At 68.8% G+C, this 112,796-nt stretch carries 112 protein-coding genes and 2 pseudogenes (1 of these 114 only partly in view); 71 read left to right on the top strand and 43 right to left on the bottom strand.

Annotated elements, in window-relative coordinates:
• The 6 genes in view from ACNJ7E_RS41885 to pcaH are tightly spaced (at most 36 nt apart) and all read right to left on the bottom strand, a layout consistent with a single transcriptional unit that may run on beyond the window.
• Positions 1-92: the 5' portion of an acetyl-CoA C-acetyltransferase gene (locus tag ACNJ7E_RS41885; RefSeq protein WP_037226308.1), read on the bottom strand. The gene continues 1,120 nt to the left of window position 1, outside the view; only the first 92 of its 1,212 coding nucleotides appear in the window; the start codon lies at positions 90-92; the stop codon falls past the left edge of the window.
• 36 nt (positions 93-128) lie between these two features.
• Positions 129-926: an IclR family transcriptional regulator gene (locus tag ACNJ7E_RS41880; protein ID WP_280782372.1), complete on the bottom strand. Its 798-nt coding sequence runs from the start codon at positions 924-926 to the stop codon at positions 129-131.
• A complete protein-coding gene (pcaDC, locus tag ACNJ7E_RS41875; protein ID WP_418342552.1) occupies positions 923-2,125 on the bottom strand; it encodes a bifunctional 3-oxoadipate enol-lactonase/4-carboxymuconolactone decarboxylase PcaDC in 1,203 nt (400 codons plus the stop codon). Before pcaDC ends, ACNJ7E_RS41880 begins: the two co-directional genes overlap by 4 nt.
• The gene (gene pcaB / locus ACNJ7E_RS41870; protein ID WP_418342551.1) at positions 2,122-3,474 is read right to left on the bottom strand and encodes a 3-carboxy-cis,cis-muconate cycloisomerase; all 1,353 of its coding nucleotides are present in this window, start codon (positions 3,472-3,474) and stop codon (positions 2,122-2,124) included. Before pcaB ends, pcaDC begins: the two co-directional genes overlap by 4 nt.
• A gap of 28 nt (positions 3,475-3,502) precedes the next feature.
• On the bottom strand, positions 3,503-4,144 hold the full coding sequence (gene pcaG, locus ACNJ7E_RS41865) for a protocatechuate 3,4-dioxygenase subunit alpha (RefSeq protein WP_280782375.1): 642 nt from the start codon (positions 4,142-4,144) through the stop codon (positions 3,503-3,505).
• Positions 4,144-4,857 (bottom strand): protocatechuate 3,4-dioxygenase subunit beta, encoded by a 714-nt coding sequence (gene pcaH, locus ACNJ7E_RS41860; RefSeq protein ID WP_247250296.1) that lies wholly within the window; start codon positions 4,855-4,857, stop codon positions 4,144-4,146. The genes pcaG and pcaH overlap by 1 nt, the downstream gene beginning before the upstream one ends.
• 152 nt (positions 4,858-5,009) lie before the next feature.
• Between pcaH and ACNJ7E_RS41855 the strand changes: the two genes are divergently transcribed.
• Complete coding sequence (locus tag ACNJ7E_RS41855; RefSeq protein ID WP_005248111.1) at positions 5,010-5,759, top strand: CoA transferase subunit A; 750 nt, start codon at positions 5,010-5,012, stop codon at positions 5,757-5,759.
• Positions 5,756-6,397 carry a 3-oxoacid CoA-transferase subunit B gene (locus ACNJ7E_RS41850; RefSeq protein ID WP_009474040.1) on the top strand — a complete coding sequence of 214 codons (642 nt, stop codon included), beginning with the start codon at positions 5,756-5,758 and terminating at the stop codon, positions 6,395-6,397. The genes ACNJ7E_RS41855 and ACNJ7E_RS41850 overlap by 4 nt, the downstream gene beginning before the upstream one ends.
• Before the next feature lie 10 nt (positions 6,398-6,407).
• On the opposite strand, the gene fdhD is transcribed toward ACNJ7E_RS41850, so the two are convergent.
• The gene (gene fdhD / locus ACNJ7E_RS41845) at positions 6,408-7,235 is read right to left on the bottom strand and encodes a formate dehydrogenase accessory sulfurtransferase FdhD (protein WP_418342550.1); all 828 of its coding nucleotides are present in this window, start codon (positions 7,233-7,235) and stop codon (positions 6,408-6,410) included.
• A gap of 129 nt (positions 7,236-7,364) precedes the next feature.
• Between fdhD and ACNJ7E_RS41840 the strand changes: the two genes are divergently transcribed.
• The 3 genes from ACNJ7E_RS41840 to ACNJ7E_RS41830 all read left to right on the top strand — a co-directional run bounded on the left by ACNJ7E_RS41840 (position 7,365) and on the right by ACNJ7E_RS41830 (position 11,155).
• Positions 7,365-7,988, top strand: a complete 624-nt coding sequence (locus tag ACNJ7E_RS41840) for a GNAT family N-acetyltransferase (RefSeq protein ID WP_280782377.1) — start codon at positions 7,365-7,367, stop codon at positions 7,986-7,988.
• 62 nt (positions 7,989-8,050) lie between these two features.
• Positions 8,051-9,058 carry an iron-siderophore ABC transporter substrate-binding protein gene (locus tag ACNJ7E_RS41835; RefSeq protein WP_418342549.1) on the top strand — a complete coding sequence of 336 codons (1,008 nt, stop codon included), beginning with the start codon at positions 8,051-8,053 and terminating at the stop codon, positions 9,056-9,058.
• A 48-nt stretch (positions 9,059-9,106) separates the two neighbouring features.
• On the top strand, positions 9,107-11,155 hold the full coding sequence (locus ACNJ7E_RS41830; protein ID WP_418342548.1) for a S9 family peptidase: 2,049 nt from the start codon (positions 9,107-9,109) through the stop codon (positions 11,153-11,155).
• Between the two features lie 30 nt (positions 11,156-11,185).
• On the opposite strand, the gene ACNJ7E_RS41825 is transcribed toward ACNJ7E_RS41830, so the two are convergent.
• The 3 genes from ACNJ7E_RS41825 to ACNJ7E_RS41815 all read right to left on the bottom strand — a co-directional run bounded on the left by ACNJ7E_RS41825 (position 11,186) and on the right by ACNJ7E_RS41815 (position 12,262).
• Positions 11,186-11,446, bottom strand: coding sequence for a WhiB family transcriptional regulator (locus tag ACNJ7E_RS41825; protein WP_105414978.1), 261 nt, complete (start codon positions 11,444-11,446; stop codon positions 11,186-11,188).
• A gap of 63 nt (positions 11,447-11,509) precedes the next feature.
• Positions 11,510-12,061: an HNH endonuclease gene (locus ACNJ7E_RS41820; protein ID WP_418342547.1), complete on the bottom strand. Its 552-nt coding sequence runs from the start codon at positions 12,059-12,061 to the stop codon at positions 11,510-11,512.
• 60 nt (positions 12,062-12,121) lie between these two features.
• A complete protein-coding gene (locus tag ACNJ7E_RS41815; protein WP_280782382.1) occupies positions 12,122-12,262 on the bottom strand; it encodes a hypothetical protein in 141 nt (46 codons plus the stop codon).
• 218 nt (positions 12,263-12,480) lie between these two features.
• Between ACNJ7E_RS41815 and mihF the strand changes: the two genes are divergently transcribed.
• Both mihF and ACNJ7E_RS41805 read left to right on the top strand, forming a co-directional pair.
• Positions 12,481-12,792, top strand: a complete 312-nt coding sequence (mihF, locus tag ACNJ7E_RS41810; RefSeq protein WP_005248100.1) for an integration host factor, actinobacterial type — start codon at positions 12,481-12,483, stop codon at positions 12,790-12,792.
• A gap of 153 nt (positions 12,793-12,945) precedes the next feature.
• The gene (locus tag ACNJ7E_RS41805; protein ID WP_280782383.1) at positions 12,946-13,404 is read left to right on the top strand and encodes an SRPBCC family protein; all 459 of its coding nucleotides are present in this window, start codon (positions 12,946-12,948) and stop codon (positions 13,402-13,404) included.
• A 125-nt stretch (positions 13,405-13,529) separates the two neighbouring features.
• Here ACNJ7E_RS41805 and ACNJ7E_RS41800 read toward each other — a convergent pair whose 3' ends face one another.
• The 4 genes from ACNJ7E_RS41800 to ACNJ7E_RS41785 are packed head-to-tail and all read right to left on the bottom strand — an operon-like array spanning position 13,530 to position 16,777.
• Positions 13,530-14,807 (bottom strand): D-amino acid dehydrogenase, encoded by a 1,278-nt coding sequence (locus ACNJ7E_RS41800; RefSeq protein ID WP_283354212.1) that lies wholly within the window; start codon positions 14,805-14,807, stop codon positions 13,530-13,532.
• Positions 14,804-15,214 carry a RidA family protein gene (locus ACNJ7E_RS41795; RefSeq protein ID WP_418342546.1) on the bottom strand — a complete coding sequence of 137 codons (411 nt, stop codon included), beginning with the start codon at positions 15,212-15,214 and terminating at the stop codon, positions 14,804-14,806. The genes ACNJ7E_RS41800 and ACNJ7E_RS41795 overlap by 4 nt, the downstream gene beginning before the upstream one ends.
• Positions 15,207-15,356 (bottom strand): hypothetical protein, encoded by a 150-nt coding sequence (locus ACNJ7E_RS41790; RefSeq protein WP_280782386.1) that lies wholly within the window; start codon positions 15,354-15,356, stop codon positions 15,207-15,209. Before ACNJ7E_RS41790 ends, ACNJ7E_RS41795 begins: the two co-directional genes overlap by 8 nt.
• Positions 15,353-16,777 carry a sodium:solute symporter family protein gene (locus ACNJ7E_RS41785; protein ID WP_280782387.1) on the bottom strand — a complete coding sequence of 475 codons (1,425 nt, stop codon included), beginning with the start codon at positions 16,775-16,777 and terminating at the stop codon, positions 15,353-15,355. Before ACNJ7E_RS41785 ends, ACNJ7E_RS41790 begins: the two co-directional genes overlap by 4 nt.
• A 141-nt stretch (positions 16,778-16,918) precedes the next feature.
• Between ACNJ7E_RS41785 and ACNJ7E_RS41780 the strand changes: the two genes are divergently transcribed.
• The 11 genes and pseudogenes from ACNJ7E_RS41780 (at position 16,919) to proB (ending at position 30,798) form a co-directional block, all read left to right on the top strand.
• On the top strand, positions 16,919-18,079 hold the full coding sequence (locus ACNJ7E_RS41780) for a CdaR family transcriptional regulator (RefSeq protein ID WP_280782388.1): 1,161 nt from the start codon (positions 16,919-16,921) through the stop codon (positions 18,077-18,079).
• A gap of 138 nt (positions 18,080-18,217) precedes the next feature.
• Positions 18,218-18,370 carry a hypothetical protein gene (locus ACNJ7E_RS41775; RefSeq protein WP_009474026.1) on the top strand — a complete coding sequence of 51 codons (153 nt, stop codon included), beginning with the start codon at positions 18,218-18,220 and terminating at the stop codon, positions 18,368-18,370.
• Between the two features lie 55 nt (positions 18,371-18,425).
• Complete coding sequence (locus tag ACNJ7E_RS41770) at positions 18,426-21,134, top strand: valine--tRNA ligase (protein ID WP_280782389.1); 2,709 nt, start codon at positions 18,426-18,428, stop codon at positions 21,132-21,134.
• Positions 21,131-22,558: a bifunctional tetrahydrofolate synthase/dihydrofolate synthase gene (gene folC / locus ACNJ7E_RS41765; protein ID WP_005261300.1), complete on the top strand. Its 1,428-nt coding sequence runs from the start codon at positions 21,131-21,133 to the stop codon at positions 22,556-22,558. Before ACNJ7E_RS41770 ends, folC begins: the two co-directional genes overlap by 4 nt.
• On the top strand, positions 22,555-22,965 hold the full coding sequence (locus tag ACNJ7E_RS41760; RefSeq protein WP_009474023.1) for a DUF4233 domain-containing protein: 411 nt from the start codon (positions 22,555-22,557) through the stop codon (positions 22,963-22,965). Before folC ends, ACNJ7E_RS41760 begins: the two co-directional genes overlap by 4 nt.
• Positions 22,966-22,983: 18 nt before the next feature.
• On the top strand, positions 22,984-23,403 hold the full coding sequence (gene ndk / locus ACNJ7E_RS41755) for a nucleoside-diphosphate kinase (RefSeq protein ID WP_005248085.1): 420 nt from the start codon (positions 22,984-22,986) through the stop codon (positions 23,401-23,403).
• A 457-nt stretch (positions 23,404-23,860) separates the two neighbouring features.
• Positions 23,861-27,268: a translation initiation factor IF-2 N-terminal domain-containing protein gene (locus ACNJ7E_RS41750; protein WP_280782390.1), complete on the top strand. Its 3,408-nt coding sequence runs from the start codon at positions 23,861-23,863 to the stop codon at positions 27,266-27,268.
• A 206-nt stretch (positions 27,269-27,474) separates the two neighbouring features.
• Positions 27,475-27,786, top strand: coding sequence for a 50S ribosomal protein L21 (gene rplU, locus ACNJ7E_RS41745; protein ID WP_005248081.1), 312 nt, complete (start codon positions 27,475-27,477; stop codon positions 27,784-27,786).
• Positions 27,787-27,828: 42 nt separating this feature from the next.
• Positions 27,829-28,092, top strand: coding sequence for a 50S ribosomal protein L27 (gene rpmA, locus ACNJ7E_RS41740; RefSeq protein WP_005248077.1), 264 nt, complete (start codon positions 27,829-27,831; stop codon positions 28,090-28,092).
• A 143-nt stretch (positions 28,093-28,235) separates the two neighbouring features.
• Positions 28,236-29,696, top strand: coding sequence for a GTPase ObgE (gene obgE / locus ACNJ7E_RS41735; protein ID WP_280782391.1), 1,461 nt, complete (start codon positions 28,236-28,238; stop codon positions 29,694-29,696).
• Positions 29,693-30,798 (top strand): annotated as a pseudogene (gene proB / locus ACNJ7E_RS41730) (glutamate 5-kinase). The gene obgE and the pseudogene proB overlap by 4 nt, the downstream one beginning before the upstream one ends.
• Positions 30,799-30,801: 3 nt before the next feature.
• Here the strand turns inward: proB and ACNJ7E_RS41725 are convergent.
• The 9 genes from ACNJ7E_RS41725 to ACNJ7E_RS41685 all read right to left on the bottom strand — a co-directional run bounded on the left by ACNJ7E_RS41725 (position 30,802) and on the right by ACNJ7E_RS41685 (position 40,816).
• On the bottom strand, positions 30,802-31,629 hold the full coding sequence (locus ACNJ7E_RS41725; RefSeq protein ID WP_418342545.1) for an NAD-dependent protein deacetylase: 828 nt from the start codon (positions 31,627-31,629) through the stop codon (positions 30,802-30,804).
• A 21-nt stretch (positions 31,630-31,650) separates the two neighbouring features.
• A complete protein-coding gene (locus ACNJ7E_RS41720; protein WP_280782393.1) occupies positions 31,651-32,586 on the bottom strand; it encodes a D-isomer specific 2-hydroxyacid dehydrogenase family protein in 936 nt (311 codons plus the stop codon).
• A gap of 10 nt (positions 32,587-32,596) precedes the next feature.
• The gene (locus tag ACNJ7E_RS41715) at positions 32,597-32,995 is read right to left on the bottom strand and encodes an ectoine synthase (RefSeq protein WP_005248060.1); all 399 of its coding nucleotides are present in this window, start codon (positions 32,993-32,995) and stop codon (positions 32,597-32,599) included.
• Between the two features lie 19 nt (positions 32,996-33,014).
• A complete protein-coding gene (ectB, locus tag ACNJ7E_RS41710) occupies positions 33,015-34,277 on the bottom strand; it encodes a diaminobutyrate--2-oxoglutarate transaminase (RefSeq protein ID WP_280782394.1) in 1,263 nt (420 codons plus the stop codon).
• A 27-nt stretch (positions 34,278-34,304) separates the two neighbouring features.
• Positions 34,305-34,817: a diaminobutyrate acetyltransferase gene (gene ectA, locus ACNJ7E_RS41705; RefSeq protein ID WP_009474013.1), complete on the bottom strand. Its 513-nt coding sequence runs from the start codon at positions 34,815-34,817 to the stop codon at positions 34,305-34,307.
• 151 nt (positions 34,818-34,968) lie between these two features.
• On the bottom strand, positions 34,969-37,068 hold the full coding sequence (locus tag ACNJ7E_RS41700) for a RecQ family ATP-dependent DNA helicase (protein WP_418342544.1): 2,100 nt from the start codon (positions 37,066-37,068) through the stop codon (positions 34,969-34,971).
• Between the two features lie 58 nt (positions 37,069-37,126).
• Entirely contained in the window at positions 37,127-37,993 is an 867-nt protein-coding gene (locus ACNJ7E_RS41695; protein ID WP_280782396.1) for a ribokinase, read from the bottom strand.
• Positions 37,994-38,002: 9 nt separating this feature from the next.
• A complete protein-coding gene (locus ACNJ7E_RS41690; RefSeq protein ID WP_280782397.1) occupies positions 38,003-39,472 on the bottom strand; it encodes an MFS transporter in 1,470 nt (489 codons plus the stop codon).
• Between the two features lie 243 nt (positions 39,473-39,715).
• Positions 39,716-40,816, bottom strand: coding sequence for an NADH:flavin oxidoreductase/NADH oxidase (locus ACNJ7E_RS41685; RefSeq protein ID WP_418342543.1), 1,101 nt, complete (start codon positions 40,814-40,816; stop codon positions 39,716-39,718).
• Between the two features lie 114 nt (positions 40,817-40,930).
• Here ACNJ7E_RS41685 and ACNJ7E_RS41680 point away from each other — a divergent pair, with 114 nt between their 5' ends.
• From ACNJ7E_RS41680 to ACNJ7E_RS41625, 12 genes are all read left to right on the top strand, one after another.
• The gene (locus tag ACNJ7E_RS41680) at positions 40,931-42,211 is read left to right on the top strand and encodes a glutamate-5-semialdehyde dehydrogenase (RefSeq protein ID WP_280782399.1); all 1,281 of its coding nucleotides are present in this window, start codon (positions 40,931-40,933) and stop codon (positions 42,209-42,211) included.
• 63 nt (positions 42,212-42,274) lie between these two features.
• Positions 42,275-43,156 carry an AAA family ATPase gene (locus ACNJ7E_RS41675; RefSeq protein ID WP_005261286.1) on the top strand — a complete coding sequence of 294 codons (882 nt, stop codon included), beginning with the start codon at positions 42,275-42,277 and terminating at the stop codon, positions 43,154-43,156.
• A gap of 11 nt (positions 43,157-43,167) precedes the next feature.
• Entirely contained in the window at positions 43,168-44,628 is a 1,461-nt protein-coding gene (locus tag ACNJ7E_RS41670; protein WP_283333618.1) for a vWA domain-containing protein, read from the top strand.
• A 64-nt stretch (positions 44,629-44,692) separates the two neighbouring features.
• On the top strand, positions 44,693-45,343 hold the full coding sequence (gene nadD, locus ACNJ7E_RS41665) for a nicotinate-nucleotide adenylyltransferase (RefSeq protein ID WP_005261284.1): 651 nt from the start codon (positions 44,693-44,695) through the stop codon (positions 45,341-45,343).
• 35 nt (positions 45,344-45,378) lie between these two features.
• Positions 45,379-45,804, top strand: coding sequence for a ribosome silencing factor (gene rsfS / locus ACNJ7E_RS41660; protein WP_105415022.1), 426 nt, complete (start codon positions 45,379-45,381; stop codon positions 45,802-45,804).
• Positions 45,801-46,460, top strand: a complete 660-nt coding sequence (locus ACNJ7E_RS41655) for a histidine phosphatase family protein (RefSeq protein WP_280782402.1) — start codon at positions 45,801-45,803, stop codon at positions 46,458-46,460. The genes rsfS and ACNJ7E_RS41655 overlap by 4 nt, the downstream gene beginning before the upstream one ends.
• Positions 46,447-47,244, top strand: coding sequence for a diglucosylglycerate octanoyltransferase (octT, locus tag ACNJ7E_RS41650; RefSeq protein WP_418342542.1), 798 nt, complete (start codon positions 46,447-46,449; stop codon positions 47,242-47,244). The genes ACNJ7E_RS41655 and octT overlap by 14 nt, the downstream gene beginning before the upstream one ends.
• A 4-nt stretch (positions 47,245-47,248) precedes the next feature.
• Positions 47,249-48,115 (top strand): DegV family protein, encoded by an 867-nt coding sequence (locus ACNJ7E_RS41645; RefSeq protein WP_280782404.1) that lies wholly within the window; start codon positions 47,249-47,251, stop codon positions 48,113-48,115.
• Positions 48,116-48,185: 70 nt separating this feature from the next.
• A complete protein-coding gene (locus ACNJ7E_RS41640) occupies positions 48,186-49,046 on the top strand; it encodes a ComEA family DNA-binding protein (RefSeq protein ID WP_418342541.1) in 861 nt (286 codons plus the stop codon).
• Positions 49,046-50,605 carry a ComEC/Rec2 family competence protein gene (locus ACNJ7E_RS41635; RefSeq protein ID WP_418342540.1) on the top strand — a complete coding sequence of 520 codons (1,560 nt, stop codon included), beginning with the start codon at positions 49,046-49,048 and terminating at the stop codon, positions 50,603-50,605. The genes ACNJ7E_RS41640 and ACNJ7E_RS41635 overlap by 1 nt, the downstream gene beginning before the upstream one ends.
• Before the next feature lie 52 nt (positions 50,606-50,657).
• The gene (locus ACNJ7E_RS41630; protein ID WP_280782407.1) at positions 50,658-51,623 is read left to right on the top strand and encodes an LLM class F420-dependent oxidoreductase; all 966 of its coding nucleotides are present in this window, start codon (positions 50,658-50,660) and stop codon (positions 51,621-51,623) included.
• Between the two features lie 195 nt (positions 51,624-51,818).
• The gene (locus ACNJ7E_RS41625) at positions 51,819-51,989 is read left to right on the top strand and encodes a hypothetical protein (protein ID WP_198602055.1); all 171 of its coding nucleotides are present in this window, start codon (positions 51,819-51,821) and stop codon (positions 51,987-51,989) included.
• A 6-nt stretch (positions 51,990-51,995) separates the two neighbouring features.
• On the opposite strand, the gene ACNJ7E_RS41620 is transcribed toward ACNJ7E_RS41625, so the two are convergent.
• Complete coding sequence (locus ACNJ7E_RS41620) at positions 51,996-52,724, bottom strand: GAF and ANTAR domain-containing protein (protein WP_280782408.1); 729 nt, start codon at positions 52,722-52,724, stop codon at positions 51,996-51,998.
• Positions 52,725-52,857: 133 nt separating this feature from the next.
• Between ACNJ7E_RS41620 and ACNJ7E_RS41615 the strand changes: the two genes are divergently transcribed.
• Both ACNJ7E_RS41615 and ACNJ7E_RS41610 read left to right on the top strand, forming a co-directional pair.
• Positions 52,858-54,408, top strand: a complete 1,551-nt coding sequence (locus ACNJ7E_RS41615; RefSeq protein WP_280782409.1) for a carboxylesterase/lipase family protein — start codon at positions 52,858-52,860, stop codon at positions 54,406-54,408.
• Positions 54,409-54,457: 49 nt separating this feature from the next.
• Positions 54,458-55,567 carry a carboxylate-amine ligase gene (locus ACNJ7E_RS41610; protein WP_418342539.1) on the top strand — a complete coding sequence of 370 codons (1,110 nt, stop codon included), beginning with the start codon at positions 54,458-54,460 and terminating at the stop codon, positions 55,565-55,567.
• On the opposite strand, the gene ACNJ7E_RS41605 is transcribed toward ACNJ7E_RS41610, so the two are convergent.
• Positions 55,560-56,315 carry a hypothetical protein gene (locus ACNJ7E_RS41605; protein WP_280782411.1) on the bottom strand — a complete coding sequence of 252 codons (756 nt, stop codon included), beginning with the start codon at positions 56,313-56,315 and terminating at the stop codon, positions 55,560-55,562. The two genes, ACNJ7E_RS41610 and ACNJ7E_RS41605, sit on opposite strands and share 8 nt — an antisense overlap.
• A gap of 118 nt (positions 56,316-56,433) precedes the next feature.
• Here ACNJ7E_RS41605 and holA point away from each other — a divergent pair, with 118 nt between their 5' ends.
• Complete coding sequence (holA, locus tag ACNJ7E_RS41600) at positions 56,434-57,411, top strand: DNA polymerase III subunit delta (RefSeq protein WP_280782412.1); 978 nt, start codon at positions 56,434-56,436, stop codon at positions 57,409-57,411.
• Between the two features lie 72 nt (positions 57,412-57,483).
• On the opposite strand, the gene rpsT is transcribed toward holA, so the two are convergent.
• A complete protein-coding gene (gene rpsT / locus ACNJ7E_RS41595; RefSeq protein WP_005248015.1) occupies positions 57,484-57,744 on the bottom strand; it encodes a 30S ribosomal protein S20 in 261 nt (86 codons plus the stop codon).
• A gap of 305 nt (positions 57,745-58,049) precedes the next feature.
• On the opposite strand from rpsT, the gene ACNJ7E_RS41590 reads away from it, so the two are divergent.
• The 5 genes from ACNJ7E_RS41590 to ACNJ7E_RS41570 all read left to right on the top strand — a co-directional run bounded on the left by ACNJ7E_RS41590 (position 58,050) and on the right by ACNJ7E_RS41570 (position 63,213).
• Positions 58,050-59,672, top strand: coding sequence for a circularly permuted type 2 ATP-grasp protein (locus tag ACNJ7E_RS41590; protein ID WP_280782413.1), 1,623 nt, complete (start codon positions 58,050-58,052; stop codon positions 59,670-59,672).
• Positions 59,672-60,643 carry an alpha-E domain-containing protein gene (locus ACNJ7E_RS41585; RefSeq protein WP_280782414.1) on the top strand — a complete coding sequence of 324 codons (972 nt, stop codon included), beginning with the start codon at positions 59,672-59,674 and terminating at the stop codon, positions 60,641-60,643. Before ACNJ7E_RS41590 ends, ACNJ7E_RS41585 begins: the two co-directional genes overlap by 1 nt.
• Before the next feature lie 8 nt (positions 60,644-60,651).
• On the top strand, positions 60,652-61,482 hold the full coding sequence (locus tag ACNJ7E_RS41580; protein WP_280782415.1) for a transglutaminase family protein: 831 nt from the start codon (positions 60,652-60,654) through the stop codon (positions 61,480-61,482).
• Positions 61,483-61,546: 64 nt separating this feature from the next.
• A complete protein-coding gene (locus ACNJ7E_RS41575) occupies positions 61,547-62,320 on the top strand; it encodes an aquaporin (RefSeq protein ID WP_011594352.1) in 774 nt (257 codons plus the stop codon).
• A gap of 131 nt (positions 62,321-62,451) precedes the next feature.
• Positions 62,452-63,213, top strand: coding sequence for an SGNH/GDSL hydrolase family protein (locus ACNJ7E_RS41570; protein ID WP_418342538.1), 762 nt, complete (start codon positions 62,452-62,454; stop codon positions 63,211-63,213).
• 5 nt (positions 63,214-63,218) lie between these two features.
• Here ACNJ7E_RS41570 and ACNJ7E_RS41565 read toward each other — a convergent pair whose 3' ends face one another.
• On the bottom strand, positions 63,219-63,782 hold the full coding sequence (locus tag ACNJ7E_RS41565; protein ID WP_280782418.1) for a type II toxin-antitoxin system PemK/MazF family toxin: 564 nt from the start codon (positions 63,780-63,782) through the stop codon (positions 63,219-63,221).
• 65 nt (positions 63,783-63,847) lie between these two features.
• Between ACNJ7E_RS41565 and lepA the strand changes: the two genes are divergently transcribed.
• Both lepA and ACNJ7E_RS41555 read left to right on the top strand, forming a co-directional pair.
• Positions 63,848-65,740: a translation elongation factor 4 gene (gene lepA, locus ACNJ7E_RS41560; RefSeq protein WP_280782419.1), complete on the top strand. Its 1,893-nt coding sequence runs from the start codon at positions 63,848-63,850 to the stop codon at positions 65,738-65,740.
• 57 nt (positions 65,741-65,797) lie between these two features.
• A complete protein-coding gene (locus tag ACNJ7E_RS41555) occupies positions 65,798-66,736 on the top strand; it encodes an NAD(P)H-dependent flavin oxidoreductase (RefSeq protein WP_280782420.1) in 939 nt (312 codons plus the stop codon).
• A 25-nt stretch (positions 66,737-66,761) separates the two neighbouring features.
• Here ACNJ7E_RS41555 and ACNJ7E_RS41550 read toward each other — a convergent pair whose 3' ends face one another.
• Positions 66,762-68,717: a glycoside hydrolase family 15 protein gene (locus ACNJ7E_RS41550; protein ID WP_418342537.1), complete on the bottom strand. Its 1,956-nt coding sequence runs from the start codon at positions 68,715-68,717 to the stop codon at positions 66,762-66,764.
• A gap of 86 nt (positions 68,718-68,803) precedes the next feature.
• Between ACNJ7E_RS41550 and ACNJ7E_RS41545 the strand changes: the two genes are divergently transcribed.
• The 8 genes from ACNJ7E_RS41545 to ACNJ7E_RS41510 all read left to right on the top strand — a co-directional run bounded on the left by ACNJ7E_RS41545 (position 68,804) and on the right by ACNJ7E_RS41510 (position 76,074).
• On the top strand, positions 68,804-68,986 hold the full coding sequence (locus ACNJ7E_RS41545) for a hypothetical protein (protein WP_005247996.1): 183 nt from the start codon (positions 68,804-68,806) through the stop codon (positions 68,984-68,986).
• 126 nt (positions 68,987-69,112) lie between these two features.
• Positions 69,113-69,202, top strand: a complete 90-nt coding sequence (locus ACNJ7E_RS41540; RefSeq protein ID WP_317746273.1) for an Ms4533A family Cys-rich leader peptide — start codon at positions 69,113-69,115, stop codon at positions 69,200-69,202.
• Between the two features lie 180 nt (positions 69,203-69,382).
• The gene (locus tag ACNJ7E_RS41535; protein ID WP_418342536.1) at positions 69,383-70,414 is read left to right on the top strand and encodes a sulfate ABC transporter substrate-binding protein; all 1,032 of its coding nucleotides are present in this window, start codon (positions 69,383-69,385) and stop codon (positions 70,412-70,414) included.
• Positions 70,415-70,463: 49 nt separating this feature from the next.
• Entirely contained in the window at positions 70,464-71,303 is an 840-nt protein-coding gene (gene cysT, locus ACNJ7E_RS41530) for a sulfate ABC transporter permease subunit CysT (protein WP_280782465.1), read from the top strand.
• Complete coding sequence (cysW, locus tag ACNJ7E_RS41525; RefSeq protein WP_009473976.1) at positions 71,300-72,106, top strand: sulfate ABC transporter permease subunit CysW; 807 nt, start codon at positions 71,300-71,302, stop codon at positions 72,104-72,106. The genes cysT and cysW overlap by 4 nt, the downstream gene beginning before the upstream one ends.
• Complete coding sequence (locus ACNJ7E_RS41520) at positions 72,103-73,116, top strand: sulfate/molybdate ABC transporter ATP-binding protein (RefSeq protein ID WP_009473975.1); 1,014 nt, start codon at positions 72,103-72,105, stop codon at positions 73,114-73,116. The genes cysW and ACNJ7E_RS41520 overlap by 4 nt, the downstream gene beginning before the upstream one ends.
• Positions 73,117-73,141: 25 nt before the next feature.
• Positions 73,142-74,524 carry a sulfatase family protein gene (locus ACNJ7E_RS41515; protein ID WP_418342535.1) on the top strand — a complete coding sequence of 461 codons (1,383 nt, stop codon included), beginning with the start codon at positions 73,142-73,144 and terminating at the stop codon, positions 74,522-74,524.
• Positions 74,525-74,580: 56 nt separating this feature from the next.
• Positions 74,581-76,074, top strand: coding sequence for a UDP-N-acetylmuramoyl-L-alanyl-D-glutamate--2,6-diaminopimelate ligase (locus tag ACNJ7E_RS41510; RefSeq protein WP_418342534.1), 1,494 nt, complete (start codon positions 74,581-74,583; stop codon positions 76,072-76,074).
• Here the strand turns inward: ACNJ7E_RS41510 and cysC are convergent.
• The 4 genes from cysC to ACNJ7E_RS41490 form a co-directional block, all read right to left on the bottom strand.
• Positions 76,071-77,954 (bottom strand): adenylyl-sulfate kinase, encoded by a 1,884-nt coding sequence (gene cysC, locus ACNJ7E_RS41505; RefSeq protein WP_280782424.1) that lies wholly within the window; start codon positions 77,952-77,954, stop codon positions 76,071-76,073. The two genes, ACNJ7E_RS41510 and cysC, sit on opposite strands and share 4 nt — an antisense overlap.
• Positions 77,954-78,892: a sulfate adenylyltransferase subunit CysD gene (gene cysD, locus ACNJ7E_RS41500; RefSeq protein ID WP_418342533.1), complete on the bottom strand. Its 939-nt coding sequence runs from the start codon at positions 78,890-78,892 to the stop codon at positions 77,954-77,956. The genes cysC and cysD (ACNJ7E_RS41500) overlap by 1 nt, the downstream gene beginning before the upstream one ends.
• Positions 78,889-79,692 (bottom strand): trehalose 2-sulfotransferase, encoded by an 804-nt coding sequence (stf0, locus tag ACNJ7E_RS41495; protein WP_283333639.1) that lies wholly within the window; start codon positions 79,690-79,692, stop codon positions 78,889-78,891. Before stf0 ends, cysD (ACNJ7E_RS41500) begins: the two co-directional genes overlap by 4 nt.
• Positions 79,693-79,939: 247 nt before the next feature.
• The gene (locus tag ACNJ7E_RS41490) at positions 79,940-80,800 is read right to left on the bottom strand and encodes a universal stress protein (RefSeq protein WP_280782427.1); all 861 of its coding nucleotides are present in this window, start codon (positions 80,798-80,800) and stop codon (positions 79,940-79,942) included.
• A gap of 182 nt (positions 80,801-80,982) precedes the next feature.
• Here ACNJ7E_RS41490 and ACNJ7E_RS41485 point away from each other — a divergent pair, with 182 nt between their 5' ends.
• The 7 genes from ACNJ7E_RS41485 (at position 80,983) to ACNJ7E_RS41455 (ending at position 87,394) form a co-directional block, all read left to right on the top strand.
• Positions 80,983-81,384 carry a DUF1801 domain-containing protein gene (locus tag ACNJ7E_RS41485; protein WP_418342532.1) on the top strand — a complete coding sequence of 134 codons (402 nt, stop codon included), beginning with the start codon at positions 80,983-80,985 and terminating at the stop codon, positions 81,382-81,384.
• 121 nt (positions 81,385-81,505) lie between these two features.
• Positions 81,506-82,012, top strand: a complete 507-nt coding sequence (locus ACNJ7E_RS41480; RefSeq protein WP_280782429.1) for a sigma-70 family RNA polymerase sigma factor — start codon at positions 81,506-81,508, stop codon at positions 82,010-82,012.
• Positions 82,009-82,761, top strand: coding sequence for an anti-sigma factor family protein (locus ACNJ7E_RS41475; protein WP_280782430.1), 753 nt, complete (start codon positions 82,009-82,011; stop codon positions 82,759-82,761). The genes ACNJ7E_RS41480 and ACNJ7E_RS41475 overlap by 4 nt, the downstream gene beginning before the upstream one ends.
• A 187-nt stretch (positions 82,762-82,948) precedes the next feature.
• Positions 82,949-84,661, top strand: coding sequence for a thiamine pyrophosphate-binding protein (locus ACNJ7E_RS41470; RefSeq protein ID WP_280782431.1), 1,713 nt, complete (start codon positions 82,949-82,951; stop codon positions 84,659-84,661).
• Complete coding sequence (locus tag ACNJ7E_RS41465; RefSeq protein WP_280782432.1) at positions 84,658-85,317, top strand: SRPBCC family protein; 660 nt, start codon at positions 84,658-84,660, stop codon at positions 85,315-85,317. Before ACNJ7E_RS41470 ends, ACNJ7E_RS41465 begins: the two co-directional genes overlap by 4 nt.
• 3 nt (positions 85,318-85,320) lie before the next feature.
• Positions 85,321-86,343 (top strand): 3-oxoacyl-ACP synthase III family protein, encoded by a 1,023-nt coding sequence (locus tag ACNJ7E_RS41460; RefSeq protein WP_280782433.1) that lies wholly within the window; start codon positions 85,321-85,323, stop codon positions 86,341-86,343.
• A 1-nt stretch (position 86,344) separates the two neighbouring features.
• On the top strand, positions 86,345-87,394 hold the full coding sequence (locus tag ACNJ7E_RS41455; RefSeq protein WP_418342531.1) for an aminotransferase class I/II-fold pyridoxal phosphate-dependent enzyme: 1,050 nt from the start codon (positions 86,345-86,347) through the stop codon (positions 87,392-87,394).
• Here the strand turns inward: ACNJ7E_RS41455 and ACNJ7E_RS41450 are convergent.
• From ACNJ7E_RS41450 to ACNJ7E_RS41425, 6 genes are all read right to left on the bottom strand, one after another.
• A complete protein-coding gene (locus ACNJ7E_RS41450; RefSeq protein ID WP_418342530.1) occupies positions 87,330-88,085 on the bottom strand; it encodes a sirohydrochlorin chelatase in 756 nt (251 codons plus the stop codon). The two genes, ACNJ7E_RS41455 and ACNJ7E_RS41450, sit on opposite strands and share 65 nt — an antisense overlap.
• Before the next feature lie 4 nt (positions 88,086-88,089).
• A complete protein-coding gene (locus tag ACNJ7E_RS41445) occupies positions 88,090-89,376 on the bottom strand; it encodes a sulfate adenylyltransferase subunit 1 (RefSeq protein ID WP_280782436.1) in 1,287 nt (428 codons plus the stop codon).
• Between the two features lie 2 nt (positions 89,377-89,378).
• Positions 89,379-90,332: a sulfate adenylyltransferase subunit CysD gene (gene cysD, locus ACNJ7E_RS41440; protein WP_280782437.1), complete on the bottom strand. Its 954-nt coding sequence runs from the start codon at positions 90,330-90,332 to the stop codon at positions 89,379-89,381.
• A complete protein-coding gene (locus ACNJ7E_RS41435) occupies positions 90,329-91,069 on the bottom strand; it encodes a phosphoadenylyl-sulfate reductase (protein WP_283333647.1) in 741 nt (246 codons plus the stop codon). The genes cysD (ACNJ7E_RS41440) and ACNJ7E_RS41435 overlap by 4 nt, the downstream gene beginning before the upstream one ends.
• Positions 91,033-92,754: a nitrite/sulfite reductase gene (locus tag ACNJ7E_RS41430; RefSeq protein WP_418342529.1), complete on the bottom strand. Its 1,722-nt coding sequence runs from the start codon at positions 92,752-92,754 to the stop codon at positions 91,033-91,035. The genes ACNJ7E_RS41435 and ACNJ7E_RS41430 overlap by 37 nt, the downstream gene beginning before the upstream one ends.
• A 120-nt stretch (positions 92,755-92,874) precedes the next feature.
• Complete coding sequence (locus tag ACNJ7E_RS41425) at positions 92,875-92,967, bottom strand: Ms4527A family Cys-rich leader peptide (protein WP_368681498.1); 93 nt, start codon at positions 92,965-92,967, stop codon at positions 92,875-92,877.
• Between the two features lie 138 nt (positions 92,968-93,105).
• On the opposite strand from ACNJ7E_RS41425, the gene hemW reads away from it, so the two are divergent.
• Positions 93,106-94,329 carry a radical SAM family heme chaperone HemW gene (hemW, locus tag ACNJ7E_RS41420; protein WP_418342528.1) on the top strand — a complete coding sequence of 408 codons (1,224 nt, stop codon included), beginning with the start codon at positions 93,106-93,108 and terminating at the stop codon, positions 94,327-94,329.
• 93 nt (positions 94,330-94,422) lie between these two features.
• On the opposite strand, the gene ACNJ7E_RS41415 is transcribed toward hemW, so the two are convergent.
• On the bottom strand, positions 94,423-94,740 hold the full coding sequence (locus tag ACNJ7E_RS41415) for a type II toxin-antitoxin system VapB family antitoxin (protein WP_005261240.1): 318 nt from the start codon (positions 94,738-94,740) through the stop codon (positions 94,423-94,425).
• A 209-nt stretch (positions 94,741-94,949) separates the two neighbouring features.
• Between ACNJ7E_RS41415 and hrcA the strand changes: the two genes are divergently transcribed.
• The 4 genes from hrcA to ACNJ7E_RS41395 all read left to right on the top strand — a co-directional run bounded on the left by hrcA (position 94,950) and on the right by ACNJ7E_RS41395 (position 98,763).
• Positions 94,950-95,993 carry a heat-inducible transcriptional repressor HrcA gene (gene hrcA, locus ACNJ7E_RS41410; RefSeq protein ID WP_105415156.1) on the top strand — a complete coding sequence of 348 codons (1,044 nt, stop codon included), beginning with the start codon at positions 94,950-94,952 and terminating at the stop codon, positions 95,991-95,993.
• An 86-nt stretch (positions 95,994-96,079) separates the two neighbouring features.
• Complete coding sequence (gene dnaJ / locus ACNJ7E_RS41405) at positions 96,080-97,231, top strand: molecular chaperone DnaJ (protein WP_005247937.1); 1,152 nt, start codon at positions 96,080-96,082, stop codon at positions 97,229-97,231.
• A 2-nt stretch (positions 97,232-97,233) separates the two neighbouring features.
• On the top strand, positions 97,234-97,995 hold the full coding sequence (locus ACNJ7E_RS41400; protein WP_418342527.1) for a 16S rRNA (uracil(1498)-N(3))-methyltransferase: 762 nt from the start codon (positions 97,234-97,236) through the stop codon (positions 97,993-97,995).
• 6 nt (positions 97,996-98,001) lie between these two features.
• A complete protein-coding gene (locus tag ACNJ7E_RS41395; RefSeq protein WP_280782441.1) occupies positions 98,002-98,763 on the top strand; it encodes an alpha/beta hydrolase family protein in 762 nt (253 codons plus the stop codon).
• Here the strand turns inward: ACNJ7E_RS41395 and ACNJ7E_RS41390 are convergent.
• Positions 98,737-99,192, bottom strand: coding sequence for a hypothetical protein (locus tag ACNJ7E_RS41390; protein WP_280782442.1), 456 nt, complete (start codon positions 99,190-99,192; stop codon positions 98,737-98,739). The two genes, ACNJ7E_RS41395 and ACNJ7E_RS41390, sit on opposite strands and share 27 nt — an antisense overlap.
• A gap of 129 nt (positions 99,193-99,321) precedes the next feature.
• Here ACNJ7E_RS41390 and ACNJ7E_RS41385 point away from each other — a divergent pair, with 129 nt between their 5' ends.
• From ACNJ7E_RS41385 to era, 5 genes are read left to right on the top strand one after another with little or no spacing between them, the layout of a single operon-like run.
• Positions 99,322-100,395, top strand: a complete 1,074-nt coding sequence (locus tag ACNJ7E_RS41385; RefSeq protein WP_005247930.1) for a PhoH family protein — start codon at positions 99,322-99,324, stop codon at positions 100,393-100,395.
• Positions 100,396-100,431: 36 nt separating this feature from the next.
• Positions 100,432-100,974 carry an rRNA maturation RNase YbeY gene (gene ybeY, locus ACNJ7E_RS41380; protein WP_054248715.1) on the top strand — a complete coding sequence of 181 codons (543 nt, stop codon included), beginning with the start codon at positions 100,432-100,434 and terminating at the stop codon, positions 100,972-100,974.
• A 21-nt stretch (positions 100,975-100,995) separates the two neighbouring features.
• A complete protein-coding gene (locus ACNJ7E_RS41375; RefSeq protein WP_280782443.1) occupies positions 100,996-102,312 on the top strand; it encodes a hemolysin family protein in 1,317 nt (438 codons plus the stop codon).
• Positions 102,305-102,637, top strand: a complete 333-nt coding sequence (locus ACNJ7E_RS41370; RefSeq protein WP_105415158.1) for a cytidine deaminase — start codon at positions 102,305-102,307, stop codon at positions 102,635-102,637. The genes ACNJ7E_RS41375 and ACNJ7E_RS41370 overlap by 8 nt, the downstream gene beginning before the upstream one ends.
• A complete protein-coding gene (gene era, locus ACNJ7E_RS41365; RefSeq protein ID WP_005247923.1) occupies positions 102,630-103,547 on the top strand; it encodes a GTPase Era in 918 nt (305 codons plus the stop codon). The genes ACNJ7E_RS41370 and era overlap by 8 nt, the downstream gene beginning before the upstream one ends.
• Positions 103,548-103,598: 51 nt before the next feature.
• Here the strand turns inward: era and ACNJ7E_RS41360 are convergent, their stop codons facing one another.
• The 3 genes from ACNJ7E_RS41360 to pdxR are packed head-to-tail and all read right to left on the bottom strand — an operon-like array spanning position 103,599 to position 107,099.
• On the bottom strand, positions 103,599-104,162 hold the full coding sequence (locus ACNJ7E_RS41360) for a TetR/AcrR family transcriptional regulator (protein ID WP_105415104.1): 564 nt from the start codon (positions 104,160-104,162) through the stop codon (positions 103,599-103,601).
• A 3-nt stretch (positions 104,163-104,165) separates the two neighbouring features.
• Complete coding sequence (locus ACNJ7E_RS41355) at positions 104,166-105,611, bottom strand: amidase (RefSeq protein ID WP_280782444.1); 1,446 nt, start codon at positions 105,609-105,611, stop codon at positions 104,166-104,168.
• A gap of 39 nt (positions 105,612-105,650) precedes the next feature.
• Entirely contained in the window at positions 105,651-107,099 is a 1,449-nt protein-coding gene (gene pdxR / locus ACNJ7E_RS41350) for a MocR-like pyridoxine biosynthesis transcription factor PdxR (RefSeq protein ID WP_418342526.1), read from the bottom strand.
• 77 nt (positions 107,100-107,176) lie between these two features.
• On the opposite strand from pdxR, the gene ACNJ7E_RS41345 reads away from it, so the two are divergent.
• The 6 genes and pseudogenes from ACNJ7E_RS41345 to ACNJ7E_RS41320 all read left to right on the top strand — a co-directional run.
• Complete coding sequence (locus tag ACNJ7E_RS41345; protein WP_283333654.1) at positions 107,177-107,806, top strand: pyridoxamine 5'-phosphate oxidase family protein; 630 nt, start codon at positions 107,177-107,179, stop codon at positions 107,804-107,806.
• 241 nt (positions 107,807-108,047) lie between these two features.
• A complete protein-coding gene (gene kdpF / locus ACNJ7E_RS41340; protein WP_105415108.1) occupies positions 108,048-108,146 on the top strand; it encodes a K(+)-transporting ATPase subunit F in 99 nt (32 codons plus the stop codon).
• Entirely contained in the window at positions 108,146-109,861 is a 1,716-nt protein-coding gene (gene kdpA / locus ACNJ7E_RS41335) for a potassium-transporting ATPase subunit KdpA (RefSeq protein ID WP_280782448.1), read from the top strand. The genes kdpF and kdpA overlap by 1 nt, the downstream gene beginning before the upstream one ends.
• Positions 109,858-111,960 (top strand): potassium-transporting ATPase subunit KdpB, encoded by a 2,103-nt coding sequence (gene kdpB, locus ACNJ7E_RS41330; protein WP_418342525.1) that lies wholly within the window; start codon positions 109,858-109,860, stop codon positions 111,958-111,960. Before kdpA ends, kdpB begins: the two co-directional genes overlap by 4 nt.
• Positions 111,961-111,966: 6 nt before the next feature.
• On the top strand, positions 111,967-112,617 hold the full coding sequence (locus ACNJ7E_RS41325) for a potassium-transporting ATPase subunit C (RefSeq protein WP_009473937.1): 651 nt from the start codon (positions 111,967-111,969) through the stop codon (positions 112,615-112,617).
• Positions 112,618-112,624: 7 nt separating this feature from the next.
• A pseudogene (locus ACNJ7E_RS41320) lies at positions 112,625-112,796 on the top strand (sensor histidine kinase KdpD); the annotation flags it as partial.

Here is a 112,796-nt window from a genome sequence, read left to right as displayed (position 1 = left end):
GCCGCGAGGCTCTGCGGGGTGATGTCCTTGAACACTCCGCCGAAGCGCCCGACCGGCGTTCGCAGGGGCTCGCAGATGACGACGTCACGCATGGAAAGACCTTTCATGAAGATTCCTCGGGCACTGCGTCAGCGATTGACGGTGGCGAGGTCCTGTTCGATGTCGGTTGCGGTGACCCGCAGCGACGGGATGAGATCGGAATGCAGATCCTCGAGGCTGTATCGCGCGGCCGGAGTGGAGATGTTCACCGCGGCGACGGTCAGCCCGGAGGCACCCCGGATCGGGGCGGCCATCGACCGCAGGCCTGCCTCGAGTTCCTGGTCGAGAACGCAGATACCGTCCGCGCGAACGGCGAGAATCGCAGCTTTCAGCTCGTCACGGGCCGTGATCGTGCGTTCGGTGAGCCGCTGGATGTCGAGCTTCTCGAGGTACGCGTCGAGTTCGTCGTCGGGCAGTCCCGCCAGCAGGACCCGGCCCATCGAGGTGGCGTACGCGGGGAGCCGGGTGCCGATGGTGATGCCCACCGTCATGATCCGGCTGACGGGCACGCGGGCCACGTACACGATGTCGGCGCCGTCGAGGATCGACACCGACGACGACTCGTGCACCTTGTGGCTCAGCCTCTCGAGGTGCGGCTGCGCGACCTCCGGCAGCGACAGGCTCGACAGGTAGCTGTATCCGAGTTCGAGAACCCGCGGGGTGAGCCAGAACGCGGAACCGTCCGTGGCCACGTAGCCGAGCTCGACGAGGGTGAGCAGAAATCGGCGTGCGGTGGCGCGGGTCAGGTCGGTGGCGCGGGCGACGTCACTGAGCGTGCGCCGCTGATTCCGGTTGTCGAAGCAGCGGATCACGGCGAGGCCCCGGGCCAGCGACTGCACGTAGTCGGGGGACGGGAGGATCTTCTCCGTCGGTTCGGTAGCGGTCATGTCTGCGAATTCTCCTCCGTGGGCCCGGTGCCGGTGGAGGACAGGTCGGCGAGGGCCTGTTTGCCGAGTGCGAAACCGAGATTGCTGTTGGGCACACCGGCGTAGACGGCGGTGTGGAGGAGCACCTCACCGATGGTGTCGGCGTCGACACCCGCGCGGAGGGCGGCGCGGATGTGCATGTCGAGTTCGTGCTCGTTGCCCACCGCGGTGAGAACGGCGATCGTGAGCAGTCGCCGCAACTCGTGGTCCAGCCCGGGGCGCGACCAGATGTCGCCCCACGCGGTGCGGGTGATGAAGTCCTGGAACGGTGCCGTGAAGTCGGTGGTTCCCGCCACGGAGCGGTCCACGTGCGCGTCGCCGAGCACCGAGCGGCGCACCGTCATTCCCTGTGCGTGCGCGGCGCGACGTCCGCGCGCGTACCCGCCGCCGACGATGTGTTCGCGCAGCAGCGCCGTCACGGCACCTGCCTGCTCGAGGTTCGCGACGTGGGCGGCGGGGGAGAGCACCTCGAACTGGGCACCGGTGATGCCGTCCGCGAGGATCTGCATGACCGACGGCGGGGTGGACGGATCCTCCTCGCCCGCGATCACCAGTGTCGGTGCGCTGATGCGGGACAGGTCCGCAGTGAAATCCCAGTCCGCGAGGGCGTCGCAGCACGCGGCGTATCCCTCGGGGGACGTCGACGCGATCATTTCGCGGTAGTGCCGGACGAATTCCGGATCACGCTTGGCGAGCCCCTCGCTGAACCACCGTGCGACAACGGCATCCGCGAGCGACTCCGGACCGTCGGTGCGCGATGCCGCGGCCCGCTCGATCCATGCCTGCGGTTCACCGAATTTCGCGGCGGTGCACAGCAGCGACAGCGACAACACCCGGCGCGGAGTGTGCGCGCCGAGCCACTGGGCGATCGCCCCGCCCATGGACAGTCCGACGAAGTGGGCTGCGTCGACTCCGAGCGAGTCGAGCAGGGCGAGGACGTCCTCGGACAGGTCGCGGACGGAGTACGGACCGTCCGGTGCCGGCGATTCGCCGTGGCCGCGTTGATCGACGGCGACGACCCGGCATTCGTCGGACAGGGCCGCGATCTGCGGGTCCCACATGGACCGGTTGGAGCCGAGCGATCCGAGCAGGACGACGACGGGGGCGTCCGCCGCGCCGCTTCGGGGTCCGGAGATTTCGTGTGCGAGTGCGACTGTCATCGCGTTCCTTCCCGGCCGCGGGCCACTGTCTCCAGTGCGCGGTCGACGATGTCGTGGGCGTGGCCGAGGTATCCGGCGGGGTCGAGCAGGGCGCGGATCTCGTCCGCCTGCAGGTACTGGAGGAGCCCCGGATCCTCGTCGAGGGGGTGTCCGGTCTCGCACGCGGCGGTGACGAGGTCGCGCGCGTTGTCGGTGCGGGCGGACAGGGCGCCGGTGACGCGTTCCGCGAGGAGCAGGCCACCGGTGATGTCGAGGTTGCGGGCCATCGCGTCGGGGTGAACGTTCAGCCCACCGAGCGAGTCGGCGATGCGCGCGACGGCTCCGCCGGTGAGACGCAGCAGGTCCGTGAGCGTTTCCCACTCGGCGTGCCAGGCGCCCGCGGCGCGCTGCTGCTCGTGATCCATCGAGCCGAGGATCGTCGCGACGAGTCCCGGGGTGCGGCGGGACGCGGCGCGGGCCGCGATCGCGGCCACCGGATTGCGCTTGTGCGGCATGGCCGACGATCCGCCGGGTGACCCTTCGCTGACCTCGCCGACCTCGGTGGACGACAGGAACACGAGGTCGGTGGCGATCTTGGACACCGCGCCCGCGGCCGTTCCGAGCGCCGACGCGAGCAGTGCGATGCGGGTGCGATCGGTGTGCCAGGGCACGTCCTGCCGTGCCAGCCCGAGTTCGTCGGCGAGTACGTCGGCGACGTCGAGGCCGTGCGGGTAGAGCGCAGCGGACGTGCCGGCCGCGCCTCCCAGTTGCACGGGCAGGCCGTCCAGTGCGTCGAACAGTGCACGGGAAGCCCTGTGCAACGCCGTCATCCACCCCGCGGCGAGTACGCCGAACGTGGTGGGGAGGGCCTGCTGGCCGAGTGTGCGGCCGGCGATCGGGGTGTCGCGCTGGGCCCGTGCGAGCGCCTCGGCGCACAGCACCGCCTCGTCGAGGGACGCCAGGATGTGCGCACCCGACCGGCGGCACAGCAGCATCAGGGCGGTGTCGAGAATGTCCTGACTCGTGGCGCCCTTGTGCACGTGGCTTCCGGGCACCCCGAGATCGGCGGCCGTGACCTCGCCGCGGAGCAGTTTTACCAGCGGGATCACGGGATTGCCGCCCCCTGCGGCCGCCTCGCCGAGGGCACCGACATCCACGGAGCCCTCGGCGACGACGCGCGCGAACACCGACGAAATGGCGTCGGCGGACGCGGCGGGGATGACGTCGCATTTCGCTTCCGCCCGGGCCAGTGCGGCCTCGACCTCGACCATCGCGGTGACCCACGCCCGGTCCGAGAGCAGCGCCGACAAGTCGCCGGCACCGAACGTCGGATCGAACAGGGCACCCCGGGAAGGCTCCGGAGAGTTCACGCGCGACACCTTTCTGGGTTGTGACCGGTTACAGGGCGAAGAACGGGGTTTCCCGTCCTTCTGTGTTCTGCACGTGGATCGTCAGGTGGTATCCGCGATCCGTCTTCTCCGCGATCAGCTTGGGGCGGTCGGCTTCCGGAACGGCGGAGAGCACGGGGTCCGATGCGTGCGCGTCCGTGTCCTCGGGGAAGTAGAGCCGCGTGTACAGCCGCTCGAGCATGCCGCGGGCGAACAGTCCGACGTTGATGTGCGGGGCCTCGACGGCGCCGTCCTCGGCGGGAAGTGCGCCCGGCTTCACGGTGTGCACCACGATCGTGCCGCTCTCGTCGGCGAACACGCGGGCCAGGCTGCGGAAGCCGGCGGGGGTCGCCTCGGCGGCACCGCGGGGATCGGTGGGGCTGTTGAACCGTCCTGCGGCATCTGCCTGCCAGGTTTCGATCATCGCGTCGCCGATGGGCTGACCGGCGCCGTCGATGACGTTGAAGGACACGTCGATTCGTCCCGGCGCATCCTCGGGGACGGCGTCGCCGCTGTTCTCCCACGTCGGGAACAGGCCGATGTGGACGTACGGGCCGACGGTCTGGGACGGGGTGACACCGAACGGCACCTGGTCCTGGCTCTTGGCGAAGACCGGGTAGCGGGGGGCGTCGGGGTTCTGGGTGTCGATCATCAGTGGCCCTCCGGGTCCTCGAACGGGGTGGCGTCCTGACCGCGCAGGACGATGTCGAACTTGAATCCGACGGCCCAGTTGTCGCGGGTGTGGTCGTAGTCGAACGTGCTGATCATCCGCTCGCGTGCCGCTTCGGGCACCGCGTTGTAGATCGGGTCCTGGAAGAAGAACGGATCGTCCGGGAAGTACATCTGCGTGACCAGCCGCTGGGTGAACGCCTGACCGAACAGGGAGAAGTGGATGTGCGCGGGCCGCCACGCGTTGTGGTGGTTGCCCCAGGGGTAGGCGCCGGGCTTGATGGTCGTGAACTCGTAGTGGCCCTGCTTGTCGGTGAGGCAGCGGGCGACACCGTTGAAGTGGGGGTCGAGCGGGGCCGGCCAGGAGTCCATCTTGTGGCGGTAGCGGCCTCCGGCGTTGGCCTGCCACACCTCGATGAGGGTGTCGGGGATGGGTTTGCCCGCGCTGTCGAGGACGCGGCCGTGGACGATGATGCGCTGTCCCTGGGCCTCGCCGCCGTTGGCGTGGGTCATGTCGTTCTCACCCTTGGCGATGTCGGCGTCGCCGAAGACCGGACCGGTGATCTCGCCGAGTCGCTGCGGGACCAGGATCAGGTCGTTCTTGGGGCTGCGCAGCCGAGTTGTCTTGTACTCGGGGAACAGCAGCGGGGCATTCGCTTCGTGCCCGGCGTGGTGGTGGGCTGGCAGATGCAGCATGGAAAAAGATCCTCACGTTCTCGATGTGAACAGTTGGCCGCTATTCGCACATAGTAGTCGCGTTCTGTGATGGGGCCAACAGGCGGGGCGCAATTTGTTCGCAATGTGGATGGGTGTTCACTACTCGAACATTTTGCGGTAGCCTGGGTCACATGGTCAACAAAGTCTTCGCAACGGCGGCCGAGGCCGTTGCCGATGTCCCCGACGGAGCGTCCCTCGCGGTGGGCGGCTTCGGCCTCGTCGGTATCCCCTCGGTCCTCATCGACGCCCTCCTCGCACAAGGTGCCACCGACCTCGAGACGGTCAGCAACAACTGCGGCACCGACGGTTTCGGTCTGGGTCTGCTCCTCGAGCAGCACCGGATCCGGCGCACGATCAGCTCGTACGTCGGCGCCAACAAGGAATTCGCGCGGCAGTACCTCAGCGGAGAGCTCGAGGTCGAGCTCACTCCGCAGGGCACGCTGGCCGAGCGCATGCGCGCCGGGGGAGCGGGCATCCCCGCCTTCTACACCCCCGCCGGTGTCGGGACGCAGGTCGCCGACGGCGGTCTGCCGATCCGCTACGACGGCCAGGGCGGCATCGCGGTGGCGAGCAAGCCCAAGGAGACGCGCGAGTTCGACGGGGAGGCCTTCGTCCTCGAACGCGCCATCCGCACCGACTTCGCGCTGGTCCATGCATGGAAGGGGGACCGCCTCGGCAACCTCGTGTACCGGGAGACGGCCCGCAATTTCAACCCGGACGCCGCCGGCGCCGGTCGCATCACCATCGCGCAGGTCGAGTACCTCGTCGAGCCCGGCGAGATCGACCCCGCCGAGGTGCACACCCCCGGCATCTTCGTCCAGCGTGTGGTCGAGGTCGGCAAGCAGGAAACGGGAATCGAGAACAGGACGGTACGGGCATGAGCTGGACGCGTGACGAGATGGCGGCCCGGGTCGCGGCCGAACTCGAGGATGGGCAGTATGTGAACCTCGGCATCGGCATGCCCACGCTCATCCCCGGTCACATCCCGGCCGGCAAGGACGTCATCCTGCACTCGGAGAACGGCATCCTCGGCGTCGGGCCGTACCCGACGGACGACGAGGTCGACCCCGAACTGATCAACGCGGGCAAGGAGACCATCACGGTGGTCCCCGGCGGCGCGTTCTTCTCCTCCTCCGACTCCTTCTCGATGATCCGCGGCGGCAGCGTCGACGTGGCCGTTCTCGGCGCCATGCAGGTCAGCAGCCACGGAGACCTGTCCAACTGGATGGTCCCGGGCGCCATGGTCAAGGGCATGGGCGGCGCGATGGACCTCGTCCACGGCGCGGGCAAGGTCATCGTGATGATGGATCACGTCACCAAGAAGGGTGAGCACAAGATCCTCGAGGAGTGCACGCTGCCGTACACCGGCAAGCGCTGCGTGCAGAAGATCGTCACCGATCTCGCCGTCATCGACGTCACTCCCGACGGCCTGCGGCTCGTCGAGACCGCTCCCGGCCACAGCGTCGAGGACGTCCAGGCGGCCACCGGCGCGACGCTCCTGGTCGACGCCACCGTCTAGAAACGCCCGCTCAGGCCCCGGTCTTCACGCGCTGGGCTCCGGCATAGACGTTCATCGACTCCCCACGGAGGAAGCCGACGAGCGTCGTGCCGGATTCCAGTGCCAGGTCGACGGCCAGCGAGGACGGCGCCGACACCGCGCCGAGCATCGGTACCCCCGCCATCACGGACTTCTGCACCAGTTCGAAGGATGCGCGCCCGCTGACGAGGAGAACGCTGCCCGACAGCGGCACCCGATCCTGTGTCAGCGCCCACCCCAGCACCTTGTCGACGGCGTTGTGCCTGCCGACGTCCTCCCGCAGCGCGACGAGTGCGCCGTCGGGGGTGAACAGGCCCGCGGCATGCAGTCCGCCCGTCGAATCGAAGATGCGCTGACCCGACCGCAGGGTGGTCGGCATCGACGACAACGTGGCCGCCGTCACCGACAAGTCGTTGCCGGACAAGGGGAATCGTGACCGTGTCCGGACCTGGTCGAGCGACGCCTTGCCGCACACTCCGCAGGCCGACGAGGTCACGAACCGGCGTTCCGGTCCACCCGGCGCCGGGACGCCCTCGGCCAGAACCACGTCGAGCACGTTGTACGTGTTGGCTCCGCTCTCGTCGACGCCGTCGCAGTAGCGGGCGACGGACACGTCGTCGCGGCTCTCGACGATGCCCTCGGTCAGCAGGAACCCGTGCACCAGATCGATGTCGTCGCCCGGCGTGCGCATCGTCACCGACAGCGAACGGCCGCCGACCCGGATCTCGAGGGGTTCCTCGACGGCCAGCGAATCGGGTCTGCGTGTCGTTCCGTGCTCGGTGATGCGGACGACCGGGCGGCGCGCGGTGACGCGGCCCATCACCTGCCGCCGGATTCGAGCGGACTGCGTGCGGACGAGGGGCGGGTCATGGGTCCATAGTGGCCCCGAACCGGGCGCGACGGCCAGTCGTTCCGGCGCGCCCGCCTGGTGTGCCCGTACCCTCTGGACATGGGTGTGAGCGTGCGAGCGGCGACCGGATCCGACATCCCCGAACTGGCGCGCGTCCTGGCCGACGCGTTCTTCGACGACCCCGTGATGGTGTGGATGTGGCCGGATCCCGAGCGCAGGCGGCGCGGCCTGCCGCGACTGTTCGCGGTGGAGATCCGCCATCACCATCTGGCCGGGGGCGGAGCCGAACTGGCCGAGGACGGCGACGGCGTGGTCCGCGGGGCCGCGATGTGGGATCCGCCCGGCGGCTGGAAGCAGTCGACGTTGTCGTCGCTCCTCAGCCTGCCGGGGCTGGTCCGCGCGTTCGGCTCGCGGCTGGGCGTCGGGGCCGCGGTGAGCGGAACCGTCGAGGACGCACACCCGGTCGATCCCGTGCACTGGTATCTGGCGACGATCGGGACGTCGAACGCGGGACGGGGCGGCGGTTACGGGAAGGCGCTGTTGCGGTCGCGGCTGGACCGATGTGATGCCGAGGGGCTCCCGGCATATCTGGAGTCGAGCAAGGAAGACAACATTTCCTACTACCAGCGGTTCGGCTTCGACGTCACCGGCGAGATACGGATCCCGGACGGCGGGCCGACGCTGTGGGCGATGTGGCGCGAACCCGTCCGCGCGACCCCTTAGGCTAAGCTCGGCAAGCCTTACCTAAGTGGTTCGTAGTACCTGGTAGACGAGAGGGTCGCCGCATGAACGTGGGTCAACAGAGGATCGGCCTGAGCCGACGCGGATTCCTCGTGGGCACCGGGGGAGCGCTGCTCGCGTTCGCCGCGGCCTGCAGCAGCTCGGACGGCGACGGCTCCGGCAGTGAGCCGTCCGGCCCCGTCATCGCCCACAAGTACGGCGAGACCCAGGTGCCGACCGACCCGCAGCGCATCGTCAGCGTGGGCTACAACGACCAGGACACGATCCTCGCGCTCGGCGGCACGCTGGCAGGCACGTTCGACTGGTACGGCGACTACCCCTACGGCGTGTGGCCGTGGGCGCAGGACCTCCTCGGCGACGCGCAGCCCGAGATCGTGGGCACGGCGTCGACCAACATCGATTTCGAGAAGGTCGCGACGGTCGCCCCGGATCTGGTGGTCGGTACCTACTCCGGCCTCACCCAGGCCCAGTACGACAAGCTGAGCGCCATCGCGCCGACGGTCGCGCAGCCCAAGGAGTTCGCCGACTTCGGCGTCCCGTGGCAGGACCAGACGAGGATTCTCGGCGAGACGCTCGGCAAGAAGGACAAGGCTGCCGAGCTCGTGTCCTCCGTCGAGACGCAGTTCGACGACGTCCGGGCCGCCAACCCGGCGTTCGCGGGAAAGACCGTCCTCGTCGGCGCGCTCAAGGGTCCCGGGCAATTCGGTGTGTACGGTCCGGAGGACCCGAAGGTCCGCTTCTTCACCGAACTCGGCTTCGTCAATCCCGCTGTGACGGAGCAGATCACCGGCAACTTCGCCGAGATCAGCACGGAGCAGCTGTCGCTCGCGAACGTCGATCTCCTCGTCTGGTACGCAGGCGGCGGTTACGGCGACAAGCTGCGCGCGGAACTCGACAAGACACCGATCTATCAGGAACTCGACGTGGTGAAGGCCGGCCGCACGATCACGCTCGAGGACGCCGCTGCCGAGGCGATGGCGTGGAGCACCGTATTGAGCCTGCCGTACGCGTTGAACGAGATCCCGCCGCGGGTCGCGCCCCTGCTCGTCTGAGACGCGGATGTCCGACGGTGTGAGCCCGGTTCGTGATACCAACGACTCGTGACCGCGATTCCTGAACTCCACGCCGGAACTCCTTTCGACGACCTCGACGACTACCTCGCGCTCGGCCGCGTCGGCGGCCTCGCGCTGTCCGCGGACGGGCGAAGGCTGGTCGTCGCGCAGTCGACGCTCGACGAGAAGGCGACGAAGTACGTCACCGCGCTGTGGGAGATCGATCCCACCGGCGGGTTCGCGGCCCGCCGGCTCACCCGTGGCCGCAGCGGGGAGTCCAACCCGACGTTCACCAGCGACGGCGATCTCCTCTTCACGTCCTCCCGTCCGACGCAGGACGAGGACGACCTTCCCGACGACCTGTGGCGACTGCCCGCGCGGGGCGGCGAGGCGGTGGTCGTCGCGCGCCGCGGCGGCGGCATCACCGGGGTCCGCGCCGCACGGTGCGCGCCGCGGGTCGTCGTCACCACCGGGGTTCTCGGGAGATCCGGGGAGTCCGCCGACGACGAGCGGGTGCGCACCGAGCGCAAGGAGAAGAAGGTCTCGGCGATCCTGCACACGGGCTACCCGATCCGCTATTGGGACCACGATCTCGGTCCCGAGGTGCCCCACCTCCTGTCCGCCTCACTGGACGCGCTCGCGGAGAACGGGCAGGAGCCGGAGCTGACCGACCTCACCCCGATGCCGGGTCCGGCGCTGCGGGAGGCGAACTACGCGCTGAGCGACGACGGCGCCTTCGTCGTGACGTCGTGGACGGTTCCCGGTCCGCTGGCGTCGATCCGGAACATCCTCGTGCGCATCGACACCGAGACGGGGGCGCGCACGATCCTCGTCGACGACGCCGACGCCGATCTGTCGGACCCGGTGATCTCCCCGGACGGACGGCACGTCGTGTTCACGCGGGAATCGCATGCGACACCCGACTCCGCGCCGCGATTCACGCTGCACCGCTACAGCTTCGACAGTGGCACCGTCACCGAGGTGGCGCCGGGGTGGGACCGGTGGGCCACGTCCGTGGTCTGGCTGTCCGACGGGTCGGGGCTCCTCGTCACCGCCGACGACCGCGGGCGCGCGCCGATCTTCCTGCTCCGTGACGGCGCGGACCCCACTCGGGTGACGACCGACGACTGCGCGTACACCGACCTGCAGGTCGCCCCCGACGGGTCGACGGTGTTCGCGCTGCGGGCGTCGTACGCGGCGCCGCCGCACCCGGTGCGCATCGACATCACCTCCGGCGCCGTCTCACTGCTGAAGGCGCCCGCCGACCTCCCCGAGTTGCCGGGGACGCTGACGGAGGTCGAGACGGTCGCCGCCGACGGCGCCGCGGTGCGCGCGTGGCTCGCGGTGCCGACCGGCGCTTCTGCCCACGCGCCGGTTCCCCTCGCGCTGTGGGTGCACGGCGGCCCCTTGGGGTCGTGGAACACCTGGTCGTGGCGATGGAACCCGTGGCTGCTCGTGGCGCGGGGATACGCCGTGCTGCTGCCCGATCCGGCGTTGTCCACCGGCTACGGGCAGGAGTTCGTCGAGCGGGGCTGGGGTAAGTGGGGCAAGACCCCGTTCACCGATCTCATGGCGATCACCGACGCCGCGGTGGCACTGCCGGAGATCGACGAGAAGCGCACCGCGGCGATGGGCGGATCGTTCGGCGGTTACATGGCCAACTGGATCGCCGGACACACCGAACGGTTCAAGGCAATCGTCACCCACGCCAGCCTGTGGGCGCTGGACCAGTTCGGCCCCACCACCGATGCCGCCTGGTACTGGCAGCGGGAGATGACGCCCGAGATGGCGGTGGAGAACTCGCCGCACCTGTACGTCGCGGACATCGTGACCCCCATGCTGGTCATCCACGGCGACAAGGACTTTCGCGTTCCGATCGGTGACGGGCTGCGGCTGTGGTTCGAGCTGCTGTCCGAGTCGGGGTTGCCCGCGGACGACGAGGGTCGCACCGAACACCGCTTCCTCTACTTCCCGGACGAGAACCACTGGATCCTCACCCCGCAGAACGCGAAGGTCTGGTACCAGGTCGTGCTCTCGTTCCTCTCCGAGCACGTGCGGGGCGAGGACGTCGCGCTGCCCGAGATCCTGGGCCGGTAGCCGGCGGACCGGGGCCGCGCCGAGGCGAAGTCACGCCCGCTTCTCGCGACCCCGATCGAATTCCTTGCCACCCCACACGCCGGACTGACCGGTGGCCCTGGCGAACAGCTCGCAGCGCGTCCGCAGTGCGCAGTGATGGCACACGTCGCGCGCGTACGCGAAATCCTCGGTCGGGAACGGAAACCACCGGTCCGGCTCGGGGTCGGCGCGACACGCGGCGTCGACCCAGCCCGCGGGGTCGTCGGAGGCAGGCAGCAGGGTGGACAGGGTCGTGTCCAGGACGTCGGTCATCGGGAAATCTCCCCTTCCCGGGAGAAGGTCGGTCGGGTGAAGGCGGGTGTGGGGGTCTCGCGGTCAGACCGCCGCGAGATCCCTCCAGATCTGCCGCTGCGCCTTTTCGATGTGCCGGGGCGCCTTCGGCTCCCAGAGGAGCGGCATTCCTGCCTCCTCCGGTGTGCGGTTGGCCTTCCTCTGGTTGCAGGGGACGCAGCAGGCCACGAGGTTGGCCCAGGTGTTCGGGCCACCGCGGCTCCTCGGCAGCACGTGATCGATGGTCGTCGCGACCGGCTCGGCGCAGTAGCCGCAACGATTGCGGTCGCGGCGGAACACGCCCGCGAACGTCGCGCGGCTGCTGTCGGTCACCAGCACGGAGCGCGCGACGTAGACGTAACGCAGCAGGCGGATGGTCTGCGGCAGGCTGATCTCGACGTGCTGCGAGCGGATCGGGAACGGCGGCTCCCGATCCGCGACCGTCTCGGCCGCACCGACACTGATCAGCACGACGGCGCGCTCGGCGGGAATCTCGCAGAGGGCCTCGTACGTCACATTGAGGACCAGCACATCCGCACGCGACCAGTTGCGGGCGTCGAGGGTGCTGCCGGGTGGGTTGCGGGAGAAGTGCCTCACGGGAGATCTCGGTTCTGTCGGTTCGCGGCGGTGGGGGCACGCCGGCCGACGGAAGTCGAGTCAGGCGTGGCTGGCGGTGCGGTGGGTCTTCGGGGCGGGCATGATCCCGCGTTCGCCTTGCCTGCCGACGGGGAAGGAGGAGGCGATGCCCGTGCGTGACGGCTGCAACCGGGCTGCGTGGGCTGTGGGCAGTGCGCGCATCGCTACGTCCTTCCTGAACTCGACGTGTGAACTGAACCGATCGGAACACGTCGAGCATGACACAGCGCACGGCCCGCGTCCTGGTATTTTCCGCGCCGTCGGACCCGTGAGCGGGGCGTGTCGAATCGGACAGGATCCGCGACACGTCCGATGGATGCGGTGAAGTAGCGGTTCTCTCGCTACGGTGTTCGATACGTACCCCGAATGAAGGAGACATCGTGGCACTTCCCCAGCTCACTGACGAACAGCGGGCAGCAGCTCTCGAGAAGGCCGCCGCCGCTCGTAAGGCACGCGCAGAGCTCAAGGACAAGCTCAAGTCCGGTGACATCACCCTCAAGCAGGTCCTTTCCAAGGCCGATGTCGACGACATCATCGGAAAGACCAAGGTCAGCGCCATTCTGGAAGCCCTGCCGAAGATCGGCAAGGTGAAGGCCCAGGAGATCATGGCCAACCTGGAGATCGCTCCGACGCGCCGCCTCCGTGGCCTCGGCGACCGTCAGCGCGACGCCCTGCTGGCGCACTTCAGCTGACACGTTCCCCGGGTGCCCGCCCCATCGCCTTCCGGCGACCGGCGGGCGCCCGGACGCGTCTTTCCTGCCCCCACCCCCGCTAGTGCAACCTGACGGTTGCGCAAATGTCCGCCGATGTGCAACCGTGAGGTAGCACATTGTCGAGAGGTGAGGATGATCATGAGCGTTCCGGACGCATCCCAGGACAGGATCGAGCGCGAGATTCAGATCGACGCCCCCATCGAGCGGGTGTTCCGGCTGGTGAGTGAACCCGGCTGGTTCATCGGCGACGGCGAACCCGGCAAGACGACCACCACACGTGAAGGCGACGTCTTCGTCGTGGACTTTCCCCCGTACGGGCGCTTCCCGATACTTCCCGTCACGTCCGACGCACCGCACTACGTCTCGTTCCGTGGGGGAGACGATCCCGCGCAGCCGCTCGTGGAGGGCACGTCCACCCTGGTCGAGTTCTTCCTGTCGGAGCGGGACGGCGGCACGCTCCTCCGCGTCGTCGAGACCGGATTCGCCGCCTTGTACCCGAATGCCGAGCGCCGCGCGGCCGCCTACGAAGGCAATATCGAGGGCTGGGAAATGCAACTGGCGTTCGCCAAGCGTGACGCCGAAAGCGGCTAGCGCGAAGCATCTGTCGCGCTGATGTGTCGACCTCGCTGACCGCAGTCGGGGGTTGCGGTCAGCGAGGTCGGTGCGCCGCCGTTTCGGGAGGCACGCTCGGATAGTCGTCGGGTCAGTGCATTTCGTTACGCGCCTCGTCCGCTCGGATGCCGGCGCGACGAAATCGGGGAGTACGGACTCGGGTCGATGTCCGGTCGCCGTTCGTCCACGAGATCCGCGAGGATGCGGGCCGAGCCGACCGCCATGGTCCAGCCGACGTGACCGTGACCGGTGTTGAAGTACAGATTGTCGTGCCGTCCCAGCCCGATCATCGGCGGGCCGTCGGGCGTCATCGGGCGAAGGCCCGTCCGGTATCTGGCCGTGTCCCAGTCCACGGCGCCGGGGAACAGTTCGTTCCCCGCGTCCACGATGCCCGCGTAGTCGGCGGGCGAGTGACTGCGGTCGTACCCGACGAATTCCGCGGTGGCCGACATTCTCAGCTCGTCACCGAACCGCGACCAGGCGACGAGTGTCTTCTCGTCGATGCCGCCCACCACCGGTGCGCGTTCGGGGTCCTTGACGGTCGCGGTCAGCGTGTATCCCTTGGCCGGGTAGACGGGTAGCCGCAGACCGACACTCCTCGCGACGAGAGCACTTGCGGCCCCCGCGGCGAGGACGAAGGCATCCGCGCGAATGTCGCCCCGGTCGGTGACGGCCGAGGTGATGGCCGCGCCGTCGGTCTCGAGGCGCATGACGGACGTGCCCAGGTGGAACCGGACCCCTAGCCGTCCGCATTCCTCGGCGAGCCCCACCGAGAACCGGTGCGGGTCGCCGGTGCCGTCGGTGCGGTCGTGGATCGCCCCCGCGAACGTGGCCGTCCCGTGCCGGAGGGCGGGCTCCGCGGCCGCGATCTCCTCCGGTCCCAGCACGTCCTGCTGCTGTCCGTGGTCGCGGAGCAGCTGCGAGTTCACCTGCGCGTGCTCGAGTTCCGCTTCCTCCCGGTACAGGTACAGCACGCCGTTGCGTGTCTGGCAGTACTCCAGGTTCTCGCGGGCGGTGAGTTCGTCCATCAGCTGCTGGCTGTACCGGGCCAGTCGGAGCTTCGCGAGAGTGTTCGACCGCGCCCGGGAGGCCGTGCACTCGCGGAGGAATCGCACACCCCACCGGGCGAGTTCGGCGTCCGCCCGGGGGCGGACACGGATCGAGGTCGACGCGCCGAGCAACGATCGGACCAGCATGGTGGGAGCCGACGGCGACGCCCACGCGTAGGAGTGACCGGGGGCGATCAATCCGGCGGTGCTCGCGCTGGTGTCGGACGCGACCTCGCTGCGCCGGTCGTATACATGCACCTCGTGTCCACGCTCGACCAGAGCGTGGGCGGTCGCCACACCGACGACCCCTGCTCCGAGAACTGCCACCTTCATTCCGCTTCCTTTCCTTCGGTCGAGCCCCGGCCCGTGACGGCGACGGCCTGTATCTCCACGAGTAGCTGCGGGTCCAGCAGGGCTGCGACCACCGTTGCCCTGGCCGGGCGGTGGTCTGCGGCGAACCAGCGCATCCATTCCTTGTTGAAACGCGGGGCGTCCTCGGGGTTCGCGAGATACACCGTGGCCGAGGCGATGTCGTGCAGGGTGGCGCCGGCCGCGGCGAGGACCCTGTCGAGTCGTGTGAGGGAGTGACGTGTCTGCTCCACCACATCGGTACCGACGACGTTGCCGGTGTCGTCGAACGAGACCTGGCCGGAGACGAACACGAGGTCGCCGACCCTGCGCGCCGACGGGTACGGGCTGGTGCCGGTGGTCACCCCGGGGACGTCCACGATGTCATCCATGGTCGCGCTCGCCCGCTGTGGCGCCACCGCTGTCACCGCGGAGCACTTCCTTGACGTAGAAGCGCCAGCCGAGGAATCCGACCCACAGGGTGACGGTGACGACGGCGGTGGGTACCCCGTAATAGAGGAGGACGGGAATCATGCGAATTCTCCTTCGGTGACGCGGACGGCAGGCTGTTGCCGGCGCGGATAGCGGGACGAGGTGGCCGTCGCGACCGTGACGAAGACGAGGAGGTTGGCGACGACGCCGGGCACCAGCCCATCCAGTCCGAACGGAGCGTCGAGGCCCCACTGCCACACCGCGGTGACGATCGCGCCCGCCGTGATCGCCGACAGTGCCGCCGGCGCGGACCGCACGCCGAACAGCACCGCGCCGAACAACGGAACGATGACCGTCGGAGCCCACAGTGTGTAGCTGTAGAGAAGGGCGTCGACGATGGACGGAACGCTGAGGGCGAAGATGGTCGCCCCGGCACCGACGACGACACTGGTGGCCCTCTCGATGGTGAGCCGCCTCGAGGGCGGCAGCTCGGTGGGGCTGAGGGGCTGGTAGATGTCCTTGGTCAGGACGACGGCGGTGGAATTGAGGTAGGAACTCGCCGTCGACATCACGACCGCCATCAGCGCCGCCACCACCAACCCGAGAACGCCGACCGGCATCAGATTCATCACCACGGTCGGTAGCGCCTGATCGCTTTCGATGTCCGGGTACAGGACGAGTGCGATCAACCCGAGAGACGCCGAGGTGAAGAAGAAGAAGAACGAGAAGAACCCGGCCAGTGCGTAACCCTTACGGGCGTGCCGCGAGTCGGGGGTGGAGAACGTCCGCTGCGCGTACGGCGGGACCAGCGTCTCGCCGAGCAGTAGTGCCGCGAACAGCGTGAGGAACTGTGCGGGGGAGTAGTCACCCATGAACGAAAGATGCTCGGCGGGAACGCTGTCCAGGAGAGCCGACGGTCCGCCGACGGCGTCGAGCCCGATGAGGAGCGCCACCGGCAGGAGCACTCCCAGGAAGACGAACTGCAACAGGTCCGTCTGGATCACCGCCCACGCCCCACCGAACGAGGAATAGAGAACGACCACTCCCATGCCGATGATCACCGCGGGCACGGTGGGCACGTCGAGGGTGGCGTTGACGACGGTACCGATGGCCAGGGCCTGGGCGCCCAGGATGCCGGCACACAAGACGACGGACAGTATGCCGGTCACCAATCGCGCCGGCCGGCCGTAGTGGACCTCCATGATGTCGCCGAGGGTGTGGGCGCCGATGTAATTCTTGAGTCTGGGCGCGACGAAGTAGCCGACGAGCACCGTCTGAACGCCGAATGCGCAGAAGGCGAACATGTACACGTAGCCGTCACGCATCGCGGCGCCGGCGACACCGAGCGATGCTCCGCCGCCGAGGAACGCTGCGGCCAGGCTGCCGAAGAAGACCGGCCAGATGATTCGGTTGCCTGCCACGGCGAAATCGTCCGGCGACTTGACGCGTCGCATGGTCTGGACGCCGATCAGGACGAGTAGCAGGAAGTAGGCACCGAGAAGTATCCAGTCGAGGATTGCCATGTGAACTCCTAGTTGGGATGAACCCATCGTAGGAACGGCATGTGACCGCGGTCACTAGGCAAGTTGACCTTGATATACACTGGAAGCGATACTTGATTGTGCGATATGCACAACCCCTCGCAGGGTTCGGAAGGACTGTCGATGCTGAGTGAGGCTCTGGCGCAACAGATCGCGAACGAGATCACCGACGTCATCGGGTTCAACGTGCTCATCACGGACGCGGCAGGCACGGTGGTCGGCAGCGGGGACGAACGTCGTATCGGCCAATTCCACGAGGCATCGATCGAGGTGATCCGTGCGCGGCGCATGATCGCGCATTCGGCAGCGGACGTCCGCGACCTCGTCGGCAGTCTGCCCGGCGTCACCATTCCGCTCGTCATCGACGGTGACGTGGTGGGCACGATCGGGCTGTCCGGTTCGCCCGAGCAGGTCGAGCAATTCGGGCTCGTGGTCAAGCGGCAGACCGAAATCCTGATGCAGGAGGCCTCGCGGATCGGTACGCGGCTGACCTACGAGCGGGCAGCGGAAGAACTGCTCCGCGACATCTGTGATTGGCATCGCTCCACGTTCACCGAGACCCAGATCGTCCGGCGGGCAACGGGTCTGGGATACGACCTGCGCCTTCCCCGGGTCATGCTGCTGATCAGCTACGACAGTCACTCCGACGACGTCGCGGTCCAGGGGCAGCCCGTGTCGCACAAGGTCCTGCGCGCCGTGCAGGACGCCTTCGACTCCGCGACCGATCTGGTCGCGCCGCTCGCCAGGCAGGTCGTCGCGGTCACCACCGTGGTGACCGCACGGACGCCCGCGGCGGATGCGGCTCTGACGGACCGGTGCCGGAAGTATGTGTCCCTGGTTCGTGAACGGGGATGGGACACCCGCGTGGGGATCGGCTCCATCGCGCACGGGGTCGAACAGCTCAATCTCTCGTCCCAGGACGCGTACGACGCGCTCCGGCTCGGCGCGGTTCTCGACCCGCGCGGACAGGTCTACGACATCGACCGGTTCCGCCTCCATCAGGCCGTCTCGGTGATACCCGCGGAAACCCGTGACAGACTGTCACGGGCCGTGCTCGGCGCGTTGGCCGCCGACAACGACTGGCCGCACCTGCAGGAGACGCTGATCGCGTGGGGGGAGTGCGGGTTCAACTCCAGCCGGGCGGCGCAGCGGCTGCACGTCCACCGCAATACCCTCGCCAACCGACTCGACAAGATCGCCCGGCTCCTCGGTCGCCCGCTGGACGAACCGGGTCTGGGTATGACGCTCTACCTCGCCTGTGTGGTGGCACAGCGGGCCGGCTGAGCCTACTGCCGGCGTGTGTGTGAACCTCACCGGCGCGCCCGTCGCCGTGTCGCCGCCGATCGGCGGCGTTTTCGATGCATACTCGACATTCTCGAGTGGTTGCCGCACTGGATGCGGCAGACGAACCGGAGGAATTCCTTGAACGACCACCACGTGCAGCTCTTCTCCGAGCTGCACAGCACCGCAGGATCCCAGGCAGGCGGCGAGGATGCCGGCGAGGCGCTGCGCCCCGTCGACCCGGAGCATCGCACCGCCACCGAGGTGCACCGCGCCCTGTTCAGCGACCAGTAGCGAGGCGGACGGTAGCCCCGTCGTCGGTCGTCCGCGCGTTCATTAGACTCGATGGGTGACCAGTGCAGCTCCAGAAAATCCCCAGAACCGTGCCGATGCCCTTCCGAAGAGCTGGGACCCCAGTTCCGTCGAGGACGATCTGTATCAGGGCTGGGTAGACGCCGGTTACTTCCGCGCGGACCCGCACAGCGACAAGCCGGGCTACTCCATCGTCCTGCCGCCGCCGAACGTGACCGGCAGCCTGCACATGGGTCACGCGCTCGACCACACGTTGATGGACGCGCTGAGCCGCCGCAAGCGGATGCAGGGCTATGAGGTGCTGTGGCTGCCCGGCATGGACCACGCGGGCATCGCGACGCAGACCGTGGTCGAGAAGCAGCTCGCCGTCGACGGCAAGACGAAGGAAGACTTCGGCCGCGAGCTGTTCATCGACAAGGTGTGGGACTGGAAGCGCGAGTCCGGTGGCACCATCGGCGGCCAGATGCGCCGGATCGGTGACAGCGTCGACTGGAGCCGCGACCGGTTCACCATGGACGACGGGCTGTCCCGCGCCGTCCAGACGATCTTCAAGCGCATGTACGACGACGGGCTGATCTACCGGGCCGAGCGTCTCGTCAACTGGTCGCCCGTGCTGCAGACGGCGATCTCCGACATCGAGGTGAAGTTCGAGGACGTCGAGGGTGAGCTGGTCTCGCTGCGGTACGGCTCGCTGAACGACGACGAGCCGCACGTCGTGGTCGCGACCACCCGTGTCGAGACGATGCTCGGTGATACCGCCGTGGCCGTCCACCCCGACGACGAGCGCTACAAGCACCTGATCGGGACGACGCTCGAGCATCCCTTCACGGGGCGCGACATCCCGATCATCGCGGACGAGTACGTCGATCCCGAGTTCGGCACCGGCGCCGTCAAGATCACGCCCGCACACGACCCCAACGACTTCGAGATGGGCCTGCGGCACAACCTGCCGATGCCGACCATCATGGACAAGACCGGCAAGATCGCCGACACGGGAACGCAATTCGACGGTCTCGACCGCTTCGAGGCGCGCGTCAAGGTGCGCGAGGCGCTCGCCGAGCAGGGTCGCGTGGTCGCGGAGAAGCGGCCCTACCTTCACAGCGTCGGGCATTCCGAGCGCACCGGTGAGTCCATCGAGCCGCGCCTGTCGCTGCAGTGGTGGGTGAAGGTCGAGTCCCTCGCGAAGGCCGCCGGTGACGCGGTGCGCAACGGTGACACGGTCATCCACCCGGCCAGTCAGGAACCGCGGTGGTTCGCCTGGGTCGACGACATGCACGACTGGTGCATCTCGCGTCAGCTGTGGTGGGGTCACCGGATCCCGATCTGGTACGGCCCCGACGGCGAGGTCGCGTGCTTCGGACCGGACGAGACCGCACCCGAGGGATGGGTGCAGGATCCCGACGTCCTCGACACCTGGTTCTCCTCCGGGTTGTGGCCGTTCTCGACCATGGGCTGGCCCGAGAAGACGCCCGAGCTCGAGAAGTTCTATCCCACAAGTGTTCTCGTCACCGGTTACGACATCCTGTTCTTCTGGGTGGCGCGGATGATGATGTTCGGCACGTATGTGTCGGAGGACGACGCCATCACGGGGCGGGGCGAGCGAAGCGACGGGGTGTTCAGCGAAGGCAAGTCCGGACCGCAGATGCCGTTCGAGGACGTGTTCCTGCACGGCCTCGTCCGCGACCAGTTCGGCAAGAAGATGTCGAAGTCGCGGGGCAACGGCATCGACCCGCTCGACTGGGTCGACCGCTTCGGCGCCGATGCGCTCCGCTTCACGCTGGCCCGCGGCGCCAACCCCGGCAGCGACCTGTCCGTCGGCGAGGACCACGCGCAGTCGTCGCGGAACTTCGCGACCAAGCTGTTCAACGCGACCAAGTTCGCCCTCATGAACGGGGCCGCGCCGGCACCGCTGCCCGGACGCGACCAGCTGACCGACGCCGACCGGTGGATCCTCGACCGTCTCGAGCAGGTGCGCGGGGAGGTCGACGCCGCATTCGACCGGTACGAGTTCAGCAAGGCGTGCGAGGCGCTGTTCCACTTCGCGTGGGACGAGGTCTGCGACTGGTACCTCGAGCTGGCCAAGGTGCAGTTCGCCGAGAGCGACACGGTCGCGGCGAACACGAGGGCCGTGCTCGGCAACGTCCTCGACGCCCTGTTGCGCCTGCTCCACCCGGTGATCCCGTTCGTCACCGAGACGCTGTGGACGGCGCTCACCGAGCGTGAATCCGTCGTCGTGGCGCAGTGGCCGCAGTCGAGCGAGGCGGCCGCGGATGCGGTTGCGGCGCAGCGTGTCGACGACATGCAGCGACTGGTGACCGAGGTGCGCCGGTTCCGCAGCGATCAGGGTCTCAAGCCCTCGCAGCGGGTTCCCGCACGGATCAGCGGCATCGCCGAGGCCGATCTGGACACACAGCTCGCCGCGGTCACGTCGCTGGCGCGCCTGACGGACCCGGAGGACGGGTTCGCGGTGTCCGCGTCGGTGGAGGTGCGCCTGAGCAAGGCGACCGTCACCGTCGACCTCGACACGTCCGGCAACGTCGACCTCGGCGCCGAGAAGGCCCGGCTGGAGAAGGACCTCGCGGCCGCGCAGAAGGAACTCGCCGGTACCACGGCCAAGCTGTCCAACGAGGCGTTCCTGGCCAAGGCCCCCGACGCCGTCAAGGACAAGATCCGTACGCGTCAGCAGATCGCGACGGAAGAAATCGAACGCATCACCAAGCGATTGAAGGAGCTGGAAGGCGCGTGACCTCGCCCGACTTCACGCCGGAGGAAGTCAGTCCTGTCGACCTCGCGGAGCTGACACTGGTCGAGGCGGAACTCGACAAGCGGTGGCCCGAGACGAAGATCGAGCCGTCCCTCACCCGGATCGCGGCCCTGATGGACGTACTCGGTTCGCCGCAGCACGGCTATCCCGCCATCCACGTCACCGGCACCAACGGCAAGACGTCGGTGACGCGGATGATCGACGCGCTGCTCACGGCGCTGCACCGGCGCACCGGCCGCACCACCAGCCCGCACCTGCAACTCGCCACCGAGCGCATCAGCATCGACGGGCGCCCGGTGTCGCCCCGCCGGTACGTCGACACGTACCGGGAGATCGAGCCGTACGTGCAGATGATCGACCAGCAGTCGCAGGCGGCCGGCGGCCCCGCGATGAGCAAGTTCGAAGTGCTCACCGCGATGGCGTACGCCGCGTTCGCGGAGGCGCCCGTCGACGTGGCCGTCGTCGAGGTGGGTCTCGGCGGGCGTTGGGACGCAACCAATGTCATCGACGGCGAGATCGCGGTGATCACCCCGATCAGCCTCGATCACGCCGAGTATCTCGGCGACGACCTGGCCGGGATCGCCGAGGAGAAGGCCGGCATCATCAAGAAGGGCCGCGAGGACGCGCTGGTGCCCCGCGACGCCGTCGCGATCCTGGCCGAGCAGACGCCGGAAGTGATGGAGGTGCTGCTCCGCCGGGCCGTCGAGGTGGATGCCGCGGTCGCGCGGGAGGGCTCCGAATTCACGGTGCTCGCCCGGCAGATTGCCGTCGGCGGCCAGCAGCTCGAGCTGCAGGGCCTCGGCGGGGTCTACACCGACATCTTCCTGCCCCTGCACGGGGAGCACCAGGCGCGTAACGCGTCGCTCGCGCTCGCCGCGGTGGAGGCGTTCTTCGGTGCGGGCCCGGAACGGCAGCTCGACCAGGAGGCCATCCGGGAGGCGTTCGCCTCGGTCGTCAATCCGGGCCGGCTCGAACGTGTGCGCAGCGCCCCGACCGTCTTCCTCGACGCCGCCCACAACCCGGACGGGGCGCGTGCACTCGCCGCCGCCCTGACCGCCGAGTTCGACTTCCGCAAGCTGGTCGGCGTCGTCAGCGTGATGGGGGACAAGGACGTCGACGGCATCCTGTCGGCGCTGGAACCGGTGTTCGACGAGCTCGTCGTCACGAACAACGGTTCGGCACGGGCCATGGACGTCGACGATCTCGCCAACCTCGCGGTCGCCAAGTTCGGCGACGAACGCGTCGTCGTGGCACCCACACTCGCGGATGCGCTGGAAACGGCCATCGGGTTGGCCGAGGAGGTCGCCGAGCCCGGTGAGGCAGTATCGGGGGCGGGCGTCGTGGTCACCGGATCCGTGGTGACCGCCGGTGCGGCCCGCACCCTCTTCGGAAAGGACCCAGCGTGAGCGAGCCGGACTCGAATGCTTCGGAACCGGAGTTCGGACCGCCGACCAAGGACCCGTGGAAGGGATTCCGCGGTGTGGTCGCGGGATCTCTGATCCTGGAAGCCATCGTGGTGCTTCTCGCCCTGCCGGTCGTCGCGACGGTCGGCGGCGGACTCACCTGGTGGTCCGGAACCTACCTCGTGGGGCTCGCGGTGCTCATGATCCTCGGGGCGGGCCTGCAGGGCCGCCCCTGGGCGATGAAGTACAACCTGTTGTTGCAGGTGGGGCTGCTACTCGGGTTCTTCGTCCACGTGTCGATCGGTTCGGTCGGAGTGGTCTTCGCCATCCTGTGGGGATACCTGCTCTACTTCCGCCGTAACGTCCGCCAGAGAATGGAGCGGGGCCTGCTGCCGGGGCAGCGGGGCTGACCATTTAGGCTGTGCGCCGTGACTGAGCGCACCCTTGTACTGATCAAGCCCGATGCCGTTGCCCGCGGATATGTAGGAGAAATCCTCGGTCGTATCGAGCGGAAAGGTCTGACGATCTCCGCGCTCGACCTGCGCACCGCTCCCGGCGACATCGCAGCCGCCCACTACGCCGAGCACGAAGGCCGCCCGTTCTACCCGGGCCTGCTGGAATTCATCACCGGCGGCCCGCTCGTCGCTGCAGTGCTCGAAGGTCCCCGGGCGATCGCGGCGTTCCGCCAGCTCGCCGGCGGCACCGACCCCGTCGAGAAGGCCGTTCCGGGCACGATTCGCGGTGACTTCGGGCTCGAAGCCCAGGAGAACCTGGTGCACGGCTCCGACTCGGTCGAGTCCGCCGAGCGCGAGATCGCCCTCTGGTTCCCGCACCTCGCCGCCAACTGATCTACCTCTCCACCCACCCCTCGACCCAACGGCCTGCCCTCCGGGCCGGCGGCGCCATCGCGTGCGGAACATGTTCCAGACCGATACGTGCGCCGCTGGCACGGACTGCGGCACACGTGTGGGATACTGAGGGTGGTCGGACCGCAATTTGTGCACCACGTGGCTTCGACCGGATGACACCACGGCTCGATGCCCTTCATCGCTGCCCCTGCGTCAACAGGAAATACCTGGGCGTTTCGGCACGCTGGATGATCAGGCGCTCGCGCCGCGGACGACGGCCATCCGCAAGGCACTACATGGGTGTGCAGTGAAAACGGACACTGCACGCGCTGTGTGGAGCGAGACCAGACAATCTCGCGCTCACATCTGGGGCGCGAGTACACATACTGCGCCCTCGCGTGGCCGCGTGACACCCCCAGACACGGGAGTGGACGCGCCCGGGGGCTGAGGAGACTACGTGGCCGATCAAGCGCCGCCCACAAATTCAGAGCCGAACGAATCGGCCACCGCCGGGAGCGCGGTTCCCGCTCTTCCGGAGAAGATGCGCGTTCACGCCCTCGCGAAGTTGCTGGGCGTGACGAGCAAGCAGGTTCTCGCCGAGGCTGCGGCCCTCGGAACCGAACTGCGCAGCGCGCAGTCCAGCCTGCAACGCGACGTCGCCGAGCGGGTGCACGCAGCTTTCACCGCTGCGCAGAACGCTCCCACCGAGCCACCCGCCGCGGAGACCCCGGCCGCCGAACCGGTCGCGGAGACCCCGGCCGCCGAACCCGCCGTCGAGGTCGCGCCGGAATCGGTCGCGGCTTCGGACGTCGAGGAAGCGGCGGCCGAGCAGGCTCCGGCCCCCGAAGTTCCCACCGAGGAAGCACCGGCCCAGGAAGCTCCCGCCCAGGAGCCCGTCGCGGAGGAAGCCGCGGTCGCCGAGCGCGACCTCGGACGTGACCTGTTCACCACTGCGTCCTACCAGGTCGAGGCGCCCGCCGCCGAGCCCGCCAGCGAGACCCCGTCCGCCGTCTCGCAGGTCCCGCTCTTCCTGCAGCCCGACCTCGCAGCGGTCGAGACCCCGCCGCGCCGCCGGCGCAGCCGCCGGGACGCCGGGACCCCGGAACCCACCACCGAGCAGCCGCCCGTCGCCGAAACGCGCGAGGAGGTGCCCGAGCCCGCCAAGGCCACGGACACCGGAACCGCCGACACCGAGTCGGACGAGTCCGACGTCGACGGCGATCAGCCGCGTCGTCGTCGCCGCGGCCGCCGCGGCCGTGGTCGCGGACGGGGCGAACAGCAGAACGAGCAGGACACCGACATCGACACCGAGGGTGCCGAGGCCGAGGAATCCGCGCGGGAATCCGTTCGCGAGGAGAAGGTCGCCGAGACACCGACTCGGGAGCCCGAAGAGAAGCCGAAGAAGGATTCCGAGGAGAAGCCCGCGGAGGCCGAGCAGGCCGAAGCGGAGTCCGGTGACGAAGAGACCGGTGAGGGTGACTCCGACGGGTCGAGCCGTCGCCGTCGCCGTCGTCGCCGTCGCAAGTCCGGTGGCGAGGGGTCGGGCGAGGCCACGTCCGAGGACGATCCGCCGAACACCGTCGTCCACGAGCGTGAACCTCGCAACAAGAGCCGCTCGAAGGACGAGGTCCAGGGCATCACCGGGTCGACGCGGCTCGAGGCGAAGCGTCAGCGTCGCCGCGACGGCCGCGATGCCGGCCGCAGGCGCCCGCCGATCCTCACGGAATCGGAGTTCCTGGCCCGCCGCGAGGCCGTCGACCGCGTGATGGTGGTGCGCGACCGCATCGCCACCGGGCAACCGCACGCGACGACGCAGGTCGCCGTGCTCGAGGACGGCGTCCTCGTCGAACACTTCGTGACCACGTCGGCGTCGGCCTCGATGGTCGGCAACGTGTACCTCGGACGCGTCCAGAACGTGCTGCCCAGCATGGAAGCCGCGTTCATCGACATCGGCCGCGGCCGCAACGGCGTGCTGTACGCGGGTGAGGTCAACTGGGAGGCCGCCGGGCTCGGTGGCAACTCCCGCAAGATCGAGCAGGCGCTCAAGCCGGGCGACCAGGTGCTGGTCCAGGTCAGCAAGGACCCGGTCGGTCACAAGGGTGCACGGCTGACGACGCAGATCAGCCTCGCGGGCCGCTTCCTCGTGTACGTGCCCGGCGGCACGTCCACCGGTATCAGCCGCAAACTGCCCGACACGGAGCGCAAGCGCCTCAAGGACATCCTGCGCGACATCGTGCCCTCGGACGCCGGAGTCATCATCCGGACAGCGTCGGAGGGGGTGAGCGAGGAGGAACTCGCCCGCGACGTGAAGCGTCTGCAGGACCAGTGGGCCGGGATCGAGGCTCAGGCCGCGAAGGCGGAATCCGGTAAGTCCGGCAACCCGCAGGCCCTGTACGAGGAGCCCGACCTTCTCGTGAAGGTCATCCGCGACCTGTTCAACGAGGACTTCTCCAAGCTCGTGATCGAGGGCGAGAAGGCCTGGTCGACGGTCGAGTCGTACATCAAGTCCGTGGCCCCCGATCTCATGCCGAGGCTCGAGCAGCACACGTCGGACAACGGTGTCGACGTCTTCGAGGCGCACCGCATCGACGAGCAGCTGGCGAAGGCACTCGACCGCAAGGTCTGGTTGCCGTCCGGTGGCACGCTCGTGATCGACCGCACCGAGGCCATGACCGTGGTCGATGTCAACACCGGCAAGTTCACCGGTGCCGGCGGAAACCTCGAGGAGACCGTCACCCGGAACAACCTCGAGGCGGCCGAAGAGATCGTCCGGCAGATGCGCCTGCGCGACATCGGCGGCATGATCGTCGTCGACTTCATCGACATGGTGCTCGAATCCAACCGCGATCTCGTGCTGCGACGCCTGACGGAGGCCCTGGGCCGGGATCGCACCCGCCACCAGGTGTCCGAGGTCACGTCGCTGGGCCTGGTCCAGATGACGCGGAAGAAGCTGGGCACCGGGCTGGTCGAGGCGTTCTCGACGACGTGTGAGCACTGCCACGGCCGGGGCATCATCGTCCACGCCGAGCCGATCGAGGTGAAGACCTCCGAGGACAACGGTGCGCGCGGGTCGTCCCGCGGCGGCGACTCCGGTGGCTCCCGCAAGAAGCGGGGACGCGACAAGTCGTCCGGCGGGGAGACGTCGCAGCCTCCCGTGCACGAGGAGACCCCGACGGTGGACGCCACCGTCAAGCGGGCCCACCCGGTCGCTCTCGCGATGGCACACCACCATCACGAGGAGGAGGCCGCGCACGCACACAGCGGGCACGACGCGGAATCCGCCGAGCAGCCCGCCGCGGCGGTTCCCGAGCCCGAGCAGCCGGTCGCCGCCGAAGCGGAGACACCGGCGGCTGACCTGCCCGGCATCGAAGAAGCCGTGGCCGAAGCCCCGGCAGCGGTCGCTGCGGAAGCCGTCGTGGCACCCGAGGCGGAGGACACCGTCGCCGAGGAAGCTGTGGTCGAAGAAGCCGTGGCCGAAGAGGCTGTAGCCGAGGAGTCGGCCGTCGAAGCCGCGCCGGCCGAAGCGGCTCCGGTCGCCGAGACCCCGGAACTCGTCGTGGAGCGCGAGCCCGAGCCCCAGCCGGAGCCGGTGGCCCCGCCGCGGCGAAGGAGCCGCCGGGTGTCGAGGGCAGCGGCGGCGCCGGTGTCCGAAACCCCGAGCGCCGGGACGGTGTTCGTGATCCCGACATCGGAGACCGGCGCGGAGCACGCACCGGAGCCGGAACCGGCCATGTCGGCGTCGGCCGTGAGCGCGCCGCCGGCGTCCTCGCCCGACGGCGCGGATTCGCAGGCAGCGCCGCGCAGGCCGCGTCGTCGCCGGGCGGCGGCACGTCCCGCCGGCCCGCCGGTGGACGCCGACAACTGACGAGGGAGCGCGGGAAGGCAATCGGCGCCGGTTTGTACGGAACGGTTGCCTTCCTGTAACCTTGACCAGTCGCTACTCGGCGATGAAGGTCAGCTGTGCCCTCACTTGTGAAGGCTGCGCGATCTCGACCGAGCTAGCCGTCACACCAGACCAGTCGCGCACACTGTGGCGCGAGCAAGTTCGAAGAAGCAAGGGGTAGCCCTCCGATGGCAACGTACGCGATCGTCAAGACCGGCGGAAAGCAGTACAAGGTCGCTGTTGGTGACCTCGTCAAGGTCGAGAAGATCGAGGGTGAGCCCGGCACTGCTGTCTCGCTTGCTCCCGTTCTCGTCGTCGACGGATCCGATCTGACGACCGACGCCGACAAGCTGGCCAAGATCTCGGTCACGGGTGAGGTCGTCGAGCACACCAAGGGCCCGAAGATCCGGATCCACAAGTTCAAGAACAAGACCGGCTACCACAAGCGTCAGGGCCACAGGCAGAAGCTGACGGTCCTCAAGGTCACCGGCATCAAGTAGCTAGAGCTTCAGAGCTGATTTCACCCGAGGAGGGTCAAGAACATGGCACATAAGAAGGGTGCATCCAGCTCCCGTAACGGTCGCGATTCAAATGCTCAGCGACTCGGCGTGAAGCGTTTCGGCGGCCAGTCCGTCAGCGCCGGCGAGATCCTGGTGCGTCAGCGCGGAACCCACTTCCACCCCGGCGTCAACGTCGGTCGTGGCGGCGACGACACGCTCTTCGCGCTCTCTGCCGGTGCCGTCGAGTTCGGCACCAAGCGTGGACGCAAGACCGTGAACATCGTTCCGGCGGCGGCAGAGGCCTAGTCCTGCCGCGAGTATGCATCGTCCCGTGAGGGACGTTTCAAGCTCCCAATAGGGGCGGACCTGGGTCGTGATACCCGGTCCGCCCCTATTGTTTTTTTCACGAGTGAGATCAACACAATTGACTGAGGAAGGATCCGGCAGTCATGTCCCGATTCATTGACCGCGTCGTGCTGCACGTCAGCGCCGGAAAAGGCGGCAATGGCTGCGCCTCCGTACACCGGGAGAAGTTCAAACCGCTCGGTGGCCCGGACGGCGGCAACGGCGGGCGTGGCGGTGACGTCGTGCTCGAGGTGGACGGCAACGTCCACACCCTCCTCGACTTCCATTTCCACCCCCACGCGAAGGCCACCAACGGCAAGCAGGGGATGGGTAGCAACCGTGACGGCGCCCAGGGCGACGACCTGATACTGAGGGTCCCCGACGGCACCGTCGTCCTCGACGAGGACGGCCGGATTCTCGCCGACCTCATCGGTGTCGGCACCCGCTTCGAAGCCGCCCAGGGTGGCCGCGGCGGACTCGGCAACGCGGCCCTGTCCTCGAAGGCGCGCAAGGCGCCGGGTTTCGCGCTCCTCGGTGAGGACGGCGTCGAGCGGGAACTGGTCCTCGAACTGAAGTCCGTGGCCGATGTCGGGCTGGTCGGGTTCCCGTCGGCGGGCAAGTCCTCGCTCGTGTCGGTGCTGTCGGCGGCGAAGCCGAAGATCGCCGACTACCCGTTCACGACCCTCGTGCCGAACCTCGGTGTGGTGTCGAGCGGCGACACCACGTTCACGGTGGCCGACGTGCCCGGGTTGATCCCCGGCGCGAGCGACGGCCGCGGGCTCGGACTGGACTTCCTGCGCCACCTCGAGCGGTGCGCCGTGCTGGCGCACGTCGTCGACTGCGCGACGCTCGACCCGGGCCGCGACCCGATCTCCGACATCGACGCACTCGAGGCGGAACTCGCCGCGTACAAGGGCGCGCTGTCCGGCGACGCCGGGCTCGGTGACCTCGCGGACCGGCCGCGCATCGTGATTCTGAACAAGGCGGACGTGCCGGAGGCGGCCGAGCTGGCCGAGATGGTCACCCCCGACCTCGAGGCCCGCGGATGGCCGGTCTTCACGATCTCGGCCGTCAGCCGAGAGGGGTTGCGCCCGTTGACGTTCGCGCTCGCGAAGCTGGTTGCGGACTACCGTGAGGCGCACCCGAAGGCCGAGCCGAAGCGTCAGGTGATCCGCCCGGTGATCTCGAACGAGAACAGCTTCAGCGTCGTCGCCGACCCCGAGATTCCCGGTGGGTTCATCGTCCGCGGCACACGGCCGGAGCGCTGGGTGCGGCAGACGCAGTTCGACAACGACGAGGCCGTGGGTTACCTCGCCGACCGCCTCGCGCGGCTCGGTGTGGAAACCGAGCTCGTCAAGCAGGGTGCGGAGCCGGGCGCGTCCGTCACGATCGGCAACGTGAGCTTCGACTGGGAGCCCCAGACACCGGCCGGCGTCGATCTCACCCGCACCGGTCGCGGCACCGACCCGCGTCTGGATCAGGTCGAGCGCATCGGCGCGACCGAACGCAAGCACGCATCCAGGGTCCGTCGCGGTCTCGAAGGCCTCGACCCCGAAGACCAGTGAGCGCCACCCGGCGCACGATCGCGTCGGCGGGCAGCATTGTCGTGAAGATCGGATCGTCCGCGCTGACCAGCCTGGTCGGCGGGCTCGACGTCGGTCGACTCGACGCGCTGGCCGATGCGATCGAGGAACGAATGCGTGCCGGTTCCGACGTGGTCGTCGTGTCGTCCGGGGCCGTGGGTGCGGGTCTGGCCCCGCTGGGGCTGACGAAGCGGCCACGGGACCTGGCGACGAAGCAGGCCGCCGCGAGCGTGGGCNGGGCCAGCTGGCGCTGGCCCACGCCTGGGGCACGTCGTTCGCCCGGTACGGCCGCACCGTCGGGCAGGTGCTGCTCACCGCGGACGACATCGCCCGCCGCGCGCAGCACCGCAACGCGCAACGCACCCTCGACCGTCTGCGCGCGCTGCACGCGGTCGCGATCGTCAACGAGAACGACACCGTCGCCACGGCGGAGCTGCGATTCGGTGACAACGACCGGCTCGCGGCGCTCGTCGCGCACCTGGTCGGCGCCGATGCCCTGGTCCTGCTGTCGGATGTCGACGGGCTGTACGACGGCGACCCCCGCAAGGGCAATGCCACGCTGATTCCCGAGGTGAACAGCCCCGAGGATCTCGACGGGGTGGTCGCGGGCTCGGGCGGCGCTCTCGGCACCGGCGGGATGGCGTCCAAGCTGTCGGCAGCGCGCCTCGCGGCCGATGCCGGTGTGCCGGTGCTGCTCGCCGCCGCCTCGGACGCCGGGGCAGCGCTGCGGGACGCCGGGGTGGGGACGGCGTTCGCGGCCCGGCCGTCGCGGTTGTCGGCGCGCAAGTTCTGGGTACGCCACGCCGCGGACGAGCAGGGGATCCTGCACATCGACGAGGGCGCTGTGCGTGCCGTCGTCACCAAGCGGCGGTCGTTGCTGCCCGCGGGGATCAGCGCGGTGTCGGGAAGGTTCTACGGCGGCGACGTCGTGTCGCTCCTCGGCCCCGACGAGCGTCCCGTGGCCAGGGGAGTGGTGGCCTACGACTCGGCGGAGATCAGCGACATCCTGGGAAAGTCGACCCAGGAACTGCCCGCGGAGATGCAGCGTCCCGTCGTTCACGCGGACGATCTGGTGCCGCTCTGACGGTCACGCGGGCAGCGCGGAGGACGCGTCGAGCAGTGCGGTGAGTGCTTCCGAACAGCCGGCGTGGAGCGTGAGGGTGGCGAACTCGTCGCCGCGCGTGGTGCCCCTGTTGACGATCACGATGGGGATTCCGCGTTTGGCGGCGTGCCGGACGAACCGCAGTCCCGACATGACGGTGAGCGACGAGCCGGCCACCAGGAGTGCCTCGGCTTCGTCGACCACGTCGTAGGCGGCGGCGACCCTCGGTTTCGGGACGGATTCGCCGAAGTACACGATGTCGGGTTTGAGCAGACCGCCGCACGTCTCGCAGTCGACCATCCGGAAATGCTCGGTGCTGGTGATCACCGCATCGGCGTCCGGTGCGATCTCCACTCCCTGTGCGGCAGCGACGGTTTCGGCGAAACCGGGGTTCGCGCGCTCGAGCCGGTCGGCGAGCGTGGCCCGCGAGATCAGGGTGCCGCACGTCAGGCACCGGACCTGGGCGTACGTGCCGTGCAGGTCGATCACCCGGCGACTGCCTGCCTTGGTGTGCAGCAGGTCGACGTTCTGGGTGATGACGGCACTCACGGCAGCCGCCCGCTCGAGCCCCGCCAGGGCGCGGTGGCCGGTGTTGGGCCGGGCGGCGTCCATGTGGCGCCAGCCGAGGTGGTTCCGCGCCCAGTAGTGGCGGCGGAAATCGGGATCACCGGTGAACTGCTGGTACGTCATGGGATTGCGCGGTGGCGAATCCGGACCCCGGTAATCGGGGATCCCGGAATCCGTCGAAATGCCGGCGCCGGTAATCACACACAGGCGCCGGTCACCGAGTACGTCGATCAGTCGGGCGAACACGCACTCCAGGGTAGCGCCGGCTCAGTACCCGACGACAGGATCGATCAGAGCGGTGAGATTCTCACCGGCGACGAAGCGGGTGACGTTCAGCGCGACGTGCTCGGCGAATGCCGGGGGGCGCACCGACGGCGGGTTGGAATCGTGGGGGGTGATGATCACGTTGGGCAGATCCCACAGCGGGTGGCCGTCGGGAAGCGGCTCGGGATCGGTGACGTCGAGTCCCGCTCCGCCAATCGTGTTGTCCCGCAGCGCTTTCACCAGTGCATTGGTGTGAACGAGCGAGCCGCGCGCGACGTTGATCACCCACGCGGTCGGCTTCATCTGCGCGAATTCCGCCGCCCCGACCAGATGGTGCGTGGCGTCGGTGGCGGGAGCCCCGATCACGAAGTGATCCGCGCGGGCCCACACCTCGCCCAGGCGGGTGGTGGGAAGCGTCTCGATCGCGCCCGGCACCGGGCTGCCGGAGCGATTGACCGCGATGACGTCGGCCCCGACGCCCGCGAGCATCGGGATCAGTGCCCGGCCGATTCCGCCGGCACCCACGATGGCCACGGTGGTGCCCCGTAGGGTGCCGATCTTCGAATAGAACTCCTGCTGCCGCCAGGTCTTCGCCTCGAGGTGCTCCGGGAGTGCCCGCACCCCGGCCAGCAGCAGCGTCAGCGCGTGCTCGGCGACGGTGGCGGCGAACGCGCCCGCCGCCGACGTCCACATCACGGTGGTGTCGGGTCTGATCACCTTCGCGGCGAACCACTCCTCGACACCCGCGGAGTTCAACTGCACCCAGCGGATGTTCTCGGGAAGCGGGTCCGGGAACCCGATCGGACCCGTGGTCCAGACCAGGGCGTCCGCGGAGTCGAGGGGGGCCACACGGGCACCGCCCCGGCGCACCGCATCCTCGAGGAGCGGGTCCGGGGCGGGTCCGATGGCTATAGCTGGAACAGCAGCGTCGTCGGCCATGGGGTCGAACTTACGCGGGAACCTCGATCAACGGGTAGACACCGTTTTCGTCGTGGACCTCACGCCCGGTGACGGGCGGGTTGAACACGCACAGCATGCGCATTTCGGTGTCGGGCTCGACACGGTGACGCTCGTGACCGTTGAGCAGGTACATCGAACCGGGGCCGAGTTCGTAGACCTTGTCGTTGTCGAGGTCGATCAACTTGCCGGTTCCCTCGACGAGCCAGACGGCCTCGACGTGGTTGGCGTAGTGGAACTCGTTGACCGAGCCCGCTTTGATCGTGGTCTCGTGGAACGAGAAGCCCACTTTGTCGCCGCCGAGGATGATGCGCTTGCTGCGCCAGTTTCCGTCCTCGCTGGTGATGTCGCGCTCGGTGTCGGTGATTTCTGCGGTGGTACGAACGATCATGTGAGTGTCAGTCCTCTCTCTAGCTGCAAACCTTGCCGGTGGCGTCGGCGAGAATCGCGAGTCCGTGGTCCAGTTCCTCGTCGGTGATGGTGAGTGCCGGCAGGAGCTTGACCACCTCGTCCGACGGTCCGGAGGTCTCCGCGAGCAGGCCCTCGTCGAAGGCGAGCTTGCAGACCTTGCCCGCGTTCTCCGGCTCGTCGAACACGAGACCCTGGACGAGGCCGCGACCGCGGGTGGAGACGGACCCGTCGAACTGGTTCGCCAGATCGGTGAACGCCTGGTGGATCTTCTCGCCCTTCTTCAGCGTCGTCTTGTGAAGGGTGTCGTCGGACCAGTAGTGGTCCAGGGCCACCTTCGACGTGACGAACGCCGGGTTGTTGCCGCGGAACGTGCCGTTGTGCTCGCCCGGGCCCCACACGTCGAGCTCACGCTTGAACAGCGTCAGCGCCATCGGGAGGCCGTAGCCGCTGATCGACTTCGACAGGCAGACGATGTCCGGGGTGATGCCGGCGACCTCGAAGGAGAAGAACGGTCCGGTGCGTCCGCAGCCCATCTGGACGTCGTCGACGATCAGCAGGATTTCGCGCTCGGCGCACAGGTCCGCGAGGGCGCGCAGCCACTCTGCGCGGGCGACGTTGACGCCGCCCTCACCCTGCACGGTCTCGACGATCACAGCGGCCGGACGGTTCAGGCCACTGCCCGAGTCGTCGAGCACGCGGCGGAACCAGTGGAAGTCCTCGGTGACTCCGTCGAAGTAGTTGTCGAACGGCATCGGGGTGGCGTGCACCAGCGGGATTCCGGCGCCGGCGCGCTTCATCGAGTTACCGGTGACCGACAGGGCGCCGAGCGTCATGCCGTGGAAAGCGTTGGTGAAGTTGATGATCGACGAACGACCCGTCACCTTGCGCGCCAGTTTCAGTGCGGCCTCGACCGTGTTGGTGCCGGTGGGGCCGGGGAACTGGACCTTGTAGTCGAGACCGCGGGGTTTGAGGATCTTGTCCTGGAAGGTCTGGAGCAGGTCGCGTTTGGCCACGGTCGACATGTCGAGACCGTGCGTGATGCCGTCGCTGACGATGTAGTCGACGAGCGCCGACTTCAGGACCGGGTTGTTGTGGCCGTAGTTCAGCGAACCGGCACCGGCGAAGAAGTCGAGGTAGTCGCGGCCGTTCTCGTCACGGATCCACGATCCGGATGCCGACTCGAAGACGGCGGGCCAGCCGCGGCTGTAGCTGCGAACCTCGGATTCGAGGTTGTCGAAGATGTTCGTATCGAAGTTAGTCATGTTGCTGCATTCCTCCGGGGCATGCTCTTAGCCGATCGTGTACAGATCTTCGGCTTCGTGTCCATCGGGAAAATCGTTAGGGGAGAACAATTCTTGCTTGTTGATCGCCGTATCTCGGCGACGCGCCAATGCTGTGAACAGCGCGATCGAGGCCTCGTTGTCGGGGCTGATCGTCGTTTCGAGATGGGTAATCCCTTCGGGTGCAAGTCGGTCGAGCAGCGCGCTCAGCATGCGACCTGCAATTCCCTTGCCGCGCTGGTCTGCGTCTACGGCGACTTGCCAGACGAACAGCGTCGCTGGGGATTCGGGGCGGATGAAGCCCGATACGAATCCCACGACGCGCTCGTCGACGACTGCGACGACCGACGAGCGGCTGAAATCTCTACACCACAACAGGTATGCGTAGCTCGAATTGAGATCGAGCACTTCCGTGTTCCTGGCGATCTCCCAGAGCCGGACTCCGTCAGTGATCTCTGGACTTCTGAACAACACCGCGTCCGGCGCGGTGGTCGGGATGGCACTCTTCTGAACAGGCGTCATTGGAAATTCGAACCTAACAACCATCCCCTTCGATTTCACGTGCCTCGCGAAATTGGACAGCTCAGGTGGCGGAGCTTTGCAGGTGAGACGTGCAAAGTGATGCTCATCACATTATGTAACTTTTGGGTGAACCGCAAGCGACACACTTCGCCTATTTGAGACTCGCGAGCGCGAAAGGGAGGACCGACGCGGCACCCGCCGCGCGGAGCGTCCGGGCGGCCATCGTGAGGGTCCAGCCGGTGTCCGTGAGGGTGTCGACGAGCAACACCGGTCCGGCGCCGGCAGGAAGGTCGGGGACCTCCCAGGCGTCGACGAGCCCGGCCACCCGGTAGGCGGAGTTGGCTGCGGACACCGGCGGATGCTCCGGGCGCAGCCGCAGAACTCCCAGGTCGGTGAGGCGTCCGACAGCGGCGAGCTGCCCCGCGATCGACGCCGACAGAAGGGGATGGGTGGCGGATTCGACCGCCATGACGGCGGTGGGCCGCTCGGCCCAGTCCCAGGAGGCCAGCACCTGGATGCAGGCCTTCAGGACGGCGTCGGGGGCAGGTCCGTCCGGTTCGTCGAGCAGGGCACGCAGCCGCTGTCCCCAGCCCAGGTCGGACAGCCGGCCCAGGACGCGCCCCGGTTCGGGGCCGTCCGTGATCTTCCCGGACAGCGCCACGCCGAGCTTCGCGAGGCCCGTAGGCCACTGTTTACGGGGCGCCACGTCCACGCCTGGGCGCTCGAGACGCGTTCTGGTCTGTTGCACCGCCTCGGCGTCCACGGTCGCGTCGTGGCGCACTCCGGTGCAGTTGTCGCACCGGCCGCACTCCGAGGTCCCCGCCGCCAGACCCGGATCGTCGAGCTGCTCGCGCAGGAACGCCATCCGGCACGTGCTGATCCGCTGGTAGTCGATCATCGCCTGCTGCTCCGACTCGCGGGCGCGTTCGAGGCGCTCGTACCGCTCGGCGTCGTACGTCCAGGGCTCCCCGGTGCCCACCCAGCCGCCGCGCACCCGGCGGACGGCCCCGTCCACGTCGAGCACCTTCAACACCATCTCCAGCCGGGTGCGGCCCAGCTCCACCAGCGGCTCGAGCGCCTGCGTGGACTGCGGCCGGTCGGTGTCGAGGACCTCGATCACCCGGCGTACCACGTGCTCCCGGGGGAACGCCACGGACGCGAAATAACTCCAGATCTGCTTGTCCTCGGATCCGGGCAGCAGGATGACCTCGGCGCGGTCGGTGGACCGTCCGGCGCGCCCGACCTGCTGGTAGTAGGAGATGGGGGACGACGGCGCACCGAGGTGCACGACGAACCCCAGGTCGGGTTTGTCGAACCCCATGCCGAGCGCGGACGTCGCCACGAGGGCCTTGACGCGGTTGCCGAGCAGGTCCTGCTCGAGGGTCTCGCGCTCGGCGGCATCGGTTTGCCCGGTGTACGCGGCGACCGTGTGCCCCTGCTCGGACAGCAGGCTCGCCAGATCCCGGGCCGCCGACACGGTGAGCGCGTAGATGATGCCCGAGCCGGGCAGGCTGTCGAGTTTCTGGGCGAGCCACGCGGCCCGGGCGGTGGCCTCCGGAATTTGCACGACCGACAGGTGCAGCGACTCCCGTTCGAGGCCGCCGCGGAGGACGAGGGTTTCGGCGCCGCCCACTCCGAGCTGCGTGGAGACGTCGGAGACGACGCGGTCGTTCGCCGTGGCCGTGGTGGCCAGCACGGGGATGCCTTCGCCCAGTTCGGCGATCAGTGTGCGGATCCGCCGGTAGTCGGGGCGGAAGTCGTGACCCCAGTCCGACACGCAGTGCGCCTCGTCGACCACGACGAGGCCCGCGTCGGCGGCGAGGGAGGGAAGGACCTGGTCGCGGAAGTCGGGATTGTTGAGACGCTCAGGGCTGACCAGCAGCACGTCCAGTTCGTTGTCGGCAACCCGGGCGTGGATGTCGTCCCACTCGGTGACGTTCCCGGAATTGATGGTGGCGGCGCGCACACCCGCCCGCTCGGCCGAGGCCACCTGGTTCCGCATGAGTGCCAGGAGCGGCGACACGATGACCGTGGGGCCGTGCCCGTGCGCCCGCAGGAGCTTCGCGGCGATGAAGTAGACCGCCGACTTGCCCCAGCCGGTCCGCTGGACGACCAGCGCCCGTCTGCGGCCCACCACGAGCGCCTCGATCGCCGTCCACTGGTCGTCGCGGAGGGTGGCGTGCTCGCCTGCCAGCTCGCGGAGCAGCCGTTCGGCCTCGTCACGGAGTGCGGGTTCGGTGGCGGTCGTCATGCCCCCATGGTGCACGACACGGGTGACACGGAGGATCCGGGCGACCGCAGGAGCTCGCTCAGGCGGGCAGCGCCGCCTCGATCTCGGCACGGGTGGGCGACGAGGTGGAGGCGCCTCGGCGGGTGGTGGCGAGCGCGCCCGCCGTGCACGCGAACGGGACGGCGGTCGCGGGCCCGCGTCGCCACGAGACGGCCAGGGCGCCGGCGAACGCGTCGCCCGCCCCGGTCGTGTCGACCACCTCGACCTCGGAGGAGTCGGTGTGGAGCGTTGGGCCGTCGCTGCCCGCGTAGTCCGCGCCCGACGACCCCAGCGTGGTCACGACGTGGGAGACGGCGCCGGTGACCTCGGCGCCGAGTTGCGCCGCCTCGGTCTGATTGACGAGGAGCACGTCGACCAGCTTGACGAGTTCGGCCGGAAGTGGCTGCACTGGTGACGGATTCAACATCACGACGGTGTCGTGTGCCGCGGCGTGTGCCGCCGCGGCAACGACGGTGCCCAGGGGGATCTCGAGTTGGCAGAGCAGGACGTCGGCGTCCGCGACGGCCGCGAGTTCGGCGGGGGTCAGATCCACCACGGTGCTGTTGGCGCCCGGAACCACGACGATGCTGTTCTCGCCGGCGGCGTCGACGGTGATCGCCGCGATCCCGCTCGGCCCGTCCACCTCACGCAGGTATCGCGTGTCGACCTCGGCGTCCACGAGGGCCTGCCGCAAGTCGAGAGCGAACACGTCGGAGCCGACGGCACCGATGAACGTCACGGCTCCGCCGGCCCTCGCGGCCGCGATCGCCTGGTTGGCGCCCTTGCCGCCGGGGGTGGCGGCAAAGGCGCTGCCCAGGATCGTCTCTCCCGGCGCGGGCAACCGTTCGGTCGCGGTCAGTAGGTCCATGTTGACGCTGCCGACCACGGCGACCCTGGGAGCGGACATACTCCGAGACTAGCCCGCGTCGGCGGCCGCCGTCTCCTGTGCGGGTGTTGCGGATGCGTCGCCCTTGGTGCGGCGGAGGCGCTTCAGGATGCGGCGGGCCTCGGCGTCCGTGGCCACGGCGGGCGGTGAACCCTCCAGTGGCTTCCGGGCGGTCTCGGAGATGAGCAGGACCGCGATACCGCCGACGACGGCCGCGACCATCATGTACATCGGCGCGACGAGGTCGCTGCCCGTCGCATCCTGCAACGCCGTGAGGACGAGGGGTGTGGTGCCACCGAAGATCGACACCGCGAGGTTGTAGCCGATCGCCAGGCCGCCGTAGCGGATTCCGGTGGGGAACAGCGCGGGTAGGACCGACGGGAAGACGCCGACGAACAGCAGCAGGAGACCGCCGAGCATCGCGAGGCCGAGGAAGACGGTGAAGTAGTGCCCGACACCGATCAGCAGGTACGCGGGCAGCGACAGCGCGAAGAATCCGACGAAACCGGCCAGCAGCAACGGTTTACGCCCGACCCGGTCGGACAGCTTCCCGACGAAGCTGATGCACACCATCATGATGAGCATCACGATGATCATGAGGACGAGGCCGTGCGACTCGTCGTAGCCGAGCGTGTTCGACAGGTACGTCGGCATGTAGCTGAGCAGGCCGTAGTGCGCGATGTTGTAGGTGGCGACCAGGATGACGCACAGCACCAGCGGGCGCCAGTTCTCCACCAGGGTCTCGCGCAGTTTGCGTCCCGTGGATTCGTCTGCGAGCGAACGCTCTTCGGCCTGCTCCATCTGCTGGAACGCGGGCGTCTCCTCGAGCCGCAGCCGCAGGTACAGGCCGATCAGGCCCAGCGGACCGGCGAGCAGGAACGGAATTCGCCACGCCCAGTCCACCAGAGCGTCGGCGCTGACCACGGTGCTGATGATGGTGACCAGACCCGCGGCCGCGACATACCCCGCGAGGGTTCCGAATTCGAGGAAGCTCGAGAAGAACCCGCGGCGCTTGTCCGGCGCGTACTCGGCGACGAACGTGCTGGCGCCGCCGTACTCGCCGCCCGTGGAGAATCCCTGCACGAGCCGGAACAGCACCAGCAGAATCGGCGCTGCGAGCCCGATGGATCCGTAACTCGGGATCAGGCCGATGGCGAAGGTGCTGCCCGCCATCAGGATGATCGTGGTGGCGAGCACCTTCTTGCGGCCGATCCGGTCACCGAGCGGACCGAAGAACAGTCCACCGAGGGGACGGACGATGAACGCCGCGGCGAAGATCGCGAACGTCGACAGCAGCTGTGCGGTGCCGCTCGCCTCGGGAAAGAAGACCTTGCCGATGGTGGTCGCGAGGTAGGCGTACACGCCGAAGTCGAACCACTCCATGGCGTTACCGAGCATGGTCGCCTTGACGGCCCGTTTGACGGAGGCCTCGTCGGTGACCGTGACATCAGGTGATTCGGCCACCTCGGCCGACGTGATCGAGTGATCTGGTGCATTCATGTCGTGCGCTCCCCAGCGCAGTTATCACCCGCGCGGGGCACGTACCTGATGCACGCATCTTTTCGTCGCCCGCACGGCGATTGCTGGTCGGGTTCGGCAGCCCACGGCCCTTCGGCGCGATGCGGCCCCCGCCGATCGGCTCTGGCTCGTGGCTCGGTCCCGCCCCACCGTCCGGGGTGCGGGACTACCAGCTGTAAGAGCGATTACCGTAGCAAAGGATACCGGGGCTTGTCGGCCCGAGCCTCAGTACGCCCGGGCGTACTGCGCCGGAATCTGCGGCGTCACCTGGGCATTCAATACCAGTGCGGCTTTTCGCGGCCAATACGGGTCGCGCAGCAGCTCGCGCCCGAGGAACACGGCGACGGCTTCTCCCGACTCCACGATCCGCTCGGCCTGCTCCGGCTCGGTGATGAGCCCGACGGCGGCGGCCGGGACCGTGGTCTCGTTCTGGATGCGACGGGCGAACGGGACCTGGTAGCCGGGCCCGATCGGGATCCGGGCGGAGGCGACGCCGCCGCTGGAGACGTCGACCAGGTCGACGCCGAGATCGGCGAGGGCCTGCACGAGGGAGACGGTCTGATCCGGCGTCCAGCTGTCCGCGTCGAGGCCGGGCTCCTCGGACAGCCAGTCGGTGGCCGAGACCCGGACGAACACGGGCAACTCGGCCGGCCACACCCCCCGTACCGCCTCGATGACCTCGAGCAGGAGGCGAATACGGCCCGCGAAGCTGCCGCCGTACTCGTCGGTGCGATGATTGCTGACCGGTGAGAGGAACTGGTGCAGCAGATAGCCGTGTGCCGCATGGATTTCCACCACCTTGAAACCAGCACGCGACGCCCGCTCGGCGGCGGCCGCGAAATCGGCGACCACCTTCCGGATGTCGTCGGTCGTCGCCGCGGCCGGCGGGGTGTGGTCGCCGAAACCGATCGCGCTCGGCGCCACCGTCTGCCAGGACAGCCGATCGTCGCCGTCGAGGCTCCCGCCCCCGCGCCACGGGACGTGCGCGGAGCCCTTGCGCCCGGCGTGACCGAGCTGGATGCCCGGGACCGCGCCGAAGTACTCGAGCTGTGCGTTGATCTCCGCGAAGGCCTCGGTCTGGGTGTCGTTCCAGATGCCGAGGTCGGCGGGACTGATGCGGCCCTCCGGGCTGACGGCCGTCGCCTCGGTGAGGATCAGGCCGGCACCGCCGATGGCGCGCGTCACGAGGTGCGTCCGGTGCCAGTCGTTGGGAACTCCCACGTCGCGGCCCGTCACGTCGGCCGAGTACTGGCACATCGGCGCCATCCACACCCGATTGGGGACGGTGACTCCGCGGAAGGTGATGGGTTCGAACAGCACGCTCACTACAGCACTCCTGCCTCTGATGGTCTCGACCAGTCGCAACCTGCGCGGGGGACCAAATCATTCCCAGTCGTTCCCGCTCCGCGGTGTACAGGCCCCGGTATATAGGCTGTCTTCATGACTGCAGTGACCTCCACCTCGTCGGCCGGTGCCGCGGTGGATACCCGTGAAGCCGTCCACGCAGCGGCCCGTCGCGCCCGCACCGCGTCGCGGGTCCTCGCGCTGCTCACCACCGCGCAGAAGGATGCGGCGCTCCATGCGGCGGCCGATGCCGTGCTCGCCGCCTCCGCCGACATCCTCGCCGCCAACGCCGCCGACATCGAGACGGCCAGGGCGTCGGGCACCGAGGACTCCCTGCTCGACCGCCTGCGGCTGACCCCGGAGCGCATCGAGGGGATCGCGTCCGGGCTGCGTCAGGTGGCCGGTCTGCCCGACCCGGTCGGTGAAGTGGTGCGCGGTTCGACCCTCCCGAACGGTCTCGAACTCCGTCAGCTGCGGGTTCCGCTCGGCGTGGTGGGCATGGTGTACGAGGCCCGCCCCAACGTCACCGTCGACGCGTTCGGGCTGGCACTCAAGTCCGGCAACGCAGCCCTGCTGCGCGGCTCCTCGTCCGCGGCGAAGTCGAACGCGGCGCTGGTCGTGGCGTTGCGGGCGTCGCTGGCGGCGCAGCAGCTGCCGGAGGACGCGGTGCAGTTGCTGCCGAGCGACGACCGCTCCAGCGTGACGCACCTGATCCAGGCCCGCGGCCTCGTGGACGTCGTCATTCCCCGCGGCGGCGCAGGCCTGATCAGCGCCGTGGTGCGCGATGCGACCGTCCCGACGATCGAGACGGGCGTCGGCAACTGCCACGTCTACGTCCACTCGGCGGCCGACCTGGAGATGGCCGAACGGATCCTGCTCAACTCCAAGACGCGGCGACCGAGTGTCTGCAACACCGCGGAGACGGTGCTGATCGACGCCGCGATCGCCGAGACGGCGGTGCCGAAGCTGCTGCAGGCCCTGCAGACGCACAGCGTGACGGTCCACGGGGATCTGCCGGGTCTGGTGCCCGCGACCGAGTCGGACTGGTCGGAGGAGTACCTCACCCTGGACGTGGCGCTCAAGGTGGTCGACGATCTGAACGCCGCGGTCGAGCACATCGACCGCTACGGGACCGGCCACACCGAGGCCATCGTGACGTCCGACCTCGCGGCCGCCCGCGAGTTCACCGCCCGGGTCGACGCCGCCGCCGTCATGGTCAACGCGTCCACCGCCTTCACCGACGGTGAACAGTTCGGATTCGGCGCCGAGATCGGGATCTCCACGCAGAAGCTGCACGCGCGCGGCCCGATGGGGCTCCCCGAACTGACGTCCACCAAGTGGATCGTCTGGGGTGACGGGCACACCCGCCCGGTCTAGGCGTTTCGCCCACCCCCTTTCCCTCAGCCCCTCTGCCCGTCACCCCTTCTGAAAGGAGCGAGCGTGGATCGCGCACTGCCCACCACGACGCCGTTCTTCGCGAGCGTCGACGACGTCATCGCTCGGCTCGCCGAAACCGGCTACCTGTCCGACAAGGGCACCGCGACCGCGGTGTTCCTCGCCGACAGGCTCGGAAAACCCCTGCTCATCGAGGGTCCCGCCGGCGTCGGCAAGACTGAACTCGCCCGCGCCGTCGCCGAGACCACCGGCGCCGAGCTGGTGCGGTTGCAGTGCTACGAGGGCGTCGACGAGGCGCGCGCGCTGTACGAGTGGAACCACGCGAAGCAGATTCTGCGCATCCAGGCGGGCAGCGACCACAGCTGGGACTCCACCAAGGCGGACGTCTTCTCGGAGGAGTTCCTGCTGTCTCGGCCGCTGCTGACCGCGATCCGGCGCGAGGACCCGACGGTGCTGCTGATCGACGAGACCGACAAGGCCGACGTCGAGATCGAGGGTCTGCTCCTCGAGGTGCTCAGCGATTTCGCGGTCACCGTCCCCGAACTGGGCACCATCACGGCCACGCGCAAGCCGTTCGTCGTCCTCACCTCGAACGCCACCCGTGAACTGTCCGAGGCGCTCAAGCGCCGCTGCCTGTTCCTGCATCTCGACTTCCCCGATGCCGAGCTCGAGCGGCGGATCCTGGCGAGCCGGGTGCCGGAGCTGCCCGAGGCGGTGGCCGAGCAGCTGGTCAGGACCATCCGCGTGCTGCGCGGCATGCAGCTGAAGAAGCTGCCCTCGGTTGCCGAGACCATCGACTGGGGTCGCACCCTCCTGGCGCTCGGGCTCGACACCCTCGACGACGACGCCGTGCGCGCCACGATGGGCGTCGTCCTCAAACACCAATCCGACCAGCTACGGGCCGCTGCCGAGCTGCGACTGAACTGAAGGACTTCCCCATGGCTGCTGGTGGTCCACTCGCGTCCCGGTCGAAGCCGGGCGGTCCCGCGGCGCCGCACGGGCTGCCGGGGCATCTCGTCGACTTCGTCGAGGCGTTGCGGCGGCGCGGCATCACGGTCGGTCCGTCCGAGACGGTCGACGCCGGTCAGGTGATGTCGGTCCTCGATCTGCTCGACCGCGAATCGTTGCGCGAGGGGCTTGCGTGCGCGCTGCTGCGGCGGCCCACCCACCGGCCCACGTTCGACGCGTTGTTCGAACTCTGGTTCCCGGCGGCGGTCGGAAGCCGGGCGGACGGGGCGATCGACACGAGTCTGCCGCGGAACGGGAAGGGTGAGATCGACTACGAGGCGCTGCGCGAGCTGATCGTCGAACTCCTCACCGACGGATCACCGGAGGCGATCGAGCTCACCGAGCTCCTGACCGCGCAGATGGTCGAGGAACTCGGCCAGTACCAGTCGGCGAACGGCCCGTCGTTCTCCGCGTACCAGGCGCTGCGGGACGTCGCGCCGGAAACCCTGCTGAAGAAGATCCTCGACGGACTCCTGGGGAATCAGCAGGACGGCGAAGCCCGAACGACGGAAAGCTACGAATCCGAGGTGGCCAAGCGCACCGCCGCCCAGCGGATCGCCGACTTCCGGAAGATGATCGAGAAGGAGACGCGGCGACGGTCGGCCGAGAACCTCGGCAAGGAGCGGGTGGCGTCGTACGGCGTGCCCCGGCTGGCCGAGGAAGTCGACTTCCTCCGCGCGTCCGACGCCGAACTGACGGCACTGAAACGCAACGTCACCCCGCTGGCCCGGCTGCTCGCCAGCCGCCTGGCCGTGCGGCGTAGCCGCAACCGGGCCGGTTCGATCGACCTGCGGCGGACCTTGCGCAAGTCGATGTCCACCGGCGGAGTGCCCATCGACCTCGTCCAGCGCAAGCCCCGCCGGGCGCGTCCCGAACTGGTCGTGATGTGCGACGTCTCGGGTTCGGTCGCCGGTTTCAGCCACTTCACCCTGTTGCTCGTCCACGCGCTGCGCGAACAGTTCTCCCGGGTGCGGGTGTTCGCGTTCATCGACACCACCGACGAGGTCACCCGCTTCTTCGATGCGGGGGCCGACCTCGGCAGCGCCATGTCGCGGATGATCCGGGAAGCCGACCTGGTCGGCTACGACGGGCACTCCGACTACGGCAACGCGTTCGGGGTGTTCGCCGAGCGGTTCACCCAGAGCATCACCTCGCGGACATCGCTGCTGGTGCTCGGCGACGGCCGCAACAACTACCGCGACCCGAATCTGGAGGCCCTGGCCCGCCTCGTATCGGTGGCGAAACACGCGCACTGGCTCAACCCGGAGCCCCGCGGCCAGTGGGGAACGGGCGACTCGGCGGCCAAGGTGTACAACGAGGTCATCAGCATGCACGAATGCCGATCCGCTCAGCAGCTGGCGTCGGTGGTCGCCGGGTTGCTGCCGGTGTGAACACGTAAGCTCGGCACTCGTGGAACAGGGAGCAGCGGGCGCGCGTCGGCGCCGCCTCGGAGTCATGGGCGGCACCTTCGACCCCATTCATCACGGTCACCTCGTGGCGGCCAGCGAGGTGGCGGATCGATTCAGCCTCGACGAGGTCGTCTTCGTGCCCACCGGACGTCCGTGGCAGAAGCAGGGCAAGGGCGTCAGCCCCGCCGAGGACCGGTACCTGATGACGGTCATCGCCACCGCGTCGAACCCGCGTTTCTCCGTCAGCCGGGTGGACGTCGACCGGGAGAAGGTCACCTACACCGTCGACACTCTGCGTGATCTGCGCAGCTACCACCCGGACGCCGAGCTGTACTTCATTACCGGTGCGGACGCCCTGGCGAGTATCCTGTCCTGGCAGGACTGGGAGGAACTGTTCTCGCTGGCGAAGTTCGTCGGGGTGTCGCGCCCGGGATTCGATCTCAACACCGAACATCTGGCCGGTCACCTGGACGCATTGCCGGAGGACGCGGTCACGCTGATCGAGATCCCGGCTCTGGCGATCTCCTCGACGGAATGTCGGCGGCGGGCCAGTCGACACCGTCCTGTGTGGTACCTCGTGCCGGACGGTGTGGTCCAGTACATCTCCAAACGGAACCTGTACAGGCCACCGGACTCCGAGCGTCTCGACGGCGCGACGACGATGTCCGAACCGGCCCCGGACAAGACCAAGAGTTAGTCAGCACTTTTCGAACCGAACTGGGAGAACATCGCGTGAGCGCAACGACCGAAGCCATCGAGATGGCACGCATCGCGGCAGTGGCTGCCGACGAGAAGCTGGCCTCCGATGTGGTGGTGCTCGATGTTTCCGAGCAGCTGGTCATCACCGACTGCTTCGTCATCGCCTCCGCCCCCAACGAGCGACAGGTCAACGCGATCGTCGAGAACATCGAAGATCGGCTGCGTGAGGCAGGTCACAAGCCGGTGCGGCGCGAGGGCACCCGCGAAGGCCGTTGGGCACTGCTCGATTTCGTCGACGTCGTGATCCACGTCCAGCACAACGAGGAGCGCAACTTCTACGCACTCGACCGGCTGTGGAAGGACTGCCCGACCGTGCCCGTCGAGGGTCTCGGGCAGCACGGCCCGGCCGACGCGAACGGTGCGGGCACCGCCGCCCAGGCGGAGGAGTCCGAGCTGTGACGGATGCCCCCCGTGCCCCGCGACGTCTGATCCTGCTCCGCCACGGGCAGACCGAGTACAACGCCGACAACCGCATGCAAGGACAGCTCGACACCGAACTGTCGGAGCTGGGTCGGTCGCAGGCCCGCGCCGCCGCCGGCGCGCTCGTCGGTCGCAGACCGATCTCCATCGTGTCCTCCGATCTGCGGCGGGCCTACGACACCGCAGTCGAGGTCGGCGACAACGCCGGTCTGCCGGTGCAGATCGACGAGCGCCTCCGCGAGACGCACCTCGGTGACTGGCAGGGGCTCACGCACCTCGACGTCGACGCGCGCGCACCCGGCGCCCGCGCCACGTGGCGCGGCGACGCGACGTGGGCACCGCCCGGCGGGGAGAGTCGCATCGACGTCGCACGCCGCAGCAAGCCGGTGGTCGCCGAACTCGTCGAGAAGCACGAGGACTGGGCGGAGAAGCCGGTGGTCCTGGTCGCGCACGGCGGTGTGATCGCCGCGCTGACCGCCGCACTGCTGGATCTGCCCGTCGACCGCTGGCCGGTGCTGGGCGGGCTGGGCAACACCAGCTGGGTACAGCTGAGTGCGTACGGAAACCCCGATTCGCTCAACTGGCGCCTCGACGTGTGGAACGCTTCTGCGAGTGTGGCCAGTGACGTCCTCTGACGCGGGTGCCGGTCCCGGGGAACGCCCCGTACTGCTCGTGCTCGCCGACTCGCTGTCGTACTACGGTCCCAAGGGCGGTCTCCCGTCCGACCACCCCGACATCTGGCCCAATATCGTTGCACGTCAACTCGGTTGGGATGTCGAGTTGGTGGCGCGGATCGGGTGGACCAGCCGCGACGTGTGGTGGGCGCTGACCCAGGACCCACGCGTGTGGTCGGCGGTTCCCCGCGCCGGTGCCGTCGTGTTCGCGGTCGGCGGCATGGACTCCCTTCCGTCCCCGCTCCCGACGGCGCTGCGGGAACAATTGCGTTACGTCCGCCCACCCGCGCTGCGCCGCGTCGTGCGGGCCGGCTACCAGTGGCTTCAGCCCAGGCTGTCCCCGCTGGGGTGGCCGGTGGCGTTGCCCCCGCGGCTGAGTGTCGAATATCTGGAGAGCTCCCGGGCAGCGCTCGAGTACATGCGTCCCGAGCTGCCCGTCATCGGCACCCTGCCGTCCGTGCATCGCAGCGAGGCCTACGGCAAGGTGCACGCGGGTCGCCCCGGTGCCGTTGCCGCCATCACCGCGTGGTCGGAGGAGAAGAACGTGCCCCTCGTCGACCTCGCGGAGGCGGTGCGCGCCAACGTCTTCAGCGATCAGGGTAATCCGGACGGCATCCACTGGGGCTGGGACGGACACACCGAGGTGGCCACGGCGATGCTGACCGCGCTCCGCGCGGCGGGTGTCGTTCCGGACTCCGCCGAGGGTGCGGTTCCGGCCGACCCGGTGTCGAGCGGAGCCGAGTAGTCCGATGCCCGTCGTCGTCGTCACCGATTCTTCGGCCTCGATCCTGCCCGAACTCGTCGAGCAGTACGGGATCCAGGTGGTCCCGCTCCACGTCCTCAGCGGTGGCCAGGATTTCCGGGAGGGAATCGACCAGCTCCCCGAGGACCTTGCCGGTGTCACCACGTCGGGCGCGTCGCCGAGCGAACTGTCCGAGGCATACGCGACAGCGCTGGAGCTCAGTGAGGGCGCAGGCGTTCTCGCGGTGCACATCTCCCGCCAGCTGTCCGGCACGTGGGAGGCGGGCCGCCAGGCGGCGCAGGAATTCGGCGGGCGGGTGCGGATCGTCGACTCCCAGTCCGCCGGAATGGGATTGGGCTACCCGGTGCTCGAGGCCGCGCGGGCCGCGAAAGACGGTGCGAACCTCGAGACCGCGTACCGGCGGGCGGTCGACGTCGCGAGCCGCGGGCGTTGCCTGATCGTGGTGGACAGGCTCGATCAGTTGCGTCGCGGAGGCCGCATCGGCACCGCCGCCGCGCTGCTCGGCACCGCACTGGCGATGAAACCGGTGCTGCATCTCGTGGACGGCCGGCTGGTTCTGAAGGAGAAGACGCGCACCTCGACCAAGGCGATGGCCAGGATGGTCGACGCCGCGGTGGAGCTGGCAGGTCTGGACAGGACGGCCGTCGCTGTGCATCACATGCATGCCCGGCAGCGCGCCGAGGCGGTGGCACAGCACCTGAAGGACCGGATTCCGCAGGTCAGTGATCTCGTCGTCACCGATTTCAGCTCGGTGATCGGTGCCCACGTCGGGGTGGGCGCCATCGGCATCGTGCTGTGCCCGGAACCCACCCTGCACCACGAAGACCGCGATTCATCCACAACGTCGCACTGATCCACAGGCCGATTCGGAAAGCCTGGTCGTCGCGGCAATTCGGTGGGCGGCGCACTCTACCGTCGCGTCCATGGGCATCAGGGAAGAACGTTCGAGGGGCCGGACGCGGCTCGCGTTCCTGACGTCGGGGGAACGCGATGCGGCGCAGCCCGACACACCGTCGGAGCCGGAGTGGCTGGCAGAGCCGATCGGGACCGTCCTCGACGGCGACACGACGTGGTCCGCCGAACGCCGGGGTGGATTCTCGCTGCCGGATCGGTGGCGGGACGCACGATTCGATCCCGGGCGTTCCGGGGCGCTGGTGCTCGTCGTAATGGGGATCGTCGTTGCGACGGCCGCTGTGCTGGGAGTGCGCAGCGATCGGCCGGAGACACAGGCCGTTCCGTCGTTACCCGCAGCCGGGGTGCATTCCCTGACTCCGGCGCCGGTGACGACGGCTCCCGCCCCGGCGGCGTCGGCACCCGCGCCGGCGGAGGAGATCGTCGTCAGCGTCGTGGGACTGGTGGCGTCGGCCGGTCTCGTCCGGCTACCGCCGGGCTCCCGGGTCGCGGATGCCCTCGCTGCTGCCGGGGGAGTGCGCGACGGCGGTGACACCCTCGGATTGAATCTGGCTCAACGACTTTCGGACGGCGACCAGGTGCTGGTGGGTGCCGCGACCACCCAGGCGCCACCGAGCGCGGTGGGCGGCGCCGCCGCGGGATCGCCGGGGACCGCAGGCGCAGCGGCGGCCACGGGCAGAGGGCTCGTGAACCTCAACACGGCGACCGAGACCGAGCTCGACGCACTTCCCGGTGTCGGGCCCGTCACGGCGGCGGCGATCGTCGCGTGGCGCACGACCAACGGCACGTTCACCGACATCGCGCAACTGGGGGAGGTGGACGGGATAGGGCCGGTGCGGCTGGAGAAACTGCGCGGCCAGGTCACCCTGTGATGCCCGGCGACGAACCGCGTCTTCTCGACCTGCGGCTACTGCCGTTCGCCGGGATGTGCTGGGCGGCAACGCTGATCGGCATCCTCGGAGGCTCCCGGGCGGCATGGGTCCTCGTGGCGACCCTGTCGGGAGCGGCAGTTCTCCTCGCCGCGGGACGCGCCCTGCGGGGACCGGGCCGGTGGACGGCCGCGACGTTGGCGGTCCTGCTGTTCGGGTCCTGCTGCGCCGCCGGGGTTGCCTGGCGGGTTCAGGCCGTGGAGCGGCACCCGATGACCGAACTCGCCCGGAACGAGACGTGGGTGACGCTCGTCGTCACCCTCGTCGACGATCCCCGGGAGATCGCCGGCTTCGGACGGCACGTCCTCGTGAACGCGAACGTCGTCGAGATCCGCCGGGCCACCGAGACGATCCACTCGGGCGGTGCGGTGGTCGTCCTCGCCCCGGCGGAGGGGTGGCTCGGACTGCTGCCGGGACAGGACGTGGTCCTGCGCGGGCAGGCGAGCCCTCCGCGGCACCGGGATCTGAGCCTGGCCACGGTCCGGGTGTCCGGACCGCCCGCGGACGTCGGTCCCGCGCCCCCGCATCAGCGGTGGGCCGGCGCCCTGCGTGCGCGGTTCGCCGCTGCCGCCGCCGTCCTGCCTGCCGACGAGGCAGGACTGCTGCCGGGGCTGGTGGTCGGCGACACCTCCGCGCTGTCCCGGGAGGTGAAGGACGACTTCACCGCGTCCGGGTTGACGCATCTCACGGCGGTGTCCGGGGCGAACGTCAGCATCCTGCTGGGAGCGGTGCTGCTCCTGGTCCGAGCGGTGGGGCTCGGTCCCCGCGCGGGTGCGGCGCTGGCCGCCGCGGCCCTGATCGCATTCGTGGTGATCGCGCGACCGTCACCCAGCGTGCTGCGCGCCGCGGCGATGGGCTCGGTCGCCCTGCTGGCGCTCGTGACCGGACGGCGGAAACAGGCGATGCCCGCGCTCGCGGCCGGGGTCATCGCCCTGCTGGCGTGGTCACCGGAGTTGGCGGTGAACTTCGGCTTCGTTCTCTCGGCGACCGCCACCGCAGGATTGATCGTGATCGCGCCGGTCTGGGTCGACATGCTGGTGGGCCGCGGCTGGCCGCGGGCGGTGGCCGAGACGGTGGCGGTGTCCGTCGCCGCCTTCGCCGTCACCGCTCCGATCGTCGCCGCGATGGCCGGGACGGTGAGCCTGGTGTCCGTCTGCGCGAACATCCTGGTCGCCCCCGTGGTCGGCGTGATCACCGTGGCCGGAGCGATCACCGCGCTGATCGCGGGGGTCAGTGTTCCCGTCGCGGAAGTGGTGGTGCGCGTGACCCAGTGGCCGCTGTGGTGGCTCGTCACCGTCGCCGAGCGGGGCGCGCGGATTCCCGGAGCCTCGATTGCGGTGCCCTCCGGGCCCGCCGGTGCGGCGATCGTGCTCGGTGCCGTCGCGGCGCTCGGTGTGACGCTGCGCAGACGCGGACCGCGGCTGGTGCTGGCGGGGATCGCGATCGGTGTGCTGGTGCTGTGGGCGCCGGTCTGGCCGTCGTCGCTGGGTCGCCTTGTGTGAGCGCGCCCGAATCCGGGAAACCTTCGCAGAACTCGAGGAAAGGGACGACGACATGCAGGTGGGGTTCAAGCTGATGGCCGAGACGTTCGATCCGCGGGAGATCGTGCGGCAGGCGGTGGAGGCCGAACGCGCCGGCTTCGACTTCGTCGAGGTGAGCGATCACTATCACCCCTGGCTCTACAGCCACGGTCATTCGGGATTCGTGTGGTCGATGCTCGCGGCCGCCGCGGCACGGACCGACCGGATCGGTCTGGCGACCGGCGTCACCTGCCCGTTCGTCCGATATCACCCCGCGATCATCGCGCAGGCCGCGGCCACGACCGCCGTCCTCAGCGAGGGCCGGTTCACCTTGGGACTCGGTTCGGGGGAACGGCTGAACGAACATGTCGTCGGTGGCGGATGGCCGTCGGTGACCATCCGGCACCAGATGCTCCGTGAGGCGATCGACATCATCCGCCTGCTGTGGTCGGGCGGCTACCACTCGTACGAGGGCAAACACCTCACTCTCGACGACGCCCGCGTGTTCGATCTCCCCGACGTGCCGCCCACGATCGCCGTCGCGGCCGGCGGCACGGAGGCCGTCGGGATCGCCGCGGAACTCGGCGACGGACTGTTCGCCACCGAAGCGGATCCGGACCTGGTGAAGGCCTACGCCGGGGCCGGTGGGTCGGGGCCCAGATACGGGGAGGTGCCCCTCGCGTGGGCTCGTGACGAGGAATCTGCGGTCGAGTCGGCGCACCGGTTGTTCCGGTTCGGGTTGACCGGATGGAAGGTTCAAGCGGAACTGCCGAATCCGATCAACTTCGAGGCAGCAGCGTCGTCGATCCGCACCGAGGACGTCCGCGACGCCATGGCCTGCGGGCCGGATGTCCGGCGGCACCTCGAGGTGGCAGGCACCTTCGTCGATGCCGGGTTCGATCATTTGGCGCTGATCAACGCGGGGCCGGACGTCGACGGCTTCTTCGAGTTCTTCGCCAACGAGTTGAGTGAGCCGCTGCGGGCGCTGACGGATTCCTGATATCGGCTGTGCCGCTGTAACTTTCGTCTCGTGGGCGCGCCGCTCGACACGCTCGGCGCGACCGGGGCGGAACGGGTTCTGTATCGTTTCGACTTCGATTCCCGATGTGCATATGCGACACCGAAACACCGACTACCATCCGGTGGCAGATGCCTGAGGTGAACGGTCTTGGAACGCACCCGCATTGGAGGGCGAATGTCGGAATCGGAGCGGACAGATCTCGATGTGGACGACGAACTCGACGCCGGGCAGGTGTGGAGAGCGCAGCGGGTCGTTGCCGCCCAGTCACTCGACGCCGAAGACTGCCGCATGCTCCTGTCCATGCTCGGCATCGCGGGTAACCCCGATGCACCGGAGGCGGACTGACGGCGGTCAGGTCACCTTCCGGTGATGGTGAGCGACGATTTCCTGCGCCACCGTCGCCAGTTTGAGGTTCATGTCCTGCGAGGTGGTGCGGAGAATCTCCATCGCCTGAGTCTCGGGAATGTTGTGGAACGCCATCAGCAGTCCCACCGCCTTCCCGATTTCACGGTTGCTGGCCAGGCCTGCCCGCAGTGTCTCGGCCTCGGCGTGCTCGTGGACGGCCGCCAGCGCCACCGCCGCGAACGATGCGAGCATGATGCCCTGATCGACGGACGTGGTGTTCAGCGCTCCCGCCGTGTCGGAGAACAGATTGAGGGCGCCGACCTTGCGTCCGAGGATGACGAGTCGGAATCCGGCGGCACCGCGCACCGGTGTGTGGGCCAGCACCCGCGCCGACAGCCGCGGCCACTGCGACGTGGTGGCGAGGTCCGTCTCGAACTGGGGAGTGTCGCTGACGATGGCATCGACGCACGGTCCCTCGTTCTCGCTGCGCTCGAACTCGTCGACACGGAAGGCCACGTCGTCGCTCGCCGCGGCCGTCACATAGCGGGATCCCTCCCGGAGCATCAGGCTCGCGTGGTCACAGCCCTCGACGAGCAGCGGCGCGGCGTCGCAGATGGCTTGGTGGACGTGCCCGAAATCCTGGCCTGCGTAGAGAAGATCGGCGAGGGTCGCGAACGTCGCGGCCGACCTGCCGACCGCCTGCGAGCGCGTCGTCTCGGGCACTGTCTCTCGCATCGGTTCCTCCAGCGTGCGGGCATGCGCCCGGTTCACCGATTCAGTCTGCCAGAGAGGGCGGTCCCCGCAGGTCCCGGCCGCAGGAATTCCCGATCGGACTCCGGCGGCAGTCGTCCCGGGCGAAGATGACGGCATGGTTTCGCGCACCGAGGACCCACAGGTGACCATCGGCCAGGGAACGCTGCGGGGCGTCCGCCTGGGCGGCGTTCGGTCCTGGAAAGGCATTCCCTACGCCGCGCCGCCGGTCGGCGAGTGGCGGCTCCGCGCCCCGCGCCCGCCCGAACCCTTCACCGGCGTTCGCGACTGTTCCCGGTTCGGTCCGATCGCACCGCAGAACGAGCACGGCCCGCTGCCCATCGATCCCGGTCTGACCATCGACGAGGACTGCCTCACCGTGAACGTCTTCGCCCCCGCGACGGACACCGAGCGACCGCGGCCGGTGATGGTGTGGATCCACGGCGGGGCGTATTACCTCGGTTCGTCCGGACAGCGCATGTTCGATCCGACCCGTCTGGTCGAACGCGGCGACGTCGTGGTGGTCACGTTCAACTACCGGCTCGGTGCGCTGGGCTTCCTCGACTTCTCCTCGTTTTCGACCGGGGAGCATCCGTTCGACACGAACCTGGGCCTGCGCGATCAGATTGCGGCACTGACCTGGGTTCGCGACAACATCGCGGCATTCGGCGGCGACCCGGGCGACGTGACCCTGTTCGGGGAATCCGCCGGTGGGGGCGCGGTCACCACGCTGATGACGTCCCCGCCGGCGGAGGGACTGTTCCATCGCGCGATCGCCGAGAGTTCCCCCGCGACATCCGTGTACGGCGGTGACCGCGCGGCGAGCATCGCCGAGTCGTTCCTCGAGCTGCTCGACATCGCGCCCGCCGACGCGGGCCGTCTCCGCGACCTGCCCGTCGACGTGCTGACGAAGGCCTGCGTCGAACTCGTCCAGCAGGTGCCCGCGCGGGTCCCCGGCACCCTGGCGGTTGCCCCGACCGTCGACGGCGACGTGGTCCCGCACTACCCGGTGGCGGCATTCCGCAAAGGCCTCGCACACCGAATTCCGCTGCTGATCGGGACGAACAAGGACGAGGCGTCGATGTTCCGGCTCATGAAGTCGCCCCTGATGCCGATCACCCCGGACGCCGTGCATCAGATGTTCGTGGCGATCGCCGCCGACCATCCCGACCTCCCGGCGGACGAGGAACAGGAGGTGGCGGCCGCGTACCCCGACTACCCGAAGAAGCGCTCGGCCATGGAGATCTCGCGGGATGCCGCGTTCCGGATGCCGACGCTGTGGATCGCGGAGGCGCACAGCCGCGTCGCCCCGACCTGGCTGTACCGCTTCGACTACGCGACACCGTTCCTGCGCGCCGCGCGGATCGGCGCCACCCACGGCACCGAGGTGCCGTACGTCTTCGGGAACTTCGGCGTCGTCCCGCACGACCCCACATTCAAGCTCGGGGGGCACCGAACCGCCGGGCACGTGTCGGAGCGGATCCAGCGACGGTGGCTGTCGTTCGCCACCGAGGGCACCCCGGACGGAACGGGAGCCGAGGTCGGCTGGCCGCGGTACGACGAGGCGGATCGCACGACCCTGCTGATCGGCAAGTCCGACGCGGTCGTCGCCGATCCGGACCGGGAGCTCCGCCGGGCCTGGGGTGAGGAAGTCATCGGTTTCACCTGAGCGGCGGTGCCTCGGTTTCGTATCCGCGGAACGCGGGGATACCTCCTGAATGAGCCCTGCAGCAACGGAATCGGGTCGCGACCTCAGTGTGGGGGTCGAGGAGGAGTTCTTCCTCGTCGACGAGTCCGGTCACCTCTCCGCCGCGGGACCCGACGTGGTCACGGAGGCCGGCCACGACATTCACGGGCTTCAGCGTGAACTCGCCCGATGCCAGATCGAGACGGCGACGGGCGTGTGCCACACCGGGGAGGAACTGCACGAGGAGCTGCGCAGCCTGCGACGCCGGCTGGCGAAGGCCGCCGCGGGCCGCGATCTGCTGCTGCTACCCAGCGGGACGTCCCTGATCGTCGAGGGATTGCCCCCGGCGATCACCCCCAGCCCGCGGTACGAGCAGATGGCCCGCCACTTCGGGTCGATCGTGGACACGGTGACCACGTGCGGCTGCCACGTGCACGTGGGGGTCCCGAGCCGCGACGTCGGTGTGCGGGTGAGCAACCTGGTTCGCAGTTGGCTGCCCGTACTCCTCGCGCTCGCCGCGAACTCGCCGTTCCACAGTGGGCACGACACCGCCTATCACAGTTGGCGGCACATCATGTGGTCGCGGTGGCCGTCGGCGGGACCGCCGCCGCACTTCGACTCCGCGGACGAGTACGAGGCGATGGTCGGAGCCATGATCGGAACCGGTGCCGCCATGGACCGGGGAATGATCTACTGGCACGTCCGGCTCTCCGACAAGCAGCCGACCATCGAGGTCCGGGTCGCGGACGTCGCCATGACCGCGGCGCACGCGGCGCTCTACGCGGTGGTCGTGAAGGGTCTCGTCGGGTGGGCGCTCCAGTCGCTGGACGACGGCCTCACCGTGCCGTGGCTGCGCGCCGAGCTGCTGCGGGCGCAATTGTGGCGCGCGGCCCGTGACGGACTCGACGGGGAATGCACGAGCCCGGCCACGGATCGGGCCCTGCCGGTCCGCCGGCAACTGGAATTGCTGAACGACTGCGTGGCCCCGGGGCTCGGCGCGAGTGATCGGGCGTTCCTCGAGTCGGGGCTCGACACCGTGTTGCGCGAGGGCACGGGCGCCGAGCGGCAACGGGCCGAGTTCACGCGCGTCGGCACGCTGGCGGCGGTGGTCGACCTCCTGACGCGCGAAGTGGTCAGCTGACCGGAGGTGGCGGAGTCAACTCGGCGACGCCGGCGGTGGTGGAGCCGATGTAGCCGGGATGCAGCAGTCCGGCGGATCCGACACCCGTGAGCAGGGCACCTGCGCTGGTGTCCGGTCCGGTACGCAGCGGACCGGGGTCGTCGATCAACGCTTCCACGGTCGCGGTGTCGACGAGGCTGAGGTCGATGCGCTGCCCGGCGGGCTGGTAGACGGCGAGGACGACCGGGTCGGGGTAATGCGCGGCGGTGCGGCGCATGACGTGGAACGCGGGGTCGGTGCCCAGGGCGAGCACGGTGACATTCGCGAACGATGCGAGTCGGTCGGCGACCGCACGGCCTGCCCCGCTCCGCCACGTACGCCCGTACAGGGTGAGCGCGTCGGACAGGTGGCGCTGCTCGGTGGCACCTCGCGGGCTGCCGCCCGTCGGGTCGAGCAGGGCCCGCCACCGTTGTTCATAGAACTCGCACGCGGTGTCGAAGTCGTCGTCGGACCCGGCCGCCGCGACGTCGCCGCGCGAGGGCGCTGCGGGTTCGAGGACGGATCGACCACCGGCGAACAGCGTCTCGGCGTGGCCGGAGGCAGAACAGCGGGCGACCAATTGCACCGACCATCGGAGGAGCAGCCCGTCACGGCAGGTGTACCGGAAACTCAGCTCGTACCGTTGCCCTGCCGTGCGATCGTCGTCGAGGTCGATCATGTGCGCGTAGTCCGCGCGGATGACGCCGTCCACCTCGGTTTCCGCGGTCATATGATCGAGTGTCCACCGCCGACGCGACCGCTGCGTGGCGATCGCCCGTGTTCGGCCTGCTCGGTCCCGGTTCCGGGGTGTCGGCGACCGTGTCCGCCACACGTGGCACGATCTTCGCGTGAGCACACCAACTCAGCTCGAACAGCTCCATCTCGTCCTCGGTGACGAGGAGTTCCTCGTCGAACGTGCGGTGGCGCAGGTCATCAGCCACGTTCGCGCGAACGCGGACGTGGCCGCGGGCGCTGATCTTCCCGTCAACCGGTTGAGGGCGGGCGACGCCGGGGCAGCCGAACTCGCCGAACTGCTCAGCCCCTCCCTGTTCGCCGAAGACCGCGTGGTGGTGCTCGAGGCCGCGGCCGAGGCAGGCAAGGACGCCGTGGCACTGATCCTCGACGCAGCCGGGGACCCGCCTCCGGGCGTCGTCCTCGTGGTCCTGCACTCGGGCGGCGGACGGGCGAAAGCGATGACCGGGGCGCTGGAGAAACTCGGAGCGGTGGTGCACCCGTGCGCCAAACTGAAGTCCGGCGACCTCATCGGGTTCATCCGCGGCGAGTTCCGCACCCTCGGCGTCCGGGTGTCGCCGGAAGTGGTGCAGACCGTGTTCGAGGGGGTCGGCTCGAATCTGCGCGAACTGGCGGCCGCGTGCTCGCAGCTCACCGCAGACACCGGCGGAAAGATCGACGTCGCCGCCGTTCAGCGGTACTACTCGGGCAAGGCCGAGGTGAGCGGTTTCGACGTCGCGGACAAGGCCGTCGCCGGCGACACCGCAGGCGCGATCGAGGCGCTGCGCTGGGCGATGCTGCGCGGCGTACCCCACGTGCTGCTGGCGGACGCGCTGGCCGACGCGGTGCACTCGATCGCCCGGGTGGCCCCGGCGGGACGGGGAGACCCGTTCCGGATGGCGTCGGAACTCGGCATGCCACCCTGGAAGATCAAGAAGGCGCAGGCCCTCGCGAAGGGATGGACACCCACGTCGGTGGGGGAGGCGCTGCGTATCGTGGCGTCCCTGAACGCCGACGTCAAGGGCGCGTCGGCCGACGCGGACTACGCCGTCGAGAGTGCCGTCGGACGCGTCTCCCGGCTACGCCAGGTCTGACACGCAGACACGACAACAGCCGCTCGATCCGAGGATCGAGCGGCTGTTGGAGAGCCTACGACGGAAGAACCGTCAGATCTTGTTGATCGCCTGCGCGAGAGCAGACTTCTTGTTGGCAGCCTGGTTGGCGTGAATGACGCCCTTGCTGGCTGCCTTGTCGAGCTTGCGGCTGGTGGCGACGAGGAGCTCGTTGGCCTTGTCCTTGTCACCGGCCGCCGCAGCCTCGCGGAACGAGCGGATCGCCGTGCGCAGCGAGGACTTCACCGACTGGTTACGGAGTCGGGCCGCCTCGTTGGTACGGATCCGCTTCACCTGGGACTTGATGTTGGCCACGCGTAAAATCCTGTCGTCTTAAGCTGGTTACGGTCGAGAAAGCTCTGGGCGCACACATATGCACCGACAGGCGAGATTACCAGTGATCGGTGTCCGATCTCAAACCGGCGCCGGACGCGCCGGGAAATCCTGCGGCTGTGCTGCTGAACGGGTGTGCATGTAGCAGCATGTCTGGGATGACGCCCCCAGCATCGAAGTCGTCAACAGTAACGAAATCGTCGGCAACCTCGAAAGCCCCCGTCCGGAAATCGGGGGGAAGCACGCAGGCGGGTGCGAAGGCATCGGGAACCCAGCCGCGGACACGGGTGACCGCTCGGCCGCGCAAGCCCGCCCACGTGTTCGACGGGTACACCGACGTCGGGCGCTACGGGCTGGCGTTCGACGAGATGTTCGACCGCGACGGCACCGTCCGCCCGCCGTACAAGGGCGTCTTCAAGGCGCTCGAGCCCGCGGACCGAGCCGACCTCGCCGCCCGATCCGACGCCCTGGGCAGGGCGTTCATCGACCAGGGCGTGACGTTCTCGCTGTCCGGTCAGGAACGGCCCTTCCCGCTCGATCTGGTCCCCCGGGTCATCGCGGCTGCCGAGTGGACGCGACTCGAGAAGGGCATCAAGCAGCGCGTGCAGGCGCTCGAGATGTTCCTCGACGACGTGTACGGGGAACAGCGCATCCTGCGTGACCACGTGCTGCCGAAGCGGTTGGTCACCTCGTGCGAGCACTTCCACCGGGAGGCGTCGGGGATCGTCCCGCCGAACGGGGTGCGGATCCACGTCGCCGGCATCGACCTCGTCCGCGACGAGAACGGGGTGTTCCGCGTACTCGAGGACAACCTGCGTTCGCCGTCGGGGGTGTCCTACGTCATGGAGAACCGCCGCACGATGGCGCGGGTGTTCCCCGACCTGTTCATGTCGCACCGCGTGCGGTCCGTCGGCGACTACGCCTCCCATCTGTTGCGGGCGCTGCGCGCGTCCGCCGCCCTCAACGAGGCCGACCCGACCGTCGTGGTGCTGACACCCGGTGTCGCGAACTCCGCGTACTTCGAGCATTCGCTGCTCGCGCGCCAGATGGGTGTCGAACTGGTCGAGGGGCGTGACCTGTTCTGCCGCGACAACATGGTCTACATGCGCACGACCGAGGGCGAACGCCAGGTCGACGTCATCTACCGCCGCATCGACGACGACTACCTCGACCCGATGCACTTCCGGCCGGACTCCGTGCTCGGGGTGGCCGGCGTCCTGAACGCGGCCCGGGCGGGCAACGTCGTCATCTCGAGTGCCGTCGGGAACGGGGTCGGCGACGACAAACTCGTCTACACGTACGTCCCGCAGATCATCGACTACTACCTCGGCGAGAAGCCGTTGCTCGCGAACGTCGACACGTTCCGGTGCTGGCTCGACGAGGAGTGCGAGGAGGTCCTGGACCGGGTCGACGAACTGGTGATCAAACCGGTGGAGGGGTCCGGCGGCTACGGCATCGTCTTCGGCCCCGACGCGTCACCCAAGGAACTGAACACGATCGCCCGGAAGATCAAGGCCGACCCGCGCGGGTGGATCGCGCAGCCCGTCGTCCAGCTGTCCACGGTGCCGACCAAGGTCGGAGACGAATTGGTGCCGCGGCACGTCGATCTGCGGCCCTTCGCGGTCAACGACGGTGACGACGTGTGGGTGCTGCCGGGCGGGCTGACCCGTGTGGCCCTGCCCGAGGGGTCCCTCGTCGTGAACTCCAGCCAGGGCGGCGGAAGCAAGGACACGTGGGTGCTCGCGAGCCGGAGTTCCGACGAGGAGCGGGAACTCGCCGGTGAGGAGCTCGTGACCGAGCCGGCGCAGTCCGCCGAGGCCGAGCAGGGACCCGAACTCAGTACGACTCAACTGCAGCAACAACAGCAACAGCAGCAGCAACAGGGCCAGGGCCAGGGAGGTGATCGCTGATGCTGGCGAGAAACGCGGAATCGCTGTACTGGATCGGCCGGTACGTCGAGCGGGCCGACGACATGGCCCGCATCCTCGACGTAGCCGTGCACCAGCTGCTCGACGACGCCTCGGTGGACCCCGACCGCACGTCCCGGTTGCTGCTGCGGGTGCTCGGCATCGAAGCTCCCGACACCCAGCTCGACGTCCGGTCGGTGACCGAACTGGTGGCGTTCAGCCGCAACCAGGTGGGCTCGATCATCGACTCCCTCGCCAGCGCCCGCGAGAACGCGCGGGGAGCCCGGGAGGTCACGTCCAGCGAGATGTGGGAGTGCCTCAACACCACGTACAACGGCCTCGCCGAACGGGAACGGGCGTCCAAGCGTCTCGGGCCGCACGAGTTCTTCCGGTACGTGGAGGAACGCGCGGCGATGTTCGCGGGTCTGGCCGACTCGACGATGAGCCGCGACGACGGATACCGCTTCCTGCTGCTCGGCCGCTCCATCGAGCGCGTCGACATGCTCGCGCGGATGCTGTTGTCCCGTGCGGGCGACCGCCCGTCCTCGCCGGCGTGGGTGACGGTGCTGCGTTCCGCGGGAGCTCACGACACCTACCTGCGCACGTACCGCGGCGCGCTGGACGCCAACCGGGTGGTCGAGTTCATCCTGCTGGACCGGCTGTTTCCGCGGTCGGTGTTCCACGCCATCCGGCAGGCGGAGTTGTGTCTCGCCGAGCTCGACCACCAGCCCGACAGCCGCGTCGGACCGAGAGCCGAGGCGCAGCGCCTCCTCGGCCGGGCCCGGAGCGAACTCGAGTTCCTGCCGCCCGGCGTGCTCCTCGAGGATCTCCAGGATCGGCTCGCGGGGTTGCAGGAAACCTGCCGCGACCTCGGAGAAGCCATCGCACTGCAGTATTTTCACGCTGCGCCGTGGGTGGCGTGGACCGATGCACGGGCCGTCGGCGGCGACGCCGTCGTGGAGGGAGAGCTGTGAGCTGGCGTATGAGAGTCGTGCACACCACCGGGTATGCCTACGACGCACCGGTCACGTCCTCGTACAACGAGGCGCGACTCACCCCGCGCGGTGACAGCAGGCAGACGGTGATCCTGAACCGGGTGGAGACGACGCCGGCGACGCGGTCGTACCGCTACACCGACTACTGGGGCACTGCCGTCACCGCGTTCGATCTCCATGCGCCGCACAGGGAACTCGAGGTAACCGGGCTGTCCGTGGTCGAGACCGAACCGTTCTGGGAGCCGGAGGAGAAGGTGGACTGGGACGAGCTGGCCAGCCCTCCGCTCACCGACCGGTTCAACGAACAGCTGAGCAACACCACGTTCGTGCCGCGCAGCCGAAAGCTCGACACCATCGCCCGGGACCTCCGCAAGGGCCGCACCCCCGACGAAGCCGTTGTCGCGGCGGCGGACTGGGTGCATCGGGAGATGGATTACGTTCCGGGCACGACGGGCGTCCACACGTCCGCGGTCGATGCTTGGGCCGAACGGCAGGGTGTGTGCCAGGACTACGCGCACCTGACGCTGGTTCTTCTGCGCAGCATGGGAATTCCGAGTCGATACGTGTCCGGCTATCTGCACCCGAAACCCGATGCGGCGGTGGACGACACGGTGGCGGGGGAGAGTCACGCGTGGGTCGAGGCGTGGACCGGTGCGTGGTGGGGATACGACCCGACCAACGCCGTCGCGGTGAACGAACAGCACGTGTCGGTGGGTATCGGGCGGGACTACGCGGACGTTCCGCCGCTCAAGGGCATCTTCTCCGGGGGCCGCGCGACAGATCTCGAAGTCGTCGTGGAGATCACACGCCTGGCGTAAAGTGCCAGCCAGATCTATCTGTGGAAAGCAGGACTAACGATCCATTTCGACGAAGGTGGGTTCAATGTCTCCAACCGCACAGGAATACGTAGAAGTCGAACCGATCTCGGATCTCAAGAAATACGTAGCTGAGGCGGTTGGAACGTTCGTACTGGTCTTCGCGGCGGTGGGTACGGCGGTCTTCGCCGGAGCCAAGGTCGGGAACCTCGGTGTGGCACTGGCATTCGGACTGACGCTCCTCTTCCTCGTCTACGCCATCGGCCCCATTTCGGGCTGCCACGTCAACCCGGCCGTCACGGTCGGACACCTCGCTCTCGGCCGGTTGTCCGTCGTGAAGGCGGGGTTGTACGTCGTCGCCCAGGTCATCGGCGGTCTCGTCGCCGGTGTGGTGGTGTACGCGATCGCGCAGAGCCTGCCCTCGTACAACCGGGCCGACGACGGTCTCGGCGCCAACGGCTGGGGCGCCCACAGCCCGTCCGCCATCAAGGGACCGCTCGGCGGGGTCATCGAGAACGGTTACGGCATCGGTGCGGCGATGATCGTCGAAGTCCTGCTCACCGCGCTGCTCGTGTTCGTGGTCCTCGCCTCCACCGACCAGATCTCCGACGTCCCCCTCGCCGGTGTCTCCATCGGGTTCACGCTCGCCGTGATCCACCTCGTGTCGATCCCGATCGACAACACGTCCGTCAACCCCGCCCGCAGCCTCGCCGTCGCGCCCTACCAGAACGGCGCGCTCGCCCAGGTGTGGCTGTTCATCGTGTTCCCGTTGATCGGTGGCGCGGTGGGAGCGCTCGTCTACCGGTCACTGTTCGGCCGGTACGACCGACTGCAGAGCTGACAACCGGCCGACCCGTCCCGGACCGGCGCGACCTGCGAGCCGCACTTCTCGCGTGCGTCGTTCTCGCGCTCACCGGGGCGGTCCCTGCGACCGCGACCGCCGAGGACGCACCGCGGCCGGGACCGACCTACGTGGCCCTCGGCGACTCCCGGGCAGCCGGGCCGCTCATCGAATTCACCGAGCACCGCGACCTGTGCCTGCGATCACCGGACCTGAACTACCCGGCGAAGCTGGCGCGGCTGATCGGCGCGACCACCGTCACCGACGTCACCTGCTCCGCCGCGAAACCCGCCCACGTGATCAGCACCCCGCAGTTCGTGGGGGCGGGATTCGCTCCACCGCAGATCGAGGCGCTCCGCCCGGACACCGACGTCGTGACGCTCAGCATCGGCGGGGGCGGTTCCCATCACCTGCCCGTGTCGGTGCGCTGCGCCGCTGTCGTTCCCGGCGCGGATGCCGGTTGCCGCGACAACCCACGGGCGGAGCAACTGGCGGTCGAGGGGATCGCGACGATGGCACCCCAGGTCGACGCCGTGGTGGCCGCGATCGTCGCGAAGGCACCGAACGCCGAGGTCTTCCTGATCGGGCACGGCGGTTCCGTCGGACGGCGTGGTTGCTGGCCGAACATGCCCGTGTCCGACGCGGACGCGGTTTGGCTCGAGCGATACTTCGCCCGCTTCAACCAGATCTACGTCGATGCCGCGGCCAGATACGGCGTGCACTACGTCGACATCGCGAAGGCCGCCGTGGATGGTGGGCACGACGCCTGCGCGCCGGCGGGGCAGCGGTGGTTCGAGGGCATCCTGCCGCAGTCACCCGCGGAACCGGCGCATCCCAACGCGCTCGCGATGACTGCGATCGCCGAGATGATCGCCGACGATCTGCGCCGGTGACGGCGTCACTGCCAGCTGAAGTCCGCCCGCAGTCGACGCGCCACGATCTCGAACGTGTCCTGTGCCATCACGGCGCCCTCGCGGCGGATCCCCGCCTCCGGCACGTCCAGCACCCGGTCCAGGCGGATCCAGCTCGGACGACCCTCCGCATCCCACGCCCCCGAGCCGACCGCGATCCAGTCCCGGTCGCCGTCGTGCTTGCTCTGCGAGGACAGCATCAACCCGAGCAGGGTGTCGCCGTCACGTCCGACGACGAGCACGGGCCGGTCCTTGCCCTGGCTCGGATCCTCCTCGTATGCCACCCACGTCCAGACGATTTCGCCCGGATCCGCGCGACCGTCCAGGTCGGGGGAGTACTCCACCTTCCGTGCCCGATGGGCCGTCGGGGCGGAATTCGCGGTGACCGGACGACCCGGGGCCGGCTTCGGCGCGGCGACCGTCGACCCGGTCAGGACACCGGCCGCGCGGTCCAGCGCGCCGGACTTCTGCAGCGCCTGGATCAGCTGCGGGCCCTTGTCCCGTGCAAGTCGGCCCAACGTCTTCCCGATGCTGCTCCACGTGCTCGCCATGGCCGCCGAGCTTAGTGCGTGTATGCCGCGGCAGCCGCAACGCGGTGGCTTGGATATCCTGACAGGTGACAGTGGCCCGGAACCGGGCCGGTGCCGGTCCAGGTAAGGGGTCCCCCATCAGCAGCTTCGCCGACAAGACGTTCACGGATCCTGCCCGGATCCGGAATTTCTGCATCATCGCGCACATCGATCACGGCAAGTCGACCCTGGCCGACCGCATGCTTCAGCTCACCGGTGTGGTCGAGGAGCGGCAGATGCGCGCCCAGTACCTCGACCGCATGGACATCGAGCGCGAGCGCGGCATCACGATCAAGGCGCAGAACGTCCGGCTGCCGTGGAAGGTGGGCGACGAGGAGTTCGTCATCCACCTCATCGACACCCCCGGGCACGTCGACTTCACGTACGAGGTCTCCCGCGCCCTCGAGGCCTGCGAGGGTGCAGTCCTGCTGGTGGATGCCGCGCAGGGCATCGAGGCCCAGACGCTCGCCAACCTGTACCTGGCGATGGAGAAGGACCTCACCATCATCCCGGTGCTCAACAAGATCGACCTGCCCGCCGCCGACCCGGACCGGTACGCCGAGGAGATCGCACACATCACCGGGTGCGAGCCGGGTGACGTGCTGCGCGTGTCCGGCAAGACCGGCATCGGGGTGAAGGAACTGCTCGACGAGGTCGTGCGGCAGATCCCCGCCCCCGTCGGTGACCCCGACGGTCCGGCGCGCGCCATGATCTTCGACTCGGTGTACGACGCCTACCGCGGAGTGGTCACCTACGTGCGCGTCGTGGACGGCCGGATCTCGCCGCGCGAGAAGATCACCATGATGTCGACGGGCACTACCCACGACCTGATCGAGGTCGGCATCATCTCGCCCGAACCGAAGGCCAGTATCGGCCTCGGCGTCGGCGAGGTGGGGTACCTCATCACCGGTGTGAAGGACGTCCGGCAGTCGCGAGTCGGCGACACGGTCACCGCGGCGCGCGGCGGTGCGACCGAACCCCTCGTGGGCTACCGCGACCCCAAGCCGATGGTCTACTCCGGCCTCTACCCGCTCGACGGTTCGGACTACCCGGTGCTGCGCGACGCCCTGGACAAGTTGCGTCTCAACGACGCCGCCCTGGCCTACGAGCCGGAGACGTCGGTGGCGCTCGGATTCGGATTCCGCTGCGGATTCCTCGGACTGCTGCACATGGAGATCACCCGCGACCGCCTCGAGCGCGAATTCGGGCTCGAACTGATCTCCACGTCGCCGAACGTGGTGTACCGGGTGGTGATGGAGGACGGCTCCGAGCACGTCGTCACCAACCCGTCGTACTGGCCGGAGGGCAAGATCCGCGAGGTATACGAGCCGATGGTGAAGTGCACCGTCATCGCGCCGAGCGAGTTCATCGGCGCGATCATGGAGCTCTGCCAGAACCGGCGCGGCGAACTCGGCGGCATGGACTACCTGTCCGAGACCCGGGTGGAGCTTCGCTACGAGATGCCCATGGGCGAGATCATGTTCGACTTCTTCGACGCCCTGAAGTCGCGGACAAAGGGGTACGCCAGCCTCGACTACGAGGAGGCCGGCGAGCAGCAGGCCGATCTGGTGAAAGTGGACATCCTGCTGCAAGGCGAGGCCGTCGACGCGTTCTCCTCGATCGTGCACCGATCCGCGGCCGGCGCGTACGGCGGACGGATGACGTCGAAGCTGCGTGAGCTCATTCCCCGCCAGCAGTTCGAGGTGCCGATCCAGGCGGCGATCGGCTCGAAGATCATCTCGCGTGAGAACATCCGCGCGATCCGCAAGGACGTGCTCGCCAAGTGCTACGGCGGCGACATCAGCCGTAAGCGCAAGCTGCTCGAGAAGCAGAAGGAAGGCAAGAAGCGGATGAAGACCATCGGCCGGGTCGAGGTTCCGCAGGAGGCCTTCGTGGCCGCGTTGTCGTCCGAATCGGTCGGGGACAAGCCGAAGAAGTAGCACCGACCGCTCGGTTGTTCTCCTCCGTCGACGTCTGATCGAAAGTAGGTGCGGCACGTGGCCCTCGAAACCTGGCTCACCCGGACACTGGGAATCGAGGTGCCGATCCTCGGCGCCCCGATGGGCGGACGGGCCGGCGGGGCCCTCGTCGGCGAGGTGTCGAAGGCGGGTGGGCTCGGCCTGCTCGGCGCGGCGCGCTACGCCACCCCGGAGTGGGTGGCGAAGGAGGCGGCGGTCGCGCGGAGCATCGGCGGCGACGCCTTCGGCATCGGGTTGATGACCTGGGCGCTCGACGACGACGACGCCCTGCTCGACGCCGCGCTGGCGGAGAACCCGCGGATCGTGTCGCTGTCGTTCGGCGATCCCGCGCCCTATGTGGAGCGGGTGCACGCTACCGGGGCGCTCGTGGTGTCGCAGGTGAACACGATCGACGATCTGCGGGTCGTGGAGGCGGCGGGCGTCGACTTCGTCATCGCCCAGGGCGGCGAGGCGGGCGGCCACACCGGCCGGATCGGGACGCTGCCGCTGCTGCAGGAGATCCTGGACTCCACCGCGCTGCCCGTGCTCGCCGCGGGCGGCATCGCGACCGGCCGTGGTCTCGCCGCCGTTCTCGCTGCCGGCGCGGAGGGCGCGATGATCGGGACCGCGCTGCTGGCCAGCCCCGAGACCATCGGGCCGGAGTACGCCCGCGGCAGGCTGATCGCGGCGGGCAGCGCGGACACCGTGTACACGTCGGTGTTCGACCAGGCGCGCAGCCAGCCGTGGCCGGCCCGGTGGGGTGGCCGGGCCCTGAGCAACGCGTTCACGTCCCGCTGGCACGGCGAGAACGCCCCGGACACCGAACTCGCCGCCGCCTACGACCCCGCGGATCCCGACCTCGGTGTCGTGTACGCCGGGGAGGCGGCTGGTCTCGTCACGTCGGAGCGGCCGGCGGGTGTCGTGGTACGGCAGATCGCGGCCGACGCGGAGCGGTTGCTGCACCGTTTCGCGGAGTAGTCCGGAGTCGCAGGTCTCGGCCGGATCACCCCGTGTAGTGGGCAGGGTGGAAGCCGCTCGCCGCGGCCTTCTCGGCGCGGATGACGTGGACGACCGCGTTGATCAACGCCAGATGGGTGAACGCCTGCGGGAAGTTACCCAGGTGCCGACCCGACTCGGGATCGATCTCCTCCGCGTACAACTCGAGGGGGCTGGCGAACCCGAGGAGCCGCTCGCACAGGCGCTTCGCGCGGTCGAGTTCGCCGATCTCCACGAGCGCCGACACGAGCCAGAACGAACAGATGGTGAACGTGCCCTCCTTGCCCGTGAGCCCGTCGTCCGTGGTCTCCACCCGGTAGCGCAGCACCAGCCCGCCCTCGGTCAGCTCGTCCGCGATGGCGAGCACGGTGGCGCGGATGCGCGGGTCGTCCGAGGGCAGGAACCGCAGGAGCGGAGCGAGGAGGAGTGAGGCGTCGAGTTCGTCGCTGCCGTAACGCTGGGTGAGGACTCCGCGTGCGTCGACGCCGTGCTCGAGAATGTCGGCCTTGATCTCGTCGGCGAGGTCGGCCCACTGGTCCGCATAACTCGTCTCGCCCTGCTGCTCGGCGAGTTTCGCGCCCCGGTCGAGGGCCACCCAGCACATGATCTTCGACGACGTGAAGTGCTGCGACTCGCCGCGCACCTCCCAGATGCCGCGGTCGGGGAGCTGCCAGTGCTCGATCGCCTCCTCGACCTGACGTTTGAGCATCGGCCACAGCGTCTCCGGCACCCGCTCACGCGATCGCACGTGCAGGTACACGGAATCGAGGATCGTTCCCCAGATGTCGTGCTGGTCCTGGTCGTACGCACCATTTCCGATCCGCACCGGACGCGCGCCGTCATAGCCGGACAGGTGCGGCAGTTCCTCCTCGACGAGGGTCCGCTCGCCGCCGACGCCGTACATCACCTGCAGCGGCCGGTACTTGCCGTCGTCGGCACTGGACACGTCGTAGAGGAACGCGAAGAAGTCGTCGGCCTCCCGGTCGAGTCCGAGGCTGTACAGCCCCCACAGTGCGAATGTCGAATCGCGCACCCATGCGTAGCGGTAGTCCCAATTTCGTTCGCCCCCGGGGGTTTCCGGAAGCGATGTGGTCGACGCGGCGAGCAGCGCGCCGGTGGGGGCGTACGCCAACCCCTTCAGCGCCAGGGCGCTGCGCTGCAGGTAGCCACGCCACTTGTGGTCGGGGAAGCGGCCGGTCGTGATCCATTCCCGCCAGAACTTCGCCGTCTGCCACATCTTCTCGGCAGCCTCGTCATAGGTCTGCGGCGCAGGCATGTGCGACCAGGACAGTGCGACGAACACGTTGTCGTCCTCGACCATCCGGGTCCGGGCCCGGGCCTCGCGCCCTTCCAGCCCGAGCTTCATGTTGCTGGTCAGCCGGAGTGTGGGGTGGTCGCCCGCACCACTCGACTTGCAGGTGGCGGTGGCTTCCTCGTAGACCTTGCCCGTGTACTCCCACACCGCGTCGCCGCGGTGGTAGTCGAACGCGGGCTCGCAGCTCATCTCGAGATCCACGGTGCCGTTCACGCATTTGACGGTCCGCAGCAGGACATGTTCGGCATCCCAGTCCGTGGGGGTGCGGCGATGGGAGCGGGACCGCTGCTCCACGTTGTGCCACGGGCCGAGCACGAGTGCGTCGCGGACGATGAGCCACCCCGTTTCGGTCTGCCACGTCGTTTCGACGATCAGTCCGCCCGGCAGGTAGCGGCGGGCGGCGGGCACGTTCTGCCCGTACGGCGCGATCCGGAAGTGGCCGGCGCTGCGGTCGAGGACGGCGCCGAAGACGCTGGGGGAGTCGGGCCGGGGGATGCACATCCACTCGACCGCCCCGTTCCGGGCGATCAGGCACGTGGTCTCGCAGTCCGACAGGAACGCGTAATCGTCGATCGGCGGAAACGCGCGACGGTGACGATGCGCGGCAGAGCGGGGCTGGTCGTCCGAGTGCGCATCGAGAGACACCATCTGCTCATCATCGGCCGTCGTCGTCGCGGCGTCCACCTGTGCGCCGACCACGTGCCGGCGAACGATAGGGTGGCACGGTGGACCGGATGGCGAGTTGGTGGGACGGCTTCGAGCTGTGGATCGCCGGGCTCCCGTTCGTTCCGCAGGTCGCCCTCGTGCTGCTGGTGATGGTGCCGGTGTGCCGGGGACTGGCGTGGCTGCTCGATCGTGGCCTGGCCGCAGTCTTCGTCCTGCTCAGGCGGGACGTGTCGAAGGTGGAGGAACCCTGATGCCGCGCTCACGCGTCACACTCGCGCTGCTCGCGCTGCTCGTCCTCGTCGTCGTCGCATGGCTGGTCACCCGGTAAATCCCGTTCGATGTGGGCGGTTGGTTCAGCCTCTGCTACAGTCCACGGCGTGTCTGAAGCCGCTGTACACCAGGTCCGCCATGAATTGGCGTTGATCGCTGTCGGCATGCTCGCAGTCGCCGACATCGACTGTTGTTGATTTTTCCTCGCACACAGCACTGCGCGCGAGTGACACCGTGCACGCTCGACCGGTCTCGCGCTGCTGATTTTCGTTCGCATTCCTGATTCCGCTCGGGCGATCCCTGCGTTCCTCCTCTCGAACCCCCTCCCACGTTTGTGCACCACCCCTCTGTGACAGATCCCCAGGAAGGTTTCTCCCATGAAACGCCGTTCTCGTAGTCTTCTCACGGCCCTCGTGACGCTCGGAGCTGTGGCGCTGACCGCGTGCAGCGGCGGCGCCAGCGACACCGTCGGCGGCGACTCGGCCGGTGCCGACGGCAGTGCGGGCACCATCAACCTGTACGCGTACGCCGTGCCAAAGCCGGGCTTCGACAAGCTGATCCCCGCGTTCAACGCCACCGACGAGGGCAAGGGCGTGGCCTTCCAGCCGTCCTACGGTGCCTCCGGTGACCAGTCCCGCAAGGTCAAGGACGGCGCCGAGGCCGACTTCGTCAACTTCTCCGTCGAACCCGACATCACGCGCCTCGTCGACGCCGGCCTGGTGGACACGAGCTGGAACCAGGACGCCTACAACGGGATTCCGTTCGGTTCGGTCGTCACCATCGTCGTGCGCGAGGGCAACCCGAAGAACATCCACGACTGGGACGACCTGTTGCGGCCCGACGTCGAGGTCGTGACCCCCAACCCGTTCAGCTCCGGATCCGCGAAGTGGAACCTGCTCGCACCGTACGCAGCGAAGAGCAACGGCGGCCAGGACCCGGACGCCGGTCTGGCCTACATCACGTCGCTGGTGAACGACCACGTGAAGATTCAGCCGAAGTCGGGCCGCGAGGCGTCGGAGGCGTTCCTGCAGGGCACCGGTGACGTGCTGCTCAGCTACGAGAACGAGGCGCTGTTCATCGAGGGCAACGGTGACCCCGTCGAGCACGTGACCCCGCCGACCACGTTCAAGATCGAGAACCCGGTCGCGGTGCTGTCGAACAGCAAGAACCTGGAGAAGGCCAACGCGTTCAAGGACTTCCTCTACACCACCGAGGGCCAGAAGCTGTGGGGAGAGGCCGGATTCCGCCCGGTCGATCCCGCGGTGGCAACCGAGTTCGCCGACAAGTTCCCCGAACCGGCCAAGCTGTGGACCATCGCCGATCTCGGCGGCTGGTCCAAGGTCGACTCCGAGGTGTTCGCCAAGGACACCGGGTCCATCGCAGTGATCTACGACAACGCAACCAAGTAAGACCGACGTGAGCGACACGACGACGGCGACGGGCGGACGCGGCACCACGGTGCCGTCTCCGCCCGTTCCGCCTACGCGCAAGAAGGTCGCCCGGGTCACCGGTGCGGTGGGACCGCTCGGCATCGGAATCGCGACGCTCTGGCTGAGCATCATCGTGGTCCTGCCACTCGCCGCGCTCACCGTGGCCTCGTTCGGCGACGGAATCGGCGGCTTCGTGGACGCGATCACCTCGCCCGTGGCGGTGGCGTCCCTGCGCGTCACCGTCGTGGTGTCGGTGGTGGTGGCCGTGATCAACGTGATCATGGGCACGCTCATCGCATGGGTGCTGGTGCGCGACGAATTTCCCGGCAAGCGGGCCGTCAACGCGCTGATCGACCTGCCGTTCGCTCTGCCGACCATCGTGGCCAGCATCGTGCTGCTGTCGCTGTACGGCCCGGAGAGCCCGATCGGCGTCCACCTCAACGCGACGCAGCCCGGTCTGATCGTGGCACTGGCATTCGTGACATTGCCGTTCGTGGTCCGCTCGGTGCAGCCGGTGCTGATCGAGGTGGACAGGGAAGTCGAGGAGGCCGCGGCCTCACTCGGCGCGGACAACTGGACGATCTTCCGGAGCGTCGTGCTGCCCACCCTGACTCCGGCCATCATCAGCGGCGCGGGGCTCGCATTCGCCCGCGCGATCGGCGAGTACGGGTCCGTCGTCCTGATCGGCGGAAACATTCCCCGAGAGACCCAGGTCGCTTCCCAGTACATTCAACAGCAGATCGAAATCGATCGGCCGGCCGCCGCGGCGGCCGTGTCGGTGGCTCTCCTGGCCATCGCGTTCGTGACGTTGTTCGCCCTCCGGGTCTTCGCCAGCCGGGGGCAGCGTCGTGAGGAGCAGGCGGAATGAAGCTCTCTGGGTCCACCCGGATCACCCTGCGCGCAGTCGCGCTGCTCTATCTGTTCGGCCTGCTGGTGGTGCCGATCGTCATCATCCTGTTCCGCACGTTCGAGAACGGGATCGGCGCCTTCATCGAGTCGATCAGCACCCCCGCCGCGATCTCCGCACTCAACCTGTCCCTGCTGATCGTGGCCATCGTCGTCCCGGTCAACGTGGTGTTCGGGATCGTGACGGCCCTCGCGCTGGTCCGGGGCCGCTTCCCCGGCCGCGGCCTGGTGCAGGCGGTGGTCGACCTGCCGTTCGCCGTCTCACCCATCGTCGTCGGTGTGTCACTGATCCTGCTGTGGGGTGCCAACGGCTGGTTCGGCGGGCTCGAATCGCTGGGGTTCAAGGTGATCTTCGGGCTTCCCGGCATGGTCATCGCCACCCTCTTCGTGACGTTGCCGTTCGTCGTGCGGGAGGTGGAGCCCGTCCTGCACGAGATCGGCGAGGAGCAGGAACAGGCCGCCGCGACGCTCGGTGCGAGCCGCTGGCAGACGTTCTGGCTGATCACACTGCCCGCCATCCGCTGGGGCCTCACCTACGGTGTGGTCCTGACCGTCGCCCGCTCGCTGGGCGAGTTCGGTGCGGTGATCATGGTGTCCTCGGGCTTCCCCGGTGTGTCGCAGACCCTGACCCTGCTCGTGCATTCGCGCTACATCGACGACCACAACACGTTCGGTGCCTACTCCGCAGCCACCCTGCTGATGGGGATTGCGCTGATCACCCTGCTTCTGATGACCCTGCTCGACCGCAAGAGGAGCACCACATGATTACCGTGACCGGCGCCCGGAAGAACTACGGGTCCTTTGCTGCTCTCGACGACGTCACGATCGACATCCCCTCGGGTTCGCTGACCGCGCTCCTCGGGCCCAGTGGTTCGGGCAAGTCGACGCTGCTCCGATCCATCGCCGGGCTGGAGTCCCTCGACTCCGGCACCGTCGTGATCGGCGGGAACGACGTCACCGACATCTCCCCGCAGAAGCGGGACATCGGCTTCGTGTTCCAGCACTACGCGGCGTTCAAGCACATGACGGTGCGCGACAACGTCGCGTTCGGCCTGAAGATCCGCAAGCGGCCCAAGCCGGAGATCGACAAGAAGGTCAACGAGCTTCTCGAGATCGTCGGCCTCGACGGCTTCCAGCACCGTTATCCGGCGCAACTGTCCGGCGGTCAGCGTCAGCGGATGGCGCTCGCGCGGGCCCTGGCCGTGGACCCGAAGGTGCTTCTCCTCGACGAGCCGTTCGGCGCGCTCGACGCGAAGGTCCGCACGGACCTGCGCACCTGGCTGCGCCGGTTGCACGACGAGGTGCACGTGACCACCGTGCTGGTCACCCACGACCAGGAGGAGGCGCTCGACGTCGCCGACCGGATCGCGGTCCTCAACAAGGGCCGGATCGAGCAGATCGGTGAACCGGAGGACCTCTACGACCGCCCCCACAACGATTTCGTGATGTCGTTCCTCGGGTCGGTGGCCAAGCTCAACGGTCAGCTGGTCCGGCCGCACGACATCCGCCTCGGCCGCGATCCCGACCTCGCCCTCGCCCAGGAGGCAGGCACGGCCGAATCGCTCGGAGTCACCCGGGCCACCGTGGAGCGAGTGGTGCACCTGGGATTCGAGGTGCGGGTGGATCTGCGTAACGAGGCGACCGGCGAACCCTTCTCCGCGCAGGTGACTCGCGGCGACAGCGCGGCACTCGGCCTGCAGGAAGGCGAGACCGTGTACGCGCGGGCGACGCGGGCTCCCGAACTCCCGGAGGCCGAAGTTCCGGTCTCCCTGTAACTCCCCGCCGATGTAGGAGGCGACTGTGGCGACCCCGGTGAATCCCGTCCGTGACAACGTTCTGATCGTGCACTGGCACGATCTGGGCCGTCACCTCGGGTGTTACGGCGCGTCCGGGGTACGTAGTCCGAACCTCGACCGGCTCGCCGCGGAGGGTGTGCTGCTGACGGACTCGCATGCAGCGGCGCCGCTGTGCTCGCCGTCGCGTGGCGCCCTGTTCTCGGGCCGGTACCCGCACAGCAACGGGCTGATCGGCCTCGCACACCACGGCTGGCAGTACCACGACGACGTCCGCACGCTGCCGTCCCTGCTGGCGGAGGCGGGCTGGTACACGTCCCTGTTCGGGATGCAGCACGAGACCGCGTATCCCAAGCGGCTCGGCTTCCACGAGTACGACGTGACGAATTCGTACTGCGAATACGTCACCGATCGGGCGTCGCGGTGGCTGTCGCGGTTCCCTCCACAACCGTTCCTGCTGACCGCCGGCTTCTTCGAGACGCACCGCCCGTACCCGGTCGACAGGTATGTCCCCGCCGATCCCGAGGGTTTCGACGTTCCGTCGTACCTGCCCGACCGGCCGGAGGTCCGTGAGGATCTGGCCGGATTCCACGGGTCGATCGAGGTGGCCGACGCGGCCGTCGGCAGGTTGCTGCAGACGCTGGACGCCGAGGGGCTCGACGAGAGCACGTGGGTCGTGTTCCTCACCGACCACGGCGAGGCGTTCCCCGGTGCGAAGTCGACACTGTATGCGCCGGGCACCGGAATTGCGACGATCATCCGCCCACCGCGGAGGCTGCGGGCGTCGCCTCGCGTCTACGACGACCTGTTCAGCGGGGTGGATCTCGTACCCACCCTTCTCGAACTGCTCGGCGTCCCGATCCCCGCGGCCGTGGAGGGTGTCTCCCACGCCGGGCAGTTGCTGGGCCGGTCGGAGTCGACGGCACGCGACGTCCTGTTCACGGAGAAGACGTTCCACGACAGCTTCGATCCCATTCGCGCGGTGCGCACCAAGCAGTTCAGCTACATCGAGAATTACGCGCCTCGGCCCAAGCTCGAGCTTCCTCTCGACATCGAGAACAGCCTGTCCGGTGCGGCGCTGGGCACCGAGCATCTCCGGCCGCGTCCGAGCCGGGAACTCTACGACCTGGTCGCCGACCCCGGCGAACGCGACAACCTGGCCGACACCGAGGACTTCGCAGGGACGCAGGCCGAGTTGGCGCTGGAACTCGCGACGTGGCGACGGGCCACGGGCGACTCGATCCCGAGCGAGGAAGAGGGAACGGCGTACGCCCGGAAGGCCATGGAGGAATACCTCGCCACTCTCGACCGGGTGCCGGACGTGCGTTCGGCCTACAGTTCGGACCGCGGAATTCTCGACGAGCCGCGGAGCGACGTAGCCGCCACGTAGGGGCGGATGATGCGGTTCCGTGCTCGCGACCTGCGCGGCAGTGGTGCACTGGAAGTGTGAGCGTCGACTGCCCGCGGTGCACTCCGCCGAAGCTGCTGCGCGAGATGGTGCGCCGCCTCGGCTGCTCGGCGACACTCTCCGGGTCCGGCGAGGCAGCGGTGACGGGTATCAGCCAGGACTCTCGTCTCGTCCGGGCCGGCGACGTGTACGCGGCGCTGCCGGGGCGGCACCGGCACGGGATCGAGTTCGCGGTCGAGGCCGCGGCGCGCGGTGCTGTCGCGATGCTCAGCGACCGCGGGTCGGACATCCTGCCGACGATCGTGGTGGACGATCCGCGTCGTGCTCTCGGTCCGTTGGCAGCGTGGGTGTACGGCAATCCGTCCGAGGCACTCGACGTCTACGGTGTGACGGGGACGAACGGGAAGACCAGCACCGCGTACCTGCTGGACGCGGGACTGCGTGCGGCAGGTGTCGGCACCGGCATGATGACGGGGATCGCCGTCCGGGGACCGAACGGGTCACGCACCGCGACCCGGACCACGCCCGAGGCATGCGAGCTCCAGCAGACCCTCGCCGCGTTCGTCGAGCACCGGATCGGGGCCGTCGCGATGGAGGTGTCGAGCCACGGCCTCGCCCTGCACCGAATCGACGGAACGTCGTTCCGGGTGGGGGTGTTCACCAACCTCGCCCGCGACCATCTGGACTTCCACCCCGACATGGACGCGTACTTCGCGGCGAAGGCGCGATTGTTCGAACCGGGGCGCTGCGCCGCGGCAGCCGTCGGCGTCGACGACGAGTTCGGACGCCGCCTCGCCGCCACCGTCACCGTGCCCCGCGTGACGTTCTCGTCGAGGACGACCGCGGCCGACTTCTCCGCGTCCGCCGTGCACGCGGACGAGGGCGGTACGTCGTTCACCCTCCACGGCGCCGGGGCGCCGAAACCGGTGCGGCTCCGGCTGCTCGGAGTGCACCAGGTTGACAACGCACTCGCGGCGATCGCCGCCCTCGCGGTTCGCGGGGTGGACCTCGACTCCGCGGTCGCCGGGATCGAGAACCTCGACACCGTGCCCGGACGCCTGGAGGCGGTGGACGCGGGCCAGGCATTCCTCGCGTTCGTCGACTACATGCACAACACGGCCGGTCAGCGACGTCTGTTTCCGTACCTCCGCTCGCTGACGCGAGGCCGGGTCATCGCCGTCGTCGGGGCGACCGGTGAGCGCGACCCCGGCAAGCGGGTGCCGCTCGGCGCGACCGCGGCCCGTTTCGCCGACACGGTCATCGTCACCGACGAGAGTCCGTACTCCGACGACGCGCAGCGCCTGCGTGAGGACGTGGCGCGAGGTGCACGCAGTGGTGGGTACGCCGAAGTGCTCGTCGTCCCCGACCGCGCCGAGGCGATCGTCGCCGCCGTCACCCTCGCCTCGCCGGGCGACGTCGTGGTGGTCGCAGGCCGTGGGCACGACCGGGTTCAGGCGTACGGGCCGCGCCGACGTGTGTTCGACGACCGGATCGCACTCCACGAGGCACTCCAGAGGCTCGCCGCCGGCTAGACCAGTGGCATCTCGTGCCGGGCGAGTTCGGCGAGAATCCGCGCGACGAGATCGTCGAGATCGGCGCCGGTGGTGTCGAATGCGAGATCCGGGTTCTCGGGGGCCTCGTACGGGGCGTCGATCCCGGTGAGGCCGCGGAGTTCGCCTGCGCGCGCCCGGGCGTAGAGCCCCTTGGGGTCACGCCGTTCGCACTCGTCGACCGGCGTGCTCACGTGGATCTCGAGAAACGGCAGTCCCGCGGCCTCGTTGAGCGCCCGTGCGATCGCACGGTCCGAGCGCAGCGGCGACACCATCGACGCGATGGCGACCACCCCGGCGTCCGCGAACAACCGGGTGAGGTGACCGACGCGGCGGATGTTCTCGGCCCGGTCGCCGGGCGAGAACCCGAGGTCGTCCGAGATGCCGTGCCGTACGTTGTCGCCGTCCAGCAGGTACGCGGTTCGTCCGGCGTCGACGAGGGTCCGCTCGAGTGCGACCGCCACCGTCGACTTCCCGGACGCCGGCAGCCCGGTGAGCCAGATGGTGGCGCCCCGCTGCCCGGTCGCGGACCAGCGCCGATCCCGTTCCAGTGATGACGGGTGCCACTTGATGTCGTGCCGGGTCTGTTCGCCGGGCACGACTTCCCGGGCTTCGCCGACGGTTCCGGCGCCGACGGTGTCGTTGCTCTGCTCGTCGATGAGGATGAACGCGCCGGCGTCGCGATTGGTGGCGTAGGGGTCGGGGAGCACCACCGTGCTCGTCCGGAGCGTGATCCGGCCGATGTCGTTGAGGGCGAGTTCGCTGGGGGAGTCGTGTTCTTCGAGGGTTTCCGGATCGAGCCGGGTGTGCAATTCCTGAACGGTGGCGCGCACGGTGCGGGAGGTGTGCTTGAGCGCCACCCGGTCGCCTGCCCGCAGCGGTGTCTCGCTCAGCCAGCACACGGTCGCGTCGATCTCGCGGGCCGGGACGGGTGCGGTCGCGTCGGCGGCGGCGCTCACGACGAGGTCGCCGCGGGCCACGTCGAGGTCGTCCGCGAGTTCGAACGACACCGACAGCGGGGCGACCGCGACGGACCGGTTCGGATCGAGGGTGTCGAGGGCGGTGACCGTGCTGCGGGAACCCGCAGGCAGGACCACCACCTCGTCGCCGACGGACAGGGTGCCCGCGGACAGCCGGCCGGTGTAGCGGCGTCGCCGATCGTCCGTGGGACGCGCCACCCACTGGATCGGCAGTCGCAGTTCGGACGGGACCGCGGACGGTGCGGCGAGTTCCACCTCTTCGAGATACTCGAGGATCGTGGGCCCGTCGTACCAGGGTGTCGAATCCGACCGTGTGACGACGTTGTCGCCGCGGGTGGCGGACACCGGGATCACCGTGAGGTCGCGGCCGCCGAGCCGCTGCGCGAGCAGACCCAGTTCGGATTCGACTTCCTTGAACCGGGTCTCGTCGAAGTCGACGAGGTCGATCTTGTTGACCACCGCGACCAGGTGCGGCACGCCGAGCAGGTCGGCGATCCGGGCGTGGCGTCGGGTCTGCCGGAGCACCCCGGCGCGGGCGTCCACGAGCAGCACGGCGACGTGGGCGTTCGACGCACCGGTGAACATGTTGCGGGTATACCGTTCGTGCCCCGGCGTGTCCGCGAGCACGAAACTGCGGGTCGGCGTGGAGAAGAACCGGTACGCGACATCGATGGTGATGCCCTGTTCGCGTTCGGCGCGCAGCCCGTCGGACAGGGCGGCGAGGTCCGCCTCGCCGTCGGCGTTCGTCACCGCCTCGAGGTGGTCGGTGGGCAGGCTGCCCGTGTCGTGGAGGAGCCGTCCGATCAGGGTGCTCTTGCCGTCGTCGACGCTGCCCGCGGTGGCGAGCCGCAGCAGCTGACGGGGCCGGCCGGTGGTGGTCATCAGAAGTACCCCTCGCGCTTGCGGTCTTCCATCGCGGCAACGGAAGTTCTGTCGTCGGCCCGGGTCTCGCCGCGTTCGGAGACCGTGGCCGCGGCGATCTCCTCGATCACGCCGGCGACGCCGCCGGCGTCCGAGCGCACGGCGCCGGTGATCGTCAGGTCCCCGACCGTGCGGTACCGCACCCGGAGCCGTTGCACCAGTTCGTCTTCGGTGGGCAGCGTGTACTCGGACAACCCCAGCAGGATGCCGTCGCGCTCGAACACCTGCCGCTCGTGGGCGAAGTAGATCGACGGCAGCGCGAGGTTCTCCAGTTCGATGTAGCGCCAGATGTCGAGTTCGGTCCAATTGCTCAGCGGGAACACACGGACCTGCTCACCTCGGCGAATCCGCCCGTTGTACAGCGACCACGGCTCGGGCCGCTGCGAACGCGGATCCCACTGCCCGAACTCGTCGCGGAAGCTGAGCACCCGCTCCTTCGCGCGGGCGCGTTCCTCGTCGCGGCGCGCGCCGCCGAACGCGGCGTCGAAACGGTGCGCCTCCAGGGCGTCGAGCAGGGTGCGGGTCTGCAGCCGGTTCCGGGACGTGCCGGGCCCGCCCGATTCGGTGACGCGACCCCTGTCGATCGACTCCTGCACCGACGCGACGATCAGCCGGTGACCGTCCTCGGCGAGCCGGCGATCGCGGAACTCGATCACCTCGGGGAAGTTGTGCCCGGTGTCGACGTGCAGGACGGGAAACGGCAACGGGGACGGCCGGAACGCCTTCTCCGCCAGCCGCAGCAACACGATCGAGTCCTTGCCGGCCGAGAACAGCAGAACCGGCCGCTCGAGTTCGGCGACCACCTCGCGGATGATGTGCACGGCCTCCGCCTCCAGCGCACGGAGTTCGTCCACCCGTGCGGCGCTGTCCAGCGGCGCCGCGGCGCCGATGGCGGTCACAGCGGAAGTCCGTTCGCGGCGGCGTCGGACCGATACCGCAGAACCCATTCCTTGGAGCGGCCGTCGCTCTGCCGCTTCAGCGGCGGCGGGGGCGCGAGATCGGTGTCGAGGCCGAGTTCGACGAGCACCTTCGCCACCGTCGCCTGCGGCGCCGCGACGAGATCGTCGAAACCGATGTCGATGTGGTCGAGTCCCTCGACCTCGAACCAGTTGCGCCACTGCTCATCTTGATCGCGCAGAATCCGGACGAGGTGGGCGATGCCGCCCGCGTGGTACTCGGCGCCGTCGTGCGGGGCGGGTGGGGTGGCGTCGTCGCGCCACACCTGAGTCTGCACCGCCCGCCACATCGACACCGCCTGCGCGACGACGTCACGCCGGTAGACATGGATGAAGGCGAGGTCGCGGCCCAGGATGTCGTCCAGGGCGGACCGCAGGTCGTCACCGGAGCGGTCCGGAAGTCCGGCGGCGCGGTCGAGGACGAGCGGCACCTGGTTCCACATCAGCTTTCCGCCCCACACCCCGTTGGGAGTGCGACCGAGGCTGAGCAGTTGATCGCGCCACTGCTCCGCGGTGCGGGTGTCGGCGGTCCCCGGTTCGAGCGGGGCGAGCAGCGAGAGCACCGCCTCGTCGGTGACACCCTCGAACCACTGCCGCGGCTGCGGTGATCGACTGGTGGACGGCAGGTATTGGAAGAACTCCTCGGGGTTGCCGGCGACGGTCGTGGCGCGAAGAGATTCGACGAGCAGAGTGCTGCCGCTGCGCTGTGATGCGCAGACGAGATATGAGCGTGGCTCCGACATGCCGGAAACTATAAACGCGAAATTCGGTGCCGAAATCTGGAGGAAATCGAATTAGCGTGATTGAAACACTTGGCATTTTCTGCTGCGTGTGAGTCTGCGATATCAGCGCTGTGGCGTTGTGTATTTGAGCAGGTCGGAGCAGTGTTCTGACGTAGAAATTCGGTTCGCGCCGTGCCCCGGGAATGGGCCCGCGAATGGTGAATATGAATCAGGCTGATCGAAAGAGTGAAACGGACGCTTACGGTATTCAGCCTTTTCGGCAGATGAGTACCGGACACCGGGCGTGGTGGATGAGACTCTGGCTCGTCGAGCCCACGATCGACGCGGTGAACGGATTTCGCCCGTGGCTGCCGACGGCGATCAACTGCGCACCGAACGAGTATTCGAGGAGCACTTTCATCGGCCCACCACGCTCGAGGCAGCGCGTGACTTCGACATCGGGGTACTTCTCGCGCCACCCGGCGAGGCTCTCGGCGAGCCACGCCTCCTCGTGCTGGACCAGATCGGACCAGTCGGTGAAGCGACGTTCCTCCGAGTACCACGCACCGAGGGTGGAGTGCTCGGCCCAGGTGTGCACCGCGACGAGGGGAGCGCCGAAGAATGCCGCGAACTCGAACGCGTGGGCCACCGCCATGTCGCTCAGTTCGCTGCCGTCCACACCCACCACGACGGGGCGGGTTTCGCTGACCTCGTGGCCCTGGATGCCGCGCCAGACGACAACCGGACATTCGGCTCGGTTCGACACCCGCACGACATCGGAACCGGCGACCACCGATTTCATCTCACTCGTGGCCGCGGGCCCGAGAACAAGCATCCGGGCCGTCTTGGACAGTTCCACCAGCGCGTGGGCGGGCGGACCAGGGTGGGTGCTGCGCTCGACTTCCAGGTCCTGCTGCCCGTCCAGGACGATGCGCTCGGCGGCGTCGAGGAACTCATCGCCTTCGGGGTGACCGTCCGCGGAATTCGGATGCTTGGGTAACACGTGGACGAGGCGCAGCGGCTCCTCGAAGCGCCTCGCGGCGGATGCAGCCCACGCCGCCGCCTCCAGCGCGCCGTCCGATCCGTCGATGCCTGCCACGATGCCGCGTCGAATCCGTGCTGTGCTCATGGGGGTGCTCCTCACCTCCATTCCAGTTTGGTCCAGGACGGCGGCGACGCGCCAGAGGTAAATCGGTCGGCAGCCGATCCCGGCGCGATCTCGATGCGATCGACGCGGTCCGCGAGGATACTCGAGTGAACGGCGAGCGACGACAGCCAGGACGACAGCCAGAAGGAGAGCGACAGCCCACCATGAAGACGCGGACGAGCGGCTCGGGAGAGGGAAGCGAAGGTGACACTCCCTCGCAGTTGATAGATGCGCGAATCGAGGAGCTGGGTGATTGGCGGGGCGAGACGCTCGCCCGGATCCGTGCCCTCGTCACGCAGGCCGACCCCGACGTCGTCGAGGAGTGGAAGTGGCGAGGGGTGCCGGTATGGTCGCACGCCGGAATGATCTGCACCGGTGAGACGTACAAGAATGCGGTGAAGGTGACGTTCGCCCAGGGCGCTTCGCTGAACGACCCGTCAGGCCTCTTCAACTCCAGCCTCGACGGCAACACTCGGCGTGCCATCGATTTCCACGAGGGCGACACGATCGACGCCGAGGCGTTCCAGGCGCTCGTCCACGCCGCCGTGGCGCTGAACATCTCCTAGCGTACGGGCCAAGGGTTTTCGGCCGCTGCGACCCGTTTCACCTGGGGTTTCCCTGTGTTTCGGTGGCGCGGTGAACCGGAGGCACGGGTGAACCGTGTGTACTGCTGAGAGGTGGTGACCGATGCCGGATGCCCAGACCGAGCTGATGCACGCCCTGTACGAGGAGCATGCCCCCGCGGTGTGGCGGTATGCCCTGCGGCTGACCGGCGACCGCGCCCGCGCCGACGACATCGTGCAGGAGGTCCTGCTGCGAGCCTGGAAGCATCCGAACGTGCTCGACCAGTCGGAGTCGTCGGCCCGGGCGTGGTTGTTCACGGTCGCCCGGAACCTCGTGTTCGACGAGCACCGCAGCGCCCGCTCCCAGCGTGAGATCGGGATGAGCTCGACACCCGAACGCGCCGCCCCGGACAGCTCGGACGGCGCACTCGACGCCTGGATGATGGGTGATGCGCTGGCCCGGCTCAGCCCCGACCATCGTGCGGTTCTCGTGCTCGGCTACTACCGGGGAATGTCGACCCACCAGATGGCCGACGAACTCGGAATACCGGAGGGAACGGTGAAATCCCGCATGCACTACGGATTGCGGGCCCTTCGATTGGCTCTGCAGGAAATGGGGGTGACCCGATGACGTTCGACGACTTCGAGTCGCACGAGGATCCCTACGTCCGCTGGGACGCCGCATATGTGCTCGGTGCGATGTCCCCGAGCGATCGGCGCGAATACGAGGCGCACCTCGCCCACTGCGCACAGTGCTCGCAGGCCCTGTCCGAACTGGCGGGCATGCCCGGGTTGCTGGCCCTGATCACACCGGAAGAGGCGTTCGGCACGCTGCCTGGGAACGCCGCGCCCGCGGATGCGGAGACCCCCGCACCACGTGTGCTGACCCAACTGGTGGGGACGGTACAGCGGCGCCGACGGCACCGGCGAGCGGCGACGGCCCTCGCGGCGGCGGCCGCCGTGATCGCCGTCGCCGTCCCGGTGGGGGTGCTGGTGACGCAGGACCGGACCCCGGCCGCCCCGGTCACGGCCATGCCCGTCCCGGACCACACCACCGAGGCGGTGTTCACCCCCGTGGTTCCGACGACGATCACCGCGAGCGCATCCGTCGCGTCGACATCCTGGGGCACCGTCGTCTTCGTCGAGTGCTCCTACGAGGACACGTGGCCCGGCGACGGTCGCTACGGCGCCGACACCGAGGGCTACGCGCTGACCGTCACCGACCGCACTGGAATCGTCACCACACTGGCCACCTGGACCGGTGAGGCCGGCACGACGGTGCGGCCCACGGCCACCACCAGCCTGCCCGTCGACGCGATCGCGAGCATCGACGTGCGATCCGACGACGACCATGAGGTACTGCTGACCGCGGCGTTGTGAGCGAGCCGCCAGGGAGTCGGGTCGGTTTTCATACCTCCTGCACGCTCCACCGTCGTGTTTCGTTCGTCACGAACGTTTCCGGAAAAATGTTCTGCCACCGGTGAACCCGACCGGTACGTGGTTCGTGTGTATATCCAGTGGGTGACCGCAGGTCGCCCCACCCGATCCACGACACGGGGGTCTGCCGATGAATCTCACGGATCACGAGCCACGGACAACCGGTCGGAACATGCGCGTCGCCGACTACATCGTCGCGGCGCTGGCCGCAGAGGGGGTCGAACACGTCTTCGGTGTGGGAGGCGCGAACATCGAGGACCTGTACGACGCGCTGCACCGCTCCCACGACGTCGAGGGCGTCGTCGCCAAACACGAGTTCTCGGCGACGACGATGGCCGACGGGTACGCCCGGACGTCGAACCGGATCGGTGTTGTCGCGGCGACGTCGGGCGGGGGTGCGCTCAATGTGATCGCCGGTCTCGGTGAAGCATTCGCGTCGCGTGTGCCGCTTCTGGCGTTGGTCGGGCAACCGCCGACGACGCTCGAAGGGATGGGCGCATTCCAGGACACGAGTGGACTGGCGGGGTCGATCGATGCGACCCGGTTGTTCGGTGAGGTGTCCGTGTACTGCGCGCGCGTCGAGTCGCCGCTCGACCTCGAACGCCAACTAGCCGAGGCGCTGGCCGCCGCGCGACGCGGCGGGCCCGCGGTTCTCCTGTTGCCGAAGGACATTCAGCAGTCGCTCGGTGAGTTCCCGGAACCACGTCGAGCGGTCCCGACCGCACCACGCACCACCGCGGCGGAGATCGCACGGCTCGCCGAGGCCCTCCGCGACGACTACGGCCGCGTCACCGTCATCGCCGGAGACGAGGTCGCGCGAGCCGGCGCGCGAGGGGAACTCGCGGAACTCGCGCACGTGCTCGGCGCCCGGGTGGCCGTCACGCCCGACGCGAGGGACGTGCTCGATCCCGCGGCGCCCGGTCGGCTCGGGGTCACCGGCGCGATGGGGAACCCGGATGTCGTCGACGCACTGCAGGATTCCGACGTCTGCCTGCTCGTCGGCACGCGACTGCCGGTGATGGCACGCGGAGGTCTGGACGGGGCGCTCGAGAAGACGCTGGTGTACAGCGTGGGCTCGGCGAAGCCGTATCTGCATGCCCATCACGTGCCGACGCGGGATCTGCGGGCGACGCTGCGCGGGCTCGTCACCGAAATCGGGTTTGCGGCCTCGCGGGCGCCCGTCGCGCAGAGCGAGCCGACCCCGATCGACGTGCCGTCGTCCGGCACGTCGGGCCTGGGCTACACGGACGCGGTGAAGGCGCTCGCCGCGGTGATGCCAGCGGGCGCCGACGTGTTCGCCGACGCGGGAAACACGGGTGCCGCTGTGGTGCATCATCTTCCGGTTCCGAGCGGAGGCCGGTTCGTGGTGGCGCTGGGAATGGGCGGGATGGGCTACACGTTCGGCGCCGCGATCGGTTCCGCCTTCTCACGGGGCCGCCGCACGTTCGTGATCGCAGGCGACGGTGCGTTCTACGCACACGGGCTCGAGATCCACACGGCCGTCGAGTACGACGTGCCGGTCACGTTCGTCGTGTTCAACAACAACGCCCACGCGATGTGCCTGACCCGCGAGCAGGTGTACTTCGAGGGCGCATACACGTACAGCCGGTTTCGTCCCGCCCACATCGCGGCGGGAGTCGGCGCACTGTTTCCCGGCTTGCCGTCCCACACGGTCGACACGCACGCCGGCCTGGCCGACTCGCTACGCGCCACGGCCGGCTCGGCGGGGCCCGCTGTCATCGAAGTCGCCTGCGACGCCGACGAGTTGCCGCCGTTCCTGCCGTTCCTGCCCGCACGACGCCCGACCGAGAGATCCGAATCCCGAGAAGGAGCACGCAGATGACCGCTCGAGAGATCGCCCCGCTGCCCGACCTTCCCGCCGACCTGCCCGGCCTCGTCCGCATCGAGACCTCCGACCGTCAGGCGACGACACCGATCATCATGGACATGCTGAGGTCGGTGTATCCGCACGACCAGGTGTTCGGAAAGTACTGCACTGTCAACGAATACATCGACTGCCCGCCGGACGAGGTGTTCCGTTACCTCTCCCACACCCGCAGCCTCGCGGAATGGACGTACAGCCTCCGCGGATTCACCCCGGCCGGAGAACCCGGGCTGTGGCTCGCGTACGACCGCCTGGGCGACACCACCGAGATCTACACGCGCACCGTGGCACACCCGGCCGCGATGACCGTCGACTATCACTGTGCCTGGGACCAGGGCAAACACCTGTGGATGGTGTATCTGATGCGGGTGGTGGACGCGCGCACGGTCCTGGACGTCGACGGATCCGTCGTGCTGTGGACCAACTGCCACCATCCGTTCTACGACGACAATCCCTACCCCGAGACCGCTCCCGCAGACCGGGTTCCGTGGGTGGGCGACTTCTGGGACATGTTCGCCGCCGGACACCGACTGGAGATGAGCAATCTCAAGGCGATCTGCGAATACCGGTGGGCGAACGACCTGCCCGTGACCCCGACCTGGATGAGTGAGTGAGACATGGACACCGTCAGCCTGATCGACATTGCCGGCTACCTACCCGAGAACCGGGTGGAAGCGGACTATTTCGCCCAGTTCGCCGCCTCCGACCGGCTCGCCGAGAACATCATGTTCCGGGCGCCGAAATTCCGCCACCACATCGCGAGCGACGAGAACGCCGTCGACATGGCGGAACGTGCAATCGCCCCGCTGGTCGAACGGAGCGGCGCCGAACTCGTCTCCAACGTGGACATTCTCATCACTCACACCCAGCTGCCCGACGTCCCGATCCTGGGCACCGGCGGAGAACTCGCGCGCCGGATGGGGATCACCCCGGAGTGGGTGGTGGACCTGCACAACGGCGGCTGCGCGTCGTTCGTGTACATGATCAAGCTGGCACGCCGGATCATGCAGACCGGGGACGCGTCGACCGCCCTGATCGTGTCGGTGCAGAACAGCGCCGGCCAGATCTTCACGCAATCGGACGTGCGCGCGCTGGCACAGTCGGCGGTGCCGGGTGACGGCGCGGGCGCATGCCTGCTGGTGAAGTCGGAGGCCGCACCGGTGCTGGGGCTGGAGTGCCGGACCTACCCCGAGTTCGCCGGAGACATGACGGCCGCCGTCGATCCGCCCCGCAAGTACTGGGAGGCGGGCACCGGCCAACTGCACATCGGGTTCACCGAATCGAGGATCGCGAAGGTCTTCGCCCGCGGAAACCGGCTCGTCCCCGAGGTGGCGCTCGCGGTGTGCAAGCAGATCGGCATCACCCCCGTCGAGATCGACACCCTGGTCACCAACCAGCCCAACCGGCTGTTTCTCCGCAACTGGCGGGACGCACTCGAGCTTCCGGCGGAACGACACCCCGACACGTTCGACGAATGCGGGAACCTGTTCGGCGCCGCGATCCCCGTCACCCTCGACATCGAGAACCGGGCAGGCCGGATCCCCAACGGCTCGCTGGTGATGATGTCCGCGTTCGCGCACGCCGGCGACTTCGCCGGGGCCGGGGCCATTCGGTGGGGCGCAGCCCCGGCGGGGGTGTGAAATGACGACACAGACCATCGCGGGACCCGGTGTGAGATTCGATCTCGCGCTGAGCGAGAACCCGTTCGCCCCGCTGCCCTCCGTGCTCGCCGCGCTCGACGGTGTGATGCGCCGGGCGCATCGGTATCCGGAGTTTCTGCCCGACCGGCTGATCCAGGTCATCGCGGATCACGAAGGGCTCGACACCGAACAGGTGGTGGTGGGCGCCGGCGCCACCGGCGTCGCCCTGCAGGTCATGCGCTCCGTCGCCGGGCCGGGGGAGCGGATCGTGTTCACCGCGCCGACGTTCGACGGGTACCCGATCATGGCGCGCATCGCGGCACTCGACGCGGTACCGGTACCGATTCTCCCGGACGGCGGGCAGGATCTGGCCGCGATGGCGGCCGCGATCGACGACCGCACCCGGCTCGTCGTCGTCTGCCGCCCGCACAACCCCACGGGAACGCTCGTCGACCCCGCCGAACTGGCGGACTTCCTCCGTCATGTTCCGGACCGGGTGGTCGTCGTCCTCGACGAGGCCTACGTGGAGTTCGTCGACCGCCGACAGGTCCTGGACGTGCATCGCATCATCGCCGAACACCCGAACGTCGTGTTCCTGCGAACGTTCTCCAAGGCGTACGGACTGGCCGGGTTGCGTATCGGATTCGGCTTCGCGGATGCGGCACTGGCGCGGACGATTCGAACGCTGCAACTGCCGTTCGGGATGGGCAGCGCCGCCGTTCCCGCGGTCACGGCGTCGTACGCCGCCGAGCACGAGCTCCGTTCCCGGGTGGCTGCCATCGTCGCCGAGCGCGAGGAACTGTGGCGTACGGTGAGGGCGGCGGGAATTCCGGTCCCGCGCAGTCACGCCAACTTCCTGTACCTCCCCGGAGGGGACGTCGGTGACGCACTGGCCCGTGCCGGCATCCACGCGCGCACCTACCCCAATGGTGACGCGCGGATAGCGGTCGGGAACCCGGATGCCGGGCGTGCGGTGATCGACGCGCTCAGGCCGACAGTGCCCGGAACTGCTGCAGCTCCGTGTGGGTCTGCGAGTACCGGTCGAGCATGACGTCGAGCAGCCGGGGGTGCGGTCCGATGGTGGCCGCGTAGGTGATGCCGGGGCCGCAGGATTCCGCCGCACGGCTCACCCGATCGGTGAGCAGTCCCGGCGCCAGGAACCACGGCGCGATCACGATGCGCTCGGCACCGGCCTGCCGCAGCGTCGAGATCGCCTGCTGCACCGTCGGTTCCGCCGACGTCGCGAAACACGTCACCGCTCCCGACCATCGGGTGCCCGCGACGAGCGATCCGGCCAGCTCGCGAGTGCGGTCGTTCGCGGCCGGGTCGGACGAGCCGACCGCGGCGAGGACGATCCCGAGACCGGACTCACCGGCGGAACCGCCGGCCTCGCCGATGCGGTCACGGACGGCCTCGACCAGCCGCGCGTCGTGCCCGAGAACGTCGGCCTGCCGGACGTGCAGGTGCGGGTGACGGAGGCGGGCGGCGTCCAGGAGCGCAGGAAGATCGACGCGTGCGTGGAACGCGCTGCCCAGCAGCATCGGCACGATCACGGCGGAGGAATGCCCCTCGGCGGCGACCGTGTCGATCACCTGGTCCACGGACGGTGCGTTGAGGTCGAGGAAGCACAGCCGGACGTCGAGGTCCGGTCGCTTGGCCCGGAGCGCCGACACGGCAGCCGCCACCACCCGCGCACTGCGGGGGTCGCGACTGCCGTGGGCGACAGCGATCAGCGGGGTCATCGCACTAGACGCGCTCGCCGAGCTCCACCGCTGCGATGGCGTCTCCGACGAGGCCGGCCGCGAGCGTGTTGCCGCCGGCCGGATCGATCAGCAGGAAGCTGCCGGTGTGGCGGTTCACGGTGTAGTCGTCCGCCACGATCGGCTCGGCGACACGCACCGAGATCTTGCCGATCTCGTTGAGTTCCAACGACTCCGGGCTGGGCTCCGAGGTGAGCTCCTGCTCGTTGAAACGCTCGACGAGTGTGCCGACGATGGCCTGCGTGGTGCGGGTGCCGTGCTTGAGCAGCAGGCGGGCACCGGGACGCAGTGGCTTCTCGGCCAGCCAGCACACCGTCGCGTCGAACTCGCCGAGCGGCTCCGGGGCGTCGGCGGGGGAGGCGATGACGTCGCCGCGGGAGACGTCGACGTCGTCGGCCAGCACGAGAGTGACGCTGCGGCCGGCGTGGGCGCTGTCGAGTTCGCCGTCCGCGGTGTCGATGCGGGTGACCGTGGTCCGGACACCGGACGGCAGGATCACGACCTCGTCGCCCGGAGTCACCTCACCCGCGGCGACCTGCCCGGCGTACCCGCGGTAGTCCGGGAACTCCGGGGTGCGCGGACGGATCACGTACTGGACGGGGAAACGGAGACCGACCCGGTGGGGTTCGGCGTCGACGGGCACCGACTCGAGATGCTCGATGAGCGTGGGGCCGTCGTAGTACGGGGTGTTCTCCGAACGCACCGCGACGTTGTCGCCGTGCAGGGCCGACACCGGGATCTCGACGACGTCCTCGGACGCCCAGCCGAGCGAACTGGTCAGCGAGTTGAACTCCGCCGAAATGTTCGCGAACACGGTGGCCGGATCCTCGACGAGGTCGATCTTGTTGACGGCCAGCACCAGCTTGGGGACGCCGAGCAGCGCGAGAACGGCGGCGTGCTTGCGCGTCTGGGAGATGACACCCTTGCGGGCGTCGACCAGCAGGATGACCATCTGCGCGGTGGATGCACCCGACACCGTGTTCCGGGTGTACTGCACGTGCCCGGGAGTGTCGGCGAGGACGAACGAGCGGCGGGGGGTCGCGAAATACCGGTATGCCACGTCGATCGTGATGCCCTGTTCGCGCTCCGCACGCAGACCGTCGACCAGCAGGGACAGGTCGGGGGTGGACAGCCCCTTGTCGACCGACGCCCGGGTGACGGCGTCGATCTGATCGGCGAGAACCGATTTCGTGTCGTACAGCAGACGGCCGACGAGGGTCGACTTGCCGTCGTCCACACTGCCGGCGGTGGCAAGCCTCAGAAGGTCGCTCATGATCAGAAATAGCCCTCTCGCTTGCGGTCTTCCATGGCCGCTTCGGAAACTCGGTCGTCGCCACGGGTCGCGCCGCGCTCGGTCAGCCGGGACGCTGCGACCTCGGCGAGGATCGCCTCGTTGTCGCCGGCGTCGGAAAGAACTGCGCCCGTGGTGGATCCGTCGCCGACGGTGCGGTACCGCACCGACAGCGTCTGCAGGTCCTCACCCTCGGACGGTCCGCCCCACACACCGGGCGTCATCCACATGCCGTCGCGCTGGTACACCTCGCGCTGGTGCGCGTAGTAGATGCTGGCCAGTTCGACGTTGTCACGGGCGATGTACCGCCAGATGTCGAGTTCGGTGAAGTTGCTGAGCGGGAAGACGCGGACCTGCTCACCGGGGGAGTGCTTGCCGTTGTACAGGTTCCACAGTTCGGGGCGCTGCTTCTTCGGGTCCCACTGGCCGAATGCGTTGCGCAGCGAGAAGATGCGCTCCTTGGCGCGGGCGCGCTCCTCGTCGCGTCGGGCGCCACCGAAGACCGCGTCGAAACGGTTCTCGGCGATGGCGTCGAGCAGCGGAACGGTCTGGAGGGGGTTGCGGATCCCGTCGGGGCGTTCGGTGAGCCGGCCGTCGGCCAGGTAGTCCTCGACCTTCGCCACGTGCAGACGCAGGTTGTACTTGGACACGACGTGATCGCGGAAGTCGAGGACCTCCTGCAGGTTGTGTCCGGTGTCGACGTGCAGCAGCGCGAACGGCAGCGGCGCAGGCCAGAACGCCTTGATCGCCAGGTGCAGCAGCACCGTGGAGTCCTTGCCGCCGGAGAACAGGATCACCGGGCGTTCGAACTCGCCCGCGACCTCACGGAAGATGTGGATGGCTTCCGACTCGAGGGCGTCGAGCGTGTCGAACTGCGACCCGTCCAACTGCGGCCGGACTGCGGATTCGGCGAGGGAATGGGAAATGTCGATGGTCATGAGGCGTGCAACCCGCATTCTGTCTTGGCCTGACCGGCCCAGCGGCCGCTGCGCGGATCGCTGCCGGGGGCTGGCTTGCTGGTGCACGGAGCGCACCCGATGGACGGATATCCCTCGTCGACGAGCGGATTCACCAGAATCGAGTGCTCGTCGATGTAGGACTGCATGTCTTCGTCGGACCACGCGGCGATCGGGTTGATCTTCACCAGACCGAACGCGTCGTCGAACGAGATCAGGGGGGCGTTGGCGCGGGTGGGCGCCTCGACCCGCCGGATGCCGGTGACCCACGCCTTGTAGCCGGAGAGGGTCTTCTTCAGCGGGGCGACCTTCCGCAGTGCGCAGCACCGGTTGGGTTCGCGGGCGAACAGATCCTTGCCCTCCGCCGCATCCTGTTCGGCGACACTCGCCTCGGCCCGCGCGTTGATCACGTTGACGCCGTACACCTGCTCGACGGCGTCACGGGTGCCGATGGTTTCCGCGAAGTGGTATCCGGTGTCGAGGAACAGCACGTCCACACCGGGATGGACCTGGGCGGCGAGGTGGACCAGAACGCCGTCCTGCATGTTCGAGGCGACGATGTAGTCGCTTCCGAACGTGTCCTCGGTCCACTGCAGCAGTTCCTGCGCAGAGGCGCCCTCGAGACTTGCCGCGCCCTGCGCGGCAAGGAGCCGTAGGTCGTCCTGGGTGGCTGTGGCGAGATTCAACGCAAGTCTCCTTCGTCTGCGCGCACGACCCATTCCGCGAAGCGTTCACCCTCGTTGCGGTGCTTCACGAAGTGGCGGACGACGCGATCGATGTAGTCACCGAGTTCGGTGCTGGTGACCTTGTGCTGGCGAAGCTTCCGGCCGAAGGCCGAATCGAATCCGAGGCTGCCGCCGAGGTGAACCTGGAAGCCCTCCACCTGGTTGCCCTCGCCGTCGTCGACGAGCATCCCCTTGAATCCGATGTCGGCTACCTGCGAGCGGGCGCAGGAGTTCGGGCAGCCGTTGATGTTGATCGTGATCGGCACGTCGAGCTGCGCGTTGATGTCGGCGAGCCGCTGCTCGAGTTCGGGAACGAGCACCTGCGAGCGCTTCCGCGTCTCCGCGAACGAGAGCTTGCAGAACTCGATGCCCGAGCACGCCATCAGGTTCTTACGCCAGTGCGACGGACGCGCGGGCAGGCCCACCTCGTCCAGGTCGGCGATCAGCTGCTCGAGCTTGTCGTCGGCGACGTCGAGAATGATCAGCTTCTGGTACGGCGTGAAGCGGATCTTGTCGCTGCCCGCCCGCTCCGCGGCGTCCGCGACCTTGGCCAGGATTGTGCCGGACACGCGACCTGCGATGGGGGCGACGCCGACGGCGTTGAGACCGTTGCGGGTCTTCTGCACACCGACGTGGTCGATCGGCCGGGTGGGCTTCTCCGGCGCGGGGCCGTCGATGAGCTTGCGCTTCAGGTACTCGGTTTCGAGGACCTCGCGGAACCTCTCGATACCCCAGTCCTTGACCAGGAACTTCAGGCGGGCCTTGTTCCGCAGCCGGCGGTAACCGTAGTCGCGGAAGATCGACACGACGGCCTCCCACACGTCGGGAACCTCGTCGAGCGGCACCCAGACGCCGACCCGCTGCGCCAGCATCGGGTTGGTGGACAGCCCGCCGCCGACCCACAGGTCGAGGCCGGGACCGTGCTCGGGGTGGTTGACCCCGACGAACGCGACGTCGTTGATTTCGTGCACCACGTCCTGCTGACCGGAGATCGCGGTCTTGAACTTGCGTGGCAGATTCGAGTACTCGGGCTTGCCGATGTAGCGGCGGACGATCTCATCGATCGCGGGAGTGGGGTCGAGGACCTCGGTCAACGACTCACCGGCCAGCGGTGAACCCAGGACGACGCGGGGGCAGTCACCGCACGCCTCGGTGGTCTTGAGGCCGACGCTTTCGAGGCGCTTCCAGATCTCCGGGACATTCTCGACCTCGATCCAGTGGTACTGGACGTTCTCGCGGTCCGAGAGGTCGGCGGTGTCGCGCGCGAATTCGGTGGAGATACCGGCGATGGTGCGCAGCTGCTCGACGTTCAGGGCGCCGGCGTCGCAGCGGACCCGCATCATGAAGTACTTGGCTTCGAGCAGGTCGATGTTCTCGTCACCGGTGAAGGTGCCGTCGTACCCCTGCTCGCGCTGGGTGTAGAGACCCCACCAGCGCATACGGCCACGCAGGTCACCCTTGTCGATGCTGTCGAAGCCCTGCTTCGAGTAGATGTTCTCGATACGGGCCCGGACGTTGAGCGGGTTGTCGTCCTTCTTGGCCTGCTCGTTGGCATTGAGGGGCTCGCGGTAGCCGAGGGCCCACTGGCCTTCGGCGCGTCGCCGAGCCGGCTTCGCCGTGCGCGTACGCGCGGGTGCTGCGTCAACGGCAGCGGGGGAGGCGTCGGTGGTCGACGTCATGGAGCACTCCTGAATCTCAAGATGCACCGGCTGAGGCCGAGGAGGAGGGCTGATCCTCGCTCGGGGCATTCGAATCCGGCCGGAAGTCGAGAAGAATGATGAACGGGCTGACAGGCTGAATTACTGCGCGATACAGGGCAGACAACAACAGCTGCAGACACGCTTGAGATCGACGTGACGACGCGCCACAAGTCGCACTCCGGGTCCGGTCATGCCGACCATTGTGCCACGTCAGATCGCTCACGCAGAGCCGGGCACCGATTTCCACCATTTTTGCGGGAAATATCACGAGGAGGGGCCCGCGACGGCCGGGTGGACACCGGAGGTGAGCCGACCATGGAGACTGTAAGGGTGAACGGAACGAGCACTACCACGGTCGGACGCGACGAGGCGGCGGCATTCGCGCTGCCCGGGAGTGCGTTGAAGGGTGTGGGGAGCCGCCCGTTCGGGATCTATGTGCACGTGCCTTTCTGTGCCACACGCTGCGGATACTGCGATTTCAACACGTACACGGCAGGCGAGCTGGGGACGTCCGCGTCGCCGCAGTCGTGGATGGAAGGTCTGCGCCGCGAACTCGACCTCGCCGCGCAGATGACGGGCGCCCCGGCCGTGGACACGGTGTTCGTCGGCGGCGGCACGCCGTCACTCCTCGGCGGCGACGGACTGTCGGACGTTCTCGGTGCGGTCCGCTCGAGCTTCGGCCTCGCGAAGGGCGCCGAAGTGACCACCGAGTCGAACCCGGAGTCCACGTCGCCGGAGTTCTTCGAGCGGTTGCGCGCCGGCGGATTCACGCGGATCTCGCTGGGCATGCAGTCGGCGGCGCAGCACGTGCTGAAGGTGCTCGACCGCACCCACACGCCGGGACGCGCCGTGGCGGCGGCGCAGGAGGCGCGGGCCGCCGGGTTCGAGCACGTCAATCTCGACCTCATCTACGGAACGCCGGGGGAGCGCGACGAGGACCTCGACCTCTCGCTGGACGCCGTGCTGTCCGCCGGGGTGGACCACGTATCCGCCTACGCCCTGATCGTCGAGGACGGCACGGCGCTGGCGAGGAAGGTGCGCCGCGGCGAACTGCCCGCGCCCGACGACGACGTCCTGGCGTCGCGGTACGAGCGCATCGACGCGCGGCTCGCGGAAGCGGGCCTGACCTGGTACGAGGTGTCGAACTGGGCATCGGCTGACGTCGCGACGGGGGAATCACGTTGCCGGCACAACCTGGGGTACTGGGACGGCGGGGACTGGTGGGGCGCCGGGCCGGGCGCGCACAGCCACGTCGGCGGAGTCCGCTGGTGGAACGTCAAGCATCCGGCGCGCTACGCGGACCAGCTGGCGGTGGGAAGTCTGCCCGTCGGTGGGAGCGAACAGCTGACGGCGGAGGACGTCCACGTCGAGCGGGTGATGCTGACCGCGCGGCTGCGGACGGGACTGCCGGTGGCGGAGCTGGATGCCGCGGAGCAGCGCGCGGCCGAGACCGTGGTGGCCGACGGACTGCTCGTGCGCGAGGGCGAGCACCTGGTGCTGACCGACCGCGGGCGGCTCCTCGCCGACGCCGTGGTCCGGACGGTGCTGCGCTGACGCCCAGCCCTCGACCGCCCAGCCCTCGACCGCCCAGCCCTCGACCGCTCAGCCCTCGACCGCTCAGCCCTCGACCGCTCAGCCCTCGAAACCTCAGGCCGTGACGATGCCGGGCATCTCGTCGTAGTCGAAGACGCGGGCATGCAGCACCACGCGGTTCCGCAGTGCCGAGCGCACGGCCCGGTGCAGCCCGTCCTCGAGATAGAGCACCCCGTGCCACTGGACCGCGTGCGGGAACAGGTCGCCGTAGAACGTCGAGTCCTCCGACAGCAACCGGTCGAGCTCGAGAACCTTGGTCGTGGTGACGATCTCGTCGAGCCGCACCTGCCGGGGTGGGATCTTGGACCAGTCGCGCAGCGACAACCCGTGGTCCGGGTACGGCTTGCCGTCCATGACACCTTTGAAAATCATCGCCTCGTCATCCGCCCGTGGTCGTTGCCTCTGCTCGTCTCCGGTCACCACAGTAAGGCCTGAACCGGTATCGGCGGCGCGGCGATTAGACTGGACCGAGCCGAGATGCACGTGCATCTGCACGTAGCTCAGGGGATGTGGCGGCCGATCCGAACGAAGGTTCGGTGACGCCGCTGCCCGTGATGATCGAGAACTGGAGGTGGACGGCGATGTCGAGTACGGACGACAGACGGTTCGAGGTTCTCCGCGCCATCGTCGCCGACTACGTCTCGACCCAGGAGCCGGTGGGATCGAAGGCGCTGGTCGAGCGGCACAACCTGGGCGTTTCCAGTGCGACGGTCCGCAACGACATGGCGTTTCTCGAGAGCGAGGGCTACATCGCCCAGCCGCACACGAGTTCCGGTCGTGTTCCCACGGACAAGGGCTACCGGCAGTTCGTCGACCGCATCGCCGACGTGAAGCCGCTGTCGACGGCGGAGCGGCGCGCGATCCTCGATTTCCTCGAATCCGGCGTCGACCTGGACGACGTCCTCCGGCGTGGTGTGCGCCTGCTCGCGCAACTCACACGCCAGGTCGCGGTTGTGCAATATCCCACACTCTCGGCGTCGTCGGTCCGGCACCTCGAGGTTGTCGCGCTGACGCCTGCCCGCCTGCTGCTCGTGCTCATCACCGATTCGGGCCGAGTGGATCAGCGCATCGTCGAACTCGGCGACGTGCTGGACGACGAGGATCTGGCACGGCTGCGCGGGTTGCTCGGCGGCGCCCTCGACGGCAAGCGGCTGGCGGCGGCGTCCATCGCGGTATCGGAGCTGGCCGACGAGGCCCCGGAGGATCTGCGCGATGCCGTGATCCGTTCGGCGACCGTGCTGGTGGAGACGCTCGTCGAGCACCCCGAGGAGCGGCTGGTCCTCGGCGGCACCGCGAATCTGACCCGCAACGCCGCCGACTTCTCGGGAATCAGCGGATTCCCCGGTTCGCTGCGGGCGGTCCTCGAGGCGCTGGAGGAGCAGGTGGTGGTGCTCAAGCTGTTGGCCGCCACGCAGGACGCGGGCACCGTGACGGTGCGGATCGGTGAGGAAACCCAGGTGGAGCAGATGCGCGGCACCTCCGTCATCTCGACCGGTTACGGTGCGGCAGGCACCGTGCTCGGTGGAATGGGCGTCCTCGGACCCACCCGAATGGACTATCCGGGAACAATTGCGTCGGTGGCAGCCGTTGCGAGATACATCGGCCAGGTGCTCGCCGAGCGGTGACGGCCGGCCCCGGCGACAGCGCCACCGTGAACGAGCACACGTACCGGTAGCGAGATAACGAAGTAGAGAAGGACGAGAGACTCAACGTGGCACGGGATTACTACGCAACGCTCGGCGTCGATCAGAAGGCGACCGATCAGGAGCTCAAGCGCGCGTACCGCAAGCTTGCGAGGGAACTGCATCCCGACGTGAACCCCGACGAGGCGGCGCAGGCCCGGTTCCGGGACATCTCGACGGCCTACGAGGTGCTGTCCGATCCGGAGAAGCGTCGCATCGTCGACCTCGGCGGCGACCCCCTCTCCTCGGGTGGCGGCGGAGGTGGAGCCGGCTTCGGCGGCGGTTTCGGTGGCGGCCTCGGCGACGTGTTCGAAGCGTTCTTCGGCGGCGGAGGCGGTGCGGGCCGCGGGCCCCGCGGCCGCGTCCAGCCGGGCGCCGATTCACTCCTGCGCACCAGGCTGACGCTGGCGGAGTGCGCGACCGGCGTGAGCAAGCAGGTCACCGTCGAGACGGCGATCCTGTGCGACAGCTGCACCGGTGCGGGCACCAACGGCGATTCCAAGCCGGTGCGCTGCGAGACCTGTGGCGGCGCCGGCGAGGTCCAGTCGGTGCAGCGTTCGTTCCTCGGCCAGGTCATGACGTCGCGGCCGTGCCCCACCTGCCGCGGCGCCGGCGAGACGATCCCCGACCCCTGCCACAAGTGTGGCGGCGACGGCCGGGTCCGCGCCCGCCGCGACATCACGGTGAAGGTGCCCGCAGGCGTCGCAGGCGGAATGCGGATCCGGCTCGCCGCGCAGGGCGAGGTCGGCCCCGGTGGCGGACCTGCAGGCGACCTGTACGTCGAGGTGGTCGAGCAGGCGCACGAGGTGTTCGTGCGCGACGGCGAAGACCTGCACTGCACGATCCGGGTTCCGATGATCGACGCCGCCCTCGGCACGACCGTGACGATCGACACGATCATCGACGGGCCCAAGGAGATCACCATCGAGCCGGGGACCCAGCCGGGATCGGTGACGGTCCTGCGCGGGCACGGCATGCCGAAGCTGCGTTCCGGTATCCGCGGCGACGTGCACGCCCACCTCGAGGTCGTGGTTCCGTCGCGACTGGACCACAAGGAGACGAAGCTTCTCCGCGAACTCAAGGACCTGCGCGACCGCGACGTCGCCGAGGTCGTCTCCACCCAGTCGCAGCACAGCGGCGGATTGTTCTCACGCCTGCGCGAAGCGTTCAGCGGTCGCTGACCGTGGCGGCGACGGTCTTCTTCCTCGACCCGCTGCCCGAGGTGGGGAGCACCGCGGTCCTGGACGGCCCGGAGGGCAGGCACGCCGCGACGGTGCGCCGGATCGGCATCGGGGAGCGGATCGTGCTGGCCGACGGCCGGGGTGGTCTCGCCGACACCGAGGTGACGGCGGCCGCCAAGGACCGGCTCGAACTCACCGTTCACGAGCGTCGTCAGGTGTCCGCGCCGTCGCCGAGTGTGACTGTGGTGCAAGCGCTTCCGAAGGCGGAGCGGTCCGAGTTGGCGGTCGAGCTGGCCACCGAGGCCGGCGTCGACGCGATCGTGCCGTGGCAGTCCTCGCGGTGTGTGGCGCGGTGGGAGGGCCCCAAGCTCGCGAAGGGTGTCGCTCGCTGGCGCAGCGCGGCGCTCGCCGCCGCCAAGCAGTCCCGGCGGCCGATCGTCCCCGAGGTGTCGGAACTGCACCGCACCGCCGGAATGCTCGCCGTCGTCCGTGAGGTGGTCGGCCGGGGCGGCGTCGTCGCCGTGCTGCACGAGGCGGCCACCCAGGGCCTCGCCGAGCTTCCGCTGCGCTCGGCGGCCGAGATCGTGCTCGTCGTCGGCCCCGAGGGCGGAATCTCCGAGGAGGAGATCGCCGCACTGACGGACGCAGGCGCCGTCCCGGTGCTGCTCGGCCCGCACGTTCTGCGGACCTCGACCGCCGCGGCCGTCGCGCTGGGCGCCATCGGTGTCCTCACGGACCGCTGGGGTGCGGCCCCGCTAGCCTGACTGTCCGTGGACCGCATTCGCATCGCCTACGGAACCGAACCGCAGCAGTTCGGGCACTTCTACCCGCCCGAGGAGCCCGTGGCCGCCGCGGTCCCGGTGGTGATGGTCGTCCACGGCGGCTTCTGGAGCGGGAAGTACCACCTGAACCTGGGCACGAGCTTCGCGGTCGACCTCGCCCGCCACGGCGTCGCCGTCTGGAACATCGAATACCGCAGGCTCGGTGCGGGCGGCCGGTGGGACGAGATGTCCGCCGACGTTCTCGCCGCGCTCGAGGCGATCGCCGGACCGGTCGCCGAGCAGTCGCCCGTCCCGTTCGACCTGTCGAAGGTCCGGGTCGTCGGCCACTCTGCCGGCGGACAGCTCGCGGTGTGGCTCGCCGGGGAGAAGCGGACGGCCGTCCGGCCGGAGCGGGTCGTCTCCCAGGCAGGCGCCCTCGACCTCGCGTCCGCAGGGGAGCGGGGCCGGCGGATCGGCTACATCGAGGATCTCCTGGGAGTCCCCTTCGACGAAGACCCCGACCGGTACCGCGCCGCGTCCCCACTGCACCGCATCCCCACCGGGGTGCCGGTGGTGTGCGTCCACGGCACGGAGGACGCGCAGGTTCCGGCGAAGGTGAGTGTGCGGTACAGCGAGGCCGCGCGGGCGGCCGGGGATCCGGTCGCGCTGCATGTCGTCGACGGCGAAGACCACTACGCCTTCCTGAATCCCGAGACCGACTGCTGGAAGATCTCGCGGGACGCCCTACTGTCCGACGCCGGCGAGTTCTGAACCGCGGTCGCCGGATTCGGGCGTCACCGGGCGTCCGGGCAGGACGAGGGCCACGATCGCGGCCCCGATTCCCTGGCCGTTCCCGTCCAGGAGTGCCGGGAGGTGCTCGGCGCGGGTGACCGATCGGTGACCGGTTCCGCATGCTGTGTGTCGTTCGCCCGCCGCGAACTCGGCGAGCAGCGCATCCAGATCTCCTCGGGGTGGTGCGCAACCGGGAGGTGCGGGTCGTAGAGCGGGGCAGCGTTCCCGGGTGTTCTCGTCGTACCTCTCGCGGAATCGACGACGATCACCCTGCTGGACCAGGCGAATTCCGGCGAAGTGCAGGATTCGGGGGCATCGTGCGCGGTCGCGTACCTCGCGGTGCTCGGGCCGACGCCTGCCGACGGGGCCCGCGTCGTGGACGAGGCGCGGCACCGGTTGCGCGAGCATCAGGACGTCCCGAAGTGGTGACGGCGTCGCGTAATCGGGTGGGCGCCGTGACCTGCGAGCGATAGACTTCCCTCATCACGACGACCGTCGTGACCGCCCAGGAACCGGGAAGAAGGCCATATTCCTCACGTGAGCGAACAAGACCAGAACGGCGAGACGTTCGGCGCCACGCGTCCGGCGGAACGCACCGTGCGTTCGAGTATCGATCTCCCACCCGAAACGGTCCCGCCTCTCCTCGGTTCTTCCGACGAGAATCTGCGCGCTCTCGAACGGGTCCTGGACGCAGACATCCATGTACGCGGCAACGCCGTCACACTGACGGGACGGCCCGGCGACGTCGCGCTCGCCGAACGGGTCATCGCGGAACTGGGCTCCATCGTCGGTCGCGGGCAACCGCTGACCCCCGACGCGGTGCGTCGCACGGTCGGCATGCTCACGCAGGGGCTGAGCGAATCGCCCGCCGAGGTCCTGACCCTCGACATCCTGTCGCGGCGCGGCAAGACGATCCGGCCGAAGACGCTGAACCAGAAGCGCTACGTCGACGCGATCGACGCCAACACCATCGTGTTCGGCATCGGGCCCGCCGGCACCGGCAAGACCTACCTCGCCATGGCGAAGGCGGTGCAGGCCCTGCAGACCAAGCAGGTATCGCGGATCATCCTCACCCGTCCCGCGGTCGAGGCGGGGGAGCGGCTCGGGTTCCTGCCCGGCACGCTGCACGAGAAGATCGATCCGTACCTGCGCCCGCTGCACGACGCACTCCACGACATGATGGACCCCGAGGCCATCCCGAAGCTGATGCAGTCGGGTGTCATCGAGGTGGCGCCGCTGGCGTACATGCGTGGTCGCACGCTCAACGACGCGTTCATCATCCTCGACGAGGCGCAGAACACCACCGCCGAGCAGATGAAGATGTTCCTCACCCGGCTGGGCTTCGGCTCCAAGGTCGTGGTCACCGGCGACGTCACGCAGGTGGACCTGCCGGGCGGTGCCCGGTCCGGGCTCCGCGCGGCCACCGAGATCCTCGGCGACATCGACGATATTTACTTCGCCGAACTCAACAGCAGCGACGTGGTCCGGCACCGGCTGGTGTCCGACATCGTCGACGCGTACGAGCGATTCGAGGCGGACCGGGACGGCAAGGTCGAGCTCGGGAACCGCGCACAGCGGAGAGCGGCGCACTCGCGTTCTCCACGACGGTAGGGTGAGTGTCGCCGGAACCAGGAGGAAGCGACACACATGAGCATCGAAGTCTCGAACGAATCGGGCATGGACGTCTCCGAAGAGGAGCTGATCAGCGTTGCCCGCTTCGTGATCGCGAGGATGGACGTGCACCCCGCGGCCGAGTTGTCGATGGTCCTCGTGGACTCGGCCACCATGGCCGACCTCCACATGCGATGGATGGACCTGCCCGGTCCCACCGACGTGATGTCGTTCCCGATGGACGAGCTCGAGCCCGGCGGTCGCCCGGACTCGCCCGAGCCCGGCCCGTCGATGCTCGGTGACATCGTGCTGTGCCCGTCCTTCGCCGCGGACCAGGCCGACAAGGCCGGTCACCCGCTCGCACACGAACTCGCTCTGCTCACCGTGCACGGTGTGCTCCACCTCCTCGGCTACGACCACGCCGAACCGGAGGAAGAGAAGGAGATGTTCGGCCTGCAGAACCAGTTGCTCGAAGACTGGTACGAGGATCTTCGCAGGGCCGAACGCGACGCCGCACTCGCTGCCCGGGATCAGAAGCTGCTCGGCAAGGCCGGCTTCTTCGACTCACCGGACCAGTAACCGCCACGTGAAGGGTCTTCTGTGAGTAGCGCCATCGCGCTGATCGTCCTCGCGATCGTCCTCGTCCCGCTCGGTGGTGTCTTCGCCGCCGTCGATTCCGCACTTAACACGATCTCGTCCGCGCGCATCGAGGAGATGGCGAAGGAGGATCGCCCCGGAGCCACCCGCGTGCTCCGCATCCTGTCGGATCGCCCGCGTTACGTGAATCTCATGGTGCTGCTGCGCATCCTGTGCGAGATCACGGCCACGGTGGTGCTCGTCGGTGGCCTGTCCGATCTCCTCGAGCCCGTGTGGGCGCTCACGTTCACCGCGATCATCATGGTGCTCGTCGACTACGTGGTGATCGGGGTCGGCCCCCGGACGCTCGGTCGCCAGCACGCCTACTCGATCGCGTTGATCACGTCGTTTCCCCTGCAGGTCATCGGAACTCTGCTCGGTCCGATCAGCCGCCTCCTGATCCTGATCGGTAACGCGATCACCCCGGGTAAGGGATTTCGCAACGGCCCCTTCGCTTCCGAGATCGAACTGCGCGAACTCGTCGACATGGCGCAGGAGCGTGGCGTGGTGGCCGACGAGGAACGCCGGATGATCCAGTCGGTGTTCGAACTCGGCGACACGTCCGCCCGCGAGGTGATGGTGCCGCGCACCGAGATGGTGTGGATCGAGAGCGACAAGAGCGCCGGACAGGCGACGTCGCTGGCTGTCCGCAGCGGACATTCGCGGATCCCCGTGATCGGGGAGAACGTCGACGACGTGCTCGGTGTGGTGTACCTCAAGGATCTCGTGCAGGAGACGTACCACTCGCGCGACGGCGGACGCAGCGTCCGCGTCGCCGACGTGATGCGGCCCGCCGTGTTCGTGCCCGATTCCAAGCCCCTCGACAGCCTGCTCGCCGAGATGCAGCGCGACCGCAACCACATGGCCGTGCTGGTCGACGAATACGGCGGAATCGCCGGGCTCGTCACCATCGAGGACGTCATCGAGGAGATCGTCGGTGAGATCGCCGACGAGTACGACCAGGACGAGACACCGCCCGTCGAGGATCTCGGCGACGGCATGTACCGGGTCTCCGCGCGTCTGCCGATCGAGGATCTCGGCGAACTGTTCGGCATCGAGGTCGAGAACGACGAGGTCGAAACAGTCGGCGGGCTCATCGGTTACGAGCTCGGCAGGGTGCCGCTCCCGGGGTCGGAGGTCGTCTCGCACGGTCTCGTCCTGCGCGGCGAGGGCTCACCCGACGTGCGCGGGCGGGTGCGCATCAGCACGGTCTTCGTGCAACGCGCCCCCATCGACGAGGACGACAGTGGCGACGGCGACCGGGAGGACGGCGATGACTGAACTGGGCGACGAAGACGCCAAACTGGTCGTGCTCGCGCGAGGAGCGTTCGGCCGCACCGGAAGTGGTCAGGGCGCGGCCGTCCGCGATCTCGACGGCCGCACCTACTCGGCGGGCGCGGTCGCGCTGGCCGCGCTGTCGCTGACCGCGCTGCAGGCTGCCGTCGCGGCGGCGGTGTCGAGTGGCGCCGAGGGATTCGAGGCCGCAGTCGTGATCGGCGGCGACCCGGAAGACCCGGGCATCGCCGCCCTACACGAAGTCAGTGCGCAGGCGGCCGTCGTCTTCGCGCGAACCGATGGATCCGTGATCGAGGAGCAACATGAGTAAAACCGAATTCCGTTCCGGATTCGTCTGTTTCGTCGGACGGCCCAACACGGGCAAATCCACGCTGACCAACGCGCTGGTGGGCAGCAAGATCGCGATCACGTCCTCGCGTCCGCAGACCACCCGCCACACCATCCGCGGCATCGTGCACCGCGACCACGCGCAGCTGATCCTCGTCGACACCCCCGGGCTGCACCGCCCCCGGACGCTCCTCGGCCAGCGCCTCAACGACCTCGTGCGGGACACCTACTCCGAGGTCGACGTGATCTGCCTGTGCATCCCGGCAGACGAGAAGATCGGCCCCGGCGACCGGTGGATCGTGCAGCAGGTCCGTCAGATCGCGCCGAAGACCACGCTCGTCGGCATCGTCACGAAGATCGACAAGGTCAGCAAGGACATGGTCGGGCAGCAGTTGCTGGCCGTGTCCAAGCTCCTCGGTCCCGAGACGGATGTCGTGCCCGTGTCCGCCGCCTCCGGTGAGCAGGTGGAGGTGCTCGTCGACGTCCTCGCGTCGAAGATGGAGGAGGGCCCGGCGTTCTACCCGGACGGCGAGCTCACCGACGAGCCCGAAGAGACGCTGATGGCCGAACTCATCCGCGAGGCCGCACTCGAGGGGCTCGGCGACGAACTGCCGCACTCCCTGGCCGTGGTCATCGAAGAGATCATCCCCCGCGAGGGACGCACCGAGAAGCAGGGCGAACTGCTCGACGTCCACGCCCTGCTCTACGTCGAACGCCCGTCCCAGAAGGGCATCGTGATCGGCAAGGGCGGCGCCCGCCTCCGCGAAGTGGGGACCAAGGCCCGGCTGCAGATCGAGAAGCTGCTCGGCACCAAGATCTTCCTCGAACTGCACGTCAAGGTGGCCAAGGACTGGCAGCGCGACCCGAAACAGCTGGGCCGCCTGGGGTTCTAGGCGGCTGCGCCACCCGTGCGTGGTGAACGAGTCCAGAGGCTCGTCAACCACTCACGGGGCGGCGGCCCTCAGAAGGAGGAGCACCGACGTCGCGAAGTCGTGATCGCCGTCGCTTCCGGTCGCGAGTCTCCTGAGCTGCAGGCCGGCGATGGTCGCGACGATGGTCGGTGCGACGGACGCGGCGTCCGGGACGCCGAGGGCGGTGAGGATCGTCACCGTCAAATCGTCGTACGCGGCGAAACATTCGGCTGCGGCCTGACGCAGCTCGTGGTCGCGTCCCGCCTGGATGTACAGCTCGAACGGGGCGATCCGCTCGGCGGAGAACGCCAGGTCCTTCGCGACCTTCCCGGTGAGCGCCGCGGCGTCCTCCAGGCTCAGTCCCTTGTCCCGGTACCCCTCCGCCAGCTCCGACAGCCGCTGCGTCTCCTCCGTCACGAACCCGGACAGCGCGGCGCGCAACAGGTCCGTCTGCGTGGGGAAGTGGTACGTGATGGAGCCGAGCGACACCCCGGCCTGCGCGGCGATCCGCCGATTGGTCACGCCGGGAATGCCTTCCGTGCCGACGATGTGCAACGCCGCCGCGAGGATGCGGTCACGAACGTCCGTCGAAGCCACCGGTCACCACCATTTCTCGGGACGTTCCAGGTCCCACCGCAACACCGACTCCAGCTGAGCCGCAACCGACACCAGCAGCGGCTCGGCACCCTCGTGTCCCATCAGCTGGGCTCCGGTCGGCAGGTTGCCGGACGTGAACCCGGCCGGCACGTTCACGCTGGGCCAGCCCAGCACGTTCCACGGCCACGCGTACGGGCAGACCGCGGTGATCACCTTGTCCGTGGCCCACGAGCTGATGCCGTCGATCCCCTCGACCCTCGGTGGGGGAGTCGCGGTAGTCGGGGCGAGGACGAGGTCGTACTTGTCGAAGATCGCCCCCACCCGTCGCTGCATCCTCGGCTCGGCGGCGCGGGCGGCGCGTAGCGGTGCCCCACGCAACAGTCGCCCGGTCCGGGCGTTGCCCTTCGTGCGGGGGTCGACGAGTGACGGGTCCGGGACCTTCCGTACCCAGTCGTCGATGCCGACCATCGACCGCGGGAGGAAGCCGAGCCCGAACATGATCCCGTAGTCGGGGTCGTCCACCACGACGCGATGCCCGAGCTTGCGCAGCGCCTCGGCGATCCGTGCGACGCCCTGGCGGACTTCGGGATGCAGCGCGGTGGGGGTCGCGGTGAACGGGATCCGCAGCGACAGCGCGATCCGCAGCGGTCCGGGGTCGCGGCCGACGGCGTCGCTGACGGTGACCGGTGCGGGCGTGTGCAGGTCGCCTTCGTGCGGTCCCGACGCGACGTCGAGAAGCAGCGCCGCGTCGGCGACCGTCCGGGCCAGCGGGCCGTTGACGGTGAGGCCGTAGAACGCCTCGGCTGCCGGCCAGGTGGAGATTCGGCCGCGTTGAGGCTTGATCCCGACGAGGTTGGTCCAGGCGGCGGGGATGCGGATGGACCCGGCGCCGTCCGAACCGATCGCCGCGGCCACCACACCGGCGGACACGGCCGCCGCAGCGCCGCCGGACGACCCCCCGGGGGTGTGGTCACCGTTCCAGGGATTGCGGGTGTACCCGAAGGCGGGACCGCCGGTCAGCGGCCACTGTCCCAGCTCCGGACTGTTGGTCTTGCCCACGACGACGGCGCCGGCGGCGCGCAGGCGTCGCACCAGCTCGGAGTCGCGCGCCGCGGGCGGGAAGTTGCCCGGGCACCCGAACGCGGTCGGCTCGCCGGCCACGTCGACGTCGTCTTTCACGGCGATCGGGACCCCGAGCAGCGGCAGGCGCTCACCGGCGGCGATCCGGCGGTCGGCCTCGGCGGCTTCGGCCAGTGACTTGGTCCGGCGGATCACCTTGAACGCGTTGAGCGTCGGCTGGCTCGCGTCGATGCGGTCGAGGGCGGCGCGGGTGGCCGCGACCGACGTGGTGGCGCCCGAGGCCAGCGCCTGCGCCTGCTCGACGAGTCCCGGAGACCGATTCCCGTCGTTGTCGCGTTGCCGTCGATCGTCCAGTTGTCCCGCGCTCATGTCGCCCCTCCCCGTGACTGTTCGTTCGAACGAACAGTATCAGCCGAGGTGTTGCCGGACCACCCTCCCGATTGCCTCGGCCGCCCCGCGAGCCTGCGATTCGGGGAGTCGGGCGTACCCGCAGACCAGCCCCCGCGGGCCGTCCGCTGTGGTGCGGTAATCGGCGAGGCTCGGGACCGTCACGCCGTGGTCCTGCAGCTCAGCCGACACGGCGACGTCGTCGACGGAATCGGGCAGCGTCAGGACGACGTGGAGGCCGGCCTCGATGCCGGCCAGCCCGGCACCGTCCGTGTCGACCGCGGACAATTGCTGCTGCAGTGCCGTGACGAAGGCCGCCCGGCGGGCCGAGTAGGTGCGGGAGGCGCGGGCGAGGTGCTGTGACAGCGCACCGGAGTCGATGAAATGCGCCAGCGCGAGGGCGGTGGTCGCGCAGCACGCCTCACCGCTCGCGTCGAGGGCCCGGACGAGTCCCTGCCGGAGCGCCGGAGGCGCGATCACCCACGCCACCCGGATCGAGGGAGTGAGGATCTTCGACGCCGTGCCCACGTACGCCACGCATTCCGGCCCGCGGTCGATGCTGCGCAGGGCGGGCAGTGCCGACACGTCGTATCGGAACTCGCCGTCGTAGTCGTCCTCGATGATCACCGTTCCGGAGGCCGCGGCGTCGGCCACGAGCCGCGCCCTGCGGCCCACCGGCATCCGGGCCCCCATCGGGTACTGATGGGCGGGCGTGCAATAGGCCGCGGCGTCGGTGGCGCGCAGCAGGGCGGGGTCGAGGCCGTCGCCGTCCACGGACACGCTGCGCGTCCGCACCCCCGAATCGTCGAGGACGGTGCGGGCCCGGCTGTAGCCGGGCTCCTCGAACACCACGTCCCGGCCGCCGAGTTCTGCTGCGGCCACGAGGGTGCGGAGCGCAGCGGCGACTCCGGGAACGATCACCAGTTCGTCGGGGCGCGCCGCGATCCCCCGGGTGCGGCGTAGATGTACCGCGAGGGACCGTCGCAACTCCGGGTGCGCGCCGGGGCCCGGGACGTCCGAGGTCACGGCCGCGGCGGCGGCCGTCCGCCACGCCCGGCGCCAGTCGACGGTGGAGATCAGGGCGGGATCGGGGTGGCCCGGAGTGAGATCCCACCGCGCCGCCGGTGTCCCGGGGGTGGCGGAGAAGCCCCGATTCGACGTTCGGGTGACCGTGTGCGAGGCGACGTGCGCGCGGGCCGCGACATCGGCGCCCGGTGCGATCCGGGTGCCGGAACCGGCGCGGGCGTTCGCGTATCCGGACGAGCAGAGTTCGTCGTAGGCGTCGACCACCGACGCCCGCGCGACCGTCAGGTGTGCGGCCAGCGCCCGCGAGGAGGGCAGTGGGTCGCCGGGTCGCAGGCGACCCACGCGGATCTCGTCGAGGATCGACTCCGCGATGCGGTGCCGCAGCGGCGCGTCGGTGTCGGGGAGCCGCAACGTCAGGTGCAGTTCGGGGCAGATCCGGGGCATGGTTCCACCATACTGGTCTGCCGATAATGATGATTGTGGATCTGGAAGCTGATCCACATAGGGGTGAGGATGGTCTCGTGGACAAGATCATGAGATACCCGGACCGTGCCCGCACCGAACGCGCGCAACTCGACGCCGTCCTCGACGCCGCGCCGATGGGCACCCTCGCCACCGTCGTCGACGGGCTGCCGTGGGCCGTGCCGATGCTGTACGCCCGCGACGGCGACAGGATCCTGCTGCACGGCTCCACCGGAGCCGGCGCGCTGCGGCAGGTGGCGGCAGGCGCACCGGCGGCGCTGTGCGTCGCGATGCTCGACGGAATCGTCGTCGCGGACACCCTGTTCGACTCGTCTGCCAACTACCGTTCGGCGGTGGTGCGGGGCAACCTCGTCACTCTCGGCGAAGACGAATCCGCCGACGCACTGAACGCACTGTCGGACGTGCTGATCCCCGGCCGCAGCACGGAGGTCCGGGGGCACCGGCGCAAGGAACTCGCCGCGACACTGGCCCTCGCCCTCCCGATCACGCCGGGCCAGTGGACCGTCAAGGTGCGGGACGCACCACCGGGCGAACCGGCCGAAACCAGCAGCGCCTGGGCCGGCGTGGTCCCGGTTCGGTCGGTCGCCGGCGCGCCCGTCCCGGCGCCGTGGGTGGCGAGCGGCACACCCGTGCCCGCGTCCGTGTCGCGGCTGACCCGGACCGCGTAAGGAAAGCGTCAAGAGCCGGAGTGGTCCCGTAAGCGCTTCGTCAGCGCCGCCTCTTTCGCCGAGATCCGGCGTGATGCTGGCATGACACCCCACAACCGTGGGGTGTCATGCCTGCGCTGAACCGCAGGATCAGTACGAAGAGGGATCCTCACATGGCCGATGTGGCCTACGTCGCGCTCGTCCTCGGCGGATTCGCCTGTTGCGCGCTCGTTCTCCGTGCCCTGCAGACCGGACGCGTGAAATGACGGGCGCCGGAACACTCGCGGTCGCGCTCGTCGCGATTGCCGCCGCGCTCGTCGTGTACCTCCTGATCGCGCTCATCGACCCGGAGCGGTTCTGATGACGCCTGCCCTGGCGGCCGGACTGCAGGTCGCCTTCGTCCTCGCGGTACTCGCGGTCGCATATGTGCCGGTGGGCGACTACATGGCGCGCGTATACGAATCACGCCGTCACCTGCGGGTCGAATCCGTCCTGTACCGCCTGTGCCACATCAACCCCCACACCGAGCAGACCTGGTACGGCTACGCGGGCAGCGTGCTGGGATTCTCCGCGGCGAGTGTGCTGTTCCTCTACGCCCTGCAGCGCATCCAGGGCGTGCTGCCGCTGTCCGGGGACCTCTCCGGGGTCAGTCCCGCGGTGGCGTTCAACACGGCCGTGTCGTTCGTGACGAACACCAACTGGCAGTCGTATGCGCCCGAGACCACGATGAGCAACCTGACCCAGCCGGTCGGGCTCGCCGTGCAGAACTTCGTGTCCGCAGCGGTGGGCATGGCCGTCGCGGTGGCGCTGATCCGCGGGTTCGTCCGGGTGTCGCGCGGCGGTGAGATCGGCAACTTCTGGGTGGACCTCACCCGGGGCAGCCTGCGTATTCTGCTGCCGTTCTCCTTCGTGATCGCGCTGATCCTGCTGAGCCAGGGCGTGATCCAGTCCTTCCACCCGGGCTTCGCGTCCACCGGTCTGGACGGCAACTCCGTCACCAACGCACTCGCACCCGTCGCCTCGCAGGAAGCGATCAAGGAACTCGGCACCAACGGCGGCGGGATTCTCGCCGCCAATTCGGCGCACCCGTTCGAGAACCCGACGCCGATCAGCAACATCGTCGAAATCCTCGCGATCCTGCTGATCCCGGTCTCCCTCACCCGCACGTTCGGCACCATGGTCGGCGATCCTCACGACCGAGCGAGCGAGGTGTCCGGGCACCGCCAGGGGCTGACCCTGCTCGCCGTGATGGGCATCCTGTGGGGATCGCTCCTCGCGGTCACGCTAGCCGCGGAGTCGGGTCGGCGCGGCGTCGCCGCCACCGCCGCGGGCGCGATGATGGAGGGCAAGGAGGTTCGTTTCGGAGTCCCCGGCACGGCACTGTTCGCCGTGAGCACCACCGGAACGTCCACGGGCGCGGTGAATTCGGCGCACGACAGCCTGTCGCCGCTCGGCGGCGGAGCCGTACTGCTCAATATGCTGCTCGGCGAGATCGCGCCCGGCGGTGTCGGCACGGGGCTCTACGGAATTCTCGTCCTCGCCCTGATCGCCGTCTTCGTCGGCGGACTCCTCGTCGGCCGCACACCCGAATACCTGGGCAAGAAGCTGCGGCAGCGGGAGATCACCCTCGCCGCCCTGTCGGTGCTGGTGATGCCGGCGCTCGTCCTGATCGGGACCGGAATCACCGTGATCCTGTCCTCGACCACCGGCTACCAGGGCAACAGCGGCGACCCCGGAAGCCCCGGATCCATCCACGGGTTCTCGGAAGTGCTGTACGCGTTCGCGTCGGCCTCGAACAACAACGGCAGTGCGTTCGGCGGGCTGACGGTGACGAGCGACTGGTTCCAGACCGCTCTCGGCCTGTGCATGCTGCTCGGCCGGTTCCTGCCGATCATCTTCGTCCTCGCGCTCGCCGGATCCCTGGCGTCGCAGAAGAAGACGGCCGCAGGCGCCGGGACCCTGCCGACGGCGGGCCCGATGTTCACCGGGCTCCTCACCGGCACCGTCGTGCTCGTCGCGGCGTTGACATTCTTCCCGGCCCTCGCGCTGGGACCGATCGCGGAGGCTCTGCAGTGAGTGTGAACGTGACCAGTCGTCCGGAATCCGGGACGGCGACGACGCCCGAGGCCGGCCACGACCCGGCGCCCGTGAAGGCGGGAATCTTCAGCCCCGCCCAGCTGGTGACGGCGCTCCCGGGCGCCCTGCGCAAACTCGACCCCCGGCACCTCGCCCGCAACCCGGTGATGTTCGTGGTGTTCGTCGGCTCCGTCGTCACCACCGTCATGGCCGTCGCCGACCCGTCGGTGTTCTCCTGGGCCGTCGTCGCCTGGCTGTGGTTCACGGTGCTGTTCGCGAATCTGGCCGAGTCGGTCGCGGAAGGGCGGGGCAAGGCGCAGGCGGCGAGCCTGCGGAAGGTGAAGCAGGACACGGTCGCCCACCGGATCACGGCGAGCGGCCGGGTGGAGTCGGTGGCGGGTACCGAACTCACCGTCGGCGACCGGGTGGTCGTCGAGGCGGGAGAGGTGATACCCGGCGACGGCGACGTCGTCGACGGAATCGCGACCGTGGACGAGTCGGCCATCACCGGCGAATCGGCGCCCGTCGTCCGCGAATCCGGTGGCGACCGGTGTGCCGTCACCGGTGGCACGACCGTGCTGTCCGACCGGATCGTCGTGCGCATCACCGCGGCCCCCGGACAGTCGTTCGTGGACCGGATGATCGCCCTCGTGGAGGGGGCGGCGCGGCAGAAGACGCCGAACGAGATCGCGCTGAACATCCTGCTGGCGTCGCTGACGATCATCTTCCTGCTGGCCGTCGTCGCGATCGGCCCGATGGGCCTGTACGCGGGCCAGGAGCAGGATCCGATCAAGCTGATCGCGCTGCTGGTCTGCCTGATCCCCACCACGATCGGGGCCCTGCTGTCGGCCATCGGCATCGCCGGGATGGACCGGCTGGTGCAGCGGAACGTCCTGGCGATGTCGGGGCGGGCGGTGGAGGCCGCCGGCGACATCGACACCCTGCTGATGGACAAGACCGGCACCATCACGTTCGGCAACCGGCAGGCCACGGCCCTGCATCCCGCACCGGGGGTTTCCGCGATCGAGTTGGCCACGGCCGCACGGTTGTCCAGCCTCGCGGACGGCACGCCCGAGGGGCGCAGCATCGTGGACCTGTGTGTCCGCGACTTCGGGTTGGACCCGGCACCGTCCGAGGCGGAGCGAGCGGAGGAGTTCGTGCCGTTCACGGCGCAGACCCGGATGAGCGGACTCGACATCGACGGCGCCCGGATCCGCAAGGGCGCGAGCGACGCCGTGCTGACGTGGGTGCAGGCGCTCGGCGGGCAGGCGGCGCCCGCGGTCACCGACAGTGTGAACCAGATCGCGCAGGCCGGGGGAACACCGCTGGTGGTCGCCACCGTTCACGGAGACGCAGCGACCGTCCTCGGGGTGATCGCGCTGTCGGACGTGGTGAAACCGGGTATCGCCGAGCGGTTCGCGGAACTGCGGGCCATGGGGATTCGCACGGTGATGATCACCGGCGACAACCCGTTGACGGCGAAGGCCATCGCGGCCGAGGCCGGTGTCGACGACTTCATGGCCGAGGCGACACCCGAGGACAAGCTCGCGCTGATCCGCAGAGAACAGGAGGGCGGCCGGCTCGTCGCGATGACCGGGGACGGCACCAACGACGCCCCGGCGCTGGCCCAGGCGGATGTCGGGGTGGCGATGAACACCGGCACGTCCGCGGCGAAGGAAGCCGGGAACATGGTGGATCTCGATTCGGATCCCACCAAGCTCATCGAGGTGGTGGAGATCGGCAAGCAACTGCTCATCACCCGCGGGGCGCTCACCACGTTCTCGCTCGCCAACGACCTGGCCAAGTACTTCGCGATTCTCCCCGCCCTGTTCAGCGGAATCTATCCGCAGCTGGACACGCTGAACGTCATGCGGCTGGCCACCCCGGAATCGGCCATCCTGTCGGCGGTGATCTTCAACGCCGTGGTGATCGTCGCGCTGATCCCGTTGTCGCTGAAAGGCGTTCGCTACCGTCCGTCGTCGGCGTCGACGCTGCTGGGCCGCAACCTGCTGATCTACGGTCTCGGCGGTGTGATCACGCCGTTCGCCGGGATCTGGCTCATCGACCTCGTCGTCCGTCTCATTCCCGGAATTGGGTGATCCCGCATGCGATTTCTCATCGGCCTGCTCCGGCAGACCTGGGCCGGACTACTCGTCCTGCTCGCACTCACAGCAGTCCTCGGTGTGCTCTATCCCGCCGCAGTGTGGGGGGTGAGCAGGATCGGCGCAGGGGCGGCCGAGGGGTCTGCGGTGCGCGACAGCACCGGGTGCGTCGTCGGGAGCCGGTGGGTCGGTGTCGACCCGCAGGTGCCTGCGGGGGAGCCGGATCCGTTCTTCCACAACCGGGTCACCGGGTCGGTGGCCGAACAGGATCCGTTCGCGCCGGGCGATCCCGCCACCGCCCTGCCCACCAACCAGGGGCCGAGCAGTGAGATCCTGGCGACGTTCATCGCCGACCGGCGGGCGGCGATCGCGACCCGGGAGGGGGTGGACCCCTCCAAGGTACCGGCGGACGCGGTCACCGGATCCGGCTCGGGCATCGACCCGCACATCAGCCCCGCGTACGCGGCGTTGCAGGTGCCGAGGGTGGCCGCGGAGAACGGTCTCAGCGAGACCCGGGTCCGGCAACTCGTCGACGAGAACACCGAGGGAAGGCAACTCGGCTTCCTCGGTGAGGAACGGGTGAACGTCCTCGAACTGAACCTGGCCCTCGGCCTGACCGCTCCCGAGTGCACCGCCCCGACCGCTGGTGGATGATGGCGAGGTGAGTGGTACCGGAACCGAGGGCGTGCGCCGGGACGCCGAACGCCGACGCGGTGAACTGCGCATCTATCTCGGAGCCGCACCGGGTGTCGGCAAGACGTTCGCGATGCTCGGTGAGGCGCACCGCCGCCGGGAGCGGGGGTGCGACGTGGTCGCGGCCGTGGTGGAGACCC

Origin of the sequence: Rhodococcus mengyinensis (assembly GCF_048381435.1) — a bacterium.
Taxonomy (GTDB): domain Bacteria; phylum Actinomycetota; class Actinomycetes; order Mycobacteriales; family Mycobacteriaceae; genus Rhodococcus_F; species Rhodococcus_F opacus_D.
The sequence above is the reverse complement of the archived record's forward strand: the minus strand, read 5'-3'. Positions and strand labels throughout refer to the sequence as shown.

Coding starts and splice junctions, on each gene's coding strand:
- ACNJ7E_RS41480 (WP_280782429.1), top strand. CDS start 81,506: ATGCCGGATGCCCAGACCGAGCTGATGCACGCCCTGTACGAGGAGCAT.
- ectB (WP_280782394.1), bottom strand. CDS start 34,277: ATGACTAACTTCGATACGAACATCTTCGACAACCTCGAATCCGAGGTT.
- ACNJ7E_RS41460 (WP_280782433.1), top strand. CDS start 85,321: ATGGACACCGTCAGCCTGATCGACATTGCCGGCTACCTACCCGAGAAC.
- ACNJ7E_RS41470 (WP_280782431.1), top strand. CDS start 82,949: ATGAATCTCACGGATCACGAGCCACGGACAACCGGTCGGAACATGCGC.
- ACNJ7E_RS41635 (WP_418342540.1), top strand. CDS start 49,046: ATGCCCGGCGACGAACCGCGTCTTCTCGACCTGCGGCTACTGCCGTTC.
- ACNJ7E_RS41795 (WP_418342546.1), bottom strand. CDS start 15,214: ATGGATGACATCGTGGACGTCCCCGGGGTGACCACCGGCACCAGCCCG.
- ACNJ7E_RS41825 (WP_105414978.1), bottom strand. CDS start 11,446: ATGACCGACGTCCTGGACACGACCCTGTCCACCCTGCTGCCTGCCTCC.
- ACNJ7E_RS41465 (WP_280782432.1), top strand. CDS start 84,658: ATGACCGCTCGAGAGATCGCCCCGCTGCCCGACCTTCCCGCCGACCTG.
- pcaH (WP_247250296.1), bottom strand. CDS start 4,857: ATGCTGCATCTGCCAGCCCACCACCACGCCGGGCACGAAGCGAATGCC.
- obgE (WP_280782391.1), top strand. CDS start 28,236: ATGTCCCGATTCATTGACCGCGTCGTGCTGCACGTCAGCGCCGGAAAA.
- cysW (WP_009473976.1), top strand. CDS start 71,300: ATGAAGCTCTCTGGGTCCACCCGGATCACCCTGCGCGCAGTCGCGCTG.
- ACNJ7E_RS41535 (WP_418342536.1), top strand. CDS start 69,383: ATGAAACGCCGTTCTCGTAGTCTTCTCACGGCCCTCGTGACGCTCGGA.
- ACNJ7E_RS41390 (WP_280782442.1), bottom strand. CDS start 99,192: ATGCTCGCGCAACCGGTGCCGCGCCTCGTCCACGACGCGGGCCCCGTC.
- era (WP_005247923.1), top strand. CDS start 102,630: ATGAGTAAAACCGAATTCCGTTCCGGATTCGTCTGTTTCGTCGGACGG.
- ACNJ7E_RS41715 (WP_005248060.1), bottom strand. CDS start 32,995: ATGATCGTTCGTACCACCGCAGAAATCACCGACACCGAGCGCGACATC.
- ACNJ7E_RS41620 (WP_280782408.1), bottom strand. CDS start 52,724: ATGCGAGAGACAGTGCCCGAGACGACGCGCTCGCAGGCGGTCGGCAGG.
- ACNJ7E_RS41490 (WP_280782427.1), bottom strand. CDS start 80,800: ATGAGCACAGCACGGATTCGACGCGGCATCGTGGCAGGCATCGACGGA.
- ACNJ7E_RS41575 (WP_011594352.1), top strand. CDS start 61,547: ATGTCTCCAACCGCACAGGAATACGTAGAAGTCGAACCGATCTCGGAT.
- ACNJ7E_RS41455 (WP_418342531.1), top strand. CDS start 86,345: ATGACGACACAGACCATCGCGGGACCCGGTGTGAGATTCGATCTCGCG.
- ACNJ7E_RS41695 (WP_280782396.1), bottom strand. CDS start 37,993: ATGTCCGCTCCCAGGGTCGCCGTGGTCGGCAGCGTCAACATGGACCTA.
- nadD (WP_005261284.1), top strand. CDS start 44,693: ATGGGCGGCACCTTCGACCCCATTCATCACGGTCACCTCGTGGCGGCC.
- pcaDC (WP_418342552.1), bottom strand. CDS start 2,125: ATGACAGTCGCACTCGCACACGAAATCTCCGGACCCCGAAGCGGCGCG.
- ACNJ7E_RS41625 (WP_198602055.1), top strand. CDS start 51,819: ATGTCGGAATCGGAGCGGACAGATCTCGATGTGGACGACGAACTCGAC.
- ACNJ7E_RS41780 (WP_280782388.1), top strand. CDS start 16,919: ATGCTGAGTGAGGCTCTGGCGCAACAGATCGCGAACGAGATCACCGAC.
- ACNJ7E_RS41520 (WP_009473975.1), top strand. CDS start 72,103: ATGATTACCGTGACCGGCGCCCGGAAGAACTACGGGTCCTTTGCTGCT.
- cysC (WP_280782424.1), bottom strand. CDS start 77,954: ATGACCACCACCGGCCGGCCCCGTCAGCTGCTGCGGCTCGCCACCGCG.
- kdpA (WP_280782448.1), top strand. CDS start 108,146: ATGACGCCTGCCCTGGCGGCCGGACTGCAGGTCGCCTTCGTCCTCGCG.
- ACNJ7E_RS41610 (WP_418342539.1), top strand. CDS start 54,458: ATGAGCCCTGCAGCAACGGAATCGGGTCGCGACCTCAGTGTGGGGGTC.
- fdhD (WP_418342550.1), bottom strand. CDS start 7,235: ATGGGCCGCGTCACCGCGCGCCGCCCGGTCGTCCGCATCACCGAGCAC.
- ACNJ7E_RS41430 (WP_418342529.1), bottom strand. CDS start 92,754: ATGACGTCGACCACCGACGCCTCCCCCGCTGCCGTTGACGCAGCACCC.
- ACNJ7E_RS41370 (WP_105415158.1), top strand. CDS start 102,305: ATGACTGAACTGGGCGACGAAGACGCCAAACTGGTCGTGCTCGCGCGA.
- ACNJ7E_RS41545 (WP_005247996.1), top strand. CDS start 68,804: ATGGCGAGTTGGTGGGACGGCTTCGAGCTGTGGATCGCCGGGCTCCCG.
- ACNJ7E_RS41700 (WP_418342544.1), bottom strand. CDS start 37,068: ATGACGACCGCCACCGAACCCGCACTCCGTGACGAGGCCGAACGGCTG.
- ybeY (WP_054248715.1), top strand. CDS start 100,432: ATGAGCATCGAAGTCTCGAACGAATCGGGCATGGACGTCTCCGAAGAG.
- ACNJ7E_RS41840 (WP_280782377.1), top strand. CDS start 7,365: ATGGGTGTGAGCGTGCGAGCGGCGACCGGATCCGACATCCCCGAACTG.
- ACNJ7E_RS41325 (WP_009473937.1), top strand. CDS start 111,967: ATGCGATTTCTCATCGGCCTGCTCCGGCAGACCTGGGCCGGACTACTC.
- ACNJ7E_RS41645 (WP_280782404.1), top strand. CDS start 47,249: ATGCCCGTCGTCGTCGTCACCGATTCTTCGGCCTCGATCCTGCCCGAA.
- ACNJ7E_RS41550 (WP_418342537.1), bottom strand. CDS start 68,717: ATGGTGTCTCTCGATGCGCACTCGGACGACCAGCCCCGCTCTGCCGCG.
- ACNJ7E_RS41445 (WP_280782436.1), bottom strand. CDS start 89,376: ATGAGCGACCTTCTGAGGCTTGCCACCGCCGGCAGTGTGGACGACGGC.
- kdpF (WP_105415108.1), top strand. CDS start 108,048: ATGACGGGCGCCGGAACACTCGCGGTCGCGCTCGTCGCGATTGCCGCC.
- ACNJ7E_RS41605 (WP_280782411.1), bottom strand. CDS start 56,315: ATGACCGCGGAAACCGAGGTGGACGGCGTCATCCGCGCGGACTACGCG.
- ACNJ7E_RS41855 (WP_005248111.1), top strand. CDS start 5,010: ATGGTCAACAAAGTCTTCGCAACGGCGGCCGAGGCCGTTGCCGATGTC.
- ACNJ7E_RS41785 (WP_280782387.1), bottom strand. CDS start 16,777: ATGGCAATCCTCGACTGGATACTTCTCGGTGCCTACTTCCTGCTACTC.
- ACNJ7E_RS41880 (WP_280782372.1), bottom strand. CDS start 926: ATGACCGCTACCGAACCGACGGAGAAGATCCTCCCGTCCCCCGACTAC.
- ACNJ7E_RS41565 (WP_280782418.1), bottom strand. CDS start 63,782: ATGGCGAGCACGTGGAGCAGCATCGGGAAGACGTTGGGCCGACTTGCA.
- ACNJ7E_RS41580 (WP_280782415.1), top strand. CDS start 60,652: ATGAGAGTCGTGCACACCACCGGGTATGCCTACGACGCACCGGTCACG.
- ACNJ7E_RS41690 (WP_280782397.1), bottom strand. CDS start 39,472: ATGAATGCACCAGATCACTCGATCACGTCGGCCGAGGTGGCCGAATCA.
- ACNJ7E_RS41670 (WP_283333618.1), top strand. CDS start 43,168: ATGGCTGCTGGTGGTCCACTCGCGTCCCGGTCGAAGCCGGGCGGTCCC.
- ACNJ7E_RS41615 (WP_280782409.1), top strand. CDS start 52,858: ATGGTTTCGCGCACCGAGGACCCACAGGTGACCATCGGCCAGGGAACG.
- ectA (WP_009474013.1), bottom strand. CDS start 34,817: ATGACGCCTGTTCAGAAGAGTGCCATCCCGACCACCGCGCCGGACGCG.
- ACNJ7E_RS41680 (WP_280782399.1), top strand. CDS start 40,931: ATGACTGCAGTGACCTCCACCTCGTCGGCCGGTGCCGCGGTGGATACC.
- ACNJ7E_RS41850 (WP_009474040.1), top strand. CDS start 5,756: ATGAGCTGGACGCGTGACGAGATGGCGGCCCGGGTCGCGGCCGAACTC.
- ACNJ7E_RS41630 (WP_280782407.1), top strand. CDS start 50,658: ATGCAGGTGGGGTTCAAGCTGATGGCCGAGACGTTCGATCCGCGGGAG.
- ACNJ7E_RS41585 (WP_280782414.1), top strand. CDS start 59,672: ATGCTGGCGAGAAACGCGGAATCGCTGTACTGGATCGGCCGGTACGTC.
- stf0 (WP_283333639.1), bottom strand. CDS start 79,692: ATGTCGGAGCCACGCTCATATCTCGTCTGCGCATCACAGCGCAGCGGC.
- ACNJ7E_RS41475 (WP_280782430.1), top strand. CDS start 82,009: ATGACGTTCGACGACTTCGAGTCGCACGAGGATCCCTACGTCCGCTGG.
- ACNJ7E_RS41800 (WP_283354212.1), bottom strand. CDS start 14,807: ATGAAGGTGGCAGTTCTCGGAGCAGGGGTCGTCGGTGTGGCGACCGCC.
- ACNJ7E_RS41435 (WP_283333647.1), bottom strand. CDS start 91,069: ATGGGTCGTGCGCGCAGACGAAGGAGACTTGCGTTGAATCTCGCCACA.
- pdxR (WP_418342526.1), bottom strand. CDS start 107,099: ATGCCCCGGATCTGCCCCGAACTGCACCTGACGTTGCGGCTCCCCGAC.
- rplU (WP_005248081.1), top strand. CDS start 27,475: ATGGCAACGTACGCGATCGTCAAGACCGGCGGAAAGCAGTACAAGGTC.
- ACNJ7E_RS41720 (WP_280782393.1), bottom strand. CDS start 32,586: ATGGCCGACGACGCTGCTGTTCCAGCTATAGCCATCGGACCCGCCCCG.
- ACNJ7E_RS41450 (WP_418342530.1), bottom strand. CDS start 88,085: ATGACCCCGCTGATCGCTGTCGCCCACGGCAGTCGCGACCCCCGCAGT.
- ACNJ7E_RS41425 (WP_368681498.1), bottom strand. CDS start 92,967: ATGACCGGACCCGGAGTGCGACTTGTGGCGCGTCGTCACGTCGATCTC.
- cysD (WP_280782437.1), bottom strand. CDS start 90,332: ATGACCATCGACATTTCCCATTCCCTCGCCGAATCCGCAGTCCGGCCG.
- ACNJ7E_RS41415 (WP_005261240.1), bottom strand. CDS start 94,740: ATGATTTTCAAAGGTGTCATGGACGGCAAGCCGTACCCGGACCACGGG.
- ACNJ7E_RS41805 (WP_280782383.1), top strand. CDS start 12,946: ATGATCATGAGCGTTCCGGACGCATCCCAGGACAGGATCGAGCGCGAG.
- ACNJ7E_RS41485 (WP_418342532.1), top strand. CDS start 80,983: ATGAAGACGCGGACGAGCGGCTCGGGAGAGGGAAGCGAAGGTGACACT.
- ACNJ7E_RS41835 (WP_418342549.1), top strand. CDS start 8,051: ATGAACGTGGGTCAACAGAGGATCGGCCTGAGCCGACGCGGATTCCTC.
- pcaG (WP_280782375.1), bottom strand. CDS start 4,144: ATGATCGACACCCAGAACCCCGACGCCCCCCGCTACCCGGTCTTCGCC.
- ACNJ7E_RS41355 (WP_280782444.1), bottom strand. CDS start 105,611: ATGAGCGCGGGACAACTGGACGATCGACGGCAACGCGACAACGACGGG.
- ACNJ7E_RS41815 (WP_280782382.1), bottom strand. CDS start 12,262: ATGCGCGCACTGCCCACAGCCCACGCAGCCCGGTTGCAGCCGTCACGC.
- rpmA (WP_005248077.1), top strand. CDS start 27,829: ATGGCACATAAGAAGGGTGCATCCAGCTCCCGTAACGGTCGCGATTCA.
- hrcA (WP_105415156.1), top strand. CDS start 94,950: ATGTCGAGTACGGACGACAGACGGTTCGAGGTTCTCCGCGCCATCGTC.
- ACNJ7E_RS41790 (WP_280782386.1), bottom strand. CDS start 15,356: ATGATTCCCGTCCTCCTCTATTACGGGGTACCCACCGCCGTCGTCACC.
- ACNJ7E_RS41640 (WP_418342541.1), top strand. CDS start 48,186: ATGGGCATCAGGGAAGAACGTTCGAGGGGCCGGACGCGGCTCGCGTTC.